107 protein-coding genes (1 of these 107 cut by a window edge) are annotated in these 110,985 nt (G+C 72.1%); 50 read left to right on the top strand and 57 right to left on the bottom strand.

The window, feature by feature from the left end:
• The 3 genes from ABD067_RS13985 to ABD067_RS13975 all read left to right on the top strand — a co-directional run.
• Positions 1-109: the end of a hypothetical protein gene (locus ABD067_RS13985; protein ID WP_343895925.1), read on the top strand. It extends 110 nt beyond the left edge of the window; 109 of the gene's 219 nt are visible here — the last part of the coding sequence; the start codon falls outside the window, past its left edge; it ends in the stop codon at positions 107-109.
• A 52-nt stretch (positions 110-161) separates the two neighbouring features.
• A complete protein-coding gene (locus ABD067_RS13980; protein WP_343895924.1) occupies positions 162-1,394 on the top strand; it encodes a CaiB/BaiF CoA transferase family protein in 1,233 nt (410 codons plus the stop codon).
• 101 nt (positions 1,395-1,495) lie between these two features.
• Positions 1,496-2,575 (top strand): NAD(P)H-dependent flavin oxidoreductase, encoded by a 1,080-nt coding sequence (locus ABD067_RS13975; RefSeq protein WP_343895923.1) that lies wholly within the window; start codon positions 1,496-1,498, stop codon positions 2,573-2,575.
• A gap of 283 nt (positions 2,576-2,858) precedes the next feature.
• On the opposite strand, the gene ABD067_RS13970 is transcribed toward ABD067_RS13975, so the two are convergent.
• On the bottom strand, positions 2,859-3,830 hold the full coding sequence (locus tag ABD067_RS13970; RefSeq protein WP_343895922.1) for a Bug family tripartite tricarboxylate transporter substrate binding protein: 972 nt from the start codon (positions 3,828-3,830) through the stop codon (positions 2,859-2,861).
• Positions 3,831-3,907: 77 nt separating this feature from the next.
• Positions 3,908-5,194: an NCS2 family permease gene (locus tag ABD067_RS13965; protein WP_343895921.1), complete on the bottom strand. Its 1,287-nt coding sequence runs from the start codon at positions 5,192-5,194 to the stop codon at positions 3,908-3,910.
• Between the two features lie 162 nt (positions 5,195-5,356).
• Between ABD067_RS13965 and ABD067_RS13960 the strand changes: the two genes are divergently transcribed.
• The gene (locus ABD067_RS13960; protein ID WP_343895920.1) at positions 5,357-6,874 is read left to right on the top strand and encodes an HWE histidine kinase domain-containing protein; all 1,518 of its coding nucleotides are present in this window, start codon (positions 5,357-5,359) and stop codon (positions 6,872-6,874) included.
• 10 nt (positions 6,875-6,884) lie between these two features.
• Here the strand turns inward: ABD067_RS13960 and ABD067_RS13955 are convergent, their stop codons facing one another.
• Positions 6,885-7,214 (bottom strand): DUF962 domain-containing protein, encoded by a 330-nt coding sequence (locus tag ABD067_RS13955; protein ID WP_343895919.1) that lies wholly within the window; start codon positions 7,212-7,214, stop codon positions 6,885-6,887.
• Between the two features lie 104 nt (positions 7,215-7,318).
• On the opposite strand from ABD067_RS13955, the gene ABD067_RS13950 reads away from it, so the two are divergent.
• From ABD067_RS13950 to ABD067_RS13910, 9 genes are all read left to right on the top strand, one after another.
• On the top strand, positions 7,319-8,923 hold the full coding sequence (locus ABD067_RS13950) for an MFS transporter (RefSeq protein ID WP_343895918.1): 1,605 nt from the start codon (positions 7,319-7,321) through the stop codon (positions 8,921-8,923).
• Positions 8,924-9,069: 146 nt separating this feature from the next.
• Positions 9,070-9,582 (top strand): DNA starvation/stationary phase protection protein Dps, encoded by a 513-nt coding sequence (gene dps / locus ABD067_RS13945; protein ID WP_343895917.1) that lies wholly within the window; start codon positions 9,070-9,072, stop codon positions 9,580-9,582.
• A 130-nt stretch (positions 9,583-9,712) separates the two neighbouring features.
• Positions 9,713-11,713: a DNA topoisomerase IV subunit B gene (parE, locus tag ABD067_RS13940; RefSeq protein WP_343895916.1), complete on the top strand. Its 2,001-nt coding sequence runs from the start codon at positions 9,713-9,715 to the stop codon at positions 11,711-11,713.
• Positions 11,714-11,836: 123 nt separating this feature from the next.
• Positions 11,837-12,991 carry an alpha/beta hydrolase family protein gene (locus ABD067_RS13935; protein ID WP_343895915.1) on the top strand — a complete coding sequence of 385 codons (1,155 nt, stop codon included), beginning with the start codon at positions 11,837-11,839 and terminating at the stop codon, positions 12,989-12,991.
• A gap of 799 nt (positions 12,992-13,790) precedes the next feature.
• Positions 13,791-15,560 (top strand): DEAD/DEAH box helicase, encoded by a 1,770-nt coding sequence (locus tag ABD067_RS13930; protein ID WP_343895950.1) that lies wholly within the window; start codon positions 13,791-13,793, stop codon positions 15,558-15,560.
• 84 nt (positions 15,561-15,644) lie between these two features.
• Positions 15,645-16,847: an acyl-CoA dehydrogenase gene (locus ABD067_RS13925; RefSeq protein ID WP_343895914.1), complete on the top strand. Its 1,203-nt coding sequence runs from the start codon at positions 15,645-15,647 to the stop codon at positions 16,845-16,847.
• Positions 16,848-16,919: 72 nt separating this feature from the next.
• Positions 16,920-17,324: a DUF2721 domain-containing protein gene (locus ABD067_RS13920; protein WP_343895913.1), complete on the top strand. Its 405-nt coding sequence runs from the start codon at positions 16,920-16,922 to the stop codon at positions 17,322-17,324.
• Between the two features lie 4 nt (positions 17,325-17,328).
• Entirely contained in the window at positions 17,329-18,594 is a 1,266-nt protein-coding gene (locus ABD067_RS13915; RefSeq protein WP_343895912.1) for a class I SAM-dependent RNA methyltransferase, read from the top strand.
• A gap of 77 nt (positions 18,595-18,671) precedes the next feature.
• Positions 18,672-19,649, top strand: coding sequence for an MBL fold metallo-hydrolase (locus tag ABD067_RS13910; RefSeq protein ID WP_343895911.1), 978 nt, complete (start codon positions 18,672-18,674; stop codon positions 19,647-19,649).
• A gap of 33 nt (positions 19,650-19,682) precedes the next feature.
• Here ABD067_RS13910 and ABD067_RS13905 read toward each other — a convergent pair whose 3' ends face one another.
• The 11 genes from ABD067_RS13905 to ABD067_RS13855 form a co-directional block, all read right to left on the bottom strand.
• Positions 19,683-20,063 (bottom strand): HesB/IscA family protein, encoded by a 381-nt coding sequence (locus ABD067_RS13905; protein ID WP_343895910.1) that lies wholly within the window; start codon positions 20,061-20,063, stop codon positions 19,683-19,685.
• Positions 20,064-20,082: 19 nt separating this feature from the next.
• A complete protein-coding gene (locus ABD067_RS13900; RefSeq protein ID WP_343895909.1) occupies positions 20,083-20,469 on the bottom strand; it encodes an SUF system Fe-S cluster assembly protein in 387 nt (128 codons plus the stop codon).
• Positions 20,462-20,935, bottom strand: coding sequence for a Fe-S cluster assembly sulfur transfer protein SufU (sufU, locus tag ABD067_RS13895; RefSeq protein WP_343895908.1), 474 nt, complete (start codon positions 20,933-20,935; stop codon positions 20,462-20,464). The genes ABD067_RS13900 and sufU overlap by 8 nt, the downstream gene beginning before the upstream one ends.
• Complete coding sequence (locus ABD067_RS13890; RefSeq protein WP_343895907.1) at positions 20,935-22,209, bottom strand: aminotransferase class V-fold PLP-dependent enzyme; 1,275 nt, start codon at positions 22,207-22,209, stop codon at positions 20,935-20,937. Before ABD067_RS13890 ends, sufU begins: the two co-directional genes overlap by 1 nt.
• Complete coding sequence (sufD, locus tag ABD067_RS13885) at positions 22,209-23,510, bottom strand: Fe-S cluster assembly protein SufD (RefSeq protein WP_343895906.1); 1,302 nt, start codon at positions 23,508-23,510, stop codon at positions 22,209-22,211. Before sufD ends, ABD067_RS13890 begins: the two co-directional genes overlap by 1 nt.
• Positions 23,507-24,253, bottom strand: coding sequence for a Fe-S cluster assembly ATPase SufC (gene sufC, locus ABD067_RS13880; RefSeq protein WP_343895905.1), 747 nt, complete (start codon positions 24,251-24,253; stop codon positions 23,507-23,509). Before sufC ends, sufD begins: the two co-directional genes overlap by 4 nt.
• The gene (sufB, locus tag ABD067_RS13875) at positions 24,253-25,743 is read right to left on the bottom strand and encodes a Fe-S cluster assembly protein SufB (RefSeq protein ID WP_343895904.1); all 1,491 of its coding nucleotides are present in this window, start codon (positions 25,741-25,743) and stop codon (positions 24,253-24,255) included. Before sufB ends, sufC begins: the two co-directional genes overlap by 1 nt.
• A gap of 8 nt (positions 25,744-25,751) precedes the next feature.
• Positions 25,752-26,222, bottom strand: a complete 471-nt coding sequence (locus ABD067_RS13870) for an SUF system Fe-S cluster assembly regulator (protein WP_343895903.1) — start codon at positions 26,220-26,222, stop codon at positions 25,752-25,754.
• A gap of 64 nt (positions 26,223-26,286) precedes the next feature.
• Complete coding sequence (locus ABD067_RS13865; RefSeq protein ID WP_343895902.1) at positions 26,287-27,252, bottom strand: ABC transporter substrate-binding protein; 966 nt, start codon at positions 27,250-27,252, stop codon at positions 26,287-26,289.
• A gap of 15 nt (positions 27,253-27,267) precedes the next feature.
• Positions 27,268-28,029 (bottom strand): ABC transporter permease, encoded by a 762-nt coding sequence (locus tag ABD067_RS13860; protein ID WP_343895901.1) that lies wholly within the window; start codon positions 28,027-28,029, stop codon positions 27,268-27,270.
• Positions 28,026-28,799 carry an ABC transporter ATP-binding protein gene (locus ABD067_RS13855; protein ID WP_343895900.1) on the bottom strand — a complete coding sequence of 258 codons (774 nt, stop codon included), beginning with the start codon at positions 28,797-28,799 and terminating at the stop codon, positions 28,026-28,028. Before ABD067_RS13855 ends, ABD067_RS13860 begins: the two co-directional genes overlap by 4 nt.
• 133 nt (positions 28,800-28,932) lie before the next feature.
• Between ABD067_RS13855 and ABD067_RS13850 the strand changes: the two genes are divergently transcribed.
• From ABD067_RS13850 to ABD067_RS13835, 4 genes are read left to right on the top strand one after another with little or no spacing between them, the layout of a single operon-like run.
• Positions 28,933-29,841, top strand: coding sequence for an SDR family NAD(P)-dependent oxidoreductase (locus ABD067_RS13850; protein WP_343895899.1), 909 nt, complete (start codon positions 28,933-28,935; stop codon positions 29,839-29,841).
• On the top strand, positions 29,838-31,904 hold the full coding sequence (locus tag ABD067_RS13845) for an acetate--CoA ligase family protein (protein ID WP_343895898.1): 2,067 nt from the start codon (positions 29,838-29,840) through the stop codon (positions 31,902-31,904). Before ABD067_RS13850 ends, ABD067_RS13845 begins: the two co-directional genes overlap by 4 nt.
• Positions 31,901-32,725, top strand: a complete 825-nt coding sequence (locus ABD067_RS13840) for a nitroreductase family protein (protein ID WP_343895897.1) — start codon at positions 31,901-31,903, stop codon at positions 32,723-32,725. Before ABD067_RS13845 ends, ABD067_RS13840 begins: the two co-directional genes overlap by 4 nt.
• A complete protein-coding gene (locus ABD067_RS13835; RefSeq protein ID WP_343895896.1) occupies positions 32,718-33,419 on the top strand; it encodes an NUDIX hydrolase in 702 nt (233 codons plus the stop codon). The genes ABD067_RS13840 and ABD067_RS13835 overlap by 8 nt, the downstream gene beginning before the upstream one ends.
• A gap of 14 nt (positions 33,420-33,433) precedes the next feature.
• Here ABD067_RS13835 and ABD067_RS13830 read toward each other — a convergent pair whose 3' ends face one another.
• The 10 genes from ABD067_RS13830 to ABD067_RS13785 form a co-directional block, all read right to left on the bottom strand.
• A complete protein-coding gene (locus tag ABD067_RS13830; RefSeq protein WP_343895895.1) occupies positions 33,434-33,988 on the bottom strand; it encodes a GNAT family N-acetyltransferase in 555 nt (184 codons plus the stop codon).
• Complete coding sequence (gene ettA / locus ABD067_RS13825) at positions 33,985-35,664, bottom strand: energy-dependent translational throttle protein EttA (protein ID WP_343895894.1); 1,680 nt, start codon at positions 35,662-35,664, stop codon at positions 33,985-33,987. The genes ABD067_RS13830 and ettA overlap by 4 nt, the downstream gene beginning before the upstream one ends.
• Before the next feature lie 137 nt (positions 35,665-35,801).
• Complete coding sequence (locus ABD067_RS13820; RefSeq protein WP_343895893.1) at positions 35,802-36,290, bottom strand: Hsp20 family protein; 489 nt, start codon at positions 36,288-36,290, stop codon at positions 35,802-35,804.
• A 189-nt stretch (positions 36,291-36,479) separates the two neighbouring features.
• A complete protein-coding gene (rpmE, locus tag ABD067_RS13815) occupies positions 36,480-36,707 on the bottom strand; it encodes a 50S ribosomal protein L31 (RefSeq protein ID WP_343895892.1) in 228 nt (75 codons plus the stop codon).
• A gap of 105 nt (positions 36,708-36,812) precedes the next feature.
• A complete protein-coding gene (locus ABD067_RS13810; RefSeq protein ID WP_343895891.1) occupies positions 36,813-37,424 on the bottom strand; it encodes a pyridoxamine 5'-phosphate oxidase family protein in 612 nt (203 codons plus the stop codon).
• An 89-nt stretch (positions 37,425-37,513) separates the two neighbouring features.
• Positions 37,514-38,191, bottom strand: coding sequence for an ABC transporter ATP-binding protein (locus ABD067_RS13805; RefSeq protein ID WP_343895890.1), 678 nt, complete (start codon positions 38,189-38,191; stop codon positions 37,514-37,516).
• The gene (locus ABD067_RS13800; protein ID WP_343895889.1) at positions 38,184-38,960 is read right to left on the bottom strand and encodes an ABC transporter ATP-binding protein; all 777 of its coding nucleotides are present in this window, start codon (positions 38,958-38,960) and stop codon (positions 38,184-38,186) included. Before ABD067_RS13800 ends, ABD067_RS13805 begins: the two co-directional genes overlap by 8 nt.
• Positions 38,957-39,892 (bottom strand): branched-chain amino acid ABC transporter permease, encoded by a 936-nt coding sequence (locus ABD067_RS13795; RefSeq protein ID WP_343895888.1) that lies wholly within the window; start codon positions 39,890-39,892, stop codon positions 38,957-38,959. The genes ABD067_RS13800 and ABD067_RS13795 overlap by 4 nt, the downstream gene beginning before the upstream one ends.
• Positions 39,889-40,824 (bottom strand): branched-chain amino acid ABC transporter permease, encoded by a 936-nt coding sequence (locus ABD067_RS13790; RefSeq protein WP_343895887.1) that lies wholly within the window; start codon positions 40,822-40,824, stop codon positions 39,889-39,891. Before ABD067_RS13790 ends, ABD067_RS13795 begins: the two co-directional genes overlap by 4 nt.
• Before the next feature lie 15 nt (positions 40,825-40,839).
• A complete protein-coding gene (locus tag ABD067_RS13785) occupies positions 40,840-42,165 on the bottom strand; it encodes an ABC transporter substrate-binding protein (RefSeq protein ID WP_343895886.1) in 1,326 nt (441 codons plus the stop codon).
• A gap of 145 nt (positions 42,166-42,310) precedes the next feature.
• Between ABD067_RS13785 and pdxY the strand changes: the two genes are divergently transcribed.
• Together pdxY and ABD067_RS13775 are read left to right on the top strand one after the other, a co-directional pair.
• Positions 42,311-43,159: a pyridoxal kinase PdxY gene (pdxY, locus tag ABD067_RS13780; RefSeq protein ID WP_343895885.1), complete on the top strand. Its 849-nt coding sequence runs from the start codon at positions 42,311-42,313 to the stop codon at positions 43,157-43,159.
• A gap of 37 nt (positions 43,160-43,196) precedes the next feature.
• Positions 43,197-44,465, top strand: a complete 1,269-nt coding sequence (locus ABD067_RS13775) for a cyclopropane-fatty-acyl-phospholipid synthase family protein (protein WP_343895884.1) — start codon at positions 43,197-43,199, stop codon at positions 44,463-44,465.
• A 20-nt stretch (positions 44,466-44,485) separates the two neighbouring features.
• Here the strand turns inward: ABD067_RS13775 and ABD067_RS13770 are convergent, their stop codons facing one another.
• Entirely contained in the window at positions 44,486-45,799 is a 1,314-nt protein-coding gene (locus tag ABD067_RS13770) for an MFS transporter (RefSeq protein ID WP_343895883.1), read from the bottom strand.
• A gap of 131 nt (positions 45,800-45,930) precedes the next feature.
• On the opposite strand from ABD067_RS13770, the gene ABD067_RS13765 reads away from it, so the two are divergent.
• The 3 genes from ABD067_RS13765 (at position 45,931) to ABD067_RS13755 (ending at position 49,583) form a co-directional block, all read left to right on the top strand.
• Positions 45,931-46,221 (top strand): DUF6489 family protein, encoded by a 291-nt coding sequence (locus tag ABD067_RS13765; protein WP_343895882.1) that lies wholly within the window; start codon positions 45,931-45,933, stop codon positions 46,219-46,221.
• A gap of 12 nt (positions 46,222-46,233) precedes the next feature.
• Positions 46,234-47,235, top strand: a complete 1,002-nt coding sequence (locus ABD067_RS13760) for a TonB family protein (protein ID WP_343895881.1) — start codon at positions 46,234-46,236, stop codon at positions 47,233-47,235.
• A 116-nt stretch (positions 47,236-47,351) separates the two neighbouring features.
• Positions 47,352-49,583, top strand: coding sequence for a DUF3141 domain-containing protein (locus ABD067_RS13755; RefSeq protein ID WP_343895880.1), 2,232 nt, complete (start codon positions 47,352-47,354; stop codon positions 49,581-49,583).
• A 6-nt stretch (positions 49,584-49,589) separates the two neighbouring features.
• Here ABD067_RS13755 and ABD067_RS13750 read toward each other — a convergent pair whose 3' ends face one another.
• From ABD067_RS13750 to ABD067_RS13720, 7 genes are all read right to left on the bottom strand, one after another.
• On the bottom strand, positions 49,590-50,405 hold the full coding sequence (locus ABD067_RS13750; RefSeq protein WP_343895879.1) for an enoyl-CoA hydratase-related protein: 816 nt from the start codon (positions 50,403-50,405) through the stop codon (positions 49,590-49,592).
• A gap of 366 nt (positions 50,406-50,771) precedes the next feature.
• Entirely contained in the window at positions 50,772-51,857 is a 1,086-nt protein-coding gene (locus tag ABD067_RS13745; RefSeq protein WP_343895878.1) for an ABC transporter ATP-binding protein, read from the bottom strand.
• On the bottom strand, positions 51,850-52,839 hold the full coding sequence (locus ABD067_RS13740) for an ABC transporter ATP-binding protein (protein WP_343895877.1): 990 nt from the start codon (positions 52,837-52,839) through the stop codon (positions 51,850-51,852). The genes ABD067_RS13745 and ABD067_RS13740 overlap by 8 nt, the downstream gene beginning before the upstream one ends.
• On the bottom strand, positions 52,836-53,768 hold the full coding sequence (locus ABD067_RS13735) for an ABC transporter permease (protein WP_343895876.1): 933 nt from the start codon (positions 53,766-53,768) through the stop codon (positions 52,836-52,838). Before ABD067_RS13735 ends, ABD067_RS13740 begins: the two co-directional genes overlap by 4 nt.
• A gap of 3 nt (positions 53,769-53,771) precedes the next feature.
• The gene (locus ABD067_RS13730; RefSeq protein ID WP_343895875.1) at positions 53,772-54,761 is read right to left on the bottom strand and encodes an ABC transporter permease; all 990 of its coding nucleotides are present in this window, start codon (positions 54,759-54,761) and stop codon (positions 53,772-53,774) included.
• A 12-nt stretch (positions 54,762-54,773) separates the two neighbouring features.
• Entirely contained in the window at positions 54,774-56,375 is a 1,602-nt protein-coding gene (locus ABD067_RS13725; RefSeq protein ID WP_343895874.1) for an ABC transporter substrate-binding protein, read from the bottom strand.
• A gap of 59 nt (positions 56,376-56,434) precedes the next feature.
• Positions 56,435-57,616: an AI-2E family transporter gene (locus ABD067_RS13720; RefSeq protein ID WP_343895873.1), complete on the bottom strand. Its 1,182-nt coding sequence runs from the start codon at positions 57,614-57,616 to the stop codon at positions 56,435-56,437.
• Between the two features lie 123 nt (positions 57,617-57,739).
• On the opposite strand from ABD067_RS13720, the gene otnI reads away from it, so the two are divergent.
• From otnI to ABD067_RS13705, 3 genes are all read left to right on the top strand, one after another.
• Positions 57,740-58,522 carry a 2-oxo-tetronate isomerase gene (gene otnI, locus ABD067_RS13715; RefSeq protein WP_343895872.1) on the top strand — a complete coding sequence of 261 codons (783 nt, stop codon included), beginning with the start codon at positions 57,740-57,742 and terminating at the stop codon, positions 58,520-58,522.
• Positions 58,523-58,553: 31 nt separating this feature from the next.
• Positions 58,554-59,444, top strand: a complete 891-nt coding sequence (locus ABD067_RS13710) for a 2-hydroxy-3-oxopropionate reductase (RefSeq protein WP_343895871.1) — start codon at positions 58,554-58,556, stop codon at positions 59,442-59,444.
• 131 nt (positions 59,445-59,575) lie between these two features.
• On the top strand, positions 59,576-60,457 hold the full coding sequence (locus ABD067_RS13705) for a helix-turn-helix domain-containing protein (RefSeq protein WP_343895870.1): 882 nt from the start codon (positions 59,576-59,578) through the stop codon (positions 60,455-60,457).
• Positions 60,458-60,475: 18 nt separating this feature from the next.
• On the opposite strand, the gene ABD067_RS13700 is transcribed toward ABD067_RS13705, so the two are convergent.
• Entirely contained in the window at positions 60,476-63,121 is a 2,646-nt protein-coding gene (locus ABD067_RS13700) for a bifunctional acetate--CoA ligase family protein/GNAT family N-acetyltransferase (RefSeq protein WP_343895869.1), read from the bottom strand.
• Positions 63,122-63,228: 107 nt separating this feature from the next.
• On the opposite strand from ABD067_RS13700, the gene ABD067_RS13695 reads away from it, so the two are divergent.
• Entirely contained in the window at positions 63,229-63,744 is a 516-nt protein-coding gene (locus ABD067_RS13695; protein ID WP_343895868.1) for an acyl-CoA thioesterase, read from the top strand.
• On the opposite strand, the gene ABD067_RS13690 is transcribed toward ABD067_RS13695, so the two are convergent.
• From ABD067_RS13690 to ABD067_RS13680, 3 genes are all read right to left on the bottom strand, one after another.
• Positions 63,716-64,651 carry a 1-phosphofructokinase family hexose kinase gene (locus ABD067_RS13690; RefSeq protein WP_343895867.1) on the bottom strand — a complete coding sequence of 312 codons (936 nt, stop codon included), beginning with the start codon at positions 64,649-64,651 and terminating at the stop codon, positions 63,716-63,718. The genes ABD067_RS13695 and ABD067_RS13690 overlap by 29 nt on opposite strands.
• Positions 64,652-64,661: 10 nt before the next feature.
• Positions 64,662-65,621 carry a tripartite tricarboxylate transporter substrate binding protein gene (locus ABD067_RS13685; protein WP_343895866.1) on the bottom strand — a complete coding sequence of 320 codons (960 nt, stop codon included), beginning with the start codon at positions 65,619-65,621 and terminating at the stop codon, positions 64,662-64,664.
• 91 nt (positions 65,622-65,712) lie between these two features.
• Entirely contained in the window at positions 65,713-66,684 is a 972-nt protein-coding gene (locus tag ABD067_RS13680) for a Bug family tripartite tricarboxylate transporter substrate binding protein (protein WP_343895865.1), read from the bottom strand.
• A gap of 141 nt (positions 66,685-66,825) precedes the next feature.
• On the opposite strand from ABD067_RS13680, the gene ABD067_RS13675 reads away from it, so the two are divergent.
• Entirely contained in the window at positions 66,826-67,842 is a 1,017-nt protein-coding gene (locus ABD067_RS13675) for an NAD(P)H-dependent flavin oxidoreductase (RefSeq protein WP_343895864.1), read from the top strand.
• Between the two features lie 4 nt (positions 67,843-67,846).
• Here ABD067_RS13675 and ABD067_RS13670 read toward each other — a convergent pair whose 3' ends face one another.
• Both ABD067_RS13670 and ABD067_RS13665 read right to left on the bottom strand, forming a co-directional pair.
• The gene (locus ABD067_RS13670) at positions 67,847-71,638 is read right to left on the bottom strand and encodes a translocation/assembly module TamB domain-containing protein (RefSeq protein ID WP_343895863.1); all 3,792 of its coding nucleotides are present in this window, start codon (positions 71,636-71,638) and stop codon (positions 67,847-67,849) included.
• Between the two features lie 2 nt (positions 71,639-71,640).
• Entirely contained in the window at positions 71,641-73,506 is a 1,866-nt protein-coding gene (locus ABD067_RS13665; protein WP_343895862.1) for an autotransporter assembly complex protein TamA, read from the bottom strand.
• An 81-nt stretch (positions 73,507-73,587) separates the two neighbouring features.
• Here ABD067_RS13665 and ABD067_RS13660 point away from each other — a divergent pair, with 81 nt between their 5' ends.
• Positions 73,588-74,748 carry an amidohydrolase gene (locus ABD067_RS13660; RefSeq protein WP_343895861.1) on the top strand — a complete coding sequence of 387 codons (1,161 nt, stop codon included), beginning with the start codon at positions 73,588-73,590 and terminating at the stop codon, positions 74,746-74,748.
• An 11-nt stretch (positions 74,749-74,759) separates the two neighbouring features.
• Here ABD067_RS13660 and ABD067_RS13655 read toward each other — a convergent pair whose 3' ends face one another.
• Positions 74,760-75,464 (bottom strand): RraA family protein, encoded by a 705-nt coding sequence (locus ABD067_RS13655; protein ID WP_343895860.1) that lies wholly within the window; start codon positions 75,462-75,464, stop codon positions 74,760-74,762.
• Positions 75,465-75,731: 267 nt separating this feature from the next.
• Here ABD067_RS13655 and ABD067_RS13650 point away from each other — a divergent pair, with 267 nt between their 5' ends.
• Positions 75,732-76,259 (top strand): OmpA family protein, encoded by a 528-nt coding sequence (locus tag ABD067_RS13650; protein ID WP_343895859.1) that lies wholly within the window; start codon positions 75,732-75,734, stop codon positions 76,257-76,259.
• Positions 76,260-76,345: 86 nt separating this feature from the next.
• The gene (locus ABD067_RS13645) at positions 76,346-76,609 is read left to right on the top strand and encodes a hypothetical protein (protein WP_343895857.1); all 264 of its coding nucleotides are present in this window, start codon (positions 76,346-76,348) and stop codon (positions 76,607-76,609) included.
• A gap of 33 nt (positions 76,610-76,642) precedes the next feature.
• On the opposite strand, the gene prpB is transcribed toward ABD067_RS13645, so the two are convergent.
• Entirely contained in the window at positions 76,643-77,566 is a 924-nt protein-coding gene (prpB, locus tag ABD067_RS13640) for a methylisocitrate lyase (RefSeq protein ID WP_343895856.1), read from the bottom strand.
• 168 nt (positions 77,567-77,734) lie between these two features.
• Between prpB and ABD067_RS13635 the strand changes: the two genes are divergently transcribed.
• Genes ABD067_RS13635 through ABD067_RS13610 form a run of 6 tightly spaced genes read left to right on the top strand, consistent with a single transcriptional unit; the run spans position 77,735 to position 83,339 of the window.
• A complete protein-coding gene (locus tag ABD067_RS13635) occupies positions 77,735-78,505 on the top strand; it encodes a CoxG family protein (RefSeq protein ID WP_343895855.1) in 771 nt (256 codons plus the stop codon).
• 35 nt (positions 78,506-78,540) lie between these two features.
• Positions 78,541-79,416, top strand: a complete 876-nt coding sequence (locus ABD067_RS13630) for an AAA family ATPase (protein WP_343895949.1) — start codon at positions 78,541-78,543, stop codon at positions 79,414-79,416.
• Positions 79,413-80,642 (top strand): vWA domain-containing protein, encoded by a 1,230-nt coding sequence (locus tag ABD067_RS13625; RefSeq protein ID WP_343895854.1) that lies wholly within the window; start codon positions 79,413-79,415, stop codon positions 80,640-80,642. Before ABD067_RS13630 ends, ABD067_RS13625 begins: the two co-directional genes overlap by 4 nt.
• Complete coding sequence (locus tag ABD067_RS13620; protein ID WP_343895853.1) at positions 80,639-80,959, top strand: XdhC family protein; 321 nt, start codon at positions 80,639-80,641, stop codon at positions 80,957-80,959. Before ABD067_RS13625 ends, ABD067_RS13620 begins: the two co-directional genes overlap by 4 nt.
• Complete coding sequence (locus tag ABD067_RS13615; RefSeq protein ID WP_343895852.1) at positions 80,956-81,687, top strand: XdhC family protein; 732 nt, start codon at positions 80,956-80,958, stop codon at positions 81,685-81,687. The genes ABD067_RS13620 and ABD067_RS13615 overlap by 4 nt, the downstream gene beginning before the upstream one ends.
• Entirely contained in the window at positions 81,684-83,339 is a 1,656-nt protein-coding gene (locus tag ABD067_RS13610; protein WP_343895851.1) for a molybdopterin-binding/glycosyltransferase family 2 protein, read from the top strand. The genes ABD067_RS13615 and ABD067_RS13610 overlap by 4 nt, the downstream gene beginning before the upstream one ends.
• Positions 83,340-83,350: 11 nt before the next feature.
• On the opposite strand, the gene ABD067_RS13605 is transcribed toward ABD067_RS13610, so the two are convergent.
• A complete protein-coding gene (locus tag ABD067_RS13605; protein ID WP_343895850.1) occupies positions 83,351-84,646 on the bottom strand; it encodes an amidase in 1,296 nt (431 codons plus the stop codon).
• Between the two features lie 77 nt (positions 84,647-84,723).
• Here ABD067_RS13605 and ABD067_RS13600 point away from each other — a divergent pair, with 77 nt between their 5' ends.
• The 4 genes from ABD067_RS13600 (at position 84,724) to ABD067_RS13585 (ending at position 87,401) form a co-directional block, all read left to right on the top strand.
• Positions 84,724-85,242, top strand: coding sequence for a hypothetical protein (locus tag ABD067_RS13600; protein ID WP_343895849.1), 519 nt, complete (start codon positions 84,724-84,726; stop codon positions 85,240-85,242).
• Positions 85,239-85,673, top strand: coding sequence for a hypothetical protein (locus ABD067_RS13595; protein WP_343895848.1), 435 nt, complete (start codon positions 85,239-85,241; stop codon positions 85,671-85,673). Before ABD067_RS13600 ends, ABD067_RS13595 begins: the two co-directional genes overlap by 4 nt.
• 20 nt (positions 85,674-85,693) lie before the next feature.
• Positions 85,694-86,971 carry an MFS transporter gene (locus tag ABD067_RS13590; protein ID WP_343895847.1) on the top strand — a complete coding sequence of 426 codons (1,278 nt, stop codon included), beginning with the start codon at positions 85,694-85,696 and terminating at the stop codon, positions 86,969-86,971.
• 79 nt (positions 86,972-87,050) lie between these two features.
• A complete protein-coding gene (locus ABD067_RS13585) occupies positions 87,051-87,401 on the top strand; it encodes a RidA family protein (RefSeq protein ID WP_343895846.1) in 351 nt (116 codons plus the stop codon).
• Positions 87,402-87,445: 44 nt separating this feature from the next.
• Here ABD067_RS13585 and ABD067_RS13580 read toward each other — a convergent pair whose 3' ends face one another.
• A complete protein-coding gene (locus ABD067_RS13580; RefSeq protein WP_343895844.1) occupies positions 87,446-88,375 on the bottom strand; it encodes a 3-hydroxyacyl-CoA dehydrogenase in 930 nt (309 codons plus the stop codon).
• 71 nt (positions 88,376-88,446) lie between these two features.
• On the opposite strand from ABD067_RS13580, the gene ABD067_RS13575 reads away from it, so the two are divergent.
• From ABD067_RS13575 to ABD067_RS13565, 3 genes are read left to right on the top strand one after another with little or no spacing between them, the layout of a single operon-like run.
• On the top strand, positions 88,447-88,605 hold the full coding sequence (locus ABD067_RS13575; RefSeq protein WP_343895843.1) for a hypothetical protein: 159 nt from the start codon (positions 88,447-88,449) through the stop codon (positions 88,603-88,605).
• The gene (locus ABD067_RS13570; protein WP_343895842.1) at positions 88,605-89,348 is read left to right on the top strand and encodes a hypothetical protein; all 744 of its coding nucleotides are present in this window, start codon (positions 88,605-88,607) and stop codon (positions 89,346-89,348) included. Before ABD067_RS13575 ends, ABD067_RS13570 begins: the two co-directional genes overlap by 1 nt.
• On the top strand, positions 89,348-90,493 hold the full coding sequence (locus tag ABD067_RS13565; RefSeq protein ID WP_343895841.1) for a toxic anion resistance protein: 1,146 nt from the start codon (positions 89,348-89,350) through the stop codon (positions 90,491-90,493). Before ABD067_RS13570 ends, ABD067_RS13565 begins: the two co-directional genes overlap by 1 nt.
• A 76-nt stretch (positions 90,494-90,569) precedes the next feature.
• Here the strand turns inward: ABD067_RS13565 and ABD067_RS13560 are convergent, their stop codons facing one another.
• Positions 90,570-91,085, bottom strand: coding sequence for a YidB family protein (locus tag ABD067_RS13560; RefSeq protein WP_343895840.1), 516 nt, complete (start codon positions 91,083-91,085; stop codon positions 90,570-90,572).
• A gap of 128 nt (positions 91,086-91,213) precedes the next feature.
• Here ABD067_RS13560 and ABD067_RS13555 point away from each other — a divergent pair, with 128 nt between their 5' ends.
• Positions 91,214-92,272, top strand: a complete 1,059-nt coding sequence (locus tag ABD067_RS13555) for an alcohol dehydrogenase (RefSeq protein WP_343895839.1) — start codon at positions 91,214-91,216, stop codon at positions 92,270-92,272.
• A 106-nt stretch (positions 92,273-92,378) separates the two neighbouring features.
• Here the strand turns inward: ABD067_RS13555 and ABD067_RS13550 are convergent, their stop codons facing one another.
• Both ABD067_RS13550 and ABD067_RS13545 read right to left on the bottom strand, forming a co-directional pair.
• Complete coding sequence (locus ABD067_RS13550; RefSeq protein WP_343895838.1) at positions 92,379-92,546, bottom strand: DUF1328 domain-containing protein; 168 nt, start codon at positions 92,544-92,546, stop codon at positions 92,379-92,381.
• 119 nt (positions 92,547-92,665) lie between these two features.
• Positions 92,666-93,424, bottom strand: a complete 759-nt coding sequence (locus ABD067_RS13545) for a PhyR family response regulator anti-anti-sigma factor (protein ID WP_343895837.1) — start codon at positions 93,422-93,424, stop codon at positions 92,666-92,668.
• 3 nt (positions 93,425-93,427) lie between these two features.
• Between ABD067_RS13545 and ABD067_RS13540 the strand changes: the two genes are divergently transcribed.
• The 3 genes from ABD067_RS13540 (at position 93,428) to ABD067_RS13530 (ending at position 94,937) form a co-directional block, all read left to right on the top strand.
• Complete coding sequence (locus ABD067_RS13540) at positions 93,428-93,994, top strand: sigma-70 family RNA polymerase sigma factor (protein WP_343895836.1); 567 nt, start codon at positions 93,428-93,430, stop codon at positions 93,992-93,994.
• 72 nt (positions 93,995-94,066) lie between these two features.
• Positions 94,067-94,663, top strand: a complete 597-nt coding sequence (locus ABD067_RS13535; protein WP_343895835.1) for a sigma-70 family RNA polymerase sigma factor — start codon at positions 94,067-94,069, stop codon at positions 94,661-94,663.
• A gap of 28 nt (positions 94,664-94,691) precedes the next feature.
• Positions 94,692-94,937, top strand: a complete 246-nt coding sequence (locus tag ABD067_RS13530; protein WP_343895834.1) for a NepR family anti-sigma factor — start codon at positions 94,692-94,694, stop codon at positions 94,935-94,937.
• A 24-nt stretch (positions 94,938-94,961) separates the two neighbouring features.
• Here the strand turns inward: ABD067_RS13530 and ABD067_RS13525 are convergent, their stop codons facing one another.
• From ABD067_RS13525 to miaA, 5 genes are all read right to left on the bottom strand, one after another.
• Entirely contained in the window at positions 94,962-96,560 is a 1,599-nt protein-coding gene (locus ABD067_RS13525) for a 2-isopropylmalate synthase (protein ID WP_343895833.1), read from the bottom strand.
• Between the two features lie 251 nt (positions 96,561-96,811).
• Complete coding sequence (gene ilvC / locus ABD067_RS13520) at positions 96,812-97,828, bottom strand: ketol-acid reductoisomerase (RefSeq protein ID WP_343895832.1); 1,017 nt, start codon at positions 97,826-97,828, stop codon at positions 96,812-96,814.
• A gap of 41 nt (positions 97,829-97,869) precedes the next feature.
• Positions 97,870-98,388 (bottom strand): acetolactate synthase small subunit, encoded by a 519-nt coding sequence (ilvN, locus tag ABD067_RS13515; RefSeq protein ID WP_343895831.1) that lies wholly within the window; start codon positions 98,386-98,388, stop codon positions 97,870-97,872.
• Positions 98,389-98,392: 4 nt separating this feature from the next.
• Positions 98,393-100,189, bottom strand: a complete 1,797-nt coding sequence (locus tag ABD067_RS13510) for an acetolactate synthase 3 large subunit (protein ID WP_343895830.1) — start codon at positions 100,187-100,189, stop codon at positions 98,393-98,395.
• A 95-nt stretch (positions 100,190-100,284) separates the two neighbouring features.
• On the bottom strand, positions 100,285-101,271 hold the full coding sequence (miaA, locus tag ABD067_RS13505) for a tRNA (adenosine(37)-N6)-dimethylallyltransferase MiaA (RefSeq protein ID WP_343895829.1): 987 nt from the start codon (positions 101,269-101,271) through the stop codon (positions 100,285-100,287).
• 29 nt (positions 101,272-101,300) lie between these two features.
• Here miaA and serB point away from each other — a divergent pair, with 29 nt between their 5' ends.
• The gene (gene serB, locus ABD067_RS13500; RefSeq protein WP_343895828.1) at positions 101,301-102,194 is read left to right on the top strand and encodes a phosphoserine phosphatase SerB; all 894 of its coding nucleotides are present in this window, start codon (positions 101,301-101,303) and stop codon (positions 102,192-102,194) included.
• A gap of 152 nt (positions 102,195-102,346) precedes the next feature.
• Positions 102,347-103,447 (top strand): hypothetical protein, encoded by a 1,101-nt coding sequence (locus ABD067_RS13495; RefSeq protein WP_343895827.1) that lies wholly within the window; start codon positions 102,347-102,349, stop codon positions 103,445-103,447.
• 22 nt (positions 103,448-103,469) lie between these two features.
• On the opposite strand, the gene ABD067_RS13490 is transcribed toward ABD067_RS13495, so the two are convergent.
• From ABD067_RS13490 to ABD067_RS13465, 6 genes are all read right to left on the bottom strand, one after another.
• Positions 103,470-104,336, bottom strand: a complete 867-nt coding sequence (locus tag ABD067_RS13490; RefSeq protein ID WP_343895826.1) for an HpcH/HpaI aldolase/citrate lyase family protein — start codon at positions 104,334-104,336, stop codon at positions 103,470-103,472.
• A gap of 10 nt (positions 104,337-104,346) precedes the next feature.
• Complete coding sequence (locus tag ABD067_RS13485) at positions 104,347-105,555, bottom strand: CaiB/BaiF CoA transferase family protein (protein WP_343895825.1); 1,209 nt, start codon at positions 105,553-105,555, stop codon at positions 104,347-104,349.
• Positions 105,552-106,409 (bottom strand): FAS1-like dehydratase domain-containing protein, encoded by an 858-nt coding sequence (locus ABD067_RS13480; protein ID WP_343895824.1) that lies wholly within the window; start codon positions 106,407-106,409, stop codon positions 105,552-105,554. The genes ABD067_RS13485 and ABD067_RS13480 overlap by 4 nt, the downstream gene beginning before the upstream one ends.
• 100 nt (positions 106,410-106,509) lie before the next feature.
• A complete protein-coding gene (gene rpmB / locus ABD067_RS13475; RefSeq protein WP_343895823.1) occupies positions 106,510-106,815 on the bottom strand; it encodes a 50S ribosomal protein L28 in 306 nt (101 codons plus the stop codon).
• Between the two features lie 116 nt (positions 106,816-106,931).
• A complete protein-coding gene (locus ABD067_RS13470; RefSeq protein ID WP_343895822.1) occupies positions 106,932-107,198 on the bottom strand; it encodes a hypothetical protein in 267 nt (88 codons plus the stop codon).
• A gap of 78 nt (positions 107,199-107,276) precedes the next feature.
• Positions 107,277-109,151, bottom strand: a complete 1,875-nt coding sequence (locus ABD067_RS13465) for an ABCB family ABC transporter ATP-binding protein/permease (protein WP_343895821.1) — start codon at positions 109,149-109,151, stop codon at positions 107,277-107,279.
• 97 nt (positions 109,152-109,248) lie between these two features.
• Between ABD067_RS13465 and ABD067_RS13460 the strand changes: the two genes are divergently transcribed.
• Positions 109,249-110,103, top strand: a complete 855-nt coding sequence (locus ABD067_RS13460) for an NUDIX hydrolase (protein WP_343895820.1) — start codon at positions 109,249-109,251, stop codon at positions 110,101-110,103.
• A 95-nt stretch (positions 110,104-110,198) separates the two neighbouring features.
• On the opposite strand, the gene ABD067_RS13455 is transcribed toward ABD067_RS13460, so the two are convergent.
• Positions 110,199-110,985, bottom strand: a 787-nt coding sequence (locus tag ABD067_RS13455) for a transposase (RefSeq protein WP_408871554.1), incomplete at its 5' end; no start/stop codon positions are given.

Raw genomic sequence — 110,985 nt, 5'->3', positions numbered from 1 at the left:
CCGCGACCACGCGCGCTGGTTCGACGCCGACGAGGCGGAGGTGGAAGCCCTGTTGCTGACGCCGGACTACGTCGACTACCGCCTGATGCCGGAGCCGCTGACCGGCTGACGCACCCGCCTCCCCTCGCCTATCGTCGCGGCACGGGCGGGGGCACGGCGGCATGGACGATGATGGTGCGGCGACGGCGGCGACCGGCCCTTTGCGGGGCATCCGAATCCTGGATCTGACCGGGGTCGTGCTCGGCCCCTTTGCCACGCAGACCTTGGGCGACTGGGGCGCGGAAGTCATCAAGGTCGAGCCGCCGGTGGGTGACCTCGTGCGGGCCTCGGGCGTGTCCCGGCACCGTGGCATGGCCTCCGTTTTCCTGGGGGTGAACCGCAACAAGCGCTCCCTTTGCCTCGACCTGAAGGCGCCAGAAGGCGCGGAGGTGCTGCGGCGGCTCCTTCCGCGCATGGACGCGCTCGTCACCAACGTCCGCCCTGCCGGCATGACGCGCCTGGGCTTCGGCTGGGAGGCTTGCGCGGCGTTGAACCCGCGGCTCGTCTACGCTGTCGCCACCGGCTTCGGGCAGGACGGGCCGCACCGGGCGCGACCCGCCTTCGACGAGATCATCCAGGCCGCGAGCGGCTTGGCCGCCGTGGTCGGGGGCGAGGACGGGCCGCCCGCCTTCGTGCCTAGCCTGGTCGCGGACAAGATCACCGGCATGGCGCTGCTCTCCGCCGTGCTCGCCGCCTTGCTGCACCGGGAGCGCACGGGCGAGGGCCAACTCGTGGAGGTGCCGATGCTGGAAACGCTCGCCGCCTTCGTCGGCGTGGAGCACCTGGGCGGCATGGCTTTCGAGCCGCCGGCCGGTCCGCCGGGCTACGAGCGGCTGCGCCAGCGCAAGCCTGTGCGGACCGCGGACGGATGGATCACCCTCCTCCCCTACACCGGCGCGCACTGGCGGGCGTTCTTCACCGCGGCGGGGCGGCCGGAGTTGGTGGAGGCGCTCGGCACGGATGACGCGGCGACGCGCAACGCCAACATCGGCGCGGTCTACGCCGCCGTGGCGGGGATCGCCCGCGCGCGGACCACGGCCGAGTGGCTGGCGCTGTGCGAGCGGCTCGACATCCCGGCCACCGCCTTCACCCGCTTGGAGGATCTGCCGTCGCACCCGCACTTGGACGCCGTGGGCATGTTCCCGGTGTCGGAGCACCCGACCGAGGGCCGGCTGCGCCAGCCGCGGCCGGCGGCGCGCTTCGCCGCGACGCCCGCCTCCGTCCGCCGCCACGCGCCGCGCCTGGGCGAGCACACGGCGGAGGTGCTGGCGGAACTGGGTTACGGGGAGGACGAAGTGCGCGGCCTGGAGACGCGGGGTGTGGTGGTGCTGGCAGGGGCGCCGGCCGGCGACTGACCCGGCGCGGATGGGGGCAGCCGGCACACCGGGTCGGTTGCTCGCGCCACCGCCCCGGAGCACCTTCGGCGGCCAACGCCGCCGGAGAAGGCAGCCCATCCATGCCCGCCGCCGCTCGAGACCGCGCCCTCGCCTTCTGCGCCCGATTCGGGCTGCGCGCGCCGATCCTCCAGGCGCCGATGGCAGGCGCCAGCCCGGCGCCCTTGGCCGCCGCTGTGGCCAACGCGGGCGGGCTCGGCGCGCTGGGGGCGTTGCTGACCGCGCCGGAAGGCATCCGCGATTGGGCGGCGGAGTTCCGGGGCCGCAGCAACGGCGGTTTCCAGATCAACGTGTGGATTCCCGATCCGCCTCCATTGCGGGACGCCGGGCACGAGGCGCGGGTGCGCGCCGTGCTGTCGCGCGTGGGCGGTGGCATCGCCGTGCCCGAGGCGGGCCCCGGCCCATTCCTGCCGGACTTCGGCGCGCAGTTGGACGCCATCCTCGAGGCGGCGCCGCCGGCGGTGTCGTCCATCATGGGCCTGTTCCCGCCGGACTTCGCGGCGGAGTTGAAGGCGCGCGGCATCGCCTGGTTCGCCAATGCCACCACGGCGGCGGAAGCGCGAGCCGCCGAAGCGGCCGGCGCCGACGCCGTGGTGGCGCAAGGCGCCGAGGCGGGCGGGCACCGCGGCTCCTTCGAGCCGGGCGCGGCGGATGCGCAGACGGTCGGGCTGTTCGCGTTGCTGCCGCAGGTGGCGGACGCGGTCTCGGTGCCGGTGATAGCCGCGGGCGGGATCATGGACGGCCGCGGGGTGGCGGCGGCGTTGACCCTGGGCGCCAGCGCGGTGCAGGCCGGCACCGCGTTCCTGCGCTGCCCGGAAGCGGCGGTCCATCCCAGGTGGGCCGAAGCGCTCGCCGGCGCGCGGCCGGAGGACACGGTGCTGACGCGGGCCTTCAGCGGCCGCTTGGCGCGCGGGCTCCGCAACCGGGTGACGGAGGCCTTCGCGGCAGGCAGCGGCGTCGAGGCCGCACCCTACCCGGTGCAGCGGGCGCTGATGGGGGCTGTGCGGGCGGCGGCGGAAAAGGCTGGCGACGCCGGCGCCATGCAGGCCTGGGCGGGCCAGGGCGCCGCCTTGGCGCGCGCGGAGCCGGCGGGCGACGTGGTGCGGCTGCTGTGGGACGGGGCGCAAGCGTTGTCGCCTTGATCTGGCGCGGCGCCCGGCACCGCCGGAGCGGAGCGCCCGTCGACCCGGCAATCCCCGCGGCGCCGCGCGGCCGCCGGGGGCGTGCGTGGGCGTGGGGTCGCCCAGTCCGGTCGGCGTGCCTCGCCCGACGGCTCCCGATCGCGCCTCCGCGCGATCGATGACCGGAAGCGGCGCGCACGCGCCGTCGCACGGGCGGAGGGACGCGCCGCATTCGGCCATCGGCCGGGACGCAGGGCGCGGCCGCGTGCGGCGCTTCCGACCGGAGCGGCGGGGTTCCCCGCCGTCAACCGTCCGCCGTCATCCGCGCCCGCCGCACCACCTCGCCCCAGCGCTCGTGCTCCCGGCGCACGAAGGCGCCGAGGTCGGCGGGCGCGCCGCCCATCGGCTCCACGCCGCTGCGGGCGAAAGCCGCAAGCGTCTCCGGCTCGCGCAGGGCGGCGTTCAGCACGCCGTTGACGCGCGCCACAATCGGCGCCGGCAGGCCGGCCGGGCCGTGCACGGCCCACCAGCCCACGACGTCCACTTGCGGCAGGCCGACCTCGGCCATGCTGGGGACCTCCGGCAACGCCTCGCTGCGGCCGGGGCCGGTGATGCCGAGGCCCAGCATCGCGCCGGCTTCGATGTGCGGGCGCACGAATTGCGTGTGGTAGAACATCGCGTCGATGCGGCCGCCCAGCAGGTCCGTAACGGCGCGTCCGCCGTCGCGGTAGGGCGCGTGCAGCATCTCTATGCCCGTCGCGGTGGTCAGCAGCGCGTGGCCGAGGTGGCCGGTGGTCCCGGTGCCCGGCGAGGCGACCGAAACGGAGCGGGCGCGCGCGAGGTCCAGGAACTCGGCCATCGTACGCGGCCCGAACTGCGGGCGGACCACCAGCAGGATGCGCGTCCGGCTGTGCGCCACGAGGGGTGTGAAGTCGCGCATCGGGTCGTATTGCAGGTCGCGCATGAGGTGCGGGTTGACGGCGTGGGTGCCGATGGCGCTGAGCAGCAGCGTGGCGCCGTCTGGCGGCTGCTGCGCGACGTGCAGCGCGGCGATGGAGCCGCCCGCGCCGGCGCGGTTGTCCACCGGCACCGCGGCGCCGCCCGAACCCCTGGAGAGCTGCGCCGCCACAAGCCGGCCGATGATGTCGGTGCTGGTGCCGGCGGCGAAAGGCACCACCAAGCGGATCGGCCGGTCCGGCCAGCCCGCCTGGGCATGGGCGACGACAGGCGAGGCGAGGCCGCCGGCCGTGGCGGCGATCAGGCTGCGGCGCTTCATGGCGCGGTTCCCTCCCTAGCCGGGGGAGCATCGGACGCCGGGCTATCGGCGCGCAGCCGCCGGCGCCGCGGGCCGCTTCAGCCCAGGGCGAACTTGACCGCGCAGAGCGCCGCGATCAGCCACACCGCGCCGCTCACCTCGCCCGCGCGCCCGGCCACGGCCTTGAGCAGGGCATGGGCGATGAAGCCGAGGCCGATGCCGGTGGCGATGGAGAAGGTGAAGGGCATGGCGAGCGCCGTGACCACCGCCGGCACGTAGTCGGTGGCGTCGTCCCACGGCAGGCCGCGCAGCGCCTGCGCCATCAGGCAGGCGACGAACACCAGCGCTGGCGCGGTGGCGAAGCCCGGCACGGAGGCGGCGAGCGGCGCCAGGAACAGCGCCAGCAGGAACAGCGCCGCGACCACCAGAGCGGTGAGGCCGGTGCGCCCGCCGGCGCCGATGCCGGCCGCGCTCTCGATGTAGCTGACGGTGGTGGACGTGCCGAGCGCGGCGCCGATCACCGCGCCGCCCGAGTCCGCCATCAGCGCGCGGCCGAGGTTCGGCACGGAGCCATCGGGCCGCATGAGGCCGGCGCGGTGCGTGGTGGCGATCAGGGTGCCGGTGTTATCGAGCAAGTCCACGAGGAAAAAGGTGAAGACGATGCCGAGCACGCCGAGTTGCAGGGCGCCGGCGATGTCGAGTTGCAGGAAGGTCGGCGCGAGCGAGGGCGGCAGGCTCACCAGGCCCTTGAAGGTGGTGAGGCCGAACGGGATGCCGAGCGCCGCCGTGGCCAGGATGCCGATGACGATGGCGCCCGGCACCTCGCGCGCCGAGAGTCCGGCGATCAGCACGAAGCCGGCGCAGGCGAGCAGCGTCGCCGGCGCGCCGAGCGGCCCGAGGCCCACCAGCGTCGCCGGATTGGCGACCACGAGGCCCATGGCGCGCAGCCCGATCAGGCCGAGGAAGAAGCCGATGCCGGCGGCGATGCCGAGCTTGAGCGAGAGCGGGATGCCGTTCACCAGCCATTCCCGCACCCGCAGCAGCGACACGGCCAAGAAGAGCAGGCCGGAGAGGAACACCGCGCCGAGAGCCGCCTGCCAGGACACGCCGGCGCCGAGCACCACGGCGAAGGTGAAGTAGGCGTTCAGCCCCATCCCCGGCGCCAGGGCGATGGGCAGGTTGGCGAGCAGGCCCATCAGCGCCGAGCCGATCGCCGCCGCGAGGCAGGTGGCGACGAATGCGGCGCCCGCGTCGATGCCGGCTTGCGCCAGGATCTGCGGGTTGACGGCGAGGATGTACGCCATCGTCAAGAAGGTGGTGGCGCCGGCCAACGCCTCCCGCCGCGCGGTGGTGCCGCGCTCCCGCAGGCCGAAGAACCGCTCCATCGACACCCCCTTCCGGAAAGCCCCGGCCGCCGCCACCGGGGCCGCGGCGCGTATACCCGCGCCGAAACGAAAATCCTGCTGCTTTTCTCGGGTCCATGCCGCAATGTCACAACCTGGAAGATCCGGCGCTCCGCCGGAACCGTTTTGGCGTTGGAGCGGGACATGGGCCCCGGCATGGAGCGCGATCTGGCCGAGAGCCGCGCCCACTTGGCAGAAATCTCGGCCGCGAACGCGGCGCTCCGCCGCGCCAACGCCGACTTGGAAGCCAGCCGCGCCGCCCTTGCGGAAAGCGAGGCGCGGCTGCGGCTCGCGCTCGACGCGGCGCGGATGGCGACCTGGGATTGGGATTTCGTTGGCGATACGACCTGGGGATCGGTCGGGCGCGAAGAGCTTTACGGCCGGCCGCCGGGATCGCTGCGCTCCCGGATGGAGGTGCTGGCGGCGGTGCACCCGGATGACCGCGCCATGGCCGCCGAAACCATTCGCCGCGCGATGGCGCGGTCGCCCGGCGAGGACGAGTTCGACGCGGTGGAGTTCCGCGTGGTCCACCCGGACGGGTCGGTGCGGTGGTTGCGGTCGCAGGGCCGGGTGACGGCGCGAGACCCGGCGACCGGGCGCGCGGTGCACGCCGCCGGCGTGACCTTCGACGTGACCGTGCGCCGGACCGCCGAAACCGCCGCGGCGCGGGCGCTGGCGGAGTTGCGCGCCGTTTACGACACGGTCCCGGTGGGCCTCGCGCTGCTCGACCGCGGCGGCAAGCTCCTGAACCTCAACGCGCGCCTGGCCGCCATGCTCGGGGTGCCGCAGGCGCCGCCTTGCGGCCGGTCGCTGGAGGAGGTGCTGCCCTCCTCGGCGCTGGCGGGGGTGCGGGCCGGGCACCGGCGCGTGGTCGAGACCGGCGTCGCGGCGACCGGGATCGAGTTGGAATGCGCCCCGGACGACGCCGGCGCGCCCCGCCATTGGGTGGCGAGCCTGCAGCCCGTGTTGCCGCATCCGGCGGAGGCCGGCACGGGTGACAGCGGCGGCGTGCCCGCAGTGAGCCTGATGCTGGAGGACGTTACGGAGCGTCGCCGCTCGGAAGCGAGGCGCGACCTCCTGGCGCGTGAGGTGGACCACCGCGCCCGCAACGCCCTCGCCGTGGTGCAGGCCGTGCTGCGCTTGACCCGCGCCGACACCGTGCCTGCCTTCGCCCGCGCCGTCGAAGGCCGCGTAGCCGCCATCGCCCGGGCGCAGGCGATGCTCGCGGACCGGACACGGTCGGGCACGCCGTTGGGGGCGTTGGCGGAGGACACCCTGGCGGCCTTCGCGCAGGGCGGACCGGCCGGGAGGGTGCGGTTCGGCGGGCCGGAGGTCACGCTCGCCGCGGCCGCCGTGCAGCCCGTCTCGATGGCGCTGCACGAGTTGGCCACCAACGCGCTGAAGCACGGGGCGCTCTCGGCGGCGGAGGGGCGGGTCGCGCTCGACTGGGCCCTCGACCGCCCCGCCGGGGTGCTGCGGCTGCGCTGGGCGGAGACGGGCGGCCCCGCCTTGCGGGGCAGGCCGGAGCGGTGCGGCTTCGGCTCGCGCGTGCTCGAAGGGACGATCCGCGACCAGCTCGGCGGCCGGGTGGAGCGGGACTGGCGCGCGGTCGGGCTCGTCTGCGACATCGCCATGCCGGCGGCTCGCGCCGTCGCTCCGTGACGCCCGTCTGCTACAAGCCGTTCCGCCGCAGCTCCGGCCCGAGCCGGCCCGTCGCGGCCAGCCAGGCCAGCCGCAGGTCGCCGAGCAGCGACCAAGCCGGGTGGGTGAAGGTGGCGGGCCGGTTGCGCTCGATGAGCATGTGCGAGACCCAGGCGCAGCCGTAGCCGACCACCGGCGCGAGCAGGACCAGCCACCACGGGCCGGCGAGCAGGCCGGACAGCAGCACCGCCAGCGCGACCCAGGTGCCGCCGACGTGGACCGCCCGCGTCGCGGGTCGCGCGTGCTCGCGGAGATAATGGGGCCAGAACTCCCCGAAGGTGGAGAAGCGCTCGGCGGCCATGCGGGCGATCTTGCGCCCGTCCGGGACCGTCCGCCAAGGCCTTCTTTGCCCGGCCGAGCGGGACGCGGTCGCTGCCTGGGCCCTTTGCTGGCAGGGTGCGGCGCATGGCCGTCCCCCTGCCCCGCGCCTTCTCCCCGCTGCGACATCGCGTGTTCCGCACCCTTTGGCTCGCCACGTTGGCGAGCAACACCGGCATGTGGGTGCAGAACACCGGCGCTGGCTGGCTCATGACCAGCCTCGACCCCTCCCCCTTCATGGTCAGCATGGTGCAGGCCGCGTCCATGCTGCCGGTGTTCCTGCTCGCCCTGCCGGCGGGGGCGCTGGCGGACATCGTGGACCGGCGCCGCTTCCTGATCGGGGCGCAACTCTGGATGCTGCTGATGGCGGCGCTGCTGGCGCTGCTGGCCGCAACGGACGCGCTCGGGCCCTGGGGCCTGCTCGCCATCACCTTCGGCATCGGCGCCGGGACGGCGATCAACTTCCCGGCCTGGGCCGCCACCACGCCGGAGCTGGTGCCGCGCGACGACTTGGTGGGCGCGGTGGCGCTGAACGGCATCGGGTTCAACCTGGCGCGGGCGGTGGGGCCGGCGCTCGGCGGCTTCGCCATCGCGGCGGCGGGACCGGAAGCGGCCTTCGCGCTCAACGCCTTCGCCTTCCTGTTGCTGATCGTGGCGCTGATCGCTTGGCGGCGGCCCCCCGACCGCCGCAACACGCTGCCCAAGGAGCACCTGGTCGGGGCCATGCGCGCCGGTTTGCGCTTCGTGGCCGCAAGCCCGGCCATGCAGGCGGCGATCCTGCGCGCCTGCGCCTTCTTCCTGCCGGCGGCCGCCGTGTGGGGCCTGTTGCCGCTGCTGGTGCGCGGCCAGCTCGGCCTCGGGCCAGAGGCGTTCGGCCTGATGCTGGGGGTGATGGGCGCTTCCGCCGTTGGAGCCGGCTTCGTGCTGCCTTTCCTGCGAGCGCGGATGGACCGGGGAGCGCTGGTGTTCCGCGCCTCGCTCGTGGTCGCGCTGGCAATGGGGCTGCTGGCGCTGTCGGAGCATTGGCTGCCGGCGGCGCTCTCCATGGCGCTCTACGGCGCCGCGTGGATCGCCGCCGGCAGCACCTTGGCCGTGTCGGCGCAGGTGGCGGCGCCGGCCTGGGTGCGGGCGCGGGCGATCGCCATCTACCAGCTCAGCTTTTTCGGCATGATGGCCTTTGGCGCAGCCCTGGCCGGCTGGATCGGCGCGCGGTTCGGGGTGGCACCTGCCCTGGCCGCCGCGTCGCTCGGCGGCATGGCGATCGCCCTCGCGGTTCGGCCCTGGCGGCTCGACCCCGCGGCGGCGCGGGAGGGCGGCGGGGCGGCGGCGGCCGTGCCGGTTCCGGAAGCGCCCGCGGCAGAGCTGGAAAAGCTCCTCGGCGAGCGGTCGGGCCGGGTGCTGGAGGTGGTGCGGTACCGGGTCGACCCCGCGGACCGGGCCGCGTTCCTCGACGCCATGCGGGAGGTGCGGCGGGTGCGGCTGCGCTCCGGCGCCCTCACTTGGCGGTTGTACGAGGACGTCGCGCACCCCGAGCGTTGGGCCGAATTCTGGGCGGTCGGGAACTGGACGGAGCACTTGCGGGAAGCGCAACGCCTCACCGACGACGACCTGGCGGCCCTCGCCCGCGCCGCCGCGCTGCACCGGGCCGAGGCCCCGCCGGAAGCCTCGCGCTACCTCAACGTTCCACCCTGAACCCGAAGGCGCCAACGGGGTTGTCATGGGCCGGGGGCGGCGGCCGCCCCGCCGCGGGTGGCGGGCCGCCGGCGTACCACCATCTCAGTGCCGACGGCCGGCGCGCACCGCCGGCGCATCCAGAAGGGAAAGCGAGGACGACAACCATGGCGAATGAGAACCCCCAGAACATGGCGGCCACCCGCAACGACGTGCCGTCCAACGCCAAGCAGGCGTCCGTCAACATCCTCCAGGGCTGCCTCGTGGACTCGGTGGACCTCTACAACGCGACGCGGCAGGCCCACTGGAACGTCAAGGGACCGCATTTCGGGTCGCTGCACACGCTGTTCGAGGGCTTCTACAACGCCCTCCACACCAGCTCCGACGACTTGGCCGAGCGCATCGTCCAGCTCGGCGGCACGGCCAACGGCACCACGCAGGTGCTCGCCAACCAGACGCGGTTGCAGCCCTATCCGACCGATCTCTACGCCGGCATGGACCATGTGAGGGCCCTGGCCGACCGTTACGCCCAGGTGGCGAAGACGCTGCGCGAGGGCATCGACCAGACGGACGAAGCGGGCGACGCCGACACCGCCGACCTACTCACTGAGCAGTCGCGGGCGATCGACAAGATGCTGTGGATGCTGGAAGCGCACCTCCCCAACGACACGGCGCGCTGACCGGCGCAGGCGCCCCGCCCCGGTTCCTGACCAGCCTCTGAAAAAAGCAGTGGGCGGCGGGGCGACTCGCCGCCCAAGTTGTATACGGGCGCGGCCGAGGCTATCTTTGCGGGTAAATGGGGAACAAGACATGAACGATATGTTCGGTGGCCGCCGTGCCCCCCCGAAGGGCGCGCCCTCCGGATCCGTCAGCGCGCCCGCGTCCTCCTACTCCGCCAAGGACATCGAGGTCCTGGAGGGATTGGAGCCGGTGCGGCGCCGGCCCGGCATGTACATCGGCGGCACCGACGAGAACGCCCTGCACCACTTGGCGGCCGAGATCATCGACAACGCGATGGACGAGGCGGTGGCCGGGCACGCCGACCGGATCGAGGTGTCGCTGGAGCCGGGCAACTGGCTGACCGTGCGCGACAACGGCCGCGGCATTCCGACCGACCCGCACCCGCGCTTCCCCAAGCTCTCGGCGCTGGAGGTGATCTTCACCACCCTGCATTCGGGCGGCAAGTTCTCCGGCAAGGCCTATGAGACCTCGGGCGGCCTGCACGGCGTCGGCTCCTCCGTGGTGAATGCGCTCAGCGAGCGGCTGGAGGTGGAGGTCGCGCGCGACCGCACGCTGTGGACGCAAGCCTTCGGGCGCGGCAAGCCCGCCGGCAAGCTGAGAAACGCCGGTCCGGTCCACAACCGCCGGGGCACCACCGTGCGGTTCCGGCCGGACGCCGAGATCTTCGGCAAGCCGGAGTTCAGCCCCGCGCGGCTCTACCGCATGTGCCGGTCCAAGGCGTACCTGTTCCGCGGCGTCGAGATCCGGTGGTCCTGCGACCCGTCGCTGATCAAAGACGAAACGCCCGCCTCCGCGGTGCTGCACTTCCCCGGGGGTTTGTCCGATTTCCTCTCCTCCGCCATTGAAGGCCGCAGCGGCGTCGTGCCGGCGCCCTTCGCGGGCGAGGCGGAGTTCCCCGACCGGGCCGGGCGTTGCGAGTGGGCGCTGACTTGGCTGGAGCAGGGCGAAGGCTTCCTGTCCACTTACGCCAACACCATCCCGACCCCCCAGGGCGGCACGCACGAGGCCGGGTTGCGGGGCGCGCTGGTCAAAGGCCTGCGCGCCTACGGCGAGCTCAAGAAGGAGAAGCGCGCGGCCAACCTGACCGCCGAGGACCTGTTCGGCGGCATGGCGGGGATGCTCTCGGTTTTCATCCGCGATCCGCAATTCCAGGGCCAGACCAAGGACAAGCTGACCAGCGCCGAGGCGTCCCGCTTGGTGGAAGGCGCGTTGCGCGACCACTTCGACCATTGGCTCGCCGGCGACCCGAGCACCGCGGACAACCTTCTCGCCTGGGCGATCGAGCGCGCGGAAGACCGCATCCGACGCCGCGAGCAGAAAGACACGCCGCGCAAGACCGCCACCCGCAGGCTGCGCCTACCGGGCAAGCTGGCGGACTGCTCGCGCGAGAGCGCCGAGGGCACCGAGATCTTCCTGGTGGAGGGCGACAGCGCCGGCGGCTCCGCCAAGCAGGCGCGCGATCGAGAAACGCAGGCGGTGCTCCCCCTGCGGGGCAAGATCCTCAACGTCGCCAGTGCCTCGGCCGACAAGCTGCGGCAGAACCAGGAGCTGAAGGACCTCATCGAGGCGCTCGGTTGCGGCGCCGGCGAGAAGTTCGAACTCAACCGCCTGCGCTACGGCCGTGTGGTCGTCATGACGGACGCGGACGTGGACGGCGCCCACATCGCGGCGCTGCTGATGACCTTCTTCTACAAGGAGCTGCCGGAGCTCGTGCGCCAGGGCCGTGTGTTCCTGGCGCAGCCTCCGCTGTTCCGCCTACAGGCCGGCGGCAAGTCGGTCTACGCCCGCGACGACGCTGACCGCGAGCGGCTGCTGAAGCGCGAGTTCAAGCCGAACCAGCGGGTGGAGGTCAGCCGCTTCAAGGGCCTCGGCGAGATGCCGCCCGCGTCGCTGAAGGAGACCACCATGGACCCGAAGCGGCGCGTGCTGTTGAAGGTGGTGCTGCCGCCGGAAGAGCGGGCGCGCACCGCTGAACTGATGGAGGCGCTGATGGGCCGGCGTCCGGAGCTGCGCTTCAAATTCATCCAGGAGAACGCCGCCAAGCTCGACGATGCGGAAGTCGACGTCTGACGCCGCAGGGGCGCGCGTGGCGCCTTCGTTCCACGGCCGCGCCCTTGTCGCACCCCCGGGTGGCACGCATGTTCCGCCGCGATGCGGCGGAGCCGCGGTGGCCACTGGAAAGAGCGCGATCGCATGGTGAACACATCCCTGGCGCTGCCGCAGTCGCTCGGCCTCGGCGGCGTTTCGTTGTCTCCGCTGTTGGACGCGGTCGCCGCGGGCGCGCCGCCGATCGCGGTGCTGGCCGACTTCGCGGCGGCGCTGCCGGAGCCGCTGCGCGGCCCGGACGACACCCCCTCCGTGGCGACGGGTGCTTCCGACGCTTCGCGCGCCGAGGCGTTGTCCTACACCACGCTCGCCGCGGTGCCGCGCTTGGTGGACGCGCTTGGGCCGCAGGCCACCGGCATTGTCGTGGGCGGGGAGGCCTTCGCGGTGGCGGAGACCTACGAGGACGCGGTCACCGGCTTCCACGCGGTGCAGCTCCGTTCGCTCTCGGACGGGCGCGCGGTGTTCGCCTTGGACGACACGAATTTCGAGTCCCTGGCCGACGTGGTGGCCGACCTCGACCTCGCGCGGCCGCAGGCCTCTTCCCCCGCCTTCGCCGCCATGGTGGCCGATGCCGAAACCGCGGCGATCGCCGAAGGCAACGAGGTGGCGTTCGTGGGCGCGAGCCTCGGTGGCGCGCTCGCCCAGGTCGCGGGCTACGAGACGGCCGAGGCGGTCCTGGCGGCCGCGACGGGCCACGCGGAAAGGATTGAAGTGTTCGGGGTGGACCCGCTCGGCGGACGGGACGCGGCCGAGTCGCTGAACGGCGGCGCGCTCGACCCGGCGGTGCTGGCATGGCTGGACGCGGTCCACGTCCGTACCGAGGGCGACATCGTGTCGCGCGTCAGCAGCCACCTCGGCGATACCATCACCTTCCAAGCGGTGGACGCGGGGGGCAATCCGGTGGTGCTCACCGCGGACGAGGCGCACGTCAACCTGGAGTCGCTGTTCACCAACCTGTCCAGCGACGCCCTGTTCGCCGCCGGGGAGCGCGGCGACCCGGGAGAGATCGGCGGGCTGGCGCTGCTGGCCAACGCGGTCGGTCCGGGCCTGTCGGACGCCTTCGCCGACGCGGTCCGCGACGGCCTGATCGGCCCGCCCCCGCCGGTGGAGTTGCGGGGCAGCGGCGCCTTCAACCCGACCGGCCGCTTCTTCGACCTCGACGCGGACAGGGACGGCGACGTCGACATCCGGGCGTTGCTGAACGGCGCCACGCCAAGCGCCGATGACTTGCTGATCGCCTGAGGCGCGTCGCAGAAGTGGACGAGCGGCGTTTCATCGGGGAGAGTGACGCCGCCGGGGCCCGACCCCATGAAGCGGAGCCGTGATCACCGGGATGCTAGCGCCGACCGAGCCGACGCTCCGCCGCCGTCGCCAAGGGTTCCGCGGCCCGATGCGGTCCTTGGCTTTGGCCCTGGCGGCCTTCGGCTTGGCCTCGGCGCCGTGGGTTTCGACGCCGGCCGCCGCCGCACGTGCGCCGTCGCGCGCCGCGGCGGTCCCCAACGCCGATCGCGGCGCGGTGGAGGCGGCACGACGGTTCTTGTGCCCGCATGGCGGGACGCCGAGGCGGGGCGGACGCTGCAGGAGCGGCGGCGCGATGGCCGCCGTGGCCGGGGGCGGCGCCGACGCGTCGGTCCGCGGGTGGGACGCCGGCTTGCCGGCTGTCACCCGTCGGCAGGCCCCGTGCCCAGGAGGCACCGTCCAGGCGCGCGTTCTGTTCTGGGACGACACGGTACGCTGCGTACCCCGGTGACAGCGAACCCGTGCGGAAGGCCGCCGCTAGGATCTCAGAAAGCTTGATTTCCGCCGGTTGCAGGCGCATATGCCGCGCGTACCAGGAACGGCGGCTCAGTTGCGCGGGCTCGCCGGGCGTCGGACGTGGCGGGGGATTCCCCCCGGCCGGCAATCCGCCGCCGAGTCCCGGCGAAGGAACCGACCGACGTTGAGCGATACCTCCGACCGGCCTGCCCCCGTGGCGGCCGAGGCCGACCACACCAGCACACCCATTGGCGAGCCGGAAGCCCTGGCCGCGCCTGAGTCGGACATGGCCTCGGCTCCAGCCGAAACGGAAGCGACCGGGGACGGCCGGTTGGATGCCGATCCCGCAAGCCTTTCGGACGTGGAGCCCGAGGCAGACGATCAGGACGAGCCCTCGGCGGATGCGGAGGAAACCGGGCCTCCGCCCGTGACCTTCGCCGATCTCGGTCTGTCGGGGCCCATCCTCCAGGCCGTGGCCGATTCCGGCTACGTCACGCCGACGCCGATCCAGGAGCAGGCCATCCCGGTGGTGCTGATGGGCCGCGACGTGCTCGGCTGCGCCCAGACCGGCACCGGCAAGACCGCCGGCTTCACCCTGCCGATGCTCGACATCCTTGCCAGCGGCAAGGCCAAGGCGCGTATGCCCCGCTCGCTCATCCTGGAGCCGACGCGCGAGCTGGCGCTCCAGGTCGCCGAAAACTTCGTCAAGTACGGCAAGCACCTCAGCCTGACGCACGCGTTGCTGATAGGCGGCGAGAGCATGGACGAGCAGCGGGCGGTGCTGGAGAAGGGCGTGGACGTCCTGATCGCCACGCCGGGCCGGTTGCTGGACCTGTTCGATCGAGGCCGCATCCTGCTGGCCGACGTGAAGGTGCTGGTGATCGACGAGGCGGACAGGATGCTCGACATGGGGTTCATCCCAGATGTCGAACGCATCGTGGGCTTCCTGCCGACGATCCGACAGACCTTGTTTTTCTCCGCCACGATGGCGCCCGAGATCCGGCGCTTGGCCGACGCCTTCCTTTCCAACCCCAAGGAAATCAGCGTCGCGCCGCCGGCGAGCGTCGCAGCCACCATCACCGCGGGCTTGGTCTGGGTTCGGGAGATCGACAAGCGCGAGGCGCTGCGCCGCTTGATCCGAAGCGAAGACGTCCAGAACGCCTTGATCTTTTGCAACCGCAAGGTCGAAGTGGACGTGCTCTACAAGTCGCTCAAAAGGCACGGCTTTTCGGTTGGCGCGCTGCACGGCGACATGGACCAGCCTTCCCGCTTCGCCACGTTGAACAAATTCAAGGTGGGGGATCTGCAACTGCTCGTCTGCTCCGACGTAGCGGCCCGCGGCCTGGACATCGGCGGATTGTCGCACGTTTTCAACTTCGACGTGCCCTTCCACGCCGAGGATTATGTCCACCGCATCGGGCGCACCGGGCGGGCTGGGCGCGAAGGCGCCGCCTTCACCATAGCCACAGCCGACGAAGCGAAGAGCGTGGCGGCGATTGAGGTGCTGACGGGGCGTCCCATCCCGCGCATCGAGGTGGACGGCCTGGACCCGGTCAGCGCCGAGGAACTGGCGGAAGCCGCCGCCCGCCCGCGACGCGGGCGTGGCGGCGGGGCGCGGAGCGGGAGCGCTTCGCGCGGCGGCGGCCGGTCTTCCCGGCCCGAGCGGGACGCGCCTGCGGCGGGAACGGCCGCGCGGGGCGGACGCCGGGCGTCACGGGGGGGCGATGCCGCTCCTGGTGGCGAACCGCGCCCTCGGCGCGAGCGCTCTGCCCGCAAGGCGCCGGAGCGTGCGGCGGCGCCCGCACGGGGCGGCGAGGTTGCTGAAGCTTTGCCCCCTGTGCCGGCAGCTTCCAATGAACGGGCGCCGCGCCGTGACCGGCGGCCGGACGACGCGGCGGCGGCACCGCCGCGGCGGCGGGGCGAACGCGACGATTTGGGGCCGTCCGTGCGGGGTTTCGGCGACGCCGTCCCGGCGTTCATGCTGATCCCGATACCCCGCCCGCGCCGGGAGCCGGCGGCGTCCGATCCAGCGGATACGGAGCAGGCCGCGGCCTGAGCCGACGAACCCCGCGCCGTGCGGGGCGTAATGCATGAGGCCGGAACGGCCGCGCCGGCTCCTACGGTGCGGCGAGGAGGAGCCATGAACGTCGTCAGCCCGAAGAGCAAGAGTGCCGCCGTGTTCAAGTGGGAGGACCCGTTCCTCCTCGAAGAACTCCTCACCGACGAGGAGCGCATGGTGAAAGAGTCGGCGCACCAGTTCTGCCAAGAGCGGCTGATGCCGCGCATCCTTGAGGCGAACCGGCACGAGCGCTTCGACCGCTCCATCATGAACGAGTTCGGCGACATGGGCTTCCTCGGCGCGACCTTGGAAGGCTACGGCTGCGCCGGCGTGTCCTACGTCGCCTACGGGCTGATGGCGCGCGAGGTGGAACGGGTGGACAGCGGCTACCGCTCGGCGTTCAGCGTGCAGTCGAGCCTGGTGATGTACCCGATCCACGCCTTCGGCTCCGAGGAGCAGAAGGAGAAGTTTTTGCCCAAGCTCCGCTCGGGCGAGTTCATCGGTTGTTTCGGCCTGACCGAACCCGACGCCGGCTCCGATCCCTCTTCGATGCGGACGCGCGCGCGCAAGGTGGATGGCGGCTACATGGTGTCCGGCTCCAAGACCTGGATCACCAACGCGCCGATCGCCGACCTCGCCGTGGTGTGGGCCAAGGACGATGAGGGCGTGCTGCGCGGCTTCATCCTCGAGAAAGGCATGAAGGGCCTCACCTTCCCCAAGATTGAGGGCAAGTTCAGCCTGCGCGCCTCCACCACCGGCATGATCATGATGGACGAGGTGTTCGTGCCGGAGGAGAACCGCCTGCCGGGCGTGAAGTCCTTCGCCGGCCCGTTCTCCTGCCTCAACCGCGCGCGTTACGGCATCGCCTGGGGCGTGATGGGCGCCGCCGAGTTCTGCATGCACGCGGCGCGGCAGTACACGCTGGACCGCAAGATGTTCGGCCGGCCGCTGGCGAACACCCAGCTCATTCAGAAAAAGCTCGCGGACATGCAAACCGAGATCGCGCTCGGGCTCAACGCCGCGCTGCGCGTCGGCCGGTTGTTCGACGAAGGCAAGGTCGCGCCGGAGATGATCAGCCTCATCAAGCGCAACAACTGCGGCAAGGCGCTCGACATGGCGCGTGTGTCCCGCGACATGCACGGGGGCAACGGCATCGTGGACGAGTACCACGTGATCCGACACGTTATGAATTTGGAGACGGTGAACACCTACGAGGGCACGCACGACGTGCACGCGCTGATCCTCGGCCGGGCCATCACCGGGCTCAACGCGTTCGGCGCCTGATAGCGGCGGGGCGCGGCAGGCGCCGGCAAGGCAGCGGAGGCCGCACCCATTTGGCCGTTCGGGCCCGAGGACGTGGCGGAGATCGAGCGGGCGATAGGGCAGTCGCTCGCGCCGGCGTTCCTCCTCACCGGCATCTTCTCAGCGCTGAACGTCTTGGCCGGCCGGCTCGGCCGTTTGATCGACCGGGAAAGGGCGATCCGCAACGGCCTTTCCCCGCCGCTGCCGGGCGAGCGGCAGCGGCTGGTGCGGAGGGCTTGGTGCCTGCACCGCGCCATCGGCGCCTGCGTGCTGGCGGCGATGCTGCTCTGCTCGCTCATCGTCGCCTCCTTCGGCGGCGCGTTTCTCGAGTTGCGCGTCGCCTGGGTGCTGGCGGCGCTTCTGATCGCCGCCATGCTCGCCCTCATCGCCGCGCTCGTCCTGTTCCTTGCCGAGGTACGCCTCGCTTCCCGGCACCTGCCGCTCGCCGATGAACCCTGACGCGATGGAACTGGCCGTGACCGCGCTCGGCGCCGCCGGCGATGGACTCGCGCGCATGCCGGACGGCGGCCCGTGCTTCGTGCCGCGCAGCCTGCCGGGAGAGACGCTGGCCGTCCGCGACCTGGGCAAGCGGGGCGGCGGCCGGTTGGCCGAGCCGGAAGCCGTGCTCCGCGCCAGCCCGGACCGCGTCGAGCCGCCGTGCCCGCACTTCGCGGCTTGCGGCGGCTGCGCCCTCCAGCACTGGGCGGACGTGCCCTACGCCGAATGGAAGCACGGCAAGCTGGTCGAAGCGCTGTCGCGCGCCGGCTTCGCGGAAGTCCCAGTGGCTCCCCTCGTCCGCACCCCGCCCCGAGCCCGCCGCCGGGCGGATCTGGCGCTGCGCCGGCGGCCGGACGGCCGTGTGGCTTTGGGTTTCCATGCGCGCGTCGGCAGGACGGTCCTGGACCTCCAAACCTGCGAGGTGCTGGACCCGCGGCTGGTTTCCTTGTTCGGTCCGCTCCGCGACCTGTTGCGCGGGTTGCCCGCCTTGCGGCGGGAAGGGTCGGCGGTGGTGAACCTGCTCGACACCGGGCCGGACTTGCTGCTGCGCACCGACGGCGCGCTGGACGCCCCGGCGCGGGCCAAGCTCGCCGCCTTCGCCGCCGCGCACGGCGTCCCGCGTGTCGCTTGGGCCCTTGGCGATCGGGCCCCGGAGGTCGCGGCCCAGCACGGCCCCGCCGCCATCCGCTTCGGCGGAGCGGCCGTCCACCCTCCCCCAGGCGCCTTTCTGCAAGCGAGTCCGGCCGGTGAGGCCGCGACCCGCGAAGCGGTGCTGGCCGGGTTGCCGGAGCGCCTGCCGGGCCGTGCTGCGATCGCCGAACTCCATGCCGGTGTCGGCACGTTGAGCTTCGCCCTGGCCGAGCGCGCCCGGGTCAACGCCTACGAAGCCTCGGTGGGGGCGGTGGGCGCTCTGGAGGCGGCCGCTGGGCGGGCGGGCGCACGGATCAAGGCGGTGCGCCGCGACCTCGTCCGGCAGCCCCTCTTGCCGGCGGAGCTGAAGCCCTTTGCGGCCGTGGTGCTGGACCCGCCGTTCGGCGGCGCGCCGGAACAGGTGCCTTTGTTGGCGCGGGGGCGCGTGCCGCGCGTGGTCTACGTGTCCTGCAACCCGGCGGCGCTCGCGCAGGACGCGAAGACCTTGAAGGGAGCGGGTTACCGTGTGGTGTCCGCGGTGCCCGTGGACCAGTTCCTGTGGTCGCCCCACCTGGAGGCCGTTGTCGCCTTTGCGCTGTGACAACGGCGCGGATCGTGCGTAGCTTGTGCCTTGGCCGCGCGCGAAGCGGCGCACGACTCGGGAGGGATCGCGAGATCATGGTTTCGGAGCGACGCAGCTTCATCCTAGCCGCGACGACGGCGCTCGCCGCGCCGGCGCTCGTCCGCGGCGCTTCGGCGCAGCAGCAGCAACCGGCGGCGTCGGCCGCAGCCCCGCCGGCCGCGCCGAAATTCCACAAGATGACGGTCGGCTCGCTACCGGTCGCCATTGTGCAGGACGGTTCGAACCGCCGCGCCGATGCGACCCAGGGATTCGTTCCGGGCGTGTCGGCGGAATCGGTGTCCGCCGCGCTCGCCGCGGCCGGGACGCCCGGGCCGGGCCTCGACAACCCTTACAACCAGACGGCCGTGCAGACGCGCGCCGGGCTGGTGCTGCTCGACACGGGCTTCGGCCAGGGCGCGCCGCCTGGCACCGGTCAGATGCCGGCCGCCATGCGGGCCGCGGGCTACGACCCGGCCGCCGTCAGAACCGTGGTGATCTCGCACTTCCATGGCGACCACGTCGGCGGCCTTCTCGCGCCGGACGGGACGCCGGCTTTCCCGAACGCGGCCATCAAGGTGCCGGAAGCCGAGTGGACGTTCTGGAACGACACCGGCGAGGAGGCGCGCGCCTCCGAAGCACGCAAACCCGGTTTCGCCAACGCCCGGCGGCGCTTCGCGCCTTACGCCGACAAGGTGGAACGGTTCCGGCCGGGCGCGGAGGTCGCGCCGGGCGTCACCGCGCTCGACACGCGCGGCCACAGCCCCGGCCACGTGAGCTTCTTGATCGCCGACGGCGCCGCGCAGTGCCTCGTCATCGGCGACGCCATCACCACGCCCGCGCTGTTCATGGCGAATCCCGAGTGGTACCCGATGTTCGACATGGACCCGGCGCAGGCCGTGGAAACCCGCAAGAAGCTGCTGGAGCGTGCGGCGACGGAGCGGATGACGGTGGTGGGCTACCACTTCCCCTTCCCGGCGACCGGCCGGGTGGAGAAGGCGGGTACGGGCTACCGGCTGGTGCCTTCCGGCGCCTGACCTACCGCCACGGCACGGCGGCGAGGGCTGGCGTCAGACGTGGAAGCTCTCGCCGCAGCCGCAGCGGCCCTTCTCGTTCGGGTTGGTGAAGGTGAAGCCGGCGGACATCGCCTTCACCTCGTAGTCCATCACCGTCCCGATCAGGAACAGGCTGGCCTTGCGGTCCACTAGGACCGTGACGCCCTTGTCCGTGACGCGCTCATCGGTCGACGCCGGCGCGTCCGCCCAGGATAGGTCGTACGCCATGCCGGAGCAGCCCTTGGTCTTCACGCCGATGCGGAGGAGCTTGCCCTCCTCGCCGGCGGCGTAGAGGGCGCGCAGGCGCTCGGCGGCGCCGTCGGTCAGTTGCATCAGCGGCGGCAGGGCCCGCTTGGAGCGAGGCGTCGCGGCGTGTGTGTCGGTGGTCGTGCTCATGGTGCGGAGCAGTCTCCGGTCAGAACATGTTCAAAGCGAGGCGTGCGTCCTCGCTCATGCGGCTCTGGTCCCAGGGCGGATCCCAGACCACCTCGACTTCGACGTCGGCGACGCCGGGCACCATCCGCACCGCTTCCTCCACCTGGGCCGGCAGTTCCTGCGCCGAGGGGCACGAGGGGGTGGTCAGGGTCATCTCGACCTTGACCTTGCCGTCATCGGCGATCTCGACCGCGTAGATCAGGCCCAGTTCGAAGATGTCGACCGGGATCTCTGGGTCGAACACCGTCTTCAGCATGGAGACGATGGTGTCCTCGCCGGGACGCTGCGGCGCGGGCGGGGGCACCTCGCCTTCCGGGGTCCAAGCGCCGTGCGCGGCGGCCGGGGAGGGAGCGCTGTTTTCACTCACTGGTCGCGGTCCTTTGCTGGGCGTCCTCCGCCAGGGCGGCGTTGAGGGTGTGCCACGCGAGGGTCGCGCACTTCACGCGGCTCGGGAACTCGTGGACGCCGGCGAGCGGCTGCAAACGCTCCATCTCGTCGGCGAGCGAAGCGCCGCACTCGGGGCAGTTTCCGCTCATGGCGAGTTCGCGGAACTTGTTGGAGAGTTCGGTGGCTTCGGCCTGCGTCTTGCCCTTGACGGTCTCCGTCATCAGCGAGGCGCTGGCCATGGAGATGGCGCAGCCGCGGCCCTGGAAGGCGGCGTCGGCGATGCGCCCCTCCGGCGACAGGTCGACGAACAGCTCCATCCGGTCGCCGCAGAGCGGATTGTCGCCGCGGGCGGTGCGGCTCGCGCCTTCCAGCCGGCGGAAATTCCGCGGCTTGCGCCCGTGGTCCAGGATGACCTCCTGGTAGAGGTCGCGCAGGTCGTCGAACATCAGGCGAAGAACTCCCGGGCCTTCACCAGCGCCTCCACGAGCGTGTCCACCTCCTCCGCCGTGGTGTAGAGGCCGAAGCTCGCGCGGCAGGTGCCGCCCTCCTGGCCGAAGCGCGCGTGCAGCGGCTCGGCGCAGTGGCGCCCGGCGCGCACGGCGATGCCGGCGCGGTCGAGCAGGGTGGAGAGGTCATGCGGGTGCGCGTTGTCCAGCGCGAAGGAGAACACCCCGCCGCGGTCCTGCGCGCGGCCGAGCACCGTCAGCCCTTCCACGTCGGACAGGCGCCGCATGGCGTGGTTCACCAGCCTCCGCTCGTGCGCCTCCACTGCGGGCATGCCGACGGCGGAGACGTAGTCGATGGCGGCGCGCAGCCCCACGGATTCGATGATCGGCGGCGTGCCGGCCTCGAACTTCGCCGGGAACGGCGCCCACTCGGTCTTCTCGAAGGTGACGGAGGCGATCATCTCGCCGCCGCCGAGGAAGGGCGGCATCCGGTCCAGCAGCTCCGCCCGCGCCCAGAGCACGCCGATGCCGGTCGGGCCGTAGAGCTTGTGGCCGGTGAAGACGTAGAAGTCGGCGCCGATCGCCTGCACGTCCACGCGCCGGTGGACGGCGGCTTGGCTGCCGTCGAAGAGCACCAGGGCGCCGGCCTCGTGCGCCATGGAGGCGATGCGCTCGGCCGGGGTGACGGTCCCGAGCGCGTTGCTCATGTGCGTGACCGCGACCAGCCCGACCTTGCCGTCCGCCAGCTTGGCGGCGAGATCCCCGAGGTCCAGCTCGCCCGCCTCGGTCACGCGGCAGACGCGCAGCTCCACGCCGCGCTCGTCCCGCAGCATCTGCCAGGGCACGATGTTGGCGTGGTGCTCCATCTCGCTGATGAGCACCGCCCGGTCCGGGCGCATCACCCCCCGCCCGTAGCTGTGGGCGACGAGGTTGATCGCTTCCGTGCTGTTGCGGGTGAAGACCACCTCGCGCGCGTCGCCGGCGCCGAGGAACCGGGCCACGGCGGCGCGCGCGGCCTCGTAGGCGTCCGTCGCCTGCTCGCTCAGCCGGTAAGCGCCGCGGTGGACGTTGGCGTAGGCCGTCTCCATGCAGCCGACCATGGCGGAAATCACCTGCCGCGGCTTCTGCGCGGAGGCGGCGCTATCCAGGAACACCAAAGGCTTGCCGCGGATGGTTTGCGAGAGGATGGGGAAGTCCTCGCGGACGCGCGCGACGTCGAAGCCGCCGGCAGCGGCGGCGGCGGCGGTGTCGGAGGAGGTGAAACGTCCGTCCATCAAGCTGCTTCCTTCAACCGCCGGTCCCACCAGCCCGCGACCGCCGCCTCCAGCGCGCCGCGCGCGATAGGATCGGACACGCCTTCCACCGCTTCGGCCAGGAAGGCCTCGACCAGCATGGCGCGGGCCTGCGACTCGGGGATGCCACGGGCGCGCATGTAGAAGAGCTGCTCGGCGTCCAGCTCGCCCACCGTGGCGCCGTGGCTGCACTTCACGTCATCGGCGTAGATCTCGAGCTGCGGCTTGCTGTCGATCTCGGCGTCCGGCGACAGGAACAGCGCCTGGTTCATCTGGTAGCCGTCCGTGCGCTGCGCCGGCTGCCGCACCAGGATCTTGCCCTGGAACACGCCACGGGACTTGCCGGACAGCACCGTCTTGTAGGTCTGCCGGCTGGCGCAATCGGGCGCGGCGTGGTCGAGGAAGGTGGTGGTGTCCGCGTGCTGGCCTGGCCCGAGGAGTTGCGCGCCGTTCATGTGGCAGGCGCCCTTGGGGCCGGCCAGCTCCGCGTGGATCTCGTTCCGCACGAGCTTGCCGCCGGCGTTGAGCGTGAAGTTGTCGTAGGTGCCGCCGGCGGCAACGCGCGCGTACACCGTGGAAAGCTGGAAGCCCTGCGCACCTTCCTGCTGCAAGCGGGCGTGGATGAAGGTCGCGCCCTCACCCACCTCGATCTCGAAGACCGGGTTGTGCAAGTAGCGCGCCCCTTCCGGGCCGGTGGCGGTTTCGATGAGGGTGAGGCTGGCGCCCGCCTCCAACCGGACCAAGTGGCGTGGATGGAAGGCGGAGGGGCGTTCCGTAGGCGACGCCAGGGAGAGCATATCCAGAACGCCGCCGGACATCCCCGCCGGCACCGTCACCACCAGCCCGTCCTCGAACAGCATGGTGTTCAATGCGGCAAGCGGCTGCTCATCCGGCCGGCACAGGGCGCCGAGCCGGCCTTCCGCTTCCCGCAGATTGGCGGCCAAGCTCTGCGCGGCGAAGCCGACGCCATCCAACCTCGACAGGTCCGCGCGCGAGCGGCCGTCCACGAACACGGCGCGGGCTTCACCATGCATTGGGGGGAGGCCGGACGCCTCGTCCAGCGCGGTCAGCGGCTCGTCGAAGCCGGCCTCGGAGACAGCGCGAAGGTCGGTGTAGCGCCATGCCTCAAGCCGCCGGGTCGGCAGACCGGACGCGCGGAACGCCTCCGCCGCGTTGTCGCGCAGCGCCGCCGCCCAGGGCAGGCGCGCGCCGGGCAGGCGCTCGCGTAGGCCCTCGAAGCGGTGCAGGAAGCCTTCGGCGCCCTTTTGCTGCATCGCCGTCATGCCGCAGCCTGCACGGACCCGTAGCCGGAGACTTCGAGCTCCTTCGCCAGCTCCGGCCCGCCGCTCTTTGCGATGCGGCCGTTGACCAGCACATGGACCCGGTCGGGCACGATGTACTCGAGCAGCCGCTGGTAGTGGGTGATGACCAGCGCCGAGAAGCCCGGGCCGCGCATGGCGTTCACGCCGTCGGCCACGATCCGGAGCGCGTCGATGTCGAGGCCGCTGTCGGTTTCGTCGAGCACGGCCATGCGCGGGTTGAGCAGCGCCATCTGGAGGATTTCGTTGCGCTTCTTCTCGCCGCCGGAGAATCCGACGTTGACGCCGCGCTTCAGCATGTCTTCCGGCATGGAGAGGGCGCGCATCCGCTCCCGCGCCACCTTGAGGAACTGCATGGCGTCCAGCTCCGGCTCGCCCTTGGAACGGCGCAGCGCGTTCAGCGCCGTGCGGAGGAAGTTGGCGTTGCCGACGCCCGGCAGCTCCACCGGATACTGGAAGGCGAGGAACAGGCCGGCCGCGGCACGCTCCTCCGGCTCCATCGCCAGCAGGTCGTGGCCGTCGAAGGTCACGGAACCGCCCGTGATCTCGTAGCCCTCGCGCCCAGCGAGGACGTAGGACAAAGTGGACTTGCCCGAACCGTTCGGGCCCATGATGGCGTGCAACTCGCCTTGCGGCACCTCCAGGTCGATCCCGTTCAGGATCGGCTTGCCGTCGATCTCCGCGCTCAGCCCCTCGATCTTCAACATCAACCGACGCTCCCTTCGAGGCTGATCTGCAAAAGCTTCTGCGCTTCGACCGCGAACTCCATCGGCAGCTCCTTCAGCACCTCGCGGCAGAAGCCGTTGACGATGAGGCCGACCGCGTCCTCCTCGGAAAGGCCGCGCTGGCGGCAGTAGAAGAGCTGGTCCTCGGCGATGCGGCTGGTGGTCGCCTCGTGCTCCACCTTGGCCGTCATGCAGCGGTTCTCGATGTAAGGCACCGTGTGCGCGCCGCACCGGTCACCGATGAGCAAGGAGTCGCACTGGGTGAAATTGCGCGCGCCCGAAGCCGCCGGCGCCACCTTCACCAAGCCGCGGTAGGTGTTCTGCCCGCGCCCGGCCGAGATGCCCTTGGAGACGATGGTGCTCCGCGTGCGCTTGCCGACGTGGATCATCTTGGTGCCGGTGTCGGCCTGCTGGCGGTTGTTGGTGATGGCCACCGAGTAGAACTCGCCCACGCTGTCCTCGCCGACCAGCACGCAGGACGGGTACTTCCAGGTGATGGCCGAGCCGGTCTCCACCTGCGTCCAGCTCACCTTGGAGCGGGCGCCGCGGCAGTGGGCGCGCTTGGTGACGAAGTTGTAGATGCCGCCCCGGCCCTCGGAGTCGCCCGGGTACCAGTTCTGCACCGTGCTGTACTTGATGGTGGCGTCGTCCATCGCCACCAGCTCGACCACCGCGGCGTGGAGCTGATTCTCGTCGCGCATGGGCGCGGTGCAGCCCTCCAGGTAGGAGACGTGGCTGCCCTCCTCGGCGATGATCAGCGTCCGCTCGAATTGGCCGGTGCTCTTGGCGTTGATGCGGAAGTAGGTGGACAGCTCCATTGGGCAGCGCACGCCCTTCGGGATGTAGACGAAGCTGCCGTCGGTGAAGACGGCGCTGTTCAGCGCGGCGAAGAAGTTGTCGCCCTGCGGCACGACGGAGCCCAGGTACTCACGCACCAGTTCCGGATGGTTGTGCACCGCCTCGGAGATGGAGCAGAAGATGATGCCCTCCTTGGCCAGCCGCTCCTTGAAGGTGGTGGCGACGGACACGCTGTCGAACACCGCGTCCACCGCGATCGGCAACCGCTCACGCTCCTCGCCCGGCTCGGGTTGCACGCCGGCGAGCCAAGCCTGCTCCTTCAACGGGATACCGAGCTTCTCGTAGGTGCGCAGCAACTCGGGATCGACCTCGGCCAAGCTCTTGGGCGCGGGCTTGGAGGGCGCCGCGTAGTAGTAGGCGTCCTGGTAGTCGATGGGCGGGTAGGAAACGGCGGGCCAGCGCGGCTCCTCCATCTTCAGCCACATGCGGTAGGCCTTGAGCCGCCATTCGAGCAGCCACGCGGGCTCGTTCTTCTTGGCGGAGATGAAGCGGACGATGTCCTCGTTGAGCCCCTTCGGGGCGTAGTCCATCTCGATATCCGTGTGGAAGCCCCACTTGTAGGCGCCCTCGGTGACGGACTGGACGGCTTCTATGGTCTCGGAAACGGCGGGCATCGGGTGTCCTACTCGGCAAGAGCGTGGATGGGGGCGGCGGGCGCGGCGGGGCGCCGGCACGGCGAGGGCAGCGTGAGGTCGGCCAGCGTGATCCCGGACAGGGCGCGGCGGATGGCGTCGTTCACCGGGTCCCAACGACCCCGGACGGGGCAGATGGCCTCGGCTTCGCAACCGCCCATGCCGCCGTCGACGCAAGCGGTGAGGGCGATCGGGCCGTCGATGGCGACGATGATCTCCGACAGCGGCACGGCGGCGAGGGGACGGGCCAAGCGGTAGCCGCCGCGAGGCCCCCTCACCCCTTCGACCAGCCCGGCCTGAGCCAGGATCTTGAGCACCTTCGCAACGGTCGGCTCGGCGATGCCGGTATCCGCGGCGAGGCTGAGGGCGGTTTGCACCGGCCCCGACGGGGTCGCGCCGTCGCGCGCCAAACGGGTGAGCACCACCACGGCGTAGTCCGTCAACTTGGAAAGCCTGAGCACGGCTTGCCTCCTCGTTGACGGATAAATAGGACCTTTGCGGTCCGATTTGAAGCCCCTGGCGAGTCTAGATTTTCACCCGATCCGGGGCCGCGGCGCGCAAGGCGTCGGGCCAAATCACCTGGGCCGGCGTCACCTCCTTCGCAAGCCGGCCCATGCCACGAAGCTGGTCTATGGCGAGTTGGACGTTCGCCACCGAATCGGCCGTCAGGTCCATGCGGTACCCGACCTTTCCCATCAGTTCCGCCACCAAGCCGCGATCTTGCCGCAAGAACCGCGCGACCTGCCGCGCCGCCTCCTCCCGGTCGCTCTCGATGAAGGCCGTCGCTTCCACCAGGGCGCGCAGGAAGCGGGTGGCGGTGTCGCGGTTCGCCTCCACCCAGCCGCGGTTCATGTAGACGTAGTTGCGGACGACCTGGATTGTTTCGTTGTTGACCAGGATGCGCGTGCCGGGGATGGCGCGCATCGCGCGGGTCGGCCAGGGCTCCCACACGGCGAAGGCGTCGATGTTGCCGCGTTCCAGCGCCGCGACCATCTCCGGCGCCTCGACGTTCACTACGGTGTAGTCGCCGGCGTCCAGCTTCAGCTTGTCCAGCACGGAAAGCCAGAAGGTCTCGCTGCCCGTGCCGCGGGCCACCCCGACGCGCTTGCCCTTCAGCGCCTCCATGCTCTCCACGCCGCGCCCGAGCACGCTGATCCAGCGCAGCAGGGCCGTGCCCTCCGCCACCGCCACGACCGCGTGGTCCACGAGGTGCGCGGAGACGCCGGCCTGCTCGGCGCCGTAGGCGCTCTGGATCTGGTTGCCGATGAGGAAGGCCACCATGGCGCTGCCGGAGGGGCCGGTGTTCACCGTGACGTCCAGGCCGTTCCGCTGGAAGAAGCCGCCCTCCCGGCCGACGTAGAACGGCGCGAAGGAGGGGTCCACGCCGGTTGCGATCGTCATCTTGGCCGCGCCCTGGGCGCGCGCCGGCATGGCGAGCCCGAGGGCGGGCGCGGCGAGGACGGAGCGGCGGGCGACGGTTCGGCTCGGCATGGGTCGGGCACTCCCTCACATGGTCGGGTTGAAGCGCCCGGCGAAGGCGCGGATGGCGAGGCGGAAGGCCCTGTCGGAGAGGAAGCCGAGCGCGCCGAGGGCCACCAGCGCCACGAAGACGTCCTCGACTTGCATGAAGAGCCGCGCGTCCCAGAGCATCTTGCCGAGCCCGTCGTTGCTCGCCACCAGCTCCGCCGCGACGATGGTGACGAAGGAATTCGCCATCGCCAGCCGCATCCCGGTCAGGATGTGCGGCACCGTGGCGGGCAGCGCCACCAGGGCGAAGACCTGCGCCCGGCTGGCGCCCAGGCACTGCGCGGCGCGCACCTTGTCCCGCGCCACGGCGCCCACCCCGGCCGCGGTCGCGATCACCACGACGAAGACGGTGGTGTAGGCGATGAGGAAGACCTTGCTCTCCTCCCCGATGCCGAACCAGATCACCGAGACGGTGATCATGGCGACCGCCGGGATGAAGCGGAAGAACTCGGTCCAGGGCTCCAGGAGCACGCGCACCAGGCGGAACGAACCGATGGCGAGTCCCAGCGGCACCCCGATGGCGCTGCCGATGGCGAAACCCTGGAGGATGCGGCGCAGGCTGGCGGCCACCTGCTCCTGGAGGATGCCGTCCTCCACCAGCGCCACCGCCCGCTCCAGCACCGGCCAGGGCGGCGGGAACAGGGCGGAGCGGACCAGCAGCGTCGCCGCGACGTGCCACACGATGAAGAGGAGGGCGAAACCGGCGAGGTAGCCGAGCGCCGTGGCCGCGCGCCCGTTCAAGCCGCCCCCTGCCCCGCGATCTCGGCGTGGATGAGGGCGTGGACCTCGCGGAACACCGCCATGAAGGCGTCCGAGGTGCGGTCGCGCGGGAACGGCAGGTCCACGGGCAATACGGCCTTGATGCGCCCTCCCGGGCCGCGCGTCATCACCGCGACGCGGGTGGCCAGGGCGCAGGCTTCCTCGATGTCGTGGGTGATGAACAGCACCGTTTTGCCCGTGGCCCGCCAGATGCGGGAGAACTCGGTTTGCAGGCCGGCGCGGGTCATGGCGTCGAGCGCGCCGAAGGGCTCGTCCATCAGCAGGATGCGCGGGTCGTTCGCCAGGGCGCGGGCGATCTGGATGCGCTGCTTCATCCCGCCCGAGAGCTCGGCCGGGTGCTTGGCGCCTTGGCCGCCGAGGCCCACCATGTCGAGGTAGCGCCGCGCCGCCTCGCGCCGTTCGCGGCGCCCGACGCCGCGCAGGCGGAGGCCGAAGGCGATGTTGTCGAGCGCGGAAAGCCAGTCGAACAAGCTGTCCTGGCCCTGGAACACGACGCCCCGTTCGGCGCCCGGCCGCGCCACCTCCCGGCCGTCGAGCAGGATGCGCCCCGCCGTCGGCGCCTCGAAGCCCGCCACCATGTTGAGCACCGTGGTCTTGCCGCAGCCGGATGTGCCGAGCAGACACAGGAACTCGCCCTCGGCGATGTCGAGGCAGACCTCGCGCACGGCCTCCCACGCGCCGGCGCGCCCGCGGAACGTCTTGCCCACGCCCTGCAAGGAAAGCTGCGCCAAGTCCGACCCGCTCCCTCCGCCGCCGCATCGTTATGCGGCACGCGTGGCCGGGCCGGCAAATCGGGCGCGGCTTCACGCGCCGGGGCGGCGAAGCTAGAACGATCGGAATACCGTCGCGGAGGGAAGAAACGCCATGATGCTCGAAGGCAAGGTCGCGGTCGTCACCGGCTCGGGAGGCGGCGTCGGCCGCGAGATCGCCATCCACATGGCGCTCGCCGGCGCCAAGGTCATCATCAACGACATCGGCGCCAGCCTGTCGGGCGAAGGCCAGTCGGCCACCCCTGCGCAGCAGACCAAGCAGATCATCGAGCAGCGCGGCGGGCAGGCCGAGATCAGCACCGACAGCGTCGCGTCCTGGGACAGCGCCGGCAAGATCGTCCAATCGGCGCTGGACCATTTCGGCCGCATCGACATCGTGGTGAACAACGCCGGCATCCTGCGCGACCAGATCTTCCACCGGATGTCGCCAGAAGAGTGGGACAGCGTCATCGGCGTCCACCTGAACGGCAGCTTCTACATGTCGCGCCACGCCGCCACGCACTTCCGCAAGCAGGAGAGCGGCGCCTACGTCCACATCACCTCCACCTCCGGCCTGATCGGCAACTTCGGGCAGGCGAACTACTCGGCGGCGAAGCTCGGCATAGTGGCGCTGTCCAAGTCCATCGCGCTGGACATGAAGCGCTACAACGTGCGCTCCAACTGCCTCGCGCCCTTCGCCTGGAGCCGGATGACTTCCTCCATCCCGGCCGAGACCCCGGAGCAGAAGGCGCGGGTCGAGAAGATCATGCGCATGGGGCCGGAGAAGAACGCGCCTTTGGCGGTGTTCCTGGCCTCCGACGCGGCACGGGAGGTCTCCGGACAGGTCTTCGGGCCGCGCATGAACGAGCTGTTCCTGTTCAGCCAGAGCCGGCCGATCCGCTCTATCCACAGCGCCGACGGCTGGACGCCGGAGAAGATCGCCGAGATCGCCCTGCCGGCGCTCCGCCCCTCCTTCATGCCGCTGGACCGCAGCGGCGAGGTGCTTTCCTGGGACCCGGTGTGATCCAACTCCGCCGCGCGCTGTTCGAGCCGCGGCGGATCGCCCTCGTCGGCGCGTCGTCGGACCCTTCGCGGCTGACGGCGCGGGCGCAGATCTACCTGCGCAAGCACGGGTTCGCGGGCGACATCCTGCCCGTGCATCCACGCGAGGCGGAGGTGCTGGGCGAGCGGGCCTACCCGTCCGTCGCCGACATCCCCGGCACGGTGGACTTCGCCTACATCCTGCTCAACACGCCGCAGGTGGAAGGCGCGGTGGAAGCGGTGGCGGCCAAGGGCGTCCCCGCCGCCTGCGTGCTGGCCGACGGCTTCGCCGAAGCGGGACCGGACGGCGCCGCGCTCCAGGCCCGCTTGGTCGCCGCGGCGCGCGGGGCGGGGCTGCGCCTACTCGGCCCGAACTCCATGGGCGTGGTGAATCTCAACGCGCGGATCGCGTGCAGCGTGAACGCGGCGCTGGAAGCGGACGAGCTTCCCGCCGGCCGGCTGGCGCTGGTGTCGCAATCCGGCTCCATGATGGGCGCGCTGATGTCGCGTGGCGCAGCGCGGGGCATCGGCTTCTCCCACCTGGTCGGCACCGGCAACGAGGCCGACCTCTCCGCGGCCGAGGTGGCGGCGTTGCTGGTGGACGACCCGCAGGTGGACGCGATCCTGCTGTTCCTGGAGGCGATCCGCCGGCCGGAGCTGTTCGCCGGCCTCGCGCGCCAAGCCCACGCGGCGGGCAAGCCGGTGGTCGCCTACAAGCTCGGCCGCAGCCCCTACGGCGCGGAACTCGCGGCCAGCCACACCGGCGCGCTGGCCGGTACAGACGCCGCGGCGGATGCCTTCTTCCGCCGACTCGGCATCGCCCGCGCCCACACTTTGGAAGGATTGCTGGAACTACCGGCGCTCCTGGTCGGCCGCACGCCCCTGCCCCGTCCGCGCCGCGCCGCCGGCGTGATGACGACGACCGGCGGGGGCGGCGCCATGGCCGTGGACTGCCTCGGCGTGGCAGGCGTCGAAGCGCGCCCGCCGGACGCCGCGGCGGCGGCGGCGCTGGACGCGGCCGGCTTCCCGCAACACGGCGGACGCCTGCTGGACGTGACCCTGGCCGGCACCAAGCCGGAGCGCGTGGCGTCGGCGCTGGGCGCCCTGCTCGCGGCGGAGGACACCGACCTCGCCCTTGCGGTGATCGGCTCCTCCGCGCAATTCCGGCCGGGCGATTCGGTGGAGGGCATCGTGCGCGCGCACGATGCCGCGCGCGCGGCCGGCAACCCCAAGCCAGTCTCGGCCTTCCTGGTGCCGCAGGCGGACCAGTCCCTGCGGCTGCTCGCGGAGGCAGGCATCGCCGCCTTCCGCACGCCGGAGTCCGCCGCTGACTGCGTGCGTGCCTGGTGCGAGTGGTGCATGCCGCGGGAGGTCGCGCCGGCCGAGCCCTTCTCGCACGGTTTGCCCGAGCGGCCGGACGAGGCGGACGCGCGCCGGTTGCTGGCCGCGTTGGGGCTGCCGAGCGGCTTCGCCGTGCTGCGCTCCCCGGATGACGACCCGGGCGGCATCTCCTGGCCGGTGGCGCTGAAGATCCTCTCGCCCGACCTCGCCCACAAGACCGAACTGGGCGGCGTGCGCCTCGGCATCGCTGACGCGGCGGCGCTGAAGCGGGAAGCGGAAGCCATGCGCGAACGCGTCGCCCGCGCGGCGCCGGACGCGCGGCTCACGGGCTTCCTGGTGCAACCCATGGCGCGGGGTTTGGGCGAAGCCATCATCGGCTTCCGCCGCGACCCGGAAGTCGGGCCGGTGGTGATGCTCGGCACGGGCGGCGTCCTGGCGGAGCTGTTCCGCGACGTTTCGCTCCGGCCCGCCCCGGTGGGCATGGAGGAAGCGCGGGAGATGGTCGCCGAGGTGAAGGGCCTGCGGGCTCTCGCCGGCTGGCGCGGATTGCCGCGCGGCGACCTCGAAGCCGTCGCGCGTGCCGTGGCGTGCCTGTCGCGCCTCGCGGCCAGCGGCGATGTGGCGGAAGCCGAAGTGAACCCGGCCATCATCGGTCCGGAGGGCGCCGGCATCACCGTCGCCGACGCGTGGGCGGTGCACGCATGACCGGGGAGGACGCCGCCGCGCTGCTGCGCGCCCGCTACGGCACGGAGCCGGACTTCGCCCCGCCTGACGGGATGGCGTCGGGCCTCGCCTCCATCCTCGACCGCCGCGTGACGCGCCGCTACCGGCCGGAGCCGGTGCCGGAACCGGTGCTCCGCACGCTGCTCGCGGCGGCGCAGTCGGCGCCGAGCAAATCGGACCTGCAGCAGTATTCGATCGTCGTCGTTGAGGACCCCGCGAAGATCGCCGCCGTCGCGGACTGGATCGGCACCATGCCCTGGATCAAGGAAGCGCCGGCCTTCCTGTTCTTCTGCGGCGACATCCGGCGCGGGCGGCGCATCTGCGAACTGCGCGGCCTGGAGCACGCCAACGACAACGCGGACACCTTCCTCAACGCGGCCGCCGACGCGGCGCTGGCCATGGCGCACTTCACCCTGGCCGCCGAGATGGCCGGCCTCGGCACCTGCCCGGTGTCCTACGTTCGGAACCACGTGGAGCGGGTCGCGCCACTCCTGGGCCTGCCGCGCGGCGTGTTCCCGGTGGCGGGCCTCACGCTGGGCTGGCCCGCCGCGCGCAACACCCCCTCCCCGCGCCTGCCCCAATCCGTGGTGGTGCACCGCGAGCGCTACGACGACGGCGGCCTCGAAGCGGCGCTCCCCGCTTACGACGCGCTGCGCCCGCCGGCGAAGCCGCGCTACCCCGAAATTCATGGCCCACGTCCGGAGGGGTGCCTTTGGAGCGAGAACGCCGCACGACAACTCTCCGTGCCGGAGCGCTTCGGCTTCCGCGCTTGGCTGCGGCTGCGCGGCGTCTCGCTTGACTGACCGTCACGCGCCCGACCTGGACCCGACCGCCGACAACCCCGGCGGCGCCGAGGGCGACGGACCGCGCGCCGGGACCGCCCGGCCCGCACGCCCGCACGACGCGGCGAGCCTGATCCTATGGCGCGACGGCCCACACGGCGCGGAAGTGCTGATGGGACTGCGCCACGCCCGGCACCGCTTCATGCCGAACGTACTCGTCTTCCCCGGCGGCCGCGTCGACCGCGAGGACCACGACGCGCCGGCCTCCGGCGACCTCCCCGCGTTCACCCGCGCCTGCCTGGAACGCCGAGCCACGCCGGGGCTGGCACGCGCGCTCGGCGTCGCGGCGGCGCGCGAGTTGCTGGAAGAGACGGGCCTCGCTCTCGGTCGGCTGGACGGAAGCAGGCTCCTGCCCGACCTCGGCGCGCTCGATTACCTGTGCCGCGCGGTGACGCCGGCGGCGATGCCGATCCGCTTCAACGCGCGTTTCCTGATCGCGCAGGCCGAGTCAGCGGGCGGCACCATGCGGGGCTCTGGTGAGCTGGAGGAACTGCGTTTCTTCGCGCTGAACGAAACCCACGAACACAGGCTCGCCGCTATCACCGCGAAGATCCTGGTCGAATTCGGGAGCTGGCTGGCCATGTCGCCCGCCGAGCGCGAAGCGCGGGAGCTGATCTGCTTCCGCGGCATGGACAACCGCCTGCCGGAGCTGTGACCGCAGACGGGCGGTCAGGCCAAGCTCTCGAACACCAGCATCCGGTGGCCCTGGTAAGGGTACTCGCCGCACGGCTTCATGCCGATGTCGGTGAGCACGGCGCGGGACGCGGTGTTGGTCTCGCGCGCCACGGCGATGATGCGCGCCAGCCCGGCGCGGTGCCCGAAGGCGAGCGCCGCCCCCGCCGCCTCGCGCGCGTAGCCCTGGCCACGCACCTCCGGCCACAGCGCGAAGCGCAACGCCACCCCGCGCCCGTCCGGCCGCTCCATCAGCCCCGCGATGCCGAGAAAGCTCTCGTCCGCCAGCGAGTGGACGCACCAAGTGCCGTAGCCGCGCACCTGCCAGAAGTCGATGTCGTCCTCCAGCTCCTCCCGCGTCCTCTCCGGTGTGCGGACGCCGTGCAGCATGGCGGAGAAGACGCGCGGGTCGGCCTTCAGCCGCACCAGCTCCGGCAGGTTTTCGAACCCCACCGGCAGCAGCATCAGCCGCTCCGTCCGCACGATGCGCACCGCCGGCGGCGGCGGGGCCGCGAACTGCGGGCGCCGCTCGTCGCCGGTTCCCGCCGTCACCGGGTGAGCGGCCGGTACTTGATCCGGTGCGGCTGGTCCGCCGCGGTGCCCAAGCGGCGCTTACGGTCCGCCTCGTAGGCCTGGTAGTTGCCCTCGAACCACTCGACGTGACTGTCGCCCTCGAAGGAGAGGATGTGGGTCGCCAAACGGTCCAGGAACCAGCGGTCGTGGCTGATGATGACGGCGCAGCCGGCGAAATCCTCCAACGCGTCCTCCAGCGAACGCAGCGTGTCCACGTCGAGGTCGTTCGTCGGCTCGTCCAGCAGGATGACGTTGTGCTCGCGCTTGAGCATCTTCGCCAGGTGCACGCGGTTGCGCTCGCCGCCCGAAAGCACGCCGACCCGCTTCTGCTGGTCCGCGCCCTTGAAGTTGAAGGCGGCGACGTAGGCGCGCGACGGCACGGTCCGCTTGCCGATGGTGATCTGGTCCATGCCGTCCGAGATCTCTTCCCAGACGGTGCGGTCGTCCCGCAGCGAATCGCGGCTCTGGTCCACGTAGCCGAGCTTGACGCTCTCGCCCACCGTGAGCGTGCCAGCGTCCGGCTTCTCGCCGCCCGTGATCATCCGGAACAGCGTGGACTTGCCGGCGCCGTTCGGCCCGATCACGCCGACGATGCCGCCGGGCGGCAGCTTGAAGCTCAGCTCGTCGATCAGCAGCTGGTTGCCATAGCCCTTGCGCACGTCCTCGGCGACGATGACGGTGTTGCCAAGGCGCGGCGCGGGCGGGATGGCGATCTCGGTCGGGTCCGGCGCCTTCTCTTGGCTCTTCGCCAGCAAATCCTCGTAGGCGGCGATGCGCGCCTTGCTCTTGGCCTGCCGGGCGGAGGGCGAGCGACCGATCCACTCCTGCTCCTCGGCTAGTTGGCGTTGGCGCGCGCTCTCTTCGCGCTCCTCCTGATGGAGCCGCTTGCGCTTCTGGTCGAGGTAGGCGGAGTAGTTGCCCTGGTATGGGATTCCCCGGCCGCGGTCCACTTCCAAGATCCAGCCGGTGACGTTGTCGAGGAAGTAGCGGTCGTGGGTGACGATGAGCACGGCGCCGGTGTAGTCGCGCAGCGTCTTCTCCAGCCACGCCACGCTCTCGGCGTCGAGGTGGTTGGTCGGCTCGTCCAGCAGCAGCAGGTCGGGCTTCTCCAGCAGCAGCCGGCACAGCGCCACGCGCCGCCGCTCGCCGCCCGACAGGTTCGTCACCGGGCTCTCGGCCGGCGGGCAACGCAGCGCGTCGAGCGCGATGTCCACCGTGCGGTCGATCTCCCAACCGTTGCCCGCGTCGATCTTCTCCTGCAACTCAGCTTGCTCGGCGAGCAGCGCGTTCATCTCGTCCTCGGACATCTCCTCGGCGAACTTGGCGCTGATCTCATTGAACCGATCGAGGTCGGCCCGGAGCGCGACGAACGCCTCCATGACGTTCTCGCCCACCGTCTTGTCCGGGTCGAGGTGCGGCTCCTGCGGCAGGTAGCCGACGCGCGCGCCGGGCGCGGCCCAGGCCTCGCCGCCGAACTCCGTGTCCTGGCCCGCCATGATGCGCATCAGCGTCGACTTGCCGGCGCCGTTCGGGCCGAGCACGCCGATCTTCGCGTCCGGCAGGAAGGATAGGGTGATGCCTTTGAAGACCTCGCGCCCGCCCGGATAGGCCTTGGTGAGGTCCTTCATGACATAGACATACTGGTGGGCGGCCATTGGGCTGCGATCCTGTGGCGTCGGGTTCGGGGGCTATCTAGCGACGGGCGCCGGCAGCGGGAACCCGCGCCCGGAAAGGAAAAAGGCCGGCGGGTGTTCCCGCCGGCCCGTGTCGCGCCGTTCGGACCGTTGGACGGTCAGGCCGCCTTGGCCTGCTCGCCCTGCTCGTTGGCCAGCGCCGGCTGCTGGTCGACCGTCAACGGGCGGCCGGCCTGCACGGCGATGCGACGGGGCTTCAGCGCCTCCGGCACCACGCGCCTCAAGCTGAGCTGCAACAGGCCGTTCTCCATGGTCGCGCCCTCCACCACGATGTGGTCGGCGAGCACGAACCGGCGCTCGAAGGCGCGGCCGGCGATGCCACGGTGCAGGAAGGCGCGGCCCTCCTCGTTCTGCGGCGCGCGGCCGGACACGGTCAGGGTGTTCTCCCGCGCCACGACCTCGATGTCGTCCGGGCCGAAACCCGCGACGGCCATGGTCAGGACGTAGCTGTCCTCACCGGTCTTCTCGATGTTGTAGGGCGGGTAGGATTGCGAGTCGGGCGCGGTGCGCGCCGTCTCGAGCATGCGCGCCAAACGGTCGAAGCCGATGGCGGTGCGGAACAAAGGCGAAAAGTCAAGGGTGTTCATAGCCCGTGAACCTCCTGGGAAAGCAAGGTCCGTTGTCACCGGCGGCCACCGCGACCCGACCCCGTAAAGGGCACCGGGAACGAGGGCCGCGCCCGAAGCCCCGTCAAGGCGCTTCGGACAGGGCTGAAATTGGAAAGCGCCGCCCCGGGTTCAAGGGGGCGGCGCCGCACAGCAAGCTGCTGTTAGCGCTTACTTTTTCCGTGCGCCGATGCCCGCGAACTTCTTGTTGAACTTCGCCACCTGTCCGCCCGTGTCGAGGATGCGCTGCACGCCGGTCCAGGCCGGGTGGGACTTGGGGTCGATATCGAGCCGCAACGTGTCGCCCGGCTTGCCGTAGCAGGATCGCGTTTTGAATTGCGTGCCATCGGTCATGACGACGTTGATCTCGTGGTATTCCGGATGGATGTCGGGCTTCATGGCGCGCTCGCGAAAGATGGGCAGCCGATGCCGACCGGCCGCGGGGGCGCCCTCCATATCCCAGAGCGTCCACGGCCGCAATCTCCGCGCGCCGGCGGCGGCGCCCTACCACATGCTCTTCCGCGCCCGCTCCGGCCACTCCCGGTCGTAGCCTTCGCCGCCGACCTTCTCGGCGCTGAGCGCGGCGAGGATGCTCCCGGGGCTCGGCAATCCATCCGGCGCGACCCGGTTTTCCGGGTTCCACAGGTCGGCGCGCAGGACCGCACGGGCGCATTGGAAGTAGATCGACTCCACCCGGAACACGATAACGGAACGTGGCGCCTTCCCCTCCACCGCGAAGGAGGCGAGCAGGTCGGGGTCGGTTTCCAGGTGCGCGCGACCGTTGACCCGGAGGGTGGTGCCGGAGCCGGGTATGAGAAACAGCAGCGCCACCCGCGGATCGCGGACGATGTTCCTGAGCGAGTCAACCCGGTTGTTGCCGCGCCGGTCCGGCAACATCAGCGTGCGCTCGTCGGCGAGCCGCACGAAGCCCGGCCGGTCGCCGCGGGGCGAGCAGTCCAGCCCTTCCGGCCCGCTGGTGGCGAGCACGAAGAAGGGCGACGCTTCAATCAGCCGCCGGTAATGCGGGGTGATCCGGTCCACCTCCTTGACGATGGAGGCTTCGACGGGCTTGCCGTAGATCGCCTCCAGTTCCTCGACGCTACGGATCACGGACATGGCGCGCACTCGCTCCGGGGCGTGACGGACGGGCCGCACCCTCGCGGGCGTGGGCGGCGCGGTCAACCGGACGATCCCGGACCGCCCGGTCAGGCCGGCGCGATCTCCCCGCGCTCGATCACGAAGGTCGCCTCCACTAGCGGGCGCAGCAGCTCCGGGTTGCTCTCGGTGATGAGGATGGCGACGTCAGGCAGCGCGAGGTGCAGGCGCTTCAGCGCCTCGGCGTAGCGCTGCGCCAGCGCCGGGGCGAGGCCCTGGAACGGCTCGTCCAGCAGCACCGCGCGCGTGCCCACCATCAGCGCCCGCCCGAGCGCCACCATCTTGCCCTGGCCTCCCGACAATCCGGCGGCGCGGCGGGGCGCGAGGTCCTTCAGCTCGGGCAGCAACTCGAACACCGAGTCCAGGCGCCGCCGCGTCTCCGCCGCAGTCAGCCGCAGCACCTCCGCGGGCAGCACCATGTTCTCCCGCACGGAAAAGCTGCCGAAGAGCCGCCGCTCCTCGGGGGCGTAGCCAATCCCCATGCGCGGGCGGTGGTGGGCCGGCGCGGCGGTGGCGTCGCTCCCGTCGATCAGCACCCGGCCTTGCCGCAGCGGCAGCAGCCCCATCAGCGTGCGCAAGGTCGTCGTCTTGCCGGCGCCGTTGCGCCCGATGAGGGCGACGCGCCCTCCGGCCGGAACGCGCAGGTGGACTTCGCGCAGCACCGGCACCCCGGCGATGTCCGCCGAAACGCCGTCCAGCTCCAGCATGGTCCCGGCGCCGTCAGCCATGCGCGGGCGCCGCCCCGGCGGCCTCGATGCCGATGACCTCGCGCCGCACCACCGGGTCGGCCAGGATCTCGCCGGGCGGGCCGAGCGCCAGGATGCGCCCCTGGCTCCACACCGCGACCCGGTCGGCGAAGCGGGCCACCACGTCCATGTCGTGCTCCACGAACACGGCGGTCACGCCGGCCTCGCGCAGCACCCGCACCAGCGTCTCCACCACGCCCATCTTCTCCGATGCGGCAACGCCGGAGGTGGGCTCGTCCATCAGCAGCAGGCGCGGCTCCAGCGCCACCGCCATGGCGATGTCGGCCAGCTTGCGCGCGCCCTCGTTCAGCGCGTCGGCGCGCGCCTCGGCGACGCCTTCCAGCCCGAAGCGCGCCAGCAGCTCCACCGCCTCCTTCCGGAAGCCGGGCCGCAGCAGGGGCGTCAGCGGCGACCAGATGCCGACGCGCGCCGCGATCGCGAGCGCCGCGTTCTCCAGCACCGTGTGCTCGGCGAAGAGTTGCGGGAGTTGGAAGGAGCGGCCGATGCCCCGGCGCACGATGGCGCGCGGCGCGAGGCCGAGGATCGGCCGGCCCTCGTACTCGATGGCGCCGGCCTGCGGGCGCAGGTAGCCGGTGGTCATGTTGATGAAGGTGGTCTTGCCGGCGCCGTTCGGGCCGATGATGGCGAGGAACTCGCCCGGCATCACGTCGAGGTCGATGCCGTCCGCCGCCTTGACGCCGCCGAAGGCGAGGCGGAGCCCGCGGGCGGACAGCAAAGGCGGCGCCGTCACGCCCGGCCTCGCCGCTTGGACAGGATGCCGACCAGCCCGCCGGGCGCGAACAGGATCACCGCCAGCAGCACAGCGCCCAGGATCATCTGCCACGCGTCCGCCACCGCCGCCGCGGCGTAGACGCGCACCAGCTCGAAGGCCAGGGCGCCGAGAAAGGGGCCGAGCGCGCTGCCGGCGCCGCCCAGGATGCCGATGAAGATCAGCTCGCCCGACGAGGTCCAGTAGGCGAGCTGCGGCGTCACGTGCCGGCTCGTCATGGCGATCAGCGCCCCCGACGCGCCGCCCATGGCGGCCGACAGCACGTAGGCGAACAGCAGCACGCGCCGCGCCGGCACGCCGAGGAATTCCAGCCGCGTCTCGCGCGTCTTGATGCCGGCCAGGGCCTGCCCCATCGGCGAGGCGAGGTATGCCCGCACGCCCACCGCGCAGGCGAGCGCCAAGCCGAGGGCGAGGCCGAACATGATCCACCCCTGCACCTCCGGCCCCGGCTCGACCCCGGCGACGGTCAAGGGCGGAACGCGGATGCCGTCCGTGCCCTTGGTGATGGAGTAGAACTTCTCCAGCACTGAGTAGAAGACCATGCTGAGGGCGAGGTTGAGCATCCCGAAGAAGATGTCGCGGTAGCGCACCACGAACAGGCCGATCAGCAGACCCGAAAGCCCGGACAGCAGCGCCGCCGCGGGCAGCAGCAGCAGCGTTTCCGGCACGGCGGGCGCCGCGAACGCCACGGTGTAGGCGCCAGCGGCCAGGAACATGGCGTGCCCGAAGCTCACCTGCCCAGCGCGGAGCAGCAGCAGGATGCCGAGCACGGCGAGGCCGCGGGCCAGCGCCACCGTCAGCACGAAGCGCAGCCAGGGCGCCGCCCAAGCGGCCAGCACCAGCGCCGCGACGAGCAGCAAAGCCAGCAACGCCTCCGCGCGGCGGCTCATCATACGCGCCGGGTCTCCACCACGCCGAACAGCCCCTGCGGCCGCACCAGCAGCACCGCCACCATGATCAGGTAGGGCACCACCACCTCCAGCTCCGGCGCGAAGTACACGGCGGCGCTGCGGCCCAGCCCGATCAGGAGCGAGGTCAGCGCCGCGCCCTCGATCTGGCCGAGCCCCGCCGTCGCCACCACCGCGAAGGAGAGGACGATGGTGGAGGCGCCGATGCCCGGCACCAGGGAGGTCGTGGGCGAGGCCAGGGCGCCGCCCAGCGCCGCCAGCGCCGCGCCGAAGGTGAAGGTCAGCAGCGTGACCTTCGCGGCGTCGATGCCCATCGCCGTCGCCGCCTCCTTGTCCGTGGTCACGGCCACGATCACACGGCCAGTGAGCGTCCGCCGCAGGAACCAGGCGAGCCCGATCAGCGTCGCCAGCGCCACGCCGGGCAGCACGAAGAGCTGGTAGACGGTGAACGGGATGGTGTCGTCGCCGAAGGGCACCTCCACCGTGCCGAGCGCCTTGAGCGGCGCGTCCTGCGACACGGGCTGAACGCCCCAGACCAGCTTCTGCACGTCTTCCAGGATCATGAAGAGCGCGAAGGTGACGAGCAGTTGCAGCACCTCCTCCTGCCCATAAACCCGGCGCAGCACCAAACGCTCGATCACCGGGCCGAGCAGCCCGCCCACCAGCGCCGCCCCCAGCAGCAGCGCCGCGAAGCCCGCCGCCGGCGGCAAGCCCCGCGCGGCGAAGAACAGGCCGATGGACGCGGCCGCGTAGGCGCCGATGGCGAAGAGGCTGCCGTGCGCCACGTTGACGATGCGCAGCACGCCGAACACCAGGTTCAGCCCCACCGCCACCATGAAGACGAGCGCCGCATAGGACAGCCCGTCCAGCCCGGCGAGGCCGAGCAGCAGCCCGTTCTCGGCGAACCATTCACCCATCGCAGCCACGTCCCCCTAGCTGGCGATCGGCGCCGGCACCTTCTCGAGGATGTCGGTCTTCAGCGACTTCAGCCAGTCCACGCTCTTCTGCCCGACCGGCGTGCTGACCATCGCCGCGGGGAAGATGACCATGTCGCGCGGCACGGCGAAGGGGAAGCGGTCGCCGTGGCTGGACAGGCCGACGAGCTGGTCCTCCAGCCCCTGCCCGTCCTCGCGCAGGGTGATGGTGGAGGTCGGCGAGTCGAAGGACAGGCCGCGGAAGGCGTCGGCCAGCTCCTGGTCGTTCGGCCAGCCGTCGTTCTTGGCCTGGATCGCCTTGGCGTAGGCGGCCTGGAGTGCGGAGAAGGCCTGCGCCATGTGGTGGCACGGGTAGATCGGGTACTCGTTGAAGCGCTGCCGGTAGCCGTCCACGAATCGCTTCAGCGCGTCCGGGTCCTTCGGGCGCGGGTGGTTGTTCCAGTGGTCCCCGCGGGCGCCGATGATGTGCCCGGCCGGCATGGTGCGGCCGAGCGGCTGCATGGACGCCTCAGCCACCGGCAACACGAAGGTGGAGCGCTCGAACAGCCGCCGTTCCGCCGCCTGCCGCACCAGCGTCACCAACTCGCCGCCCCAGCTCGTGGACAGGATCACATCGGGGCGCAGCGCCAGCATCCGGGTGATCTCGGTGGAGAAATCGGTCGAGTTGAAGCGCGGGAACATCTCCGCCACCACGCGCACGCCGGGCTTCAGCGCGTCCATGCCGGCCTTCCACAGCTCCCAGGAGTCGCGGCCCCAGGCGTAATCCTGGTTGATCACCGCGAGGGTCCGGAAGTCCGGCTTGGTCTTCAACAGGTAGAGCAGCGGCGCCAGGATCTCCGGCGTGCCGTAGCCCTGGGTGCGAAAGGCGTAGGGGTGCTTCGCCTCCTCGAAGATGCGCTGCGTGCCGCAGTCCCACAGGATCGTGGTCTTGCGCAGTTCGGTGGAGAGCGGCGTGCAGGCGAGGCACGAGCCGGAGGAAATGGACGCGAAGACGACGTGTACCTGCTCGTTCTGCACCAGCCGGCGGTACTCGCCGACCAAGTGGTCCGCGCCCGGCCCCTCGTCCACGAAGAAGGCGCGCACCGGCACGCCGCCGATCCCGCCGTTGCGGTTGATCCCTTCGATCAGCAGCTCGGCCGCCTGCCGCGCCGGCACGCCGAAGACCGAGGCCGGACCGGACAGGAAGGTCGTTATGCCGACCCGCAGCTCGCTCGGCTTCTGCCCCGACTGGGCGCGGGCGCCCTGCCCGGCCCACAGCAGCGCCCCGGACGCGGCGGCGCCGAGCACGGCGGCGCGGCGGGAAACGTCGAACGGCTGGCTCATCGCTGGCGCACCTCTCCCTTCTGCTCCGGAGTCGCACCCCGGTTGCCGCGAGCATGGCGTGGCGCGGCGGCCGCGCAAAGGGGGCGGGCGGCGTTGCCGGGGAGCGGCGGCCCCCGTAGCCTCGCGCGCCGCACGGGAGCGCGGCATGAACATCCTTTCCATCCAGTCCTGGGTCGCCTACGGCCACGTCGGCAACGCGAGCGCGGTGTTCCCCCTGCAACGCCTCGGTGCGGAAGTCTGGGCGATCAACACCGTCCAGTTCTCCAACCACACCGGTTACGGCTCCTGGCGCGGGCAGGTGTTCCCCGCGTCCCTCATCCGGGACTGCGTCGGCGGCATCGAGGAGCGCGGCGCGCTGCCCCGCTGCGACGCCGTGCTCTCCGGCTACATGGGCGACGCCGAGATCGGCGAGGCCATCCTCGATGCCGCCAACCGCGTCCGGGCCGCCAACGCCAAGGCCGTGTGGTGCTGCGACCCGGTGATCGGCGACGTGGGCCGCGGCGTCTTCGTCCGCCCCGGCATCCCGGAGTTCTTCCGCGACCGCGCGCTGCCCGCCGCCGACATCGCCACCCCGAACCAGTTCGAGCTGGAATGGCTCACCGGCGGGCTGGTGGCGGACCTCGCAGCCGCCAAGGCGGCGGCGGCGCGGTTGCAGGCGGCGGGGCCGCGCTGCGTGCTCGTCACCTCGCTCCACGTGGAGGACACGCCGGCCGGCTCGGTGGAGCTGCTGGCCGCCGAGGCGGGCGGCTTTTGGCGGCTACGGACGCCGATGCTCCGCCTTTCGGTGAACGGCGCGGGGGACGCCATCGCCGCGCTGTTCCTGTTTCACCGCCTGCGGTCGGGCGGCGCGGCCGAGGCGCTCTCCGCCGCCGCGTCCTCGATCTACGGCGTGCTGCGCCGGACGGAGGCGGCCGGTTCGCGCGAGATCCTGACGGTCGCCGCGCAGGAAGAGTTCGTGGCGCCTAGCGAGACCTTCCGCGCGGAGCCCTGCTAGCGGCGGCTGGCCGGTTTTCGGTAAGATCGACGCAGCGATGCTCCACGCCATACTGTCGCGCCTGATCCGTCACGGGACGTTGACGGTCCGCTACCCTGACGGCGCCGTGCGGCGCTATGGAACCGGAGCGGCGCCGGAAGCGGCCATGGAGGTCCGCACGCGCCGGGCGCTCCGGCGCATGCTCCTCGACCCCGGCCTCGCCTTCGGGGAAGGCTACATGGACGGCGAAATCGTGCCGGTCGGCGGCTGCGACGTCCATGGCCTGCTCGACGTGCTGGTGCTGAACCTGGAACGGGGCGACGGCGCGCACCCGGCCGAGAGCGCCATGGGGTGGTGGCGCCGGGCCTGGAGGCGCCTCGACCAACTCAACCCGGCCGGCCGCGCGCGCCGCAACGCGGCCCACCACTACGACCTGGACGTGCGGCTCTTCGACCTCTTCCTGGACCGCGACCGGCAGTATTCCTGCGCCTACTTCCCGACCGGCGCAGAGACGCTCGAAGAGGCGCAGGCGCTCAAGAAGCGCCACATCGCCGCCAAGTTGCGGCTGGACCGACCGGGGCTGGAGGTGCTGGAGATCGGTTGCGGTTGGGGCGGCATGGCGCTGACCCTGGCCCGCGACTGGGGCGCGCGCGTCACCGGCATCACGTTGTCGGCGGAGCAGCTCGAGGTGGCGCGGGCGGCGGCGGCGGCGGAGGGCCTTTCCGACCGGGCCCGCTTCGAACTGGCGGACTATCGCGCATGGGACCGTCCGGTGGACCGCGTCTTGTCGGTCGCGATGTTCGAGGCCGTCGGCATCGCGCACTACCGCGCGTTCTTCGCCGCGGTTTGCCGCTCGCTTAAGGAGGACGGCGTCGCTCTGGTCCATTCCATCGGGCGTTCGGGCGGGCCGGGCGCCACCAACCCCTGGCTGGCCAAGTACATCTTCCCCGGCGGGTACTCGCCCGCGCTGTCGGAGGTGCTGCCGGCCGTCGAGCGCTCGGGCCTGCTGGTGGCCGACCTGGAGGTGCTGCGCGGGCACTACGCGCGTACCATCGCGCACTGGCGCGCCCGCTTCGCCGCCAACCGCGACGCCGCCGCCCGCCTCTACGACGAGCGGTTCTGCCGCATGTTCGAGTTCTACCTGGCCGGCTGCGAACTGGCGTTCAGCCGCATGGGGCACATGAACTGGCAGTTGCAACTGGCGCGCCGCCAGGACGCGCTGCCCCCGACCCGCGACTACATGCTGGGAGCCGAACGGGCCGCCGCCGTGCGTTCCGCAGCGGCCGGGGCGGTCCCCGGCGCCCCGGCCGCTCCGCCGCGGGGCTGACGGGCCGCCGCACGGCCGGCTCAGGCGGGGGCAGCTTCCACACGCCGGCGGAACAGCAGGTGGGGCCGGCGCGCGAGAGCGGCGCAGCAGGCGAACACGCACCCCGCCGCCAGCACCGGCGCCCACAAGGGCAGCCCGGTGCCGACGGCGCCGGCGAGGGCGCTGCCGCCGACGCCGCCGAGGTTCAACGCCGCCATGAACAGCGCGAAGCGCGTCGCCGCGCCCGGTCCGCGGCTCGCCCGCATGACGGCCGGCGCGAGCGCCACGAAGGCCAGCACCGGCAACGCCGACGCCATCCCGGCCGCGAGGGGCGCGGCGTGGGCCCACCCGCCCGCGAGGAGCGCGGCCACCGCGGCGTAGGCCGCCGCGCTGAACAGCAGCACCGCGAACAGGCCCCGCAAGGCCCCGAGCCGGTCCGACCACCAGCCGACCGCGAAGGCGCCCAGCGTGCCGCTGAGGAGGCCGAGCGCGGCCTGCAAGCGCGACAGCGCCTCGGCGTCCCATGCGCGTTTCTGGATCAGCTCCAGCCCGGTCCGCAACTGCACGGCCGCGACGGCCCCTTCCACCGCGATGCAGAAGGCCGTCAGCACGAGCGCCTGCCGCCGCAGCATTGGCGCCAGGAAACGCCGCAGGAGGACGCGCCGCTCCGGCCGCGCCCCCGCTTCTCGCGCCGGCCTGCGGACCAGGGAGAACCGCGCGTCCGCGGCGTCCTCGCGCACCAGCAGGAGCGGCACGGCCACCAGGGCGCCCGCCCCGGCGAGGAGGGCGGCCGCGGCGTGGAGGCCGTGCGCGGGCAGCACGGACGCGAAAACTGCGGCGCCGACCGCGATGCCCGAAACGAAGCCGGCGCGCGTGCTGGCGTTGGCGCGCCCCAGCTTAGCGGGCGGCACGCGGTCGATGATCATGCCGTCGACCGCGGTGTCCAAAAGGCAGGCGAAGGCGCTGTGGGCGGCGAGCACGGGGCTGGTGCGCCCGAGTTCGCGGGGCGCGTCTGCCACCGCGAAGAGGAACAGGAGCGCGGCGAGGGAGCCGGCGAGCGCCGCCACCGCCCAGAAGCGACGCCGTCCCATGCGGAAGTCGCCGAACCGATCCACCAACGGCCCCCAGGCCGGTTGCAGCACCCAGGGCAGCCCCACGAGCACGGCGTGCCACGCCACTTCGGACGCCGACGCCCCCAACCCGGCGTGGTGGTTGGGCAGGGCGGTGAGGGCGAAGCCGGCGACGAGGCCTTGGTAGGCGTAGAGGGAGAAGACGAAGGGGAAGCTCCATCCCGTCTGCCCGAACAGGAGGGGCGCGCGACGCCGCCCGGCCGACACGCCGCTGCCTTCTGCCACCCTCCCCGCCCCTTCCGTGTCCGCGCCGCCGCGGCCGGCGCTTGCCCGCGCGCGCGCCGCCCGGTCAAGCCCGCCCCCGCTGGCCGTCGCGGCGTTCCGGGGCCATATGGCCCGGAGCGGGGAAAGCTTGGATGATGAAGATCAACCTGGAGATCGACTGCACGCCGGAAGAACTGCGCCAGAGCTTCGGCCTGCCGGACCTGCGGCCGATGCAGGACGCGGTACTGCAGGCGATGCAGAAGCAGATGATCGACGCCGTCGCCCGCAGCTCGCCGGAGGCGCTCATGCGCACCTGGATGCCGATGTTCCCGCAATCGCCGGAGCAGATGCAGCAGATCATGGGCGCGTTCTTCCGCGGCCTGACACCGACGCCCAGGTCCTCGCCCGACGTCCAAGGCGGCGACGGGAAGAAGAAGGGCTGACGGGCGCGGTTCATGGCGATCGCGCGGCGGCAGGCGCGGAAAGGCGGCCGCGGCGGTGCGCGGCCCGTCCGGTCCCTGCGGCCGGGCCTCCTGCTCTCGGCCCTGCTCCACCTCGGTTTGGCCGCGCTCGTCGCGTTCGCGTCCTGGCAACGCCAGAAGCCGCCGGAGCCGTTGCCGCCGCCGGCCTACGAGGTCGCGTTCGAGGCCGGCGCCCCGGAGGCCCCGGCCCAGCAGGAATCCGCCCCTTCCGCACCGCCGGGCGTCGAGGCGCCCCAGGTCGAGGTGACGGAGGCGGTGCCCGAGGAGCTGCCGCCGGCTCCGCCGCTCGCGGCCGAAGAGCCTGCGGCCCCCGAAACCCTCGCGGAGCGGCTGCCGCCGGAGAAACCCGTGCCGCCGCCCCCACCGGCACCGCAGGAGGAGCCGCGGCAAACGACCGCGGAAGCCGATCCGGTGCCGCCGACCGAGGAGGTTTCCCCGGTCCCGCCCCCGCCGCCGCCCGCCCCGACGCCGCCGCAGCGGGAAGCGGCCCTTACCGCGCCGCCGAGGCCCGCCCGGCCGCCCCAGCCGGAACGGCTGCCGGGCCTCTACCTGCCGGACGCGCGGCTCAACCCGGCCCCGGCGCGGCCGGAGCAGCAGCGCCGGGGCCTGGACCTGTCGCCGCCGAGCGCCATGCGGCAGCCGGGCCGCGACTCGCCGGAAGCGCAACTGTCCGTCCGCGGTGCGCAGGTCGGGCCGGACTGGCGAAACGCCTTCCGGCGCTGGATGGACGAGCACGGGCGCTACCCGACCAACGCCGCCGTGGTGGGCGACCAGGGCACCACCCGGATCGAGTTGATCGTCGAGCCCGACGGGCGCGTGCGGTCGGGGCGGCTGCTGCGGCGCTCCGGCTCCGTGTGGCTGGACGCGGGCACGGTGTCTCTTTTCCGCAACGCCGTGCTGCCGCCATTCCCGCCCGGCGCCGACCCTTCTGGCGTAACGATCGACCTGACGATCAACTACATCCTGATCAGATGACGGTGCCGGAACCGGCGGCGGATGGCCCCGTTTGCGCAAGACTCGTTGAAGCTGAGTAGCTGGATCACCAAAATGCTGCGGTGCACAATGGCCCGAAACCAGGAACACCATCCTTAATGACATTCCTCGCCCCGTTCCAAGGCCGCGGCTTCCCCGCCGGTGGCGCCCCGATTTGGTCACGCGCGGCTGCGCCTGCCGCGCCATCGGACAGCCTGCTGGCCAGCGCCGTCGAGTACGCGGTGGACGCGGGGCAGCGCGCCGTCTTGTTCTGGGACGCGATGCGGCAGGCGGGGAACGCCTTCGTCGAGCACGAGGAAGCGGGCTGCCCGCCGGTGCTGTTCTTTAAGTGGGACATGGTGGTGGACGGCCGGCACCTGCCGCGGCCGGTGAACTACGCCCTGGTACGGATACGGGCGCCGGAAGGCGCCCCGCCCGTCGATCCCAAGCTCCGCCCCTTCGTCATCATCGACCCGCGCGCCGGCCACGGCTCCGGCATCGGCGGCTTCAAGAGCGACAGCCAAGTCGGCGTGGCGCTGCGGCGCGGGCACCCGGTCTACTTCGTCATCTTCTTCCGCGACCCGGAGCCGGGGCAGACCATCCTCGACATCACCGCGGCCGAGGGTGCGTTCCTCCGCCGCGTGCACGAGCTGCACCCAGAGGCGCCCAAGCCCGTCGTCATCGGCAACTGCCAGGGCGGCTGGGCGGTGATGATGCTGGGCGCGGCGCAGCCGGAGCTGACGGGCGCGCTGGTGCTCAACGGCGCTCCCCTTTCTTACTGGGCCGGGCAGCGCGGGCGGAACCCGATGCGCTACTTCGGCGGCTTGGCGGGCGGCTCCTGGCCGGCTTCGCTGCTCGCCGATCTCGGCAACGGCAAGTTCGACGGCGCCAACCTGGTGCTGAACTTCGAGGCGCTCTCGCCCGGCAACACTTGGTTCCGGCGGTACTACAACCTGTTCGAGAAGGTGGACACCGAGACGCCGCGCTTCCTGGAGTTCGAGCGCTGGTGGGGCGGCTACTTCCTGATGAACCGCGACGAGATCCACTGGATCGTCGAGAACCTGTTCATCGGCGACCGCTTCGCCCGCGGCGAGATCCACGCCGGCGGCGGCGCCACCTTCAACATGCGCGCCGTCCGCTCGCCCGTGGTGGTCTTCGCCTCGGCCGGCGACAACATCACGCCGCCGGGCCAGGCGCTGCGCTGGATCGCCGACGTCTACCGCGACGAGCAGGAGATCAAGGCGCTCGGCCAGACCATCGTGTACCTGCTGCACGAGGACATCGGGCACCTCGGCATCTTCGTCTCCGGCGCCGTGGCGCTGAAGGAGCACACCGAGATCGCCGAAACCTTGCAGCTCATCGACTCAGTGGCGCCCGGCCTCTACGAGATGGTCATCACCCACGACACGGGCGGCAAGTGGCAGGTGGAGTTGCAGGAGCGCTCCATGGCCCACATCCGCTCGCATTCCGAGGAGGCCAAGAACGAGGCCTTCCCGTCGGTGGCGCGCATCTCGGCGCTGAACCAGCACCTGTACGACGTGTTCGCGGCGCCGCTGGTCCGGCGGATGGCGAACGAGAAGACGGCGGAGCTGGGCCGCCAGCTCCACCCGCTGCGGCTGCGCCGCACCCTCCTCAGCGACGAGGCCAACCCGCTGATGGCGCCGGTCGCGCCGTTGGCCGAGGAGGTCCGGCGCCGGCGCGCGCCCGCTTCGCCCGGCAACCCCTTCGTCGCTTGGGAGCGGGCCTGGGCGGACATGTTCGAGCGCAGCATCGACGCGTACCGTGACATGCGCGACGCTTGGTTCGAGCGCAGCTTCCACGCCACCTACGAATGGCTCGCCACCCTGGGCATCGCCCGCGTCGAGGCGCCGGCCGAGGTGCCGGCCAACCTGCTCGCCGACGCGCCGGAGGTGCGGCAGGCCCTCGCGCGCATGTCGGAGGGCGGCTACGCGGAAGCGGTGGTGCGCATGATGATCCTGCTGGCGCAAGCGCGCGGCGGGGTGCGCCGCGACCGCTTGGTGCGCTCCAGCGCCATGATGCGCGACACGGAGCCCTTCGCTTCCATGACGCCGGAGGCGCGGCAGGCGCTGATCCGGACGCAGACGGTGATCTGCGCCATGTCGCCCACCGAGGCGCTGGAGACCTTGCCCAAGCTGCTGCCGAATGCCGCCGACCGGCGCCGGGCACTTGCAGCGGTAGAGGGCGTGGCCGGGCCGGAAGGCGAGTTGGGCGAGGCGGCGGTCGCCATGCTGCGGCGCATCCGCACCACGTTCGGCAATGGCGGCGCCAGTGGCGGCAATGGCGGCGGGCAGCCGGTGCCGTTCCACGCGGCGGCGATTCCGCTCGACTGAGGGCGCTTACCGGCCTTTGAACACCGGCTTGCGCTTCTCGACGTAGGCGTTGATCCCCTCCAAGCGGTCCTCGGTGGGGATCAACTGGTAGTAAGCCTCGATCTCGAACAGCATCCCGCTGGCGCGGTCCATCTGGAGGCCGGTGTTGATGGCCTTCTTGGCTTGGCGGACGGAGAGCGGCGCGTTGTCGCGGATGGCGCGGGCGGTCTCCAGCACGGCGGGCAGCACCTCGCCGGGCGGGCAGAGGCGGTTGACCACGCCCCAGTTCAGCGCGTCTTCGGCGGTGAAGGGGCGGCCGGTGAAGATGGCTTCCTTGGCGCGGCGCTCGCCGATGGCGCGGGGCAGGTTCTGGGTGCCGCCGCCGCCGGGCATGATGCCGCGGGTGACTTCGGTCAGCGCGAAGCGGGCGGCGTCGCTGGCGTAGGCGAAGTCGCAGCACAGCGCCAGTTCCAGCCCGCCGGCGAAGGCGGTGCCGTTGATGGCGGCGATCAGCGGCGGCGGGCAGGCCAGGAGGGAGCGGAAGCAGCGCTCGAACAGGTGGTGCTGGCGCGCGAAGTCGGCGTCGGTCATGCCGTCGCGCTCCTTCAGGTCGGCGCCGGCGCAGAAGGCGCGGTCGCCGGTGCCGGTGAGGACGACGCAGCGGTAGGCGTCCGGCTCGGCCTCCATCGCGAGGAAGACCGCGAGCAGCTCCTCGGCCATGCGGGTGGTGAAGGCGTTGGCGCGCTCCGGCCGGTTCAGCACGACCAGGAGGATGGAGGCATCCGGCTCGGAAACCTCCAGGGTGTCGAACGGGCCTGCGAGGGCGGCGGGCTGCGGCGGCATGGGTCTGGTCTCCTCCGGTGTTCGCGCCTGGAGCCTACCAGGGCGGCGCGGCGCCGGCGCCCTGGGTGCCCCGCGCGCTCCGGTCCGCCGCGATTTTGCGGCTTTCGGACGAATGGCCGGGAGTGCGCGTGGTGGCGGACGGGAGCCGGGCGGTTCGCGGCGCCGCCCTGGTGCTCCCCCGGTTTTGCTGTTTTCGGACGAATGCCGGGTTCGCCCGGGGCGGCCCGACGCGAGCCGAACCGCTCGCGCGGTCGCGCGGCGGTCCCTCGACTTTGCGGGTTTCGGACGAAAACGGCGCGTTGCGCGGGATGGCGGGCGCGCGTCGAGCAGTTTACGGAGACATTATTCCTAGCTCAACCCCGCTTGTCAAGGCGCCGCGGACGCACCCGAGGTCGCGGCCGCGGCACCTACGCGCTCGAGCGGCGGGATGGCGGTCGGGCCGGTGTCCCTGCCCTCCTCGACGGCGTGGCACGCGACAACCGTGCCGGGCGTGCCGCGCGCCGGCTTCAGGACCGGGTCCTCGCGGCGGCAGCGGTCGTTGGCGAGCGGGCAGCGCGGGTGGAAGTGGCAGCCGGTGGGCGGGTTGATCGGGCTCGGCACCTCGCCGCCGACCGGGATGCGCTTGCGCCCGATCATCTCGAGGTCCGGGATCGCGTCCATCAGGGCGCGCGTGTAGGGGTGGCGCGGCGAGACGAAGACCGACTCCGCCGGCGCCAGCTCCACGATCCGGCCGAGGTACATCACCCCGATGCGGTCGGAGATCTGCCGCACCACCGCGAGGTTGTGGCTGATGAAGAGGTAGGTGAGGCCGAGGTCGCGTTGCAGGCCCTTCATCAGGTTCAGGATCTGCGCCTGCACGGAGACGTCGAGGGCGCTGGTGGGCTCGTCGCAGACCAGGAAGTCCGGATTCGAGGACAGCGCGCGGGCGATGGAGATGCGCTGGCGTTGGCCGCCGGAGAACTCGTGCGGGTACTTCTCCCCGTCGAGCGGCGACAGGCCGACCTGGGTCAGGAGCTGCGCCACGCGCTCCCGCTGCGCCGCCCCGCCCCGCACCAGGCCGAAGGCGCGGATCGGCTCGGCCACGATGTCCAGCACGCGCCAGCGCGGGTTCAGGCTGGCGTAGGGGTCCTGGAAGATCATCTGCATCCGCCGGCGCTTCTCGGCGGAGGCGCGCGCCTGCTCGAGGTCCACGCCCTCGAACAGCACCTTGCCCTTGGTGGGCGGGTAGAGGCCCACCACCAGCCGCGCCACGGTGGACTTGCCGCAGCCGCTCTCGCCGACCAGCGAGAGGGTGGTGCCCTTCGGGATGTCGAAATTCACGCCGTCCACGGCGCGGAGGATGCGCCTGGGCTCGCGCGCGAGCAGGCGTTGCAGCGGCGGGCGGGAAACGTCGAAGTAACGGGCGAGGTCCGTCGCCTCGACGACCGGGACGTTGGCGGGCAGGTCAGACATGGAGGGGCTCGCCGGGCGCGTAGAGCCAGCAGGCGGCGCTGGTGGAGCCGGCGTCCAGCAGGTCCGGCCGCTCCTTGACGCAGCGGTCGAAGACCTTGGGGCAGCGCGGGTTGAACGGGCAGCCGGGCGGGATGGCGTTGAGGCGCGGCATGGAGCCGTCGATCTGCGCCAGGCGCTCCACCCGGTGGTCGAGCGGCGGGATCGAGTTCATCAGGCCGACGCTGTAGGGGTGGTGCGGGCTCTTCACGACGTTCCGCACCGGGCCGATCTCGATGACGCGGCCGGCGTACATCACCGCGACGCGGTCGGCCGTCTCCGCGATCACGCCCATGTCGTGGGTGACGAGCATCATGGAGGTGTTCTTCTCGCGCGCCAATCCCTTGAGGAGCGCGATCACCTGCGCCTGGATGGAGACGTCGAGCGCGGTGGTGGGCTCGTCGGCCACCACGAGGCGCGGTTCGGCGCAGAGGGCGAGCGCGATGACGACGCGTTGGCGCATGCCGCCGGAGAACTCGTGCGGGTAGCTGTCGATCCGCTGCGCCGCGGCGGGGATGCCGACCATCTCCAGCCAGCCCACCGCGCGCTTCCGGGCCTCGGCGTTGGAGAGGTCGAGGTGGGTCTGCATCGTTTCCACGAGCTGGTGCCCGACGGTGTAGAGCGGGTTCAGCGTCGTCAGCGGGTCCTGGAAGATGGCGCCGATCCGGCGGCCGCGGATGCGACGCATCCGCTCGGGGGGCAGGTTGTCGATGCGCTCGCCTTCCAGGAGGATCTCGCCGCGGGCGATGCGGCCGGGCGGCTCCAGCAGGCCGATGATGGCGGCGCCGGTCATCGACTTGCCGGCGCCCGACTCGCCCACCACGCCCAGGATCTCGCCGGGCGCGATGGAGAAGGACACGTCGTTCAGGGCGACCAGCGTGCCGCGGCGGGTCGGGAATTCGACGCGGAGGTTCCGCAACTCCAGGAGCGGGGTGGCGGTCGTCATCGGAGCCTCGGGTTCAAGGCGTCGCGCAGCCAGTCGCCCAGGAGGTTGACCGAGAGCACCATCGCCACGAGGGCGACGCCGGGGAAGATGGTGATCCACCACTCGCCGCTCATCAGGAAGTCGTTGCCGATGCGGATGAGGGTGCCGAGCGAGGGCTGGGTCGGCGGCACGCCGACGCCGAGGAAAGAGAGCGTCGCCTCCGCCAGGATGGCGAAGCCGAGGTTCAGGGTGGCGATCACCAGCACCGGGCCGAGGACGTTGGGCAGGACGTGGGTGAGCATGATGCGCAGCCGCGACAGGCCGATGACGCGGGCGGCCAGCACGTACTCCTTGTTCCTCTCGACCAGGGTGCTACCGCGCACGGTGCGGGCGAATTGCGGCCAGTTGCTGATGCCGATGGCGAAGATCACCACGAAGAGCGCGATCTGGTCGTGGGTTTCCCGCGGCAGCGCCGCGCGCACCACGCCGTCCACCAGCAGCGCCACCAGGATGGAGGGGAAGGTGAGCTGGATGTCGGCGATGCGCATCAGCACCGCGTCCGCCGTGCCGCCGAGGTAGCCGGCCAGCAATCCGACCGAAACGCCGACCAGCGTGGAGAACAGCACCGCGCACACGCCCACCAGCAGCGACACGCGGGCGCCGTGCATGATGGCGGAGAACACGTCGCGCCCCTGGTCGTCGGAGCCGAGCGGGAAGGCGGCGTCGCCCTCCTCCGCCCAGGCCGGCGGCTTGAAGGCGTCGGACAGGTTCAAGGTGGCGAGGTCGAAGGGGTCCTGCGGCGCGACCCAGGGCGCGAGCACGGCGCCGCCGATGCAGAGCAAGGCCACGATCGCGGAGAGCACCGCGACCGGCGAGCGGCTGAAGGAGTACCAGAGGTCGCTGTCGAAGAAGCGGGCGACGGCGGAGGGACGGGCGGCGGAAGCGGCCACGGGTCAGGCCCTCCCCGCCGAGGCGCCGCGGTCCACCCGCAGCCGCGGGTCCACGGCGTAATAGAGCAGGTCCACCACCAGGTTGATGGTCACGAACACCAGCGCGATCAGCAGCAGGTAGGCGGACATGACGGGTATGTCGGCGACGCCCACGCTTTGGATGAAGAGGAGGCCCATGCCGGGCCACTGGAACACCGTCTCGGTGACGATGGCGAAGGCGATGATGGCGCCGAGCTGGAGGCCGGCGATGGTGATGACCGGCACCAGAGTGTTCTTCAGCGCGTGCCCGAAGTTCACCGCGCGGTCGGACAAGCCGCGGGCGCGGGCGAACTTGATGTAGTCGGTCCTGAGCACCTCCAGCATCTCGGCGCGCACCAGGCGCATGATGAGGGTGAGCTGGAACAGGCCCAGCGTGATGGAGGGCAGGATCAACGCCTTGATGCCGCCCCAGGTCAGGAAGCCGGTGCTCCACCAGCCGAGCTGCACGACTTCGCCCCGGCCGAAGGACGGCAGCCAGCCGAGCCAGACGGAGAAGATCAGGATCAGCAGGATGCCGATCAGGAAGGTGGGCAGGCTGACGCCGATCAGGCTGAAGGTGAGGAAGAAGCGGGACAGCCAGGAGCGGCGGTAGAGGCCGGTGAAAACGCCCATAGGCACGCCCACCAGCAGCGACATGGCGGCGGCGCACAGGGCGAGTTCCAGGGTGGCCGGCGCCCGCTCGGCGATCAGCTCCGCCACCGGGCGCGACAGCCGGTAGGACAGGCCGAACTCGCCTTGCGCGGCATTGCCGACGAAGCGGGCGAACTGGACGAAGAAGGGCTGGTCGAGGCCGAGGTCGCGCACCAGGGCCTCCCGCTGCGCTTCCGTGAAGTCCTGGCCCAGCATGATGGCGACCGGGTCGCCGACATAGGCGAACATGGCGAAGGAGATCAGCGCCACCACCAGCATCACGGGCAGCGCTTGCAGCAGGCGCGAGACGATGAAGGCGAACACCCGGGCGGGTCCCTAGTTCACCACCGCCCAGCGGAAATAGGGCTGGTTGTTGGCGGCGTGCGGGATGGAGAGGTTCGCGCGCACCGCCCATGGGATCATCTGGTGGTGCAGGGGCACGTGGGGCACGTCCTCGCGGTAGAGGTGCAGCCCTTCGCGGACGGCGGCCTGCCGCGCCGGGCCGGATTCGGTCTTCATGCGGGCGATCAGCTCGTCCATGCGCAGGTTGGAGTAGCGGCCGAAGTTCCAGATGCCGTCGCCGGGCGCCGAACCGCGGGAAGCGAGCAGCGACTGGAAGGAGTAGAGGGCGTCGAGCGTGGGGACGCCCCAGCCGAGCATGTAGACGGAGGTGTCGTCGCGCTGGATCTGGGCGAAGAAGGGCGCCAAGGGCTGCGCCTTGAGCGAGGTGCGGACGCCCACCCGGGTCCACATGGCCGAGATGGCCTGGCAGATCTGCTCGTCGTTGATGTAGCGGTTGTTGGAGCAGTCCAGCGCGACCGAGAAGCCGTTCGGGTAGCCGGCTTCGGCGAGCAGCGCGCGGGCCTTCGCCTGGTCGTAGGGCAGCCGCACGTCCTCCTCGCGGGCGTAGCCGTTCACCTGCTCCGGGAAGAGCGTGCCGGTGACGACGCTCTGGCCGCGCATGGTGGTGCGGTGGATCGCCTGGATGTCGATGGCGTGGTAGAGCGCCTGCCGCACCCGGAGGTCCTTGAAGGGGTTCTTGCCCTTCACGTCGCTGTAGAGCAGCTCGTCCCGGAACACGTCGAAGACGATGTAGAGCGTCCGCACCTCCGGCCCTTCGATGACCTTTGTGCCCGACGCGGCGCGGAGCCGGTTCAGGTCCTGGAGCGGCGGGTCGAGCACGAAATCGACCTCGCCCGAGAGCAGCGCGGCGATGCGGGTGGCGTCGCTGGCGATGGGGCGGAAGACGATCTCGGTGACGTTGCCGACCGGCTGCTCGCCCTGCTGCTGCCCCTGCCAGCCCCACCAAGCGTCGCTCCGCGCCATGACCGTCCGCACGTCGGGCTCGCGTGCGGCGAGGCGGTAGGGGCCGGTGCCGTTGGTGTTGCGGACGGTGTGCATCTCCTCGCGGGCGCGGGTGTTCTGCGGCCGCGTGGCGTTGTGCGCCTCCGACCAGGGCTTGGACATCATGTAGACGCTGATGATCTTGTTCGGGAGGATCGGGTCGGGGACCTTGGTGACGATGTCCACCGTCCGCTCGTCCACCGCCACGGCCCGGTCGATGGTGTCCACGAAGATGCCGAAGTTGCTGGTGGGCTGCTGCGCGCGGGCGAAGGAGAACACCACGTCCTCGGCGGTGAAGGGCTCGCCGTTGTGGAAGCGCACCCCTTGGCGGAGGTTGAAGCGCCAGCGCGTCGGCTCCTCCTGGGACCAGCTCGTGGCCAGCCCCGCTGCCGGCGAGAGGTCCGGGTTGCGCGTGACCAGGCCCTCGTAGATCTGCTGGAGCACCATGGTGACGGTGCCGACGTTCTGGCTGTGCGGGTCCAAGGTGTTCGGGTCGCCGCTCGCGGCCCAGCGCACGGTGCGCGCGGGCGCGTCCGCCGCTGTCGCGAAGAGCGTCAGCGCCGCCAGGGCGCCGGCCCGAATCCATGCCAGCATCGCAGCGACCTCCTTGCCGTCCAGCCTTCCCGGCCCGGTTTTCCGGGTCCGGGGGCCCTTTAGGGCGCGGCCGGTCCGGGCGGAAGTGCCCCTTCGACGGCCGCGGCTGCCGGGGCTTCTTGCGCCGCTTCCTGCTCGGCGGCGCCCTTGGCCCAGTCCCTGAGCAGGGTGTACCCCACCGCGAGCAGGACCGGGCCGAGGAAGAGGCCGAGGAAGCCGAAGGCGAAGACGCCGCCGAGCGCGCCGAGCAGGGTCAGCAGCAAGGGCAGGTCGGCGCCGCGGGAGATGAGCCAGGGCCGGATCACGTTGTCGGCGCTGCTGATGCCGAAGGCGCCGTAGAGGCCCAGGAAGATGGCTTGGTAGGTCTGCCCTTCGGAAAACAGCCAGAGCGTCGCCGGTATCCAGACGATCGGCGCACCCACCGGCAGGATGGAGATCACCCCGGCGATCACGCCCAGCAGCACGGGCCGCGGCACGCCGGCGATCCAGAGGCCGAAGGTCGTCATCACCCCCTGCACGAGCGCTGTGCCGAGCAGGCCGAACACCACGCCGCGGGTGACGTCGCCGGTGAGGCCGAGGAACCGGCGGGCGCGCGGCCCGGCGAGGCGGGTCAGCGTGGATTCGCTCCAGGCCGCGATGGCGACGCCGTCGCGGTACAGGAAAAAGGCGAAGAAGATGGCGAGGAAGACTTCGGCGATGCCGGACAGGACCGCCAGCAGGAGGGACAGCGCGGCCTGCGCCACGGTGCCGGCGTAGGGCTGCGCCATCTCCACGACGCCGGACACGCCGAAGTCGAGCCCCGCCGTCCACGAGGACAGGTAAGGGCCGACGAGCGGCAAGCGGGCGAGCCAGTCGCTCAATCCCGGCATCCCTTGGTTCAGGAACGCCTCGACCGACGCGCGGAGCCCCTCGACGTCCTCGAGCCGGCGCGGCGCGGCGAAGAACAAGGGCAGGCCGATGAGGAGGAACTCGAGCGCGACCATTGCGCCGGCCGCCCAGCCGGGCGACAGGCGCAGCCTCTCGCGCAGAAGGCGGAACGCGGGCCACGTCGAATACACGAGGATTGAGGCCCACAGCAGGGCCGACAGGAACGGGCGCAGCACCAAGAAACAGCCCACCGCCCAGGCGATCGCCAGCCCCACGGCGGCCAGCAAGGCGAGCGCCTTGGCGGGGGTGATCGCGTCCTGCCGATGCTGTTGCTGCTCCATCCCGCGTTCCGCCTTCTCCGCGACCGCGTCCATCCCGAGTCGCCCCCGCGCCGTGCCAAGCCGGGCGTATAGCGCGCCTAGCCAGTCCGCGCCGCCACCGTTAGCGTGCGCGGGGCCGCCATCGCCGCAGCGCGCAGCTTCGAGGGAGACAGCGCCATGCCGCGCTTCGCCGCCAACCTGTCCATGATGTTCACCGAGGTCCCCTTCCTCGACCGCTTCGCGCGCGCCCGCGCCGCGGGCTTTGCCGCCGTGGAGTTCCTGTTCCCCTACGAGCACCCCGCCGGGGAGATCGCGCGACGGCTGCGGGACAACGGGTTGTCGCAGGCGCTGTTCAACGCGCCGCCCGGCGATTGGGGCGCCGGCGAACGCGGGTTTGCCGCGCTCCCCGGCCGCGGCGCCGAGTTCCGGGACGGGATCAAGCGCGCCCTGGAATACGCGGACGCGCTGTCCTGCCCGCTCCTGCACGTCATGGCCGGGTTGGCGCCGGCGGACGTCGCGCGGGACACGTTGCTGGCGACATACGCAGTCAACCTCGCCTGGGCGGCGGAGGAGTGCGCCAAGGCCGGCGTCAAGCCGGTCATCGAGCCCATCAACCATCGGGACATACCCGGCTTCTTCCTCAACACGACGGACGAGGCGGCGGCGGTGATCGAAGCGGTGGGCGGGCCGGACCGACTCGGGTTGCAGTTCGACCTGTACCACTGCCAGATCACCGAGGGCGACTTGGTGCCGACGATGGAGCGCCACCTGCCGTTGGTCGCGCACATGCAGGTGGCCGACACGCCCGGGCGGCACGAGCCCGGGACCGGCGAGGTCAATTGGCCCTTCGTGTTCCGCCGGGTCGACGAATCGGGCTTCAAGGGCTGGATCGGCTGCGAGTACCGCCCCGCCGGCGCGACGGAGGACGGGCTCGGCTGGTTCGCCCCGTACCGCGCCTGACGACGACCATCCACGGGAGGACACCCAGGCCATGAAGATCGGCTTCGTCGGGCTCGGCATCATGGGCAGGCCGATGGCCATGCACCTCAAGGGGGCGGGCCACGAGATCCACGTCCCGGAGCGGGCCAGCCTGACGCCCGAGATCCGCTCGGCGGCGACCGTCCTCCCCGATGGGCGCGCGGTCGCGCAGGCGGCCGAGGTCGTGATCCTGATGGTGCCGGACACGCCGGACGTCGAGGCGGCGCTGTTCGGGCCGGCCGGCGTCGCGGACGGGTTGTCGGCGGGCAAGCTGGTGATCGACATGAGCTCGATCAGCCCGACGGCCACGCGCGGCTTCGCGGCCCGCGTCAACGAGGAAGGCTGCGACTACCTCGACGCGCCGGTGTCGGGCGGCGAGGTCGGGGCCAAGCAGGCGACGCTGACCATCATGGCGGGTGGCCCGAAAGCGGCCTTCGAACGCGCCCTGCCGCTGTTCCAGGCGATGGGCAAGAACATCACCCTGGTCGGCGAGGAGAACGGCGCCGGGCAGACCTGCAAGGTCGCCAACCAGATCGTGGTTGCGCTCACCATCGAGGCGGTCGCGGAGGCGCTGGTGTTCGCGGCCAAGGCCGGGGCGGACCCGGCGAAGGTTCGGCAGGCGCTGATGGGCGGCCTCGCCACGTCGCGCGTCCTGGAGTTGCACGGCGAGCGCATGATCGGGCGCAAGTTCGACCCCGGCTTCCGCATCAAGCTGCACCAGAAGGACCTGAACCTGGCGCTGCAAGCGGGCCGCGACCTCGGCGTCCCCCTGCCCAACACGGCGTCCACGCAGCAACTTTTCTCCGCGTGCGTCGCGGCAGGCGGCGCGGATTGGGACCACTCGGGCCTGGTGCGCGCGCTCGAGGTCATGGCCGCCGGCAAGGTCGCGCCGGACGCCGAGTAGCGACCCGCGGCCGTGGCCCCGCCGCGCCATTCGGTGAAAGATGGACGTTTTTTCACGAAAGGTTCCAATGGGGCGAGATTTCATCTAAAAGAATCCCCTTTGGGCGATTCGCGCGAGCGACCGGGGGTTTGATGAAGTTCGCCGACATAGGGCAGCAGTTGCGGGCCTACCGACTCGAATCCGGCCTGCGGGCGGAGGAGATCGCGGCGCGCCTGGGCGTTTCGCGCGCCGCGTTGTATCGGTACGAGAAAGGCGAGGTCATCAAGCTCGACACCGTGCGGCGGTTGGCCGAGCTCCTGAAGATCTCCCCGCTTTCGCTGCTCGGCATCGGCGTCGAGTACTTCGCGCGGCCCGTGGCGTTCCTGGAACGGCTGCGGCAGATCGAGGAGCAGGCGGAGCAGGTGATCCTGTTCGGCGGCGCCCTCTGCTACCAGACCGCGACCGAAGCGTTCGACAGCGCGGTGACCGAGGCCTGGACGGAGGCCGCGGACGCCCACGCCGACCGCTTCGCGGCGCGCGCCGCCGCGGAGCAGTCCCTCGGACTCCTGGCCGCCCGGCGCCGGGCGCACCAGCAGCGCCGCGCCAACATCCTGGCGATCCTGTCCGAAGCGTCGATCCAGCGCTTCCTGGCGGAGGGCGTGGCGGCCGGCCTGGCCGTCCCGGAACGCGTCCGCGCCCGCTGCCGCGCGGCGGCGCAGGCCGAAGCCGAGGCCATGGCGGGGCTGATGGAGTCGGTGCCGATCGGCGTGCAGATCGGCTTGGCTTCCGGCCCGGACGCGAGCGGCGCCTTCATGGTGCTGCGCGGCCGCGACCGGGCCAACGTGGTGGGCACGCCGTTCGCGCCGGACGCGGCGCCCTTCGCGGCGGCCGGCGTCGCCAGCATCATCGGCGCCGACGACGCCATCGCCGTCCACCAACGCGTGGCGGAAGCGGCGTGGCGCGACGCGCTCAAAGGCGCCGACGCCGCGGCGCGGGTGCGCGCGATGGTGGCGGAAGCGCGGCGCCCCGAGTAGCCGCGGCCAGGCGACGCCTCATGCGGCGGCGACGTCGCGTTCCGCCACCATCACGCCGTCCTCCTCCTCGGACCGGCGCAGGGCGAAGCCGAGCTTTTTCACGAAGGCCAGCATCGTAGCGTTGTCCGACAGCACCTGACCGGCGATCCTGCGGACGCCGTGCTCCGCCGCCCATTCGAACAGCCGCTCCATCAGGAAGCGGCCGAGGCCGGTGCCCTTCACCTCGTCGCCGACGATGATGGCGAACTCGGCTTCGTCCCCGTCCGGATCGCGGATCAGCCGCGCGACGCCCAGGGTTTCGCCGGTGGCTTCGCGGGTGGCGATGAAGGCCATCTCGCGGTCGTAGTCGATCTGCACCAGCCGGGCGACCAGCGCCGGCGACAGCTCCCGGATCGGCGAGAAGAACCGCCAGCGCACGTCGGCCGGCGGGATGCGGCGGAAGGCTTCGGCGTGCGCCGCGGCGTCCTCCGGCCGGATCGGCCGCACGGTCAGCACCTCCCCCGCCGGGGTGCGGAACGGCCGCGCCAGCTCCGCCGGGTAGGGCGGGATGGCGAGCACCCCCGTTTCGCCCGGCGGCCGCAGCGTGAAGGAGGCGTCCAGGGCGAGCACGCCCTCCGCGTCGGCGATCAACGGGTTGATCGAGCACGCCGCGATCCCGGGCCAGTCCACCGCGATCTGCGACAGGCGCACCAGCGCTTGCGCCACCGCGGCCCGGTCGGCCGGCGGCCAGTCGCGGTAGCCGGCCAAGAGCTTGGCGGCGCGCGACCGCCCGATGAGCTGCGACGCCAGGGCCAGGTTCAGCGGCGGGAGGTCGTAGGCTTCGTCCCCGGCGATGTCGGCCGTCGTGCCTCCCTGGCCGAAGCCGATCCAGGGCCCGAACATCGGGTCGTCGCCGAGGCGCAGGCGCAGCTCCAGCGCGCGGCCCGCCGCCTGCCGCTGCACCAGGAAGCCGCGCGCCGGCGCATCGGGCCTGGCCGTCCGCAGGCGGTCCAGCATGGCCTCCGCGGCCTCGCTCACGGCGCGCGCGGAGTTGAGGCCGAGCACGACGCCGCCGACCTCGCTCTTGTGCCGGAGCCCCGGGCTGAGGACCTTGAGCACGACGGGGAAGCGCAGCATGGCCGCGGCGTCCGCCGCTTCGGCCGGGCCGGCCGCGCGCCGGCACGGCACCGTCGGCAAGCCGTAGGCGGCCAGCACCGCGAGGGATTCCTCCTCGTCGAGCGCGAGCCGCCCGTCGATCATCGCCCCGTCCAGGATGCGGCGCACCGAGGCGCGGTCCGGCTTCAGGTCGAGCACCTCGCGCGGCGGCAACTCGGCGGCGGCCGCGCGGTTCCGGCGGTCCTGGGCGAGGTGGAGGGCGCCCCGCACCGCGGCTTCCGGGGTGTCGAACACCGCCAAGCCCGCGGCCGTCATCGCCCGCCGCTGCGCCGCCGCGGTTTCCTGCCCGGTCCAGGCTACGAGCACGGGGGCGGAGCGGCCGCGTTGCGCGGTGGCGGCCGCGACCATCGCTTCGGCGGCGGCCGCGTCGTCGCCGTGGGGGGTCGGCGCGTGCAGCGCGACCACCGCGTCCACCTCCGGCGCCGCGGCGAAGAGGGCGGCGGCTTCGGCCAGGCGCGTGCCGGCGGCGGCGCCGAGCGACAGCGGGTTGAACGCCGGCGCCGCGTCCGGCATGTGGAGCCGGAGGCAGGCGCCCGCCTCCGGGTCCAGCCGCGCCAAGCGGCCGCCGCCTTTCACCACGGCGTCCGCGGCGATGCGCCCCAGCCCCAGGCCGTTCCCGACCAGGGCGATGCGGTCGCCGTCGCGGAGGTCTGGCGAACGCGTCCGGCGCACGCGCGCCAGCGTTTCCGCCGCCGCGAGCAGGTCCTCCAACCCCGCGACGCGGAGCACGCCGGCGCGGCGGAGCGCCGCGTCCATCACCGCTTCGCCGATGCCGGAGCCGCCGTCGGCGCCGCGCCCGCCCGCGCGCAACGCCACCACCGGCCGGGTGCGGGCGACGGCGCGCGCGGCGGAGACGAAGGCGCGGCGGTTGCGGATCAGCCGCATGTCGAGCAGCACCGCGCCGGTGCCCGGTTCCCGCGCGAGCCAATCCAGCGTGGTGGCGAAGCCGACATTGGCGTTGCCGCCGATGCCCACGACGTGGCTGAAGCCGAGGCCTTCCGACGCCGCCCAGTCCAGCACCGCGCGCGTCGTGGCGGCGGATTGGCTCACCAGCGCGAGCCGGCCCGGTGCCGGCGCCAGGTGCGTCAGCGACGCGTTCAGGCCGATCGCCGGCACGCACAGGCCGAAGCTGTGGGGTCCCATCGCCCGCACGCCCGCGCCGGCCGCGATGCGGCCGAGGTCGGGGGCCTGTCCGGGCACGATCACGGCCCGGCACCCGCGCCGCGCCAGTTCCGCGGCGGTCGTGGCGAGCGCGGGTTCGGGCATGCAGAGCACGGCCAGGTCCGGCGCTTCGGGCAGGTCGCCGACGGCGCCCACCGGCTCCAGGCCCGGGGCCGCGACGCCGCAGGCATAGAGTTTCCCGGAGAAGCCGCCGGCGGCCAGGTTGCGGGCTATCACCTCCGCGTCCCGCGTGTCGCCGCCTTCGGCGAAGAGGGCGACGCTGCGGGGGCGGAAAAGGGCCGCGTTTCGGGTGGGCGAGAGCTGGGGCGGTTGGTTGCGCGCGTCCATTCCGCGGCACAGCATGGCGCGGACGCGCGGCCAGCCGCAAGCCGCAAGCCGCAAGCCGCGGCGCGGCCCGGCGCGGCGGTTCGCCAACGGCGGGATGGGAGGGTCGATTGGGCTCGGGATCGAGCGGCCGTTTTCCGACGGGGGCCGCGCCCCTCGCGACCGTCCGTCCGGAGTGGGTGGACAGCTACGGCCATATGAACATGGCGTTCTACCTCGCCGTGTTCGACATGGCGACGGACGCGCTGTGGCCGAGGCTCGGGCTGGACGCGCCGTTCAAGGCGAAGGGCCTCGGCACCTTCGCCGCCGAAACCTGGGTCAACTACGTGCGCGAGGTGCGGGAAGGCATGCCGCTGGCCTGCGAGAGCGAGGTGCTCGCCTTCGACGGCAAGCGCCTGCTCGGGCTGCACCGGATGCTGCACGCCGACGAGGGCTGGTTGGCCGCGGAAAACGAGGTGCTCTACCTGTGCGTGGACCTTTCCGCGCGGCGCGTCACCGGATGGCCGCCCGAAGTGCTGGAACGCTTCGCCACGGAGGCGACGGGGCGGGCGCCACGGCGTTTGGCGCTAGCCCGCCGGGACGGCGCCGCGGCGGCCGCTACTCCACCGGGCCGATCCGGCGCCTGAGTGCTTCCACGTCCTCCTTGCGCGGGTGGGCCGTGCCCGGGCGCATCACGGCGGCGGCGCCGGCGGCCATGCCCCAGGCGAAGGCTTCGCGCGGCGGCTCCCCTCTGGACAGGGCGCAGACCATCGCGGCGAGGAAGCTGTCGCCCGCGCCCACCGCGCCGACGGCGGGCACGTCCAGCGCCGGAAGGCGCAGCACGCCCCTGCCCGACTCGGCCAGGATCGCGCCGTCGCGGCCGAGGGTGATGGCCACCAGCTCCGCCGCGCCTTCGCGCGCCAAGCGGAGCGCCGCCGCGTCCTGCGCTTCGGACGTAGGGGCGACCTCGCCCACCAGGGCCTCGAATTCGCCCCAACTCGGCTTGATGAGCGCCAAGCCTTGCCCCAGCGCCGCGCGCAACGGGGCGCCGGAGGTGTCCAGCACGAAGCGCCTGCCACGGCGCTTCGCGTCGGCGGCCGCGCGGGCGTAGAAGTCGTCCGGGACGCCGCGCGGCAAGCTCCCGCTGGCGACGATCCAACCCCCGTCCGAAGCGTCGAGCGCGGCGAGCGCCGCCTGCCATTCCGTCTCGGACAGCGCGGGGCCTTGCGGGACGAAGCGGTATTCCTGCCCCGCGCCGAGGTCGTGCACCGTGTAGCTGATGCGGGTGCGCTCGGCGGTCGGGACGGAGGCGCGCGGCACGCCGCCGCCGTCCAGCAGCTCCTCCAGCAACCGGCCGCTGACGCCGCCCGCGGTGACGACGGCCAGCGTGTCGGCGCCCAGCTCGCGCAGCACGCGCGAGACGTTCACACCGCCGCCGCCGGGGTCGAAAGTCTCGTTCTTCGTCCGCACCTTGTGGACAGGGCGCACCCGGTCGGCGTCCGAGGCGATGTCGACGGTCGGGTTCAGGGTGAGCGTGACGATCCGGTTGCGCATGGCGGGGCGGTCAGTCGGCCGACAGGCCGGCTTGGCGGATGACGGACGCCCAGCGGTCCCGGTCGGCGGCGATCACCGAGGCGAAGTCCGCGGAGCTGCCGCCCACGGTTACCATGCCCTGCGCCGAAAGCTGGTCCTTGGTCGCAGGCAAGCGCAACCATTCGTCGAGTGCCGCGCGCAGCGATTCCTGCAACGCGGGCGGGAGGCCGGCGGGGGCGAGCAGGCCGTACCACAGGTCCACCTCGGCGCCCGGGAAGCCCGCTTCCGCCATGGTGGGCACGTCCGGCACCGCGGCGGAGCGCTGGGGGCTGCCCACCGACAGCATCCGGATCTGGCCGCCCGACGCGAGCGGAATGGCGGTGTGGACCGGCAGCACCATCGCCGCCACGCGGCCGCCGATCAGGTCCTGGATGGCGGGGGCGCTGCCGCGGTACGGGATGTGGTTGAGCGGGATGCGCGCCACCAAGCGGAACAGCTCCATGCCCAGGTGCTGCGGCGTGCCGATGCCGGGGCTGGCATAATCGAGCGTGCGCGTGCGGGCGAGGTCCGCGAAGGCTTTGGCGTCCACGGCGGGCGTGCCCGGGTGGACCGCCAGCACCAAGTCGCCGCGGGTCAGGCGGATGACGGGGGTGAAGCTCCCGACGGGGTCGTAGGGCACCTGTTTGAACAGGCCGGGGTTCATGACGAAGGTGTTGGCCTGGAGCATCAGCGTTCGGCCGTCCGGCGCCGCGCGGGCGACCGCCTGGGTGCCGATGTTGCCGGAGGCGCCTGCGCGGTTCTCCACGACGAAGGGCTGGCCGAAGCGGTTCTGGAGGAACGGCGCGACCAAGCGGGCGAGGATGTCGACGCCCGTGCCGGGCGTGAACGGGACCACGATGGTGACGGGGCCGTCGAACCCCTGCCCCCGCGCGATCCGCGGGCCCGCCGCGCACGCCGCGGCCAGCGCGACCAAGCTCCTCCGCTGCACCATGCCCTTTCCCCTTCCCGGCGCGCCATCCGCCGCGCCGCCCCACCTATTGCTTCGGCGGCGCGGGCGCAACGGACATGGGGCGGCCTGCGGATCAGTCCACCTTGATGTCCATGCGCGCGAGGAGCGGGCGCCAGCGGTCCATTTCCCGGGCCAGGAAGGCGGCGTACTCAGTCGGCGACGACCCGACGGCGAACTGCCCTTCTCCGAGCAGCCGGTCGCGCAGCGCCGGTTCCTGCAAGGCGCGGGCGGCGGCGGCCGACAAGCGTTCGATGGGCCCCGCCGGGGTGCGCGCGGGCACGGCGAGGCCGAACCACGTTTGGCCGATCGCTTCGGGCGCCACTTCGGCGAAGATCGGGATCTCCGGCGTCATCGGCATCCGCTTGTCGCCGGTCCAGGCCAGGATGCGGCCCTGGCCGTTGCGGTGCGGGCCGATGGCCGAGCTCCCGCCCACCACCAGCAGGTCGAGCGTCCCCGCGACGAAGTCGTTGAGCTGGGCGGAGTCGCCCCGGTAGGTCACGTCCTGCATGCGGATGCCGAGCGCCTCCGAGACCAGCACGGCGACGATGTTGTTGAAGGAGGACGGGCCGTTGGTGCCGTAGTTCAGCTTGCCCGGCCTAGCCTTGGCGAAGGCCACGAACTCCGGGATGGTCGCGGGCAGGCGGTTCTGGAGCAGGAACGCGAAGGGCAGCGTGGAGAGCAAGGAGACCGGCGCGAAGGACTCCGGCCGGTAGGGCAGGTTCCGCATCAGCAGCGGGTTGATGGTGAGCGTGGTGCCGGAGTTGACCAGCACCGTGTGACCGTCCGGCGCGCTCCGGGCGACCGCTTCCGCGCCGACCACAGTGGCGCCGCCCGGGCGGTTCTCCACCAGCACGGGCTGGCCCAGCAGGGGCGCCATGCGCTCGGCGAGGAGCCGGGCCATGACGTCGGTGGAGCCGCCGGGCGGGAACGGGACCACCAGCGTCACCGGCCGGTCCGGGAAGCCCGGTTGCGCGAGAACGGCCGGTGCCGCCAGACCCGCGCCCAAACCGGCCCCGAGCAAGGCGCGGCGGCCCTGCGGCGCCATGACCATGATTTTCCTCCCTCGCCTTCGCCCGGACGTTCGCACGGCGGTTCGGCGCCGGGAAGCGCGGTTCCAGGGCCTGGCTTGACCGTGCAACGCTCGCGTGGCGACATCCGGCGGCCGATCGTTCGAGGAGCGCCCCGCATGTCCCCCCTGCTCGCCAGCCTGGAGGGCCGGCTCTCCCTGCCGGCCATCGCGGCGCCGCTCTTCATCATCTCGGTGCCCGACCTCGTGGTGGCGCAATGCACCGCCGGAATCGTGGGCTCCATGCCCTCGCTGAATGCGCGTCCGGCCGAGCAGTTCGAGGAATGGGTGGTGGAGATCCGGGAGCGCTTGGCCGCGCACGACGCCCGGCACCCCGACCGCCCCGCCGCGCCCTTCGCCATCAACCTGATCGTCCACCGCTCCAACGACCGGCTGGAGCAGGACCTCGCGGTCTGCGTGAAGCAGCGGGTGCCGATGGTCATCACCAGCCTGGGGGCCCGGCCGGAGGTGAACGAGGCGGTCCACTCCTACGGCGGCTTCGTCCTGCACGACGTCATCAACCAGACCTTCGCGCGGAAGGCGGTCGAGAAGGGCGCGGACGGGCTGGTGCTCGTGGCGGCCGGCGCGGGCGGGCACGCCGGCGCGCTCTCGCCCTTCGCCTTGGTGCGGGAAACGCGCGAGTGGTTCGACGGGCCGCTCGCCTTGTCGGGCGCGATCTCGCACGGCGCCTCGATCCTCGCCGCCGAGGCGATGGGCGCGGATTTCGGCTACGTCGGCAGCGCCTTCATCGCCACGGCGGAGGCGCGGGCGGTGGACGAGCACAAGCAGATGGTCGTGGACCACGCGGCCGGCGACATCGTCTACACCAACCTCATCACGGGCGTTCACGGCAACTACCTGAAGCCGTCGCTGCGCCGGGCCGGCCTCGATCCGGACAACCTGCCGACCTCCGACCCCGCGCAGATGAACTTCGGGACCGACCGCAGCAAGCGGCGCTGGAAGGACATCTGGGGGGCGGGCCAAGGCATCGGCGGGGTGCGCGGGGTGGTGCCGGCCGGGGAGTTGGTCGCGCAACTCCGGCGCGAGTACCACACGGCGCGGTCGCGGCTCGGCACGCCGTCGCCGATGCTCAATCCGGCCTGGGACGCGGCGGCGCTGAGCGACGCCGCGGAATGACGCTTCAGTACTCCAGCTCGTAGGAGAAGCCGAGGCGGTCGCCCGCGGGGCCGGTCGCGGTTTCGCCCTCGAGCTTGAGGCGCGGCGTGATCTCCACCTGGACGCCGACCCCGGTCTGCCCTTGCGTGCCCTGCCGCACGCCGAGGAACACGCCGGGCGCGACGTAGCGGCCGGCCTCGACCGTGGGCGACGCCGTGGAGCCGTTGCCGCCGCCGACGCCCAGCCGGTCCAGGCCCAGGGCGCTGCGCACGCGGTCCAGCGGGCCGCCGCCGCTGCCGCCGACGCCGGTGAGCTGGGCGACCGCGGCGCCGATCTGCGCGAGTTCGAGGGGCGACAGGCCGCTGGTCGCCTTGCCGAACAGGAGCTGCGCGAGGACCTCGTCCTGCGGCAGCTCCGGCACGGAGGAGAACGTCACCTCCGGCGAGGTGGGCGTGCCGCGGATGAAGACGCTGATCGTGTTCTGCCCCGACACCGACCGCGCTTCCAGGTCGAGCTGCGGGATCAGCGTGCCGGCGGCGAAGTTGATGGTGCCGCGCCGGAAATCGAGGCGCCGCGCCAGCAGGCTCAACGTGCCGCGCCGCAGCGTCAGCCCGCCGCGCGGCACCGGCTCGGCGACGGTGCCGCCGACCGTCACGTCGCCGCCCAGCTCGACGTCGACGCCCCGGCCGCGGATGAAGACGGACCGCGGCGCGAGCACGCGCACGTCGAGATTCAGCGGCGGGCCGGAGGACGCCGGCGCGGCCGCGGGCTCCGGCCTCCGGCGCGGGCGGCCGTTCGGCGGCCGGCCCACCTCGCGCACGTTGGTGAGCGTCGGCACGCTCGCCGGCAACTGGCTGGGTATGCGGATCTCCGCGTTCTGGATGCGGACCTCGCCGGACAGCAGGCCGCCGCCGGTGATCGGCCTGGTCAAGCGGAGGTCCGCGCCGAGGGTCGCGGTGACGAGCTCGGACACCACGGGCCTGGCGTCGCGCGCCGTGATGCGGATGTCGGCCGGGAAGCCGGCGGCCCCCACGTCGACGCTGCCTGCGACCGAAATGGTGCCGTTGCCGGCGGTGCGCCCTTCGAGCCGCTCGATCACCAGCCGGGAGCCGTCGCCGACGACGGTGCCGTTCAGGTTGCTGATCCGGACGCCGTAGAGCGTGTTGCGGTAATCGCCGTCCGACAGCGTGGCGCGGCCGGCCAATTCGGGCGCGCCCACTGTGCCTCCGGCGCGGAGCGCCACCGCGAGGCGGCCGGTGAGGCGGTCCGCGCCGGCGGCCAAGAAGGGCGCGGCGAGCGGGGCGAGGTTGAGGTTGCCGTCCAGCGACGCTTCCAACGGCGCGGAAGGGCCGAAGCCGCGGGGGAGCCGCGCCGTCGCCACCAGCCGGCCGGCGGCACCGGCTTCGAGTTCGGCGCGCAACTGGGCGCTCTCGCCGACCAGACGCCCCTCGCCCCGCAAGGACGCGACGGGGAGGCCCTTGGCCCAGTCGGCCCCGGCCTTGAGGCCGGTCGCTTGCACCGTGCCGCGTATCTCCGGCTCGGACACCGGCCCGGTGGCGCGCACCTCAGCCGAGAGCGTCCCTTCGGGGCGGACATCGGGCGCGAAGCGGCCGACGAACGACAACGGCAGCGCGTTGACCGTCGCCGTCAGGTCCGCGCGTTCGGGCCCCCAGCGGCCGGCGGCCTGCAACCGGCCGCCGCGCCCGAGCGCCAGCGCCAGGCCGGAAAGCCGGATGCCGCCGTCGGCGCCCAGGGCGACCTGCGCCGGCGAAACCAGCCTGAGCGTTTCGCCGAGGCCCTGCGCTTCGAGGCTTTCGAGGTCGAGCCGGCGCCCGCCGTCGATCGAAGCGAACGTGCCCCGCCCCGAAACGCTCCCGTCCGGCGCCCGCCCCTGGATGGTCCACGCCAGGTCGGACGGCGTCCCCTTCGCCGTGGCGCGGAGCGTGCCTTCGGTGCCGGCGTAGACGAGGCGGGGCGCGTCCAGGCGCACGTCGAAGGCTTGCTCCCCGCTCGGCGCGCGGTCGAGGGTGGCCTCCAGCGCCAAGCGCCCCGCCACGCCGGCTTGGCCCGCCAAGCGCGTGAGCGGGGCGAGGTCGGACGCCTCCAGGCGGGCCGTGCCTTCGAACACCGGCCCCGCCGGCCCGGTCGTGTCCAACAGGCCGGCGGCTTCCAACCGGGCCCGGCCGAGTTGCGCGGTGCCTTCCTCCAGCCGCAGCGCTTGGCCCTGCGGCCGTCCGCGCACGGCCAGCGAAATGGGCAGGTTTTCGATCTCGCCCGAAGCGCGCGCGTCCACCGTCGGCGCGGAGGCGGGCTGCTTGACCGTGGCGTCGAGGACCAACCGCTCCAGCACCCGGCCCGCGGCCTCGATGCGGCCGGAGCGCGCTTGCAGGGTCAGATCGGGGTTGTTCAGCGGTCCTTCCGCGTGGAGGTCGGCTTCCAGGGCGCCTTCGGAACCGGCGCCCAACACCGCGAGGTCCGGCACCGACACGCTGGCGTCGAGGGCGATCGTTTCCCCCGACAGGTTGCCCTTGGCCGAGAAGTTCGACGCCGCGCCGTCGAGCTTGGCGTCGAAGCGCGGCCCGGGCAGCGCGGCGCGGAGCGCCAAGCGCGGCGAAGGCCCGAGCAGCGCGTCCGTTTGCGGAACGCCGGTGCCGAGCGCTTCAGGCACCACGTCGAGTTCGATGGACGGTTCGGAGAAGGTGCCGCCGATGCGGGCCTTGGCCGCGATGCCGGCCCAGCGCACCGTTTCGGGCACCAACGGGCGCAGGCGCTCGGCCTCGGCCACGTTGAGCGCGACCTGCGCGTCCACGGTTTCCGCCGACAGGTCGGCCCGCCCGGTGGCCGAGACGGTCGCGGCCGGCACGCGCAGGTCGAGCCGGTGCAGGGCGACGCGCCGGTCGGCGCCGAGGTCGGCGCGCAGCGAGAACTCGGCGCCGCCGGCCAAAGGGGCGATGTCCGGCGGCAGCAGGGCGGCGACGCGCGCGGTGCCGTCCAGGTCGGCACCGGCGGCGCCGTCCGGCGCAGCCCGCACCGTGCCGCCAAGCTTCAGGGCGAGATCGGGTCCGAGGCCCGCCGCAAGGTCTAGGGCGGCACCCGAGGCGGGGCCCTCGAGCGAGAGGTCCAGCTCAAAGGGTTTGCCCGGCTGCTTGAGCAGGGTCGGCACCACCCCGTCCGGCCCCTCGCGGACCGTCGCCTTGGCGTGGAGGCTGTCTTCGGCGGGCGAGAGGCGCAGGTCGATCGAAGCCCGGCCTTCTGCGTCGAGCCGCTTGGCGTCGAGCGCCGCCCGCAGCGCCCCGTCGCCGAGGCGCGCATTCGTCGTGACCGCGAAGGCGGAGGGTGTGCCGACCACGGGCTCGCCGATTTCCAGCCGCCGCACCTCCAGCCGGTCGAGCGACACCGCCACCGGCAACTCGGGCAAGCGCGGCAGGACGCCTTCGGAGGGCTGCCGCGGTTCCGGCGGCGTCTCAGGTCCGGGAAGCGGCGGGCGGACGATCTCGATCCTGTCGGCCTCGACGGCTTCGATCCGGAATTCCCGGCGCAGCAGGGCCGAGTAGTCCAGGGCGAGGCGTGCGCCATCGACCGTGAGCCAAACGCCGTCCGCGTCGGCCATGGTGATGCGCGCCGCCCCGGCCACGGACGGCAGCGGCCCGTGCAGGCCTTCGATGGCGAGGCCCGGTACCTGCGCCGAGGCGAGCGCGGCCAAGCGGGCCTGCCCGGCCTCGGTGTTCGCCCACACGAGCGCGCCGACCAGGGCGGCCACCGGGAGGGCGACCGCCAGGAAGACCAGGATGAGCGCCCAGCGAAGCACCCGCCGCATGGTCAGAACGCCTGCCCGATGCCGACGTAGAGACCGAAGTTCGACGAGTCCCGTTGCTTGACCAAAGGCACGCCGATGTCGGCGCGGATCGGGCCGATCGGGGTGTGGTAGCGGAGGCCGAAGCCGGCGCCGACGCGCAGGTTGGAGGTGTCGGGCGCGGAGCCGGTGCCGACGGTGCCGGCATCCACGAAGGCCACGGCGCCGATGTCGCCCCAGACCCGTTGGCGCAACTCGGCGCTGGCCTCCAGCAGGCTGGCGCCGCCCGACGGCCGGTTCCGCTCGTCGCGCGGACCGATGGACTGGTAGTCGTAACCGCGCACCGAGCCGCCGCCGCCAGCGTAGAAACGGATGTGCCGCGGCACGTCGCCCAACTGCGCGCCCATGAGCGAGCCGAGCGTGCCCCGGACGGCGAAGATGGTGCGGCGGTCCCCGAGCACGTCCAGGTAGGCGCTGCTCGTCGCCCGCAGCGGCGCGAAAGGCGCGTCGGTCGAGAAGCTCCAGGACGGCGTGAGGGCGCCGTTGAGCCGCCAACCGCGCGACGGGTCGAGCAGGCTGTCGGTGCCGTCGTACCGGCCGCCGAAGGTCACGCCGGCGATTTGGTACGCGGTCAAGGACCCGTCCGACGGCCCGCTGCTGCCGACGTCCACCGTCGGCCCCGCCTGCACGAACAGCCGCTCCGACAGGCGCTGCTCGAACAGCACGGAGCCGCCGATGGCGTCACGGTCGTAGGCGTTGAGGCGCTCGCGCAGAATGAACAGGTTGGCCACCAGGGTCAGGTCGCGGCCGAAGAGGCCGGGGTCCCGGTAGGTGACGCCGCCACGGTAGGTCATCTGGCTGATGGCGCCGTCCGTGCCGATGCGCGCCACCTCCGCTTCCACCCGGAGCCGTTGGGCGCCGCCGAAGAGGTTGCGGTGCTCCCAGTACGTCCGCACCGACGGGCCGAAATTGGTTTCGTAGGCGGCGCTGAAGCCGATGGCGTGGCGGGGGCGCTCCGAAACGGTGAAAGTGGTGGGCAGGCGCCCGGACTCGTCGAGCCGGTCGGCCGCCCGGGCTCGGACCGCGGCGAAAGGGCCGAGCGCCAGCATGCCGCGCCGCGCCCGCTCAAGCCGGTCCGGGCTGTAAGGTTCATCCGCCAAGCGGCCGGCGGCGTAGCGTTCGAGAAAGCGCGTACTGACGCGCTCGGCGCCCTCCACCTCGGGCGGGGCGAAGCGCGCCGCCGGCCCCGGGGCCAAGCGCCACGCCACGTCCATCTGGCGCCGGTCGTGGTTCACCACCGTTTCCCGCCCCGCCACCGTCGCCAGCGGATGCCCGGCGGCCAGCAGCCGGTCGAGCAGGCGGCGCTCGGCCGTCAGGACGGGCTCGGCGCGGGCGGGGTCGCCCACGCGCAGGGCGAGGCCCTCCGCCGCCGCGGCGGCCGCCGCCGCGCCCTCCGGCGTGACCGACCGGACGGACACGCTGCCGATCCTGTAGAGTTCGCCCTTGTCGATGGAGACGACGACCGGGACGCTTCCGTCGCCGAGGGCCAACCGTTCCAGCCGCTCCAGGAGGTCGGGCGCGTCGAGCGGCAGGCCGGCGATGGTGACGCGCGCGGTCCCGCCCCAGTAGCCCTCGGACTCCAAGGCACGGAGGAAACGGTCCTGGTCGGCCCGCGCCCGGTTGATGACGCCCAAGGGGCCGGTCGGTGCCTGTTCCCGCAATTGGACGAGTTGGGACACGGCACCGATGGCGGTGTCCGCGCCCGAATCGCCGGACTCCCCTATTTCGACGCTGTACTTCAGCGGCGGCGGTTCGCCCGGGCTCTCTTGGGAGGACGCCGCGCCGATCAGGAGGCACAGGCACAGGCTCAAAGCTTTGGTGGTTCGCAACACGTACCAAAAAGCTTCGTCGCGCCGGAAGTTCCCGGGCAGGGGGATTGGCCAGACCGGGAAGCCCACAGTACCCTCCGACTCATGGCGATTTCACCCGATGAGATGACGCGTTGGCGGCGGCACCTGCACGCGCACCCGGGCCTGACGTTGCACGAAGAAGAAACCGCCGCTTTTGTTTTGCAACGTCTGCGCGAGATGGGGATCGAAGCGGAAAGCGGCATCGGCGGTCATGGCGTGGTTGCGACCATACACGGCCGCGGTGGCGACCGCCTGTCGAACCGTTCCGTCGGTCTCCGCGCCGACATGGACGCGCTCCCGATCCAGGAGATCAACCCGGACCTGCCCCACCGGTCCGCCGTGCCCGGCGTCATGCACGCCTGCGGCCACGACGGGCACACCGCGGCGTTGCTCGGGGCCGCCGCGTTGCTGAAGGCCGACCCGGCCTGGTTCGGAACGGTGCGGCTGGTGTTCCAGCCGGCGGAGGAGGGCGGGGGCGGCGCCAAGGCCATGATCGAGGACGGGCTGTTCACCCGCTTCCCGATGGAGCGCATCTTCGGGTGGCACAACTGGCCGGGCCTCGAAGCGGGCACGGTGGCCGTGCACGACGGACCGGTCATGGCCGCGGGGGCACGGTTCGAGATCGCCTTCGAGGGCCACGCCGGGCACGCCGCCCTGCCCCACCTGACCCGCGACCCGATGCTGGGCGCTGGCCACTGCATCGTGGCGCTGCAATCCCTGGTGTCCCGCAACGTCGACCCGCTCGACTCGGCCGTTGTGAGCGTCACGGTGGCCGAGGCCGGCGAGGCACAGAACCAAGTGCCGCAGCGGTCGGTGCTCAAGGGCACCATGCGCTTCCTCCGCGACGCCACCGGCGATGCTTTGGAGGGGGGCCTCCGGCGCGTCGCGGACGGCGTCGCGGCGACCTATGGCCTTTCCGCGGCGGTGGATGTGCGTCGCGGCGTCGCGGTGACGGCGAACCGGCCGGCGGAGCGGGACCTGGCCGCCGAGGCGGCCGGGGCGGTGAGCGCCGTCCGGCGCGACCTCCCGCCCGCGATGACCGGCGAGGACTTTTCCTGGTTCCTCCAGGAAGTGCCCGGCGCCTTCGCCTGGATCGGCAACGGGAGCGCCGAAGGCGGGCGGGAGCTGCACAACCCCCGCTACGACTTCAACGACGCCATCCTGCCGGTCGCCAGCGCTTGGTTGGCGGAGGTGGCGAAGCGGGCGCTGGCCGCGCCGGGCTGAGCCGGCGCGCTTCAGTGGATCTCGTCGGCCTGCGCCAGCGCTTCGCGCAGCGCGGCGATGCCGAAGTCGCTCCGCTTGCACATGTCGAGCACGACCTTCTCGCGGCGGGCGAGGAGGTCGATGGCGGCCGGCACCGCGCGCACGGCGTCGGCCGGGATCACGACGGCGCCGTGGCGGTCGGCGTGGACGACGTCGCCGTGGGCGCAGGGCATCCCGTGCACGGACACCTCGCCGCCGTGGTCCACCACGTGGACATGGGCGTGGGACGGATTGACGACGCCCAGGATCTGGAACCCGGGCGCGAGCATGTCGATGTCGCGGAACGAGCCGTTGGTGACGCAGCCCAGCGCCCCCAAGCCCTTGTGGACGTTGCTGTTCACCTCGCCCCAGAAGGCCCCGGTGCCGGGCGTCTCGTCCAGGTCCTCCAGGACCACGACGGTCGGCAGGTCCGCTTCGGCGACGTACTCGTACCAGGCGAGGCGGGCGGCCTTGTCCTGCTCGCGCGTCCGGCCCGAGGGGGCGGCGGCGCGGATGCGCCCCGTCCGCGCCACGCCGCAGATCGGGGGCAGCGCCGGGTCGGCGGCGGTGAACGGCTTGAAGGTGAAGCCGCGGCCGCGGCGGGCCGGCGCCACGATCTCCAGCGCGTTGCAGATCGTCGGCGTGTCCCATCGGCAAAGGGCTTCCAGATCCGCCGCTTCGAAGGGCCGTTCGGCCATCCCCCCATCCTCCCCAATCCGGTCCAGCATCCGGCGCCCTGCTGATCGCGTCAAACCAAGCGCACGCCCCTCGGACGAGCAGGCCGCCCGCATGGACCGTCCGCCAAGCTGTTCCTTGCAACGTTCATATCGCGAACATTGATCCAACTTTCAGGTTCGTGTAGCGTAAGGAAGAACCGTACTGGGCCGGACGTGGTGTTTGGCGGGGGATCGAGCTTGAGACAGCGGCATCGTAAGGCTTTCCTCGCGCTTGCCTGCGCGCTTTGCGTGGCGCCCGGTTCGCCGGCCGGGGCGCAGGAGGCGCCCTCACTGCCCAACCTGGTCGAGTTGCTGCGGCCGCCGGGAGACCGCGGTAACCATGGCTTTTCGACCACCGGCCCCTCCACGTCCCGGGCGAGGCCGGTCGCCGACGAAGCCGCCGCCCGCACAACCGCGCCGGAAGGCACCGCCGCCGCGGCGCTCGCGCTGCCCTTCCCGTCCGGGTCCGCGGCGCTGACCCCGGACGCCGAAAAGATCCTGGAGGCCCTGGGCCGCGCCTTGAATTCGTCCGAACTCGCCCGGTACCGCTTCCGGATCGAAGGCCACACCGACACCGCCGGGGAAGCCCCGGCCAACCTGGTTTTGTCCGAACGCCGCGCTGCCACCGTCCGCGACTATCTCGTCAGCCGGCACGGCGTCGCCGCCGCCCGCCTGGAAGCTTTGGGCCTGGGCGAAACGCAGTTGCTGGTGCAGACGCCGGACGCGACCTCGGAGCCGCGGAACCGGCGCGTGCAGGTCCTGAACCTCGGCGGCTGACCCCCCGCCGCGGGCACGACGGCCCTCGGCGGTTGCCCAAACGCCGCCAGCGGCGTTGACTCGCCGCGATCTGGGGGAGCGCGGCCATGGCGGACACGGGCGACCAAGCGATACCTTCCAGCCCGAGGGGCCGTCCCGCCCCGGGCCTGGAAGGGTTGCCCCGCATGGACATGGGGGCGCTCGAAGCGTCCGTGCCGAGCCTCGTGGACAGCGCGGTCCGCGGCCCGTTGGTCCTGACCCGGAACGGGGCCGACGCCTTCGTCCTCCTGCCGCTGGACGCTTACAGCCGCTTGTGGGCGCAGGCGCCGCGGCCGCCCGTCATCGACGCCGTGGACGACCCCGACCCGTGACGCCGCCCCGGCGCGGAGAAGCGGGGACGCGCGTCAATTCCGCTGCGGCATGGCTGTCGGCACCACCGTCTTGACCAGGGTGGCGTCGAGCGCCTCGTAGGCCGCGTAGTCGATGGTGGCGTAGAGCTCGGCGCGCGTCTGCATCCGGTCCACCGCGTTCTGCGTGCCGCCGTCCCGGCGGATGGCGGCGTACAGCTCCTCCATGGCTCGGGCGGCGACGCGCAGGTGGGACACCGGCCAGATCACCATGGCGTAGCCCATCGCCTCGAACTCGGCGGCGGTGAAGAAGGGCGTGCGGCCGAACTCGGTCATGTTGGCCAGCAGCTTCACGCCCGGCATCCGTCGGGCGAACTCGCGGAACATCTCGGCGCTGTGCAGCGCCTCGGGGAAGATCGCGTCGGCGCCGGCCTCCATGTACAGCTTGGCGCGCGCGACCGCGCCGTCCATGCCCTCGCTGGCAGCCGCGTCCGTCCTTGCTATCACCAGGAGGTCGCGCCGGGCCTTGCGGGCGGCGGCGACCTTGGCGGCCATGTCGCGCGCGTCGGCGAGCTTCTTGTCGTTTAGGTGCCCGCACTTCTTGGGCAGGAGCTGGTCCTCCAGGTGGACGGCGCCGGCGCCGGCCTCCTCGAAGGAGCGCACCATGTGCATGACGTTGAGCGCCTCGCCGTAGCCCGTGTCGCCGTCCACCAGCATGGGCAGGGCGGAGGCGCGCGACACTTGGCGGATGTGGAAGCAGACCTCGTCCACCGTGATCATGCCGAGGTCGGGCAGGCCCATGGTCGCCGTCATGGCCGCGCCGGACAGGTAAAGGGCTTCGAAGCCCGCCCGCTTGGCGAGCAGCGCGGCGATGCCGAGGTGGGCGCCCGGCATCTGCAGGATCTGCGGCCGGTCGAGCAGGCGCCGGAAGCGCACGCCGGCGGGCTCGGTGGGCAGGTCGTCGGCAATGACGTAGGGCATCGGCGGGCTTCCGGTGATGGTGGGCTGCGGGGGCAGGTTAGCCGGCGGGAGCGCCGCCGTCAGGGCGGGGTCCGCCGTGCCAGTGCCCGCCGGCCCTCCCCTCGCCCGCCCCCGGGTTTCCCTGGCCCCGCCCGGCCCTTAAACTCCGCGCCGAGACGGGAGCAGACCATGGAAATGACCGGCGAGCGGCGCATCCCCGCGCCGCGCCAGCAAGTTTGGGACGCCCTCAACGACCCGGAGGTGCTGCGCGCCTCCATACCGGGTTGCGAGAGCGTCGAGCGCGAGGGCGAGGACCAATTCAAGGCCAAGGTGGCGGTGAAGCTCGGCCCCATGTCGGCCAAGTTCAGCGGCAAGGTGCGGCTGGAGAACCTCAACCCGCCCGAGAGCTACACCATCGCCGGCGAGGGCAGCGGCGGCGCTATGGGCTTCGCCAAGGGCGGCGCGGACGTCGCGCTGAAGGAGGTCGGCCCGGCGGAAACGCTGCTGAACTACAACGTCAAGGCCCAGGTCGGCGGCAAGATCGCGCAGTTGGGCGGGCGCCTGATCGACAGCACCGCCAAGCAGATGGCCGACCAATTCTTCAACCGCTTCACCGCGCATTTCGACCAGCCCGAAACGGAAGCGGCCGCGCCTCAACCGGAGGCCGCCACGGCCGTTGGTGCCTCCGCAGCGGCACCGGGAGTGAGGGGCATGGCGCAAACCAACACCGACACCGAGTTCCTCGCCCATTCGCAGGCGGCGGGGCCGCTCACCCAGCACGGGGCGGACGGCCCCAGCGCCTCCGGCAAGCCGGTGCATCGGCCGAATCCGCGCCCGGTGGACACGGAAGCGCTGCGGCCGCTCCGGCTGCTCACCACCATGCAGCCCTTCGGTCTGCCGTTGCAGTTCTGGATCGGCGGCGCCGCCCTGCTGGTCATCGCTGCGTTGATGTTCCTGTGACCGCCGCGGGCACGGCACCGGACTCGGTCGAGGCCATGCGCCAGATGCTGGCGCGGGGCGGCTACGTCGCGGACCAAGCCCTGGCGACCACTGCCTTCCTGGCGCTCCGCATGGGCAGGCCGCTGTTCCTGGAAGGCGAGCCCGGGACCGGCAAGACCGAGATCGCCAAGGTTCTGGCGGCGCAGTTGCCGCGCCGGTTGGTGCGCCTGCAATGCTACGACGGGCTGGACCTTTCGGCAGCGGCCTACGAGTGGAACCATGCGCGCCAACTCATGGCGATCCGCTTGGCAGAAGCGGCTGGCGAGACGGACCAGGCCGCGATCGAGCGCGGCATCTACGACCGGCGCTTCCTCCAGGAGCGGCCGTTGCTGCGCGCCCTCAGCCCCGAAGGCGGGCCGGCGGTGCTGCTGATCGACGAGTTGGACCGCGCCGACGAGCCGTTCGAGGCATTTCTGCTGGAGTTGCTGGCGGACTTCCAGATCACGGTGCCGGAGCTCGGCACCATCCGCGCGGAAGTGCCGCCGCTGGCCGTCATCACCTCCAACCGGACCCGCGAGGTGCATGACGCCATCCGGCGGCGGTGCCTCTACCACTGGGTGGACTACCCGGACGCGACGCGGGAGCGCGCCATCCTGAAGATCCGCGCACCCGGCCTGCCGGAACGGCTCTCGGCCGAGGTGGTGCGCTTCGTGCAGCGGGTGCGGGGCGGCGACTACTTCAAGCTGCCGGGCGTAGCGGAGACCATCGACTGGGCGCAGTCGCTGGCGGCGCTGGACGCCAAGGAGCTGGAGCCCGGCCCCGTGGACGAGACGCTCGGCGTGCTGCTCAAGTACCAGGACGACATCGCCAAGCTCCGCGGCGCCGAAGCGGCGCGGCTGATCGCCGAAGCCAAGCAGGCGGCCGCCGCGTGAGCGACCTCGCCACCGCCGCGGCCCTTGCCGGCCTGGGCGGGGCGGGCGGCGGCGCGTTGGCGGCCAACATCGAAGGCTTCGGGCGCCTCCTGCGCCGGGCGGGCTTGCCGGTCGGCCACAACGAGATCCTCGCCGCGATGGAAGCCCTCACGCTCGTCCCATTGGACGACCGCCGCCAAACCCACGCGGCCCTGCGCGCGGTGATGGTGCGCCGGCGCGAGCACTCCGAGCTCTTCGACCAAGCCTTTTTGATGTACTGGCGCAACCCGGAAGCCGACCGGAACGCCGCGGCCATGGCGCTGCTCGAAGGCATGAAGGAGCGGGGCAAGCCGCCGCCCGGGAGCCGGCGCTTGGCCGAGGCGCGTTCGGCGCCGCGCCCGCCGCCGGACCGGCCGCCGCCGCAGGACGAGCAACAGCCGCCGACGGAGGTGGCGTTGGCGGTGAGCGAGCGCGAGCGGCTGCAAAGCATGGACTTCGAGACGATGTCGGCGGAGCAGATCGCGCGGGCCAAGCAGGAGATCCGCCGCTTGGTCCTGCCGCTCGACGAGCGGCCGACCCGGCGCTTCCGCGGCGACCCGCAGGGGCCGACCGTCGACCTGCGCGCCACCATCCGGGCCAGCCTGCGGCAGGGCGGCGAGGTCCTCAGCCTGGAGCGGCGCCGCCGCGTGGTGCGGCCGCCGCCGCTGGTGGCGCTTTGCGACATCTCCGGCAGCATGGCGCGCTACGCCCAGCTCCTGCTGCACTTCCTGCACGCCGTGACCAACGACCGCGCCCGGGTCCACTCCTTCCTGTTCGGCACGCGGCTGACCAACGTGACCCGGCAGTTGCGCCACCGCGACCCGGAGGTGGCGTTCGAGATGGTGTCGCACATCGTCCCGGACTGGTCCGGGGGCACGCGCATCGGCGAATCGCTCGCGCTGTTCAACCGCCACTGGGCCCGGCGGGTGCTCGGCCAGGGGGCGGTGGTGCTGCTCATCACCGACGGGCTGGACCGCGAGGGCGCGCGCGGGCTGGCGGAGGAGACCGCGCGGTTGCACCGGTCCTGCCGGCGGCTGGTCTGGCTGAACCCCCTGTTGCGGTACGAGGGCTTCCAGCCCAGATCAGAGGGGATACGGGCGATGCTGCCCCATGTGGACGAGTTCCGCACGGTGCACAGCCTCGACAGCCTGCGCGCGCTGGTGGAAAGCCTGAGCCACGCGCGATCCGGAAGGGCGCTTGCGGCATGAGCAGCGACGAAGACGTTCTGGCCACCGCCGCCGATTGGGCCGCGGAAGGCGAGACCGTGGCGCTCGCCACGGTGGTCGAGACCTGGGGCAGCTCGCCCCGGCCGGCCGGGTCGCGCTTGGCCGTCACGGCCTCGGGGCGGATGGCCGGCAGCGTGTCCGGCGGCTGCATCGAGGGCGCCGTGGCGGATGCGGCGCAGAAGACGATGGCCGACGGCGCGCCGCAACTGCTCGACTTCGGCATCTCCGACGAGCGCGCCTGGGAGGTGGGGCTGGCCTGCGGCGGCAAGCTCCAGGTCTTCCTGGAGAAGCTGGCGTGACGCCGGAGCTGCTGGCGCGGCTGCGCGAGGCGCAATCGGCCAAGCGCCCGGTCGCCCTGCTGACGCGTCTGCCGGACGGCGCGCAGGTCCTGTGGCCGGAGGACGCCGGCGTCCCGCGCCCGCTCGCCGAGGCCGCCGAGGCGGCGCTGCGCGACGACAAGGCCGGTCTCGCCGCGCTCGACGGCGAGCGGTGGTTCGTCCACCCGCACAACCCGCCGCTGCGCTTGGTCGTGGTCGGCGCGGTTCACGTCGCCCAGGCGCTGGTGCCGATGGCAGCGGCGCTCGGCTTCGCCGTCACCGTGGTCGATCCGCGCGGCGCCTTCGCCACGCCGGAGCGCTTCCCGGGCGTGTCCTTGTCGGCCGATTGGCCGGACGAGGCGATGGCGGCGATGGCGCTCGACGGGCGCACCGCGGTCGTCACCCTCACGCACGACCCCAAGCTGGACGACCCGGCGCTCGATGTCGCGTTGCGTTCGCCTTGCTTCTACATCGGCGCGCTCGGCAGCCGCCGGACCCACGCCAAGCGGGTGGCTCGGCTGCGGGAGATGGGGCACGACGACGACGCCATTTCGCGCATCCACGCCCCCGTGGGGCTCGACATCGCGGCCGTGACGGCGCCCGAGATCGCCCTTTCGGCGCTCGCCGAGGTGGTGGCGGCGCGGCGCGGCGCCCCCCTTGCGCGGCGCGAGGCTTCCGCTGCCGCGCCGCAGATGGCCGCCGCAGGATGATCTTCGGCCCGACCCCGCTGGCGGAGGCCCGCGGCGCGGTCCTCGCGCACACCATCCGGCTCGACCGCCGCGTGCTGAAGAAGGGCACGGTTCTGGAAGCGGCGGACATCGCCGCGTTGCAGGACGAGGGGCACGCCTCGGTCGTCGCGGCGCGGCTGGAGCCGGGCGACGTGGCGGAGAACGAGGCGGCGGACCGGCTGGCGCAGGCGTTGATGGCGCCCCTCCTCACCCGGTCCCGCGCCTCCACGGGGCGGGTGAACCTCTTCGCGGACGCGGCCGGGCTCCTCGTGGTGAACGCAGAAGCCATCGACCGCCTGAACCGCCTCGACGAGTCCCTGACGGTGGCGACGCTGGCCCCTTACCTGCCGGTGCGGGCGCGGGAGATGGTCGCCACCATCAAGGTGATCCCCTTCGCGGTGCCGGGGAGCGTCCTCGAGGTCGCGGAGACCTTGGCCCGGCAGAACGGCGGCCCGCTGCTCTCCGTGCATCCCTTCCAGCCCATCAAGGTCGGCCTCGTGCTCACGGAGCTGCCCGGCCTCAAGGAGAAGGTGATGGAGGGCGCGGTGGAGGCGACGCGCGACCGCGTGGAGGCGCTCTGCGGCACGCTGCTGCCGCACGAGCGCTGCCGCCACGAGGCGCCTGCCGTGTCCGACGCGCTGACGCGGCTCCGCCGGGCCGGCGCACAAATCCTGCTCGTGGCGGGCGCCTCGGCCGTGGTGGACCGGCGCGACGTCGGGCCGGCCGGGATCGTCCGCGCCGGCGGCGCGATCGACCACTTCGGGATGCCGGTGGACCCGGGCAACCTGATCTGCCTCGGCCACATCGACGGGATACCGTCGCTGGTGCTGCCGGGGTGCGCCCGCTCGCCCAAGCTCAACGGCATCGACTGGGTGTTGCAGCGGCTGTTCGCAGGCCTGTCGGTCGGGCCGGCCGACATCATGGGGATGGGCGTGGGCGGCCTGCTCAAGGAGACCGACGCCCGCCCCCTGCCCCGCGCCGACGCGGCGAACGCGCCCGTGCCGACGCAGGCCCCGCGCCGGCCGCGGCGCGTGGCGGCGCTGGTGCTGGCGGCTGGCCGGTCGCGCCGCATGGCGCCGCTGAACAAGCTGCTGGTGCCCGATGATGAAGGCGTGCCGATGGTGGCGCGCGTGGTGGACAACGCGCTCGCATCGCACGCGCGGCCGGTGGTTGTCGTCACCGGGCACGAACGCGAGCGCATAGAGGCGGCGCTGGCCGGGAGGCCGGTGCTGTTCGCCCACGCCGAGGATTACGCGGAAGGGCTTTCGGCCAGCCTGAAGGCCGGCTTGGCGGCCTTGCCCCCCGGCCTCGACGGCGTGGTGGTGTGCCTCGGCGACATGCCGTTGGTGGCCGGCGCGATGATCGACCGGCTGATCGCCGCCTTCGACCCGGAAGAAGGCCGCGCCATCGCCATGCCGACCTTCCGCGGCAAGCAGGGCAACCCGATGCTCTGGTCGATGGAGTTCCTGCCGGAGATGATGGCGATCACCGGCGATGTCGGCGCCCGCCACTTGGTCGGCAAGCACGCCGACCGCGTAATCGAGGTGGAGGTGGCCGACGACGCCGTCCTCAAAGACTTCGACACCGCCGCGGCGCTGCGGAAGGCGCCGGGTTTCTCGACCACCGCCGGCTGACCCGGCGCCGCCTAGGCCGCGGCGGCGCGGACCCACTCCGCCCAGGCGAGCGCCGCCCGGTCCTGGCCGAAGCCCGCCACGATCTGCGCGCCCAGGGGCAGGCCCTTCGGCCCCTCGCCCGCCGGCACCGTCACGCATGGGACGTGCAGCAGCGTCCAAAGCGAGTTGAAGGCTGGATCGCCGGTCCAGCCCAGCCCTTCCGGGGCCTCGCCGGGCGCCGAAGGTGTCAACAGCGCGTCGAAGGGCCTCATGGCGTCGGCGAACGCGGCGCGCGCGGCCGCGAAGGCTTGCCGCGCCTCGTCCAGCGCCGCCGGGGGCTGCGAGCGCGCCCAGTCCATGCGTTCCCGGAGGACGGGCGAAATCTGCGCGGAGGCGTGGTCCAGCTCCCAAGCCAGCGCCTGCGCGCTTTCCATGTTCATGACGAAGGGGTGGGCATCCATCGCTTCGTCCATGGCGGACGGGAGGCGCAATTCGGTCACGGTCGCACCCGCCCTGCCGGCGGCGGCGGCGACGCGGTCGAGCAGGGCCAGCGTTTCTGGCGCTGCCTGGTCCGCGGTCGGGCCCAGGCAGACGCCGAGGCGCGGGGCGGCGCCGGGGCGCGCGTCGGGGTCGCCGTGGTCGCGGCCGGTGAGCCCGGCCATGAAGAGCGCGCAATCGCCGACGCTGCCGGCGATCACGCCGATGGTGTCGAGCGACTCGCTCATCACCTTCATCCCGCCGCGGTGCAGGGTGCCGAAGCTCGGCTTGAAGCCGACGGCGCCGCAGAAGGCCGCCGGCCGGATGACGCTGCCCGCGGTCTGCGTGCCGAAGCCGGCGTGGAAGAATCCCGCCGCCGAGCCGGCCGCGGAGCCGGAGGACGAGCCGCCGGGCGTGTGCGCCGGGTTGCGCGGGTTGACGGTCGGGCCCGGGTGGCGGGTGGCGAACTCGGTCGTAACCGTCTTGCCCACGGCGATGGCGCCCGCGCGCCGCGCCAGCGCGACCGCCGACGCGTCCGCCCTCGGCCGGTGCCCGGCCCAGATCGGCGAGCCGTACTGCGACGGCATGTCGGCGGTGTCCAGCACGTCCTTGATGCCGAACAGCAGGCCGTGCAGCGGCCCGAGCGGGCGCCCTGCCCGGCCGCGCGCCGCGTCGGCCCGCGCCGCCGCCCGGCGGACGGCCGCGGGGTCGTGCCAAGCGAAGGCGCGCAGTTCGGGCTCGCGGGCCGCGACGCGGGCGAGGAAGGCTTCCGCGAGGTCGGCGGCGGACAGGGCGCCGTCCTGGAGGCGGCGGGCGGCCGCGGTGGCCGGGAGTAGGCTGGGGTCGCTCATGCAACAGCAGCCTGGCACGTCGCGCGGCCGGCGCGAAGGCGGTGGCGCTCGACCCTCATCGGTGCCACATGCGTGCGATGCCACGCACCATCCGCGTCGCCCAGACGGAGACCGGCGCCCTCGCCTACTTCGTCCCCATTCCGCCCGAACGGTTGCCGGCCGTGCCGCCGGGCGATCTGTTGCGCGCTTGGAACGTGGCCCGGCACGGTGCGGTGGAGCGGCAATGGGGCGCGCCGCGCTTCCTCCGCTTCGCGCAGCGGGAGGACGGCGCGCCGACCGAGATCGCCATCGCCGACCCGGACGCCGGGGCGTGGACGGAGGCGATCGACCGAGCCTTCGGGCTCCACACGCTCACCGGCCTGTCGCTCTGCCTGCGGCTGCTCGCCTTGGTCGAGGTGCTGGCCCGCGCCGCGCAACTGGAGCCCTTTTTCGACGTGACGCCCGCCGGCGTCGACCTCCACCCGTCGCTGCTGGCGGCGGCCGCCGCCCTGCCGCTCGACCACGAAGCGCGCCTCGACGAAACGGCCCTCGTCGAGCGCTTGCGGCCCAAGGCGCTGCCATCGCGCGGCGCCGCGAACCCGGCGAGGCTGCCATGACGCGCCCCTTGCTCGCACTGGTCGCCGGCGCGGCCTTGGCCGGCGTGTCCGGCTGCGGCGGGGGCGCCGAACGCGCCCCGTCGCCCGGCGCCTACACCGCGCCCGCCCCGCCCTCGACAGCGCGGCGGCTTCCGCCGCCATCGGCGGGCCGCAGCCAGACGTTCACGTCGCCGGCGCCGTCGGCAGGGGCGCGGGACCGGGCGGGGGCGGCCGAAGCCTGCCGCCGCGACGCCGACCGGATCGTGCTCTACCGCGACCGCGGGCAGCTCATGCGCGAAGACGAGCGGGACGCGCGCGTCGGCACGGACGCCAGCATCTACGCCCGGCGCGCGGAGACCGACCGCCTCGGCCGCGCGTTCGAGCGCGACCGGATCGCCGCGGAATGCCTGGAGCAAGACCCCAGGACGACGGCCGCGCCGCCCCGGCGCTGACCGCGTAGGCGGACGCGCCTTTGCCGGCGCTAGGCGGTACGGGCGCGCTCGGCCGCGCGCTGTCCCACCGCAACGCGAGGGTGTTCTTCGGCGCCTCCGCCATCGCGTGGACGGGGCTTTGGATACACCGAATCGCGGTGGCTTGGCTCGCCTGGGAGCTGACGCGGAGCGCCTTTTGGGTCGGGATGGTCGCGTTCTGCGACCTGGCCCCCGCCGTCCTGTTCAGCCCGATCGCCGGAGCGGTCGCGGACCGCGTGGACCGCGTGCGGCTGACCATGCTCTCCCAGGGCGCCATCGCGGTCCAGGCCGGCGTCGTCGCGCTGCTGCTGGCGTTCGGGCAGTTGGGCATCGGCCTCCTGTTGGTGCTGGAGGTCGTGGGCGGCATCGCCGCCAGCTTCTCGCAACCGGCGCGGCAGAGCCTGATGCCGGCGTTGGTGCCGCGTTCGGACCTGCCGGCGGCGGTGGCGTGCAACTCGTTGTGCTTCAACGTCGCGCGCTTCGTCGGCCCAGCGATCGCGGGGCCGCTCATCGCCGGATACGGCGTGGTTCCCGCCATCGCGCTCAACTGCCTGGCCTACGTGACGGCGACCGCCACGATGCCGCTGCTGCGCGTGGACGCGGCGCAGCGGCGGGGGCACGCGCCCGGCGCTTCCCTCCTCGCGGAAACCCTCGCCGGCCTGCGTTACGCGGCGCGCCACCCCGGGCTGGGGCCGATCCTGGCCTTCGCCGCCGTCGCGTCCGTGCTCTTGCGCGGCGTGCAGGAGATACTGCCGCCCTACGTCGAGCGCCTGTTCGCGCAGGGTCCGGACGGGCTGGCCCTGTTGACGGCGAGCATCGGCGTCGGCGCGCTCGCTTCCGGCCTGTGGGTGGCGTCGCGCGGGCGCATCACCGGCGCGACCGGCCTCGCCGTGGGCGCGGTGGGCGCGCAGGCGCTTTCGACGGCGGGCTTCGTGGCGACGGACATCTTCCCCGTCGCCATGGCGTGCGGGGCGCTGATGGGCGCGGCCGGCTCCGTGCATGGGATTTCGGTGCAGACACTGGTGCAAAGCGCGTCCGACCCGGCGATGCGGGGCCGGATGCTGAGCCTCTGGGGGATGATCGTGCGCGCCTGCCCGGCTTGCGGCGCCCTCGCGCTCGGGACGGCCGGGGAACTCTTCGGCCTCAGGTGGCCGACCCTGGCGGCGATGGCGCTCGCGCTGGCGTTGGTCGCCTGGGGCGTGAGCCGGCTTCCACGGATGGCCGCCGAGTTGGAAGGCGGGGGAGGCGCGCAAGGCGGCAGCGACTTGGCCCGGCGGTGAGCCTTCGGCACCCGGCGCGCTTGCCGCTCCCCACCCCGCGGCCTAGAACCGCCCCCGTTCGCAACGAGGAGCGGGGCGCATGGCGAAGATCACGCGGATGGGCAGCAATCAGATCCTGTCGAATTCGGTGGAGTACCACAACTTCGTCTTCCTCGCCGGCATCACCGCGGACGACCTCTCGCAGGACGTGTCCGGGCAGACGCGGCAGGTGCTCGCCAAGATCGACGCCGCGCTCGAAGCCAACGGCACCGACAAGTCGCGCCTCCTCAACGCGCAGATCTGGCTCAAGGACATCCGCGACCGCGACGCGATGAACAAGCTCTGGGTGGAGTGGCTCGGCGACGAAGGCCGGCCGGCCCGCGCCTGCGTCGAGGCCAACATGGCCGACCCGCGACACCTCGTGGAGATCATGGTCAACGCCTGCAAGTAGGCTAGGCGCTTCCCGGCGGCTGCGAGGCGCCCGCCTCCGTCCGGTCAGCCGGGCTGGCCCCGGCGGTGCGCCAGCAGGGCCATCAAGCGGCGGTCGCGCCACGCGCTGCGGCCTTCGATGCCCGCCGCCGGCAGCGCCGCGCGCCGCTCGGCCGCGACCTTCTCCACGGTGGCCGCGTCGAAATCGTAGGGCGCCTGTTCGGAGGTGATGGCGCCCAAGAGCGGGCCGAACCGCGCGGCGTAGTCGGCAACGCCGCCGGGCGCGTTCAGGTCTATGGTCTCGAAGGGGCCCATGAAGCTCCACCGCAGGCCGAGCCCGTCGCGCACGCAGGTGTCCACGTCCTCCACGCTCATCACTCCGTCGCGCACCAGCCGGAAGGCTTCAGCCACCAGCGCCGCCTGCATCCGGTTCAGGACGAAGCCGCGCGTTTCCTTCATCGCCGTCACGGGCACCTGCCCGACACGAGCCATGAGGGCGCGCGTCCGCGCCACGGCGTCGGGGCTGGTCCAGGGCGCGCCCACAAGCTCAACGAGCGGCACCAAGTAAGGCGGGTTGACCGGGTGCGCGACCAAGCACCGGCCGCGCCCGGGGAGGGCTTCGGTGAAGGCGCTCGCCGGGATGCCGCTGGTGGAAGAGGCGAGCACGGCGTCCGGCGGGCTCAACGCGTCGAGCTCCGCGAAGAGTTCGCGCTTCACCTCGACCCGCTCCGGCCCCTGCTCCTGGACGTGGATGGCGCCGGCCAAGCAGGCGTCGAGCGCCGCTTGCGGCCGGATGCGCGCGGCGATCGCGGTCGGCTCCTCCTCCACCAGCCCGGCGGCGCGCAGGTCGCCCAGGCGCGCCCGGATCTGCTCCATGGCCGCCTCGGCGACGCCCGGGAGCTTGTCCCAGAGGGCGACGGAACAACCGCCGCGGGCGAAGACCATGGCCCAGGCCCGCCCGATCAGCCCCGCGCCCACCACGGCTATCCGCTCCATCGCACCGCTCCATCACCTTTCGCCGGCCGGACTTGATCGGCGGGGTCGCGCGGGCGATCTAAGGGCGCGCCATGGAACCGCGCAACGACCGCCGGCACGACCCCGAGCCCAAGCCGCCGGCGCTCTACACCCCCCTCGTCTGGGCCGGCGGCGGCTTGCTGCTGACGCTCACCGTCTGGTTCACCGGCATGGTGGCGCTGTTCCGCGGGTTCGGCAGCCTGTTCTACTGATGGTCGAGAACGCCCTCAAAGGCTGGATCGGGTTCCGCACGCGGACCAGGGGCTTCGGCCTGCCCTTCTTCGCTTCGCCGCTGATCCCGGCCGCGCTGCTCGGCGCGCTGGGCGGCGACGAGCGCATCGTCGCGGGCAGCGCGCTCGGCTTCGGCCTGTCGGTACTCGCCGCGCGGGTGCTCCGCCGCGGCCGGAAGGGCGACGCCGACCGCGCCGCCTGGATCATGGCCGTGGGCACCGGCCTCGCCGCGTCGCTCGCCGCGGGCCTGGGCGTGATCTTCCCGTTCGTGCTGGCGGCGGGCGCCTTCTTCGGGACCCGCATGTCGTTCGAGGCCTTGCCGGAAACGGCGCCGCCTCCGCCCCCCGAACCGCCGACGACGCCGGGCCCGATCGAGCTGGCGCGCGAGCGGTTGGCCCGCATCGAGGGCGCCGCGACCCGGTTGAACGAGCCGCGCGTGATGGGCGTCGCGCGGGCGATGGAAGGCGTGCTGGACGATCTGGCGGAGCGGCCCGAGCGGCTGCCGCAGGCGCGGCGCTTCCTGTCGGTCCATCTCGACGGCTTGGAGCGCATCACCGAGCGGCTCGAAGGCGGCGCGGCGCCCCCCGAGCGCTTGCCCGCGCTGCTGGAGGACCTTTCCCGCACCGCCGGCGAGTTGCGGGAACGGCTGCGCCGCGAGGAGACCGAGGCGTTGGACATCCAGGTGAAGGTCATGTCGGACCGGCTGCGCGAGGAGGGTTACTGATGAGCCAGGGCTTGAACGAGGCCCCCGTGACGGACGCCGCGGTCAAGGCGCGGGACGCCACGGAGGCTTCGCTGAAGGCGGCCATGGAGGCGCCGCCGGCGTCCGAACGCGCGCCGGCGGTGGAGCGCCTGGCGACGCAGATCGACATCGCCGACCCGGGCAGCATCCTCCGCTTCGGGGCCGAGGCGCAGAGCCGCGCGACCGCCGCGGCGGACGCCATGCTGGAAGGCGCCCGCAACCGCGAGGCGGGCGAAGCCGGGGCGACGCTCTCCAGCCTGCTCGGCACGCTGCGCGGCTTCGACATGAGCGGCCTGGCCGCGAAGCGGACCTTCTTCGCCCGCATCTTCAACCGCGCCGGCGCCGAGGCGACGCGCGTGCTGCAACGCTACGAGACCATCAAGGGCCAGGTGGAAGAGGTCGGCGACCGCCTGGACACGCACCGCACCCGGCTGCTCGAGGACGTCGAGAAGCTGGAGCGCCTGTACGGCGCAACGCTGGAGTGGTTCCACGCCCTCGGCGACCACATCGCGGCCGGCGACACGGTGCTGAAGCGCGTGGACGCGGAAGCCATCCCTGCCCTGACGCGCGAGGTCGAGAACGGCGACGCCGTGGCGGCGCAGCGGCTGCGGGACCTGCGTTCGGCGCGCGACGAGTTGGAGCGGCGCGTGCACGACCTCCGGCTGACGCGGCAGGTCGCGATGCAGGCGCTGCCCTCGATCCGGCTCATCCAGGAGAACGACAAGGCGCTCGCGTCCAAGATCCAGAGCGTCATCGCCAACACCGTGCCCCTGTGGCGGCAGCAGCTCGCCCAGGCGCTCGCCATCCAGAACATGCGCGAGGCGGGGCGGACGCTGAAGCAGGCGACCGACCTCACCAACGAGTTGCTGACGGCCAATGCCGAGCGGCTGCGCGAAGGGAACCTGGAGGCGCGGACCCAGCTCGAACGCGGCGTGTTCGACATCGAGGCGGTGAAGAAGGCGAACGCTTCGCTGGTGGCGACGATCGAGGACAGCCTCCGCATCGCCCAGGATGCACAGGCGCAGCGCGCCTCGGCGACCAAGGAACTCGAGAAGGCCGAGAATGAGATCCGCCGGGTGCTGATCGCCGCCAAGGGACCGAGGTCAGAGGCCCGGCGCCCGATGTGACGGACGGCGCCGCCGTTCGGGCATCGGCGCGGGCAATGTGCGGTCTGGGCGGCTTTTTCGCGCCCTGGTGCCGAACCTAGGTGCGCCGCACCGGCCCGGTGCCCTGCGGCGGCGCCGGTCCGTCGGAGGAGGGCGACTCGCCGAAGCGGCGGGCGCCTTCGTCGGTGCCGCGCTCGCCGCCGAGGTGCCCGAGGATGTCGCGCAGGATGCTGCCCAACCCGCCCTGGGGCACCTCCTCCTGCGATGGCAATCTCCCTTGGGGGGTCAGCCCGTCGATCAGACGGGGCAGCACTTGGCTCAGGAGGGCCAGCAAGCCGGGCCGTTCCATCCCCGCGCCGGAGGCGAGCCGGTCAGCCTCCTCCGGGCTGAACGCTTGTTCCAGCTCCTGCGGGGCGACCGGACGGTTCGCGTCGGTGGAGATCCAGCTCTCGACGCGGTCCGCGAGGCCGCCATCGCGAAGTTTCCCGACTAAGGCTTCCAGTCCGGACGCGCCCTGCTGACCGCCCATCAATTGGTTCAGGATCTTGTCCAGCGGCGACCCCTTCAGGTCGTTCAAGGCAGCGCCGCCCATACGCGACAGGAACTCGCTCACAAGGCGTCCTCCCGGCTGTACCGCGATTGAAACGCCGGCGCGGCGCCGGCGTTGCCCCGGCCCGCTTGACCCCCGGACCGGCGCATTGTCCCATCCCCCCACAAGCAATCCCGATGGGAGGACTCGCCATGCGCGCATGGGCCGTCGTCGAAACAGGCAAGCCGCTCCAGGAAATGGAGTTCCCTACGCCGGAGCCGACCGGCGAACAAGTGCTGCTGGAAGTGACGCACGCCGGCGTCTGCCACTCCGACCTGCACATCTGGGAAGGCGAGTACGACCTGGGCAGCCGGGGCAAGATGCGGTTGACGGACCGCGGCGTGGTGCTGCCTTTGGCCATGGGGCACGAGATCGTCGGCCGCGTGGCCAAGCTCGGCCCGGAAGCCGAGGGCAAAGGCGTGAAGGTCGGCGACGTCCGCTTGGTTTACCCTTGGGTGGGGTGCGGCAAGTGCGACGCGTGCCGGGCGGAAGAGGAGAACATGTGCCTCGCGCCGCGCAGCCTCGGCGTGTACCAGAACGGCGGCTACGCCACGCACGTCCTGGCCACGAGTTGGAAGCACCTGGTCGACATCGCCGGCATCGATCCGGCCCTGGCGGCGACCTACGCGTGCTCCGGCTTGACGGTGTACTCGGCCATCAACAAGGCGATGCCGATGCGGCCCGAGGAGCCCGTCGTGCTGGTGGGCGCCGGGGGCCTAGGCATGAACGCCATCGCCGTCCTAAAGGCGCTCGGGCACAAGCGCATCTGCGTGGTGGACGTCGCCGCCGAAAAGTTGGACGCGGCAAAGGCGCAAGGCGCCACGGATACCGTCCTGGCCTCCGGCGAAGACACGGCCAAGCGGATCATGGAGGCGTGCGGCGGGCCGGTGGCGGCCGTCATCGACCTGGTCAACGGCACGCAAACGGCCCGCTTCGCCTTCGACGCGCTCCGCAAAGGCGGGAAGCTGATCCAGGTGGGGCTGTTCGGTGGGGAGATGTCCATCCCCTTGCCGTTGATGCCCATCCGCGCGCTGACGATCCAGGGCAGCTACGTGGGGAACGTGAAGGAGCTCAGGTCGCTCGTCGGCATCGCCAAGGAAGGCAAGATCCCGCCCATCCCCATCGCCCAAGAACCGCTGCGCAACGCCGATGCCGTGCTCAACAGATTGCGGGACGGCAAAGTCGTGGGGCGCGTGGTGCTGACGGCGTAACGCGCGCCCGCGGCGCCCCTGGCACGCCGGGCGGGCGACGGGCGGACGGCCGGCGGTTCGCCGCCGGCCACCGACTCCGCCCCGGCGACCGCCGCGGAAAGGCGTGCTAGTAGCCTCCGCGCACGGCTCCGAAGACCAGCGACAGCAGGAACAACACCAGGAATACCGCGAAGAGGATCTTGGCGATTCCGGCCGAGGCCGACGCGATGCCGCCGAAGCCGAAAAGGCCCGCCACCAATGCGATGAGCAGGAAGACCAGCGTCCAGTAGAGCATGCGCGCCTCCGTCGAGGGACCGCCCGATCAACGCCGATCCCCGGAAGCGGTTGCAAAACTCCAACGATTGTGGCGGGCGCGATCTTCGCGCTCAGGGGCGGGAAGACCCGTCGATAGGCTCACACAGGCCGGACGCCTCGCGTGACCGCTTGGTAGGTCGCCACTGCAAGGGTGGTCGGGTCGAACGGCTTCGTGATCACGAAAGCGGGTTCGACGGCGTCGCCGGTCAAGAGGCGCTCCGGGAAGGCGGTCACGAAGATGACGGGAGCCGTCACGTCGCGGAGGATGCGCGACACCGCCGTCGCACCGTCGCCCCCGGCGCCCAGGTTGATGTCGGCCAGCACCAGGCTCGGCCGCTCGGTGCGCGCTATCTGCACCGCCTCGGTCTCGGTCGCGGCGATCCCGACCACGCTGTGTCCGCACCGCTCGACCAAGTCTTGGATGTCGAGGGCGATGATCGGCTCGTCCTCGATGATGAGCACGCGAGCCGCCGCGCCGGCACGGATGCCGTCGCGCGCCGACCGGAGCTCGCGCTCGGCGACCTCGACCGTGACGCGGCAAGCGGCAGCGGCGGCGCTCAAAGGCTGCTCTTCCAAAGCCGTGAGCAGGAGCAACATGCGCTGGAGGAGGGACAGGTCGCTTTCCGCCAACGCCGAGGACGCATCCGGCGGCGACTGGCGCACGTGGTCGCCAATGGCGAGGTACAGGGCTGCGCGGGCGCCCACGTCGCCGGAGGCAGCGCCCGAATCGGCGAGCGCGGCCCGCAACGCGCCCGCGACCACCGCGTCGCCCTTCTCCTGGCTGCCTAACAGGGCGCGGGCGTAACGCCTCGCGTAGGGCAGAACGCGCACCAGCGCCGACCGATCCGAACCGCTCATCACATGTTCATCCATGCCGCGGCTCGCCCGTGCTCGCGGTGCTTCGTGTCCGTTGATATTGACCGTTGGGTGGACCGGCAAGGCACGGATGGGGATTTGCGCGCTGCGCTCGCGGACTTGTTGCCGGAGTTGCGCGCCTTCGCGCGCTTCCTGGCGGGAACGAAGGCCGAGGCTGACGATCTCGTGCAAGAGGCGCTGACCAGAACGTTGCAAAATATGCACGATTCCGGTCCCATCCAGGACCTCAGACCTTGGTGCTTCGCGGTCCTCCGCAACGTCTTCCACGAGCAGCTTCGTTCCCGCAAGAGGGAGGAGGCCCGCCTCCGGCGGCAGCCCGGCACGGATGCGGCCCCGGCCACGCAGGAACTGTCCGCGGACGTCCGCGACCTCGGCAACAAGCTGCAAGCGTTGCCGCCGCTTCTGCGCGAAGCGTTGATACTCGTGGGCGCGCAGGGCCTGTCCTACGAAGAGGCCGCCCGAATCTGCGGCGTGCCATCCGGCACCATGAAAGCCCGGGTGTCCCGAGCCCGCCAACAGCTCGCCCATGCTCTCGAGCGTGTGACCGGATAACGCGCGCTGGATGCAACCTATTGCCGCTGGCGATCATGATACCAGGACAGCAGCGTTTGGGGATTTCGACGCATGGACGGCACGATCGCGCAGGCAAGGACGAAGCTCCGGGGCGAGGCTGGCGAGTTCCACAAGCAACTCGTGGCACTGGTTCCGAAGCTTCGCATCCAAGCCCTCGCCCTGACACGCAACCGCGCCGCCGCGGAAGATCTCGTCCAGGACGCCGTGGCGAACGCGCTGGCCGCCCAGGAGAGCTTCACGCCGGGGACCAACTTTGCCGCCTGGATGCACCGCATCCTCCGGAACCGCTTCATCAGCACCCTCCGGAAACAGCGCGAAACCACCGACATCGAAGACCTGCCCAGCTCCGCTTTCGCGGTCGGGGCGGCGCACGAGGACCGGATGGTGCTCAAGGAGCTGAGCAAGGCCCTGGGCCGTTTGCCGTCCGACCAGCGCGAAGCCTTGTTCATGGTTGTCCTGCAAGGGATGTCTTACGAGGAGGTCGCAGAGGCCACGGGGTGCGCCGTGGGCACGGCCAAGAGCCGCGTGTTCCGGGCCCGTAGGCAGTTGCAGGTCTGGCTCGCTGGAGAGGAGCGTTCCGCTTCTTCCCTGCCGAAGCCCGACGAGCGCACCGGCCGCCGTCCCGGCGTCCAGCAACTCGGTGCCTGATGGTGCCATGGTGCGGGGCTCGGCGTTCATGCTGAAGGAGCTTCCTGCCGCTTCGTCACTGCCGGCGAGAACGATGAGCAAAGCGAAATCGGGGGGCGCAGACGACGCGTCGGCGCACCCCCGGGCCACCCGGTCCGACAAGGGCTCTTCAGAAGCCTTCGACATCTGGCTTCAGCAGGGCCTTCACAAACTTTACGACAGTGTCGCCAAGGAACCCGTGCCGGACGAGTTGCTGAAGCTCATCGAACAGGACTTGGCCGAACGCAACAAGTGACGCCGTGAGCGCCGGCCCGTGGCGTCACGACGCCATCGTGCCAGCCGGCGCCGCGAACTCGGCAGGCGCGGTCCTTTGCCTCTTCACGAGCAGCTTGTTGAGGCTGTGGACGTAAGCCCGGGCAGACGCGACGATGGTGTCGGTGTCGGCCCCCTGCCCGTCCACGATCTTCCCGTTCTCCTCGAGGCGAACAGTGACGCGGGCTTGGGCGTCCGTCCCGCCCGTCACGCTTTGGACCGCGTAGAGCTTCAGCGCCGCTTCGTGAGGCCAAGCCTGCCGGATGGCGGCGAAGGTCGCGTCCACCGCGCCATCGCCGCTGGCCATGCCCTCGTGCCGCTCCCCATCGACCTCCAAAGTCAAGCTCGCCATGGGCTTCGCGCCCATGCCCGTCGCCACCGTCAGTGCGGCCAGCTTGATGCGGTCGTGGTCGCGGACGATCTCGTCGTCCACGAGCGCAACGATGTCCTCGTCGTAGACGACCTTCTTCCGATCCGCGAGGTCCTTGAAGCGTCGGAAAGCGTCGTTCAACTGGTTGTCGCCCACCGTGTAGCCCAACGCGCGCAGCTTGTCGCGGAAGGCGGCGCGGCCCGAGTGCTTGCCGAGGACGAGCGAGCTCTTCGTCCAGCCGACGCTTTCCGGCGTCATGATCTCGTAGGTGGAGGCGTCCTTCAGCACGCCGTCCTGGTGGATGCCGGACTCGTGCGCGAAGGCGTTGCGGCCGACGATGGCCTTGTTCGGCTGCACGTCGAAGCCGGTGATGGTGGCGAGCAGGCGGCTGGTCCGCAGGATGTTCCGCGTTTCGATGTTGGTGCGGTAGGGCAGCGCGTCCCGGCGCGTGCGGAAGGCCATCGCCACCTCTTCGAGGCTGGCGTTGCCCGCCCGCTCCCCGATGCCGTTGATGGTGGTCTCGACCTGCCTGGCGCCGCCGCGGATCGCCGCGATGGTGTTGGCGACGGCCATGCCCAGGTCGTTGTGATTGTGCGCGGAAAGCACCACCCCTTCGATGCCCGGCACGCGCGCGCGCAGGTCGGAGAAGATGCGCCCCATGTCCTCGGGCATGGAGTAGCCCACGGTGTCGGGGATGTTGATCGTCGTCGCCCCGGCGCGGATGGCGGCTTCGGCGCAGCGGCACAGGAAGTCCGGGTCGCTCCGGCTGCCGTCCTCGGCGCTCCACTCCACGTCCTCGGCGTGCTGGCGGGCGAGCGCGACGCTGCTGGACGTCAGCTCCAAGACCTCTTCGCGGCTCATCCGCAGCTTCACGCGCATGTGCAGGTCCGAGGTGGCGAGCACGATGTGGATGCGCTTGCGGGCGGCGGGCTTGAGCGCCTCGGCGGAACGCAGGATGTCCGCGGGCGCCGCGCGGGACAGGCTGGCGATCACCGGGCCGTCCTTGCCGAAGCGCTTCGATATCGCCTGGACGCTTTCGAAGTCGCCCGGGCTGGCGATGGCGAAGCCGGCCTCGATCACGTCCACGCCCAGCTCGTGCAGGGCGTCCGCCATGCGGAGCTTCTCCTCGAGGGTCATGGAGAAGCCGGGCGACTGCTCCCCGTCCCGCAGGGTGGTGTCGAACATGATGACGCGGTGGTCGTCGAGCTTGCCGAAGCTCGGATGATGGATGCTCATGGGTTCGTTCCTCGGGCGCCGCTGCGCCGCCGTTCAACCGACTCATTCCGCACCTAGGCGACGCGGGGCCGACACCCCGGCGTTGGGCCTAGGCGCACCTAAGTCGAAGAAGGAGTCCGACGGCGACAGGGCCCGCGGCGCGCGTGCCCGTCCGGCAAACCATCGGGCTTGCCGGCGGAAGGCGCACCAGGGAGCGAGCGGTCCTCATGGCCAGAAGAGCCTATCCAAGGCGGCGGCAGGCCGCAAGCCGGTCAGTTCTTGGCCTTGTCCACCAAGGCGTTCTGCTTGATCCACGGCATCATGGCCCGGAGCTTCTCGCCGACCTCTTCGATCGGGTGCTCCGCCAACCGCCGGCGCGTCGCCTTGAAGCTCGCTTGGTTGACCCGGTTCTCCAGCATCCAGTCCCGCGCGAATTTGCCGGTCTGGATGTCGTCGAGCACCCGCTTCATCTCGGCTTTCGTTTCGGCCGTGATAATGCGCGGCCCGGTGATGTACTCGCCGTACTCGGCCGTGTTGCTGATCGAGTAGTTCATGTTGGCGATGCCGCCCTCGTAGATCAGGTCCACGATCAGCTTCACCTCGTGGAGGCACTCGAAGTAGGCCATCTCGGGCGCATAACCGGCCTCGACCAGCGTTTCGAAGCCCGCCTTGATGAGTTCGACCAAGCCGCCGCACAGCACGGTCTGCTCGCCGAACAGATCGGTCTCGCACTCCTCCTTGAACGTCGTCTCGATGACGCCGGCCCGGCCGCCGCCGATCGCCGAGGCGTAGCTCAGGGCGATTTCCAAGGCGTTCCCCGAAGGATTCTGCGCCACCGCGACGAGGCACGGCACGCCGCCGCCGCGCTGGTACTCGCTCCGGACCGTGTGGCCAGGCCCCTTGGGGGCGATCATGAACACGTCGAGGTCCGGGCGCGGGTCCAGCAGGTTGAAATGGACGTTCAGCCCGTGCGCGAAGGCCAGCGCGGCGCCCTGCTTCATGTTCGGGCCGAGCGCCTCCCGGTACAGGTCGCCCTGGCCCTCATCAGGGGTCAGCACCATGACCACGTCGGCCCACTTCGCCGCGTCGGCCGGGCCCATCACCTTGAAGCCCGCGGCCTCGGCCTTCTGCGCGCTGCCGCCCGGACGGAGCCCGATGCCGACCTCCTTCACCCCGGAGTCGCGGAGGTTCATGGCGTGGGCGTGGCCCTGGCTGCCGAAGCCGACGACGGCCACCTTGCGGCCTTTGATCAGGTTCACGTCGGCGTCGCGATCGTAGTACACGCGCATGGTGGCGCTCCCTCCTCCCGGGTGTTGCTCAATCCAAAGGGCTACAGGCCGCGCGGACCCCTGGCCACCGCGCAGACGCCGGTGCGGCAGATCTCTTTCAGGCCGAGCGGGCGCATCAGCGCCACGAAGGCGTCCAGCTTCTCGCCGGAGCCCGTCATTTCGAACACGAGGCTCTCCGCCGTGGCGTCCACCACGCGCGCCCGGAACGCGTCGGCGAGCCGCAGCGCCTCCATGCGGTGTTCGCCGGCGCCGGCCACCTTGATGAGCATCATCTCGCGCGAGATGTGCGGCCCGTCCAGGCTGAGGTCGGCGATGCGGTGGACGGGCACCAGCCGGTCGAGCTGCGCCTTGATCTGCTCGATCACCATGGCCGTGCCGGTGGTGACGATGGTGACGCGCGATTGCCGGCGCTCCTCGTCCACCGGCGCCACCGTCAGGCTCTCGATGTTGTAGCCGCGCCCGGAGAACAGCCCGACCACGCGCGCCAGGATGCCCGCCTCGTTGTCCACCAGCACGGCGATCGTGGCGCTGCGCTGGCCTATGTCCTCCCCGTCCGGCATGGCGTCAGACCAGGACCTTGCCCTCGTCGGTGACGCCGGCGACGCCGCCCTCCTGCCCCGGCGCCAGGATCATCTCGTTGTGGGCGGCGCCCGAAGGAATCATCGGGAAGCAGTTTTCGCCCTGGTCCACCGCGATGTCGGCGATCACCGGCCCGTCGATGGCGAGCATCTCCCGGATCACCCGGTCGAGGTCGTCGATCGTCTGCGCGCGGAGGCCGGTGGCGTGGAAGCTGTCGGCGAGCTTGACGAAGTCGGGCAGCGCCGCCGAGTAGCTTTCCGAGTAGCGGCCGCCGTGCAGCAGCTCCTGCCACTGGCGCACCATGCCCATGTACTCGTTGTTCAGGATGAACACCTTCACCGGCAGGCGGTACTGCGCGAGCGTCCCCATCTCCTGGATGTTCATCAGGATGCTGGCCTCGCCGGCGATGTCGATCACCAGCGCGTCCGGGTGCGCGATCTGCACGCCCATCGCCGCCGGCAGGCCGTAGCCCATGGTGCCGAGGCCGCCCGAGGTCATCCAGCGGTTGGGCTTCTCGAAGCCGAAATACTGCGCCGCCCACATCTGGTGCTGGCCGACCTCGGTGGTGATGAAGGTGTCGCGGCCGCCCTCGCGCGTGATCTCGTACAGCCGCTTCACCGCGTGCTGGGGCTTGATGATGCGGCCTTCCTGCCGGTAGCTGAGGCAGTCCTTGGCGCGCCAGCCGTCGATGCGCCTCCACCATTCGGCGACCGCCGCCCGGTCCTGCTGCGGTGCGTCCTCCTCCGCCTGCCAGCACTCGATCAGCGCAGCCAGGATGCGCCCGGCGTCGCCCACGACCGCCACGTCCACGGCGACGTTCTTGTTGATCGAGGACGGGTCGATGTCGGCGTGGATCTTCTTGGAGCCCGGCGCGAAGGCGTTGAGGCGCCCCGTCACGCGGTCGTCGAAGCGCGCGCCGATGTTGAGCATCACGTCGCACCCGTGCATGGCCAGGTTGGCCTCGTAGGTGCCGTGCATCCCCAGCATGCCGAGGAACCGCGGGTCGCTCGCTGGGAAGGCGCCGAGGCCCATCAAAGTGTTCGTGCACGGAAAGCCCGTCAGGCGCACGAACTCCGTCAGCAGCCGGCTCGCCTCCGGCCCGGCGTTGATGACGCCGCCGCCGGCGTAGACCACCGGCCGCTTCGCGCCCCGCAGCAGGCGGACGGCGTCGCGGATCGCGGACGGGTCGGGCTCGGTCCGGGGCCGGTAGCTGCGGTGCGGCACCTGCGGCGCCTCCGAGTAGCTCCCCTTGCCGATCAGGATGTCCTTCGGCAGGTCGATGACGATCGGGCCTGGCCGGCCGGAGCGCGCGACGTAGAACGCCTCGTGGACCGTCCCGGCGAGCTTGGAGATGTCCTTGACCAAATAGTTGTGCTTGGTCGCCGGCCGCGTGATGCCCGTGGTGTCCGCTTCCTGGAACGCGTCGTTGCCGATGAGGTGGGTCGGCACCTGGCCGGTGAGGCAGACGATCGGGATGCTGTCCATCAGAGCGTCCACCAAGCCCGTCACGGCGTTCGTGGCGCCCGGCCCCGAGGTCACCAGCACCACGCCCACCTTGCCGGTGGAGCGCGCGTAGCCTTCGGCGGCGTGGACCGCCGCCTGCTCGTGCCGGACCAGGATGTGGCGGATGGCATTCTGCTGGAACAAGGCGTCGTAGAGCGGAAGGACGGCGCCGCCCGGGTATCCGAAAATGACCTCGACACCCTGGTCCTTCAACGCCCGGAGCACGATCTCGGCACCCGACATCACGCGGGCTTCTGGGGACTGCAAGGTCGCTGACATTGGGGGCCTTCCCGGGCAAGAAAGCGCGCCGCCGGTACGCCGACACGGCCCGATCGCGGTTCGCGTGGCACACCTACGCCCGATGCTGCGTCGCGTCAACGCCCCCGCTCAACAAATGCCAAGAATTCGCCCAAGAATCGTTCTGAAAATTGCTCATCAACGCCGAAACGCGCATCGACGTGTCGCACACGGTCGGGCTCCGCTAGGGGATGGTGCCGAAACCAAGTGTCTTGCCGCTTGACGTACCGGCGGGTGTTGGCGATCGTCTTTTCGCGGGCCTGCGGCAAGCCGAGGCGGCCGGCGAGGTGGGCCGCGAGCTCCGGTGCGCCGTGTGCCCGCATGGCCGGCAACGCCGGGTCGAGGCCCTGGTCGAGCATGGCCCGGACCTCGTCGAGCGCGCCGTTCCGCAGCATGGCGTCGAACCGGGCCGCGACGACTTGGCGGAGTTCGTCGCGCGGCGGCCGCAGCAGGACGGCCCACCGCCGCCAAGGCGCCGCGCCGCCGTCGCCGCTGCCCGACCGCCACGCGGCGAGACCGCGCCCGGTGCCGAGCACGACTTCCAGCGCACGGGCCAAGCGTTGCCCGTCGGTCGAACGGAGCGTCGCCGCCGTGGCCGGGTCCAAGCGCGCCAGCCGCTCGTGCAGCGCCGGGGCGCCCGAGGCGGCGAGTTGCGCCCGCGCCTCCTCGCGCGCCCATGCCGGCACCGCGGGCACGTCCGCCAAGCCGCGCGTCAGGGACAGGAAGTACAGGCCGGTGCCGCCGCAGAGTATGGGCAGCTTGCCCGCCCGGAACGCATCGTCCATCGCCAAGAGCGCTTGCTCCCGCCACCACGCCGCATCGGCCGGCTCGGCCGCCGGCCGCACGCCGTAAAGCCGGTGCGGCGCCAGCGCCTCCTCGTCCGGCGTGGGGCGCGCGGTCAGGACGCGCAGTTCGCGGTAGACCTGCATGGAGTCGGCATTGATGACCACGCCGTTGAGGCGCCGGGCGAGCGCGAGGGCCAGCGCAGATTTGCCGCTGGCGGTCGGGCCGGCGACGATCAGCGCGGGCGGCGGCGTTGGCGGCTGCGCTCCGCGTTGCTTCACGCCCGGCCTCCCGGCATGGTCCCGGCCGCATGCAGCACGTGCTCACGCTGGTCGCGCCTAAGGGCGCCCTTTCCAAGCAGTCGGTGTCCGCCGTCCGCGCCGCGCTCCAGAATCTCGGCGCGGGGGCCGGGAGCCCGGACTGGCTGGCGCCCGACGAGGCCGCCGACATCCCGTTCGACGGGCTGGCGCCCGAGCAGGCCGACTCCGCCGCCCGCCGCGCGCTGGAAGGCGCGGCGGTGGACGCCATCGCGCAGTCGGCCGAAGGGCGCCGCAAGAAGCTGCTGCTCGCCGACATGGACAGCACGGTCGTGACCACGGAAACTCTCGACGAACTGGCCGGCTTCGCCGGGGTGAAGGAGCGCGTCGCGTCCATCACCGAGCGGGCCATGACCGGGGAGCTGAACTTCCGGCAGGCGCTCACCGAACGCGTCGCTTTGCTCGCCGGCCTGCCGGTGTCCGCGCTCGAACGAACTTGGGAAGCCACCGCCGTCATGCCGGGCGCCGCCGAGCTCGTGGCCACCATGTCGGCGCACGGCGCGCGCTGCGTCCTGGTGTCCGGGGGCTTCACCTTCTTCACCGAACGGGTCGCCGCGCGGCTGGGCTTCCACGCCCACCAGTCGAACACGCTCCTGATCGAGGACGGCAGGCTCACCGGGCGCGTGGCGGAGCCGATCCTGGACCGCGACGCCAAGCTCGCGGCTTTGAAGCGCAACGCGGCCGGGCGCGGCCTGCCGCTCTCCGCCACGCTCGCGGTCGGCGACGGCGCCAACGACCTCGACATGGTGCGAGCGGCCGGCCTCGGCGTGGCGTTCAGGGCCAAGCCGGTCGTCGCCTCCGCCGCGCGCGCCCGCGTCGAGCACGCGGATCTGCGGGCCCTGCTCTTCGCGCAAGGCTTCCGGGCAGAGGACATCGCGCATGCGTGACTTTATCTGTTTTTGTAAACCACCGTGACAATTTGACACGCGCCCGTTTGGCCTCTGTAACTGCCGGCTTCGACGCCGTGTGACCGGAAGAAGGGGTAGACACTGTGGATCTGAACGTTGTCGTACGAGGGCAATCCAACGCGTTCCTTTTGGTGAGCGACGACCAAGGTAGCGTCGGGTCGCGGGCCTTGCTCGACGAGGTGCAGAGGCTGCTCGGCTTCGACGGCGTCAACGACCGCGTGCTCTTGGACGACTGGTGGCAGCCCGGCCAGAACACCATCTTCGGCGCAACCGCGTTCATCGGCGACTGGGTGGCGCGCGACGCGAACGGGGCGTGGCAACCGCAGCAGTACGAGCAAGCGTTGCTGCGGAACGTGTCGCAGAACCGGCCGGCGGCTGAAACGGCCATCGTTTGGCTCCACAACGAATACGACGGCGTCTACTACCCCAACCTGACGGTCGCCGAATGGGAAAGCGCCGTGCGCGCCGATGCGGCCCTGGTCCGAGGCGCCCTCGGCATGGACGCGGCGAGCAGCCCTTACGTTTTCGTGAGCGCCATTCCGTTTCCAACCGCGAACGAAACCGCCCTGCAAACCATCCGCGCTGCCATGGAGAAGCTCGAAGCCGACCCGGGCTTCAACGCCGACGTCGGCGCCAGGGCGCTCGACGTGGATATGACGTTCAAATTCCCGTTCGAGACCACTCTGACGGACTACACCTACGGCCTTTCCCACATTTCGGCGCAGGACGCGGCGGTCATCGGCCAGCGATTGGCGCGCTCCCTCGCGGAGGAGTGGGCCGAGTTCGCGAAGCCCGGCTCGCCCGTCGCCCTGGCGGGCGGCGACATCGCCTCGGACGGCCCCAAGGTCGTGGCCGCCACGGCGGCGGACGCCGACACGCTCCTGGTCCGCGTGGCCCACGACCAAGCGTCCGGCTTCGCGCCGCTGGACGCCGAAGCCACCGCGGGGCTCGGCTGGGCGGTGGGCGGCGCTTCCGGCCCCGTGTACGCGAGCGGCGTGCAGGTGCTCTCCGCGGACACGCTGCAAATCGACTTCCAGGGCGCCGTGCCGACCGATGGCCTGCTCTACTACGGCTACGGCTACGGACGGTTGGCGACGACCAACCAGCCAGGGCAGGGCAACGCCATCTACGACAACGCCGGGCTGCCGCTGTGGACGCCCGCGACCGGCGTTCCAATCGGGGCGCCCGCCGCGGCGGCCCTGGCTTCCGCCGAAGTGAGCCCGATCGCCTGACGATCAGCGCGGCGATGCCCGCCTACCGCGCGCGCGCCAGCAGCCTGCGCGCGCGCTCCACCACCGGGAGGTCGATCATGGCGCCTTCGAAGGCGACGGCGCCCCTGCCCTCGGCCACCGCTCGCTCGAAGACGGCGATGAGGCGTCGCGCGCGGTCGATCTCCTCCGGCGCGGGCCCGTACTCCTCGTTGATCACGGGCACCTGCGACGGGTGGATGCAAGAGGCGCAGGCGAAGCCCAGCCGGCGCGACCGGCGCAACCCGGCGCGGTAGCCCTCGAGATCTTCGAAGCCGGCGAAGGCGCCGACCGCTCCCATCGGGAGGATGCCCGCCCCGCGCGCCGCCGCGACCACCATCATGCCGAAATGGTAGAGCAGGTCCGCGCCCGGCGTGGCCTCCAGCTCCATGGAGAGGTCCTCGGAACCGACGCCCAGCGCCGCCATGCGCGGGTCCGCGGCGGCGATCTCCGCCAAGAGCGGCAGGGCCTGCGGAGTCTCGACAAGGCCGACGAAGCGCGTGCGGCCCGGCTCGACGCCGACCGCGGCCTCTCGCGCCCCCACCGCCTCCGACAGCAGCCGCACGTGCTCCGGCCCCATCAGCTTGGGCAGCATGAGCGCGGCGACGCCGGGCATCACCGCTGCCTCGATGTCGCGCACCGCCAAGTCGAGCGGCCGGTTGATGCGGACGCAAACCTCGGCCCCGCCCTGCCCCACCGTCGCCGCGGCGCCCGGCAGCGCCTCGCGCGCCGCCTGCTTCTCCGCGGGCGCGATCGAGTCCTCCAGGTCGAGGATGATCACGTCGGCGCCCCGGGTGTGCGCCTTGGCGACGAAGCGTTCGGCCGTGGTGGGGACGAACATGAGGGAGCGCCAATTGGGCTGCTTGGGCGGCATGGAAGCTCTCCTAAGGGGCGCGGGCGGCGCCGCTGTCCAGCATCCGCGCGATCTCGGCCTCGCCGAAGCCGGCCTCGGCGAGCACCTCCCGCGTGTGCTGCCCCATGCGCGGCGCGGGCAGCGCCTCGTCCCGCATGCCGCCGCCGAAGCGGCCCGCGACGCGAGTGCGCCGCAGCAGACCTTCGGTCGGGTGGTCTTCGCTTTCCCAAAAGCCGGCGTCGGCGAGGTGCGGATCGGTCAGCAGATCCTCGATGGTGTTGTACCGAGCCGCGGGCACGTCGAGCGCGGCGAAGGTCTCCAGCCACTCCGCCGTGGTGCGTTGGCGCAGCCCGGCGACGCGCACCTCGAAGTAGGCGACCGCGTTCGCCGTGCGGGACACCGGCGAGTCGAAGCGCGGGTCGTCGCGCAGTTCCGGCCGGCCTATGGCCTTGAAGAAGGCGAAGGCCTGGGCGTTCGTGTTCGGCGCCACGGTGATGTAGCCGTCGGCGGTGGGCAGCGGGCGGTATTCGGGGCTCAGCAGCCGGTTGTCGCCGGCCGGCCCCTCGGGCGGGTCGAAGGTCGCGGCGCCGAGGTGCTCGGCCGCGACGAAGGCGGCCATGGTTTCGAACATCGGCACCTCGATCGCTTCGCCGCGCCCGGTGCGCTCGCGCCGGTACAAGGCGAAGCCGATCGCCTGCGCCGCTACCAAGCCGGTGATGTGGTCGGTCATCACCATCGGCACGAAGCGCGGCTCACCGGTCGCGCGGTGGAAGGTGGCCGCCACGCCGGACAGGCTCTGGATGATGGGGTCGTAGGCCGGCCGGTTGGCGTAGCGCCCGTCCGTGCCGAAGGCGACGATGGAGCAGTGGACCAGGCGCGGGTTGCCCTCGGCGAGCGAGGCGTGGTCGAGGCCCGCCCGCGCCAGCGCCGCCGGCCGGATGTTGCTGACGAAGACGTCCGCGCCCGCGATGAGGCGCAGCAGGGCCGCGCGCCCCTCCGGCCGCTTGATGTCCAGCACGGCCGAGCGCTTGTTGCGGTTGAAGTTGATGAACTTGCCGGACATGCCCGGCGAACGCGCGCCGTTGGCGATGTGGCGCAGCAGGTCGCCCTCCGGCGCCTCGATCTTGACGACGTCGGCGCCGTGGTCCGCCAAGGCGCGCGTGCAGGCCGGGCCGACCACCACGCTGGTGAGGTCCACCACCCGCACGCCCGCCAGCGGGCCGCCGCCGCCCGAGCTCATGCGAACTCCATCTCGACTTCGCCGCACAGGTTGCCGTCGCCGTCGGCGGCCCACGCTTTCGCCGTCCCGTCCGCTACTGCACTCCCCGCGAGAACCACGGTGTCGCCGACGTACAGCGCCCGCGTGAGGCGCGCGGAGAAGCCGGCAAGGCGAGCGGACGAGCGGCGCGTCGCCGCGTCCAGCAGGAGCTGCATGGTCAGGCCGCCGTTCTGCACCGCGGCCGGATAGCCTTCCTCGCCGCGGGCGTAGTCGGCGTCGTAGTGGATGCGGTGGGCGTTCCAGGTCACGGCCGAGTAGCGGAAGACCAGGGCGGGACCGAGGAGCTTCTCCTCCCGCCACGCCGCCTCCGCCGGCGCCGGGACCGACGGCGCCACCGCGCTCCGCTCGCCGGGCGCCACGGCCTCGCGGTAGATGGCGTCGAACTCCTCCACCGCGACCAAGTCCTCTCCGCGGCGGATGGTGTGGCGCATGGTCAGCACGGTGATCGGGCCGGTCCGCGCCTGCTTCGGCACGATGGCCGCGACTTCCGTGGTCCGCGTGGCGATGTCGCCCACCCGCAGCGAGTCCGCGATGCGGACGCGCCGCCCCGCGCCCATGCGGCGCGGCAGCGGTATGGGCGGCAGGAACACGCCGGGCTTCGGATGGCCGTCCGGGCCGAGGTCGGAGTGGCGCGCGGTCTCGGCGACGAACAGGGTGAACCAGTGCGGCGGCAACGGGTCGCCGTGGCGGAAGGCGCCGGGATCGAGGTCCAGCATGGACGCGATCCGGCGGACCGCCGAAAGGCCGACCTCTTCCTCGACCGTGCGCGATCGGCCGACCCAGGCCGCAAGTTCGGGGGTCAACTCCGGCGGCATGGCGGCTCCCGCAAGCCTTGGCGGCGGGACCCGTCCGCGCCGCCGTTCCGCCAGCCTACAGCAACCGGGCGGACCGGGAAGCCCGCCGATCGCCTCGTCGTCAGGCGGCGGCGGCGCCGGCCTTCTTCGCCTGGGCCTTGGCGATCCGGCGCTTCAGCGCCTTCGCCTCGACCGGCAGCTTGCGGTCCGGCGTGCCGAGCAGGAACGCGTCGAGCCCGCCGTTGTGCTCGATGGTGCGGATGCCGTTCGTCGAAAGCCGCAGGCGCACGGGCGCGGCCAGAACGTCCGAGAAGAAGGAGGTTTCCTGCAGGTTGGGCAGGAAGCGGCGGCGGGTCTTGTTGTTGGCGTGGCTGACGTTGTTCCCCGTCAGCACGCCCTTCCCGGTGATGCCGCAACGGCGGGCCATGGTCGCAAATCCCTGAACGCGAGCACGGGCGGCAGGCACCCGCGGAGTGGCTGTGAAGGGCGCGGCTATGCCCGGCCCGCGCCGCGCAGTCAAGCGTTCCGGGAGGTTCAGCCCCGCTAACCGGCCTGCTGTCCGCCCGGGAGGTGGTCCCGCATCTCCCGCAGCTCCCCGGTCTCGACCGAAACGAGGGCGTTCCGCAGCACCGCCGCGATCGCCCGGTCGTCCATGGTCCGGGCCAGCAAGCCGAGGGCGCCGCCCAGGAGGGCGGAGGCGGCCGATATCGGGGCGACCTTCTGCTGCATCATGTATTCGATGGCCTTGTCCACGATCGAACCGGCGTGGCTGAGATCCTCGGGCGCCACGCCTTGGGGGTCGAGTTGCATCGGGCCTCCCTCCTTGTCGGGGAAGCAGATGGGGCTTTGCGGGCGGGCGTGAAACCCCCGCGCCGGCGGCGCGCAACCTCAAGGCGCAACACGGGCCATGTCGCGCGCGCTCCGCGGCTTGTCGAGGTCGGCCGCCGCCTGCGCCGCGGCGGCCGCTTCCGCCGCCGCCACCGCCTGCGCCTGCCGCTGCCACATGCCGGCGTACAATCCTCCCTGGCCGATGAGGGCGCCGTGGTTCCCCCGCTCCACCACCGTCCCGTCCTGCAGGACGATGATCTCGTCGGCGTCCACCACCGTCGAGAGCCGGTGCGCGATGACCAGGGTCGTGCGGTTGGCGGAAACGCGGTTCAGCGCCGCCTGGATCTCCTGTTCCGTCCGGGTGTCGAGCGCGCTGGTGGCCTCGTCCAGCACCAGGATGCGGGGGTCCTTGAGGATGGTGCGGGCGATGGCGACGCGTTGCTTCTCGCCGCCCGAGAGCTTCAGGCCGCGCTCGCCGACCATGGTGCGGTAGCCGTCGGGCAGGCGCTCCACGAAGTCGTGGACCTGCGCGAGCTTGGCCGCGGCCACCACCTCCTCGTCCGTGGCGCCCGGCCGGCCGTAGGCGATGTTGTAGCGGATGGTGTCGTTGAACAGCACGGTGTCCTGCGGCACCACGCCGATGGCCGAGCGCAGGGACGATTGGGTCACGTCGCGGACATCCTGGCCGTCCACCAGGACGGCGCCGTCGGTCACGTCGTAGAAGCGGAACAGCAGCCTGGAGATGGTGGACTTGCCCGCCCCCGTCGGCCCGACGATGGCCAGCGTCCGCCCGGGCGGGACGCGGAAGGACACGCCCTTGAGGATCTCGCGGTCGGGCCGGTAGCCGAAGCGCACGTCCTCGAACACCAGTTCGCCCGGCCCGGGGCGCAGGGCCGGCGCGCCCGGCGCGTCCTCCACCTCGCGCGGCTGGCGCATGAGGCGGAACATCTCCTCCATGTCCGTGAGGCCCTGCTTGATCTCGCGGTAGGCGAAGCCGAGGATGTTGAGGGGCATGTAGAGCTGGATGAGGTAGGTGTTCACCAGCACGAAGTCGCCCACCGTCATCCGCCCGGAGGCCACGCCCCGCGCCGCCAGCACCATCACCAGGGTCAGCCCGACCGCGATGATGAAGGCTTGGCCGGCGTTCAGGAGGTTCAGCGTCGTTTCCGAGCGGCTGTAAGCCTTCTCGTAGCGCGCGAGCGAGCCGTCGTACCGGCGCTCCTCGTGCGCCTCGTTGTTGAAGTACTTCACCGTCTCGTAGTTCAGCAGGCTGTCGATCGCCTTGGTGTTGGCGTCCTGGTCGGTGGCGTTCATCTCCCGCCGGAACCGCAGCCGCCAATCGGTGAAGAGCAGGGTGAAGACGATGTAGACGCCGATGGTGCCGAGCGTCGCCAGGGCGAAGGTGACGTCGAACATCCCCCACAGGATCGCCGCCACCAGCAGGATCTCGATGATCGTCGGCACGATCGTGAACAGCATGAAGTCGAGGGTGAAGGTGATGCCCCGCGTGCCCCGCTCCAGCACGCGCGACAGCCCGCCGGTCTGCCGGTCCAGGTGGAAGCGGAGCGACAGCGCGTGGAGGTGCTGGAACACGCGCAACGCGATTCGCCGCGCCGCCCGCGCCTGCACCTTCACGAACACCGCGTCGCGCAGTTCCGAGAAGGCGCTGGAGGAGATGCGCAGCAGCCCGTAGCCGAGCACCAGGGCGATCGGCACGGCGGCGATGGCGGCCGCGCCCTCCTTCGGCGTCAGCGCGTCCACGGCGCGGGCGTAGGCGATGGGGACCAGCACGTTGGCGCCCTTCGCGGCCACCATGAGCAGCAGGGCTATCACCACCCTGGCGCGCAGGGCCGGCTCGCCGGGGGGCCAGAGCCAAGGCGCGAGGGTCAAGAGGGTTTGGAGGTGGCCGCGCTCGGCCGCCTTGGAGTCGCTCAAAGGAATTCTCCGGGGTCGCCGCAAAGATGGCCCCGAACCGGCGTTGGGCAAACCGGGCGCCGCCGCGCGGCGGGTGCGCGCCGGAAATAGGGTCCTCATGCCTCCTTTGCGGCGCCACATCGAAACCTGCAACGACATGGCCTCCCTGGCCGGCCTCGTGCCGTGGCGCATCGGCTCCGCGCGGGTGGGTTGGCTGACGGAGGACATGGCGCGGAGGCTCCGATCCGTCCGCGGCGCCTTCGACGCGCAGGGCGGGGACGGGCTGGAACTCGTTGCGGGCGAAGGCGTCGAGGCGCGCTCCCGCGCGCTGGGAGACGTCGTTGCGCACCTCGCGGCGGCCGGTGTCGTTTCGCGGCGCGACGAGGCGTTCGACGTGCGGGCCGCGCCGGACTCCGAGGCAGTGGCCCGGCTGGACCGCGGCGCCTTGTCGCCGCTCGGCGTCATCTCGCAGGGCGTCCACGTGAACGGGCGCGTCCGCCGCCCGGACGGCCTGCACCTCTGGGTGGGCTGGCGGGCCAAGGACAAGAGCGTGGCGCCGGGCAAGCTCGACAACCTGGTGGCCGGCGGCGTCCCGGCGGGGCTGACGCCCATGCAGACCTTGCTCAAGGAGGCCGCCGAGGAGGCGAGCATGCCGCCCGAACTCGCCGCGCGGGCGCGGCAGGTCTCGCGGGTGTCCTACCGCATGTCGGACGGCCCCGGCATCCGCCGCGACGTCTTGCACTGCTTCGACCTGGAGTTGCCGGAGGACTTCACGCCGGTTCCGGGCGACGACGAGGTGGAGCGCTACGAATTGTGGCCGGCCGGGCGCGTCCTCGAAGCGGTGCGCGACACGTCGGACGTGAAGTTCAACGTCAACCTCGTGCTGATCGACCTCTTCCTCCGCGAAGGGCTGGTCGATCCGGGCAGCGAGGAAGGCAGGCGCCTGCGCGCGGGCCTCGACCCCGGACCTTGAATCCGGCGACGGCCGCGCCGGCGGTCCACGCCGCGCGCGTCCCCGCCCGGGGCGGTCGCGGGCCGGTGCCTGGGCGGCGGGGCCGGCCGTCGTCGTCACGGCGGGGCCAGGTGGCGGTTGATCCGGCGGCCGCCGCTGGCGGTCCAGAGCAGCTTGCCGGCCGCGCGGAAGAAGTCCGGGCAGGGCAGCATGGCGCGCATCGCCGCCTCGCCCTTCTCGCGGAGGCAATCGCGGAGGCGGCGGAGTTTGCTTTTGATGCTTTCGGACAAATCGGGGTCGGGCAGGTACCAGGGCGGGCCGCGCAGCGCCGACAGGAAGCCGAGGCGGCGGGCGAGCGCGACGCCTCGGACGCCGAGCAGGCGCCACGCGCGCCGGTAGGAGCGGCAGATCCAGCTCTCCAGGCGGCGGAGCACGGCGCCGCCGGGGCGGTCGGGGTCGGCGAGGGCTTCGAGCAGCTTGGTCCAGAGGCCAGCCTGCGCCCAGCGGCGGAACTGGCGGGCGACGGTGTCCGCCTTCCCGAACCGGGTCGGGAGCGTCCGCCAGGGGGCGAGCGACCAGCCGGGGCCGGGAAGGTGCGCGGCCATCCAGAAGATCGCGTCGAGCCGGCCGCGCGGGTCGCGCACCGGGCGGCCGGGGCCGGCGGCGGCGCGCAGGACGAAGGGGGCGAGCGCGGCCCATTCGTCGTCGGACAGCGGTTCCCAGGGGCGGTGGGGGGAGTAGCGGACCTTGCCGCCGGCGAGGCGGCGGCGGAGGCGTTCGCGGGCTTCGGCGGCCTGGGCGCGGGTGCGGGCGAGGAGGGCATCGCGGGCGGCTTGTTCGGCGGGGTCGGCGTCGCGGTGGCGGCGCTCCTCGGTGCGGCGCTGGCGGATGCGCTCGTGTTCG

The organism is Craurococcus roseus, assembly GCF_039523795.1.
Classification (GTDB): domain Bacteria; phylum Pseudomonadota; class Alphaproteobacteria; order Acetobacterales; family Acetobacteraceae; genus Craurococcus; species Craurococcus roseus.
The sequence above is the reverse complement of the archived record's forward strand: the minus strand, read 5'-3'. Positions and strand labels throughout refer to the sequence as shown.

What these genes read in the sequence shown, in the direction of transcription:
- ABD067_RS13740 (WP_343895877.1), bottom strand. Translation starts at nt 52,839, where the DNA reads ATGACGACCGCCACCCCGCTCCTGGAGTTGCGGAACCTCCGCGTCGAA.
- ABD067_RS13605 (WP_343895850.1), bottom strand. Translation starts at nt 84,646, where the DNA reads ATGAGCGACCCCAGCCTACTCCCGGCCACCGCGGCCGCCCGCCGCCTC.
- sufD (WP_343895906.1), bottom strand. Translation starts at nt 23,510, where the DNA reads ATGACGGCGATGCAGCAAAAGGGCGCCGAAGGCTTCCTGCACCGCTTC.
- ABD067_RS13785 (WP_343895886.1), bottom strand. Translation starts at nt 42,165, where the DNA reads ATGAGCCAGCCGTTCGACGTTTCCCGCCGCGCCGCCGTGCTCGGCGCC.
- ABD067_RS13960 (WP_343895920.1), top strand. Translation starts at nt 5,357, where the DNA reads ATGGGCCCCGGCATGGAGCGCGATCTGGCCGAGAGCCGCGCCCACTTG.
- ABD067_RS13725 (WP_343895874.1), bottom strand. Translation starts at nt 56,375, where the DNA reads ATGCTGGCATGGATTCGGGCCGGCGCCCTGGCGGCGCTGACGCTCTTC.
- ABD067_RS13610 (WP_343895851.1), top strand. Translation starts at nt 81,684, where the DNA reads ATGATCTTCGGCCCGACCCCGCTGGCGGAGGCCCGCGGCGCGGTCCTC.
- otnI (WP_343895872.1), top strand. Translation starts at nt 57,740, where the DNA reads ATGCCGCGCTTCGCCGCCAACCTGTCCATGATGTTCACCGAGGTCCCC.
- ABD067_RS13540 (WP_343895836.1), top strand. Translation starts at nt 93,428, where the DNA reads ATGTTCATCCATGCCGCGGCTCGCCCGTGCTCGCGGTGCTTCGTGTCC.
- ABD067_RS13925 (WP_343895914.1), top strand. Translation starts at nt 15,645, where the DNA reads ATGAACGTCGTCAGCCCGAAGAGCAAGAGTGCCGCCGTGTTCAAGTGG.
- ABD067_RS13775 (WP_343895884.1), top strand. Translation starts at nt 43,197, where the DNA reads ATGCTCCACGCCATACTGTCGCGCCTGATCCGTCACGGGACGTTGACG.
- ABD067_RS13905 (WP_343895910.1), bottom strand. Translation starts at nt 20,063, where the DNA reads ATGAGCACGACCACCGACACACACGCCGCGACGCCTCGCTCCAAGCGG.
- ABD067_RS13750 (WP_343895879.1), bottom strand. Translation starts at nt 50,405, where the DNA reads ATGCCGCCGCAGCCCGCCGCCCTCGCAGGCCCGTTCGACACCCTGGAG.
- ABD067_RS13545 (WP_343895837.1), bottom strand. Translation starts at nt 93,424, where the DNA reads ATGAGCGGTTCGGATCGGTCGGCGCTGGTGCGCGTTCTGCCCTACGCG.
- ABD067_RS13670 (WP_343895863.1), bottom strand. Translation starts at nt 71,638, where the DNA reads ATGCGGCGGGTGCTTCGCTGGGCGCTCATCCTGGTCTTCCTGGCGGTC.
- ABD067_RS13955 (WP_343895919.1), bottom strand. Translation starts at nt 7,214, where the DNA reads ATGGCCGCCGAGCGCTTCTCCACCTTCGGGGAGTTCTGGCCCCATTAT.
- ABD067_RS13690 (WP_343895867.1), bottom strand. Translation starts at nt 64,651, where the DNA reads ATGCGCAACCGGATCGTCACGCTCACCCTGAACCCGACCGTCGACATC.
- ABD067_RS13580 (WP_343895844.1), bottom strand. Translation starts at nt 88,375, where the DNA reads ATGGAGCGGATAGCCGTGGTGGGCGCGGGGCTGATCGGGCGGGCCTGG.
- ABD067_RS13685 (WP_343895866.1), bottom strand. Translation starts at nt 65,621, where the DNA reads ATGGTGCAGCGGAGGAGCTTGGTCGCGCTGGCCGCGGCGTGCGCGGCG.
- ABD067_RS13600 (WP_343895849.1), top strand. Translation starts at nt 84,724, where the DNA reads ATGCCACGCACCATCCGCGTCGCCCAGACGGAGACCGGCGCCCTCGCC.
- ABD067_RS13470 (WP_343895822.1), bottom strand. Translation starts at nt 107,198, where the DNA reads ATGCAACTCGACCCCCAAGGCGTGGCGCCCGAGGATCTCAGCCACGCC.
- ABD067_RS13480 (WP_343895824.1), bottom strand. Translation starts at nt 106,409, where the DNA reads ATGCCGCCGGAGTTGACCCCCGAACTTGCGGCCTGGGTCGGCCGATCG.
- ABD067_RS13575 (WP_343895843.1), top strand. Translation starts at nt 88,447, where the DNA reads ATGGAACCGCGCAACGACCGCCGGCACGACCCCGAGCCCAAGCCGCCG.
- ABD067_RS13525 (WP_343895833.1), bottom strand. Translation starts at nt 96,560, where the DNA reads ATGAGCATCCATCATCCGAGCTTCGGCAAGCTCGACGACCACCGCGTC.
- ettA (WP_343895894.1), bottom strand. Translation starts at nt 35,664, where the DNA reads ATGGCCGCCCACCAGTATGTCTATGTCATGAAGGACCTCACCAAGGCC.
- ABD067_RS13565 (WP_343895841.1), top strand. Translation starts at nt 89,348, where the DNA reads ATGAGCCAGGGCTTGAACGAGGCCCCCGTGACGGACGCCGCGGTCAAG.
- ABD067_RS13915 (WP_343895912.1), top strand. Translation starts at nt 17,329, where the DNA reads ATGGAACTGGCCGTGACCGCGCTCGGCGCCGCCGGCGATGGACTCGCG.
- ABD067_RS13980 (WP_343895924.1), top strand. Translation starts at nt 162, where the DNA reads ATGGACGATGATGGTGCGGCGACGGCGGCGACCGGCCCTTTGCGGGGC.
- ABD067_RS13705 (WP_343895870.1), top strand. Translation starts at nt 59,576, where the DNA reads ATGAAGTTCGCCGACATAGGGCAGCAGTTGCGGGCCTACCGACTCGAA.
- ABD067_RS13460 (WP_343895820.1), top strand. Translation starts at nt 109,249, where the DNA reads ATGCCTCCTTTGCGGCGCCACATCGAAACCTGCAACGACATGGCCTCC.
- ABD067_RS13635 (WP_343895855.1), top strand. Translation starts at nt 77,735, where the DNA reads ATGGAAATGACCGGCGAGCGGCGCATCCCCGCGCCGCGCCAGCAAGTT.
- ilvN (WP_343895831.1), bottom strand. Translation starts at nt 98,388, where the DNA reads ATGCCGGACGGGGAGGACATAGGCCAGCGCAGCGCCACGATCGCCGTG.
- sufU (WP_343895908.1), bottom strand. Translation starts at nt 20,935, where the DNA reads ATGTTCGACGACCTGCGCGACCTCTACCAGGAGGTCATCCTGGACCAC.
- ABD067_RS13570 (WP_343895842.1), top strand. Translation starts at nt 88,605, where the DNA reads ATGGTCGAGAACGCCCTCAAAGGCTGGATCGGGTTCCGCACGCGGACC.
- ABD067_RS13680 (WP_343895865.1), bottom strand. Translation starts at nt 66,684, where the DNA reads ATGGCGCCGCAGGGCCGCCGCGCCTTGCTCGGGGCCGGTTTGGGCGCG.
- ilvC (WP_343895832.1), bottom strand. Translation starts at nt 97,828, where the DNA reads ATGCGCGTGTACTACGATCGCGACGCCGACGTGAACCTGATCAAAGGC.
- ABD067_RS13820 (WP_343895893.1), bottom strand. Translation starts at nt 36,290, where the DNA reads ATGAACACCCTTGACTTTTCGCCTTTGTTCCGCACCGCCATCGGCTTC.
- ABD067_RS13510 (WP_343895830.1), bottom strand. Translation starts at nt 100,189, where the DNA reads ATGTCAGCGACCTTGCAGTCCCCAGAAGCCCGCGTGATGTCGGGTGCC.
- prpB (WP_343895856.1), bottom strand. Translation starts at nt 77,566, where the DNA reads ATGCCCTACGTCATTGCCGACGACCTGCCCACCGAGCCCGCCGGCGTG.
- ABD067_RS13585 (WP_343895846.1), top strand. Translation starts at nt 87,051, where the DNA reads ATGGCGAAGATCACGCGGATGGGCAGCAATCAGATCCTGTCGAATTCG.
- ABD067_RS13755 (WP_343895880.1), top strand. Translation starts at nt 47,352, where the DNA reads ATGACATTCCTCGCCCCGTTCCAAGGCCGCGGCTTCCCCGCCGGTGGC.
- ABD067_RS13950 (WP_343895918.1), top strand. Translation starts at nt 7,319, where the DNA reads ATGGCCGTCCCCCTGCCCCGCGCCTTCTCCCCGCTGCGACATCGCGTG.
- rpmB (WP_343895823.1), bottom strand. Translation starts at nt 106,815, where the DNA reads ATGGCCCGCCGTTGCGGCATCACCGGGAAGGGCGTGCTGACGGGGAAC.
- ABD067_RS13485 (WP_343895825.1), bottom strand. Translation starts at nt 105,555, where the DNA reads ATGAGCTCGGGCGGCGGCGGCCCGCTGGCGGGCGTGCGGGTGGTGGAC.
- dps (WP_343895917.1), top strand. Translation starts at nt 9,070, where the DNA reads ATGGCGAATGAGAACCCCCAGAACATGGCGGCCACCCGCAACGACGTG.
- ABD067_RS13765 (WP_343895882.1), top strand. Translation starts at nt 45,931, where the DNA reads ATGATGAAGATCAACCTGGAGATCGACTGCACGCCGGAAGAACTGCGC.
- ABD067_RS13595 (WP_343895848.1), top strand. Translation starts at nt 85,239, where the DNA reads ATGACGCGCCCCTTGCTCGCACTGGTCGCCGGCGCGGCCTTGGCCGGC.
- ABD067_RS13655 (WP_343895860.1), bottom strand. Translation starts at nt 75,464, where the DNA reads ATGGCCGAACGGCCCTTCGAAGCGGCGGATCTGGAAGCCCTTTGCCGA.
- ABD067_RS13970 (WP_343895922.1), bottom strand. Translation starts at nt 3,830, where the DNA reads ATGAAGCGCCGCAGCCTGATCGCCGCCACGGCCGGCGGCCTCGCCTCG.
- ABD067_RS13620 (WP_343895853.1), top strand. Translation starts at nt 80,639, where the DNA reads ATGAGCAGCGACGAAGACGTTCTGGCCACCGCCGCCGATTGGGCCGCG.
- ABD067_RS13550 (WP_343895838.1), bottom strand. Translation starts at nt 92,546, where the DNA reads ATGCTCTACTGGACGCTGGTCTTCCTGCTCATCGCATTGGTGGCGGGC.
- ABD067_RS13700 (WP_343895869.1), bottom strand. Translation starts at nt 63,121, where the DNA reads ATGGACGCGCGCAACCAACCGCCCCAGCTCTCGCCCACCCGAAACGCG.
- ABD067_RS13910 (WP_343895911.1), top strand. Translation starts at nt 18,672, where the DNA reads ATGGTTTCGGAGCGACGCAGCTTCATCCTAGCCGCGACGACGGCGCTC.
- ABD067_RS13965 (WP_343895921.1), bottom strand. Translation starts at nt 5,194, where the DNA reads ATGGAGCGGTTCTTCGGCCTGCGGGAGCGCGGCACCACCGCGCGGCGG.
- ABD067_RS13890 (WP_343895907.1), bottom strand. Translation starts at nt 22,209, where the DNA reads ATGGACGGACGTTTCACCTCCTCCGACACCGCCGCCGCCGCCGCTGCC.
- ABD067_RS13935 (WP_343895915.1), top strand. Translation starts at nt 11,837, where the DNA reads ATGGTGAACACATCCCTGGCGCTGCCGCAGTCGCTCGGCCTCGGCGGC.
- serB (WP_343895828.1), top strand. Translation starts at nt 101,301, where the DNA reads ATGCAGCACGTGCTCACGCTGGTCGCGCCTAAGGGCGCCCTTTCCAAG.
- ABD067_RS13840 (WP_343895897.1), top strand. Translation starts at nt 31,901, where the DNA reads ATGACCGGGGAGGACGCCGCCGCGCTGCTGCGCGCCCGCTACGGCACG.
- ABD067_RS13660 (WP_343895861.1), top strand. Translation starts at nt 73,588, where the DNA reads ATGGCGATTTCACCCGATGAGATGACGCGTTGGCGGCGGCACCTGCAC.
- pdxY (WP_343895885.1), top strand. Translation starts at nt 42,311, where the DNA reads ATGAACATCCTTTCCATCCAGTCCTGGGTCGCCTACGGCCACGTCGGC.
- ABD067_RS13490 (WP_343895826.1), bottom strand. Translation starts at nt 104,336, where the DNA reads ATGCCGCCCAAGCAGCCCAATTGGCGCTCCCTCATGTTCGTCCCCACC.
- ABD067_RS13805 (WP_343895890.1), bottom strand. Translation starts at nt 38,191, where the DNA reads ATGGCTGACGGCGCCGGGACCATGCTGGAGCTGGACGGCGTTTCGGCG.
- ABD067_RS13865 (WP_343895902.1), bottom strand. Translation starts at nt 27,252, where the DNA reads ATGCCGAGCCGAACCGTCGCCCGCCGCTCCGTCCTCGCCGCGCCCGCC.
- ABD067_RS13795 (WP_343895888.1), bottom strand. Translation starts at nt 39,892, where the DNA reads ATGATGAGCCGCCGCGCGGAGGCGTTGCTGGCTTTGCTGCTCGTCGCG.
- ABD067_RS13675 (WP_343895864.1), top strand. Translation starts at nt 66,826, where the DNA reads ATGTCCCCCCTGCTCGCCAGCCTGGAGGGCCGGCTCTCCCTGCCGGCC.
- ABD067_RS13555 (WP_343895839.1), top strand. Translation starts at nt 91,214, where the DNA reads ATGCGCGCATGGGCCGTCGTCGAAACAGGCAAGCCGCTCCAGGAAATG.
- ABD067_RS13745 (WP_343895878.1), bottom strand. Translation starts at nt 51,857, where the DNA reads ATGTCTGACCTGCCCGCCAACGTCCCGGTCGTCGAGGCGACGGACCTC.
- ABD067_RS13810 (WP_343895891.1), bottom strand. Translation starts at nt 37,424, where the DNA reads ATGTCCGTGATCCGTAGCGTCGAGGAACTGGAGGCGATCTACGGCAAG.
- ABD067_RS13530 (WP_343895834.1), top strand. Translation starts at nt 94,692, where the DNA reads ATGCTGAAGGAGCTTCCTGCCGCTTCGTCACTGCCGGCGAGAACGATG.
- rpmE (WP_343895892.1), bottom strand. Translation starts at nt 36,707, where the DNA reads ATGAAGCCCGACATCCATCCGGAATACCACGAGATCAACGTCGTCATG.
- sufC (WP_343895905.1), bottom strand. Translation starts at nt 24,253, where the DNA reads ATGTTGAAGATCGAGGGGCTGAGCGCGGAGATCGACGGCAAGCCGATC.
- ABD067_RS13760 (WP_343895881.1), top strand. Translation starts at nt 46,234, where the DNA reads ATGGCGATCGCGCGGCGGCAGGCGCGGAAAGGCGGCCGCGGCGGTGCG.
- ABD067_RS13645 (WP_343895857.1), top strand. Translation starts at nt 76,346, where the DNA reads ATGGCGGACACGGGCGACCAAGCGATACCTTCCAGCCCGAGGGGCCGT.
- ABD067_RS13850 (WP_343895899.1), top strand. Translation starts at nt 28,933, where the DNA reads ATGATGCTCGAAGGCAAGGTCGCGGTCGTCACCGGCTCGGGAGGCGGC.
- ABD067_RS13630 (WP_343895949.1), top strand. Translation starts at nt 78,541, where the DNA reads ATGCGCCAGATGCTGGCGCGGGGCGGCTACGTCGCGGACCAAGCCCTG.
- sufB (WP_343895904.1), bottom strand. Translation starts at nt 25,743, where the DNA reads ATGCCCGCCGTTTCCGAGACCATAGAAGCCGTCCAGTCCGTCACCGAG.
- ABD067_RS13930 (WP_343895950.1), top strand. Translation starts at nt 13,791, where the DNA reads ATGGCCTCGGCTCCAGCCGAAACGGAAGCGACCGGGGACGGCCGGTTG.
- parE (WP_343895916.1), top strand. Translation starts at nt 9,713, where the DNA reads ATGAACGATATGTTCGGTGGCCGCCGTGCCCCCCCGAAGGGCGCGCCC.
- ABD067_RS13975 (WP_343895923.1), top strand. Translation starts at nt 1,496, where the DNA reads ATGCCCGCCGCCGCTCGAGACCGCGCCCTCGCCTTCTGCGCCCGATTC.
- ABD067_RS13710 (WP_343895871.1), top strand. Translation starts at nt 58,554, where the DNA reads ATGAAGATCGGCTTCGTCGGGCTCGGCATCATGGGCAGGCCGATGGCC.
- ABD067_RS13720 (WP_343895873.1), bottom strand. Translation starts at nt 57,616, where the DNA reads ATGGACGCGGTCGCGGAGAAGGCGGAACGCGGGATGGAGCAGCAACAG.
- ABD067_RS13535 (WP_343895835.1), top strand. Translation starts at nt 94,067, where the DNA reads ATGGACGGCACGATCGCGCAGGCAAGGACGAAGCTCCGGGGCGAGGCT.
- ABD067_RS13790 (WP_343895887.1), bottom strand. Translation starts at nt 40,824, where the DNA reads ATGGGTGAATGGTTCGCCGAGAACGGGCTGCTGCTCGGCCTCGCCGGG.